The following is a 115,343-nucleotide window of genomic DNA, read 5'->3' as shown; positions in this document are numbered from 1 at the left end:
GTGTCCTGAAATGGAGGGAGATCGCGACCGCAAATATGGCAGCCTCCCTGTCTCCGGGGCAGGATGCATTGGTGTTCGACTCCAACTCGCTTCTCGACGACCCCGAATGCCTCCGCCATCTAGGGTCCGAAAGGGTCGGCGTCATACCTAACCGCGTCGTTCAAGAGCTAGACGGGCTAAAGCGCAGCACGAACGAGGACACTGCTCGGCGTGCGCGAGCCGCGCATCGAACTGTCGACGAGGCGCGGCAGCTCGGCGTGTTGCGCTTTGAGTCCGCCCGCCCGGCACTGATTCCCTCCGACCTGGGCTCGGTTGACGAACCAGACAACCAGATACTGTCCGTCGCTATCGCCTACAGCAGGGGCAACGTCATCCTTGTCACGAAGGACAACAACCTCCGCGCCAAGGCGCAAGCAACTGGGGTGCCAGCAAGGACTTGGCCTGAGATTCGTGAAGCACGAGGGGAACACCCATGAGCCGTCGAGCGTCGTTCAACTATTCGCGAGCGCTGGATGCTGCCGCGCTGGCTGCGCGGGCGGCTCAATCGGCAGCGGCGGACGCCGCAAAGAGAGCGGAAGCGGAACGTCGCCACGCAGAGTGGGCCGCGCGCTCAGCGTCCATCACCAGGCAGCACCTCGATCGCTACCAGGCGATCTTGGATGACATCCGCAACCAGGGGCTCGACGCCTACGTTAGCGACGACTTCGAGACCGCAGAGGGAATGATTGCCCATGCCAGGACGCTGAGCGCGTCGGACCCTGCCAGGGCCAAGGCGCTGAGTCAGTCAATTGGCCCAATCGTCGGCCCGCTCCCGCGCGCCGCGCGCCAGCAGCGGGGCGAGAGCCGCGCAGCGGAGCACCAGCGCCAGACGAACAGCGGGGCGGGCGGGCGTCCAGCGCCCCCCGACCTGAACGAACGGCCACTAGCACCAGCCGAGAGCGCACTGGAGACTGCCTGGCGCGAAACACTGGACGGATGGACGGACCACTACACCCGTGATCTCGTCTACACCGAACTCGCGGCACTCCGCCAGTCGCTCGATACCGACGGCAGCCCGACGACGCCAGCGGACGTCATCGCCTCGCTGGGAGCGCTGCGTGCCAGGGCCGAATCGGAGGCTGCGAGCCTGAGACGGGCCGAAGCCGAGGTCGAAGAGATGCAGCGGTCGCTTGCCGCAGAGGCACCCGAGCCGAGCCTCGACGTCCCTGATACCGAGGATGAGGACGCTTCGACGTTTGACGATCCCGAGGAGTCGCGGCGTGAGGCAGTTCGCGGCGTGATGGGCGCACTGGAGGATGCCGGATTCCAGGTCGAGAATCCTCGACTCATTCAGCTCTCCCCGGACAGCAACGAAGTCGTCGTCGTCGGAACACGGGCCAGCGGTGCCAGCGCAACATTCAGCCTCACGCTTGACGGGAAACTTGAGTACGACTTCTCGGGATACAAGGGATCGACCTGCGACGCCGACATCGACGCGGTTGTGCCCGCCCTCCAGGAGATCTACGGCATCCAACTCACGGAGGAGGTTGTCGCCTGGCGCAATCCCGACGATCAGGATGCCGCCGCGCGGCCACAACCGGGAAGGACAAATCGAGCATGAGTACCCAGGCGACACTGTGGCACGCCGCGCTGAGTCGTGAGATTCGGGTACGGCGCGGCGTGGTGCTCTTCGGCAATGTCCGGGATATCACCCGCGACCCACAGGGTCGTCGCGGCCCGATCAGCGTGATGGACGCGACCGTCGACGTGCTGAAAGCGGGCGGTTACCGCCAGGTGATCCTCTGGGATCGGGTCAACGGTGTCCAGGGCGTCTCCGCTGCGCAGTGGCGTGATGTTGTGTCGGCCGCGACACCTGCACAGCCCAGCCAGGATGGCGAAGCCTACGATGCCGGTGCCCGACCTCAGCGCGCCCCGTCGGGCAGGATCGCCGCCGATCCAATTGAGTTTCTCAATGTCGTTGCCAATGCCGTCAAGTCCGAGACGGCAGACGCCCCGGCGTTCGTCCTCGACTGGACCGAGTACATGTTCGGCGAGCCGAACAACCTGCCAGCCGGTGAGCGCGACTGGCTGACTCTACTTGGCAAGGCGACACGCGATGCGCCGCTTGCGGGAACGGCAGCTACGTCACGCCCGCCAGTGGTCGTGCTGGTATGCAACGGCTTGGCAGTCCTCCCACCCGCCCTGTACGTCAACAATCCCGACTGGGCGACAGTCAACGTCCCGCTCCCCAATCGCGAGCAGCGCGAGGAAGCGATCCTCGGTCTGGGGACGGCGCTTCAGGTCACTACTCAGGTTGCTCCGAACACTCGCGGACTCACAGATCTGGTCGACGCGCTCGACGGGCTCACGATCAAAGACATCCACAACATCGCCGCGCTCTCCGGCAACCAACGAGGTTTGAGCGCCGAGTCGCTGGTCAGCCTGTACAAGTTCGGCGAGCACACGAGCCCGTGGGAACAACTGAATCGAGACAAGCTGCGCACCACGACGCAGACGCTCCGGGAACGGGTGAAGGGCCAGGACCGGGCAATCGAAGCCGTGAACAAGGTGCTGATCCGCGCCTACACCGGGCTCTCTGGCCTTCAGCATTCGCGGAAGCAGCGCACCCCCAAGGGCGTCCTGTTCTTCGTCGGCCCCACAGGGGTCGGCAAGACCGAGCTAGCGAAGTCCCTCGCCCAGTTCCTCTTCGGCGACGAGGAAGCGTGCATTCGCTTCGATATGTCCGAGTACAACCACGAGCACGCCGACCAGCGGCTCGTCGGCGCGCCGCCTGGCTACGTCGGCTTCGAGGAGGGCGGGCAGCTCACCAACGCTGTCAAGAAGCGGCCATTCTCGGTTCTGCTGTTCGACGAGATCGAAAAGGCCCACGGGCGAATCCTCGACAAGTTCCTCCAGATCCTCGAAGACGGCAGGCTTACGGATGGCCGCGGCGAGACTGTGCAGTTCGCCGACACCTTCATCGTGTTCACGTCCAACATCGGGGCTGCTGAAGTGAACCGCCGCTCGCCGAACGTCCGAGACGAGTTCATCGAGCGCGTCCGCGATCACTTTGTCGAACACCTTCACCGGCCAGAGCTCCTGGGACGGATCGGGGAGGCCAACATCATTCCCTTCGACTTCATCGACAACGACGACTTCCTCGTGCAGATCGCTCGCTCGAAGCTCACACCCCTGCGCCTGCGGCTCCAGGAGAAGTGGGGCATCCGTGACATCAAGTTCGATGATGAGGTGCGGGCGCTCACAGCGGTGGTATCCACAATGGACCACACCGCGGGCGGTCGCGGCGTGCTTGCGGCGCTGTCTGAGCGAATCATCGACCCGCTTGCCACGTTCCTCTTCGAGAACCTGGCGTCGCCGCTCGATGCAGACGGTCGCACCCTCCGCGTCTCGCAGCTCAGCGATGGGCCGGAGTTCGGATTCCAATTGGTGCAATGAGCTGGATCAACCTCGCATCCTGGCTGCCCGCGACCGAGGCCGAAGGCCCCGGTCGCCGAGCGGCACTTTGGGTTCAGGGCTGCCAGTTTCTCTGCCCAGGCTGCTGCAATCCGAACTTCCTGCGCATCGCGCCTCGGGAACTCGTCTCATCGGAGTCTCTCCTCGAACGACTGATGGATGCGAAGACTCGGTTCGACATAGAGGGCGTTACTCTGCTGGGCGGTGAACCCATGCTCCAGGCGCAAGGGCTCGCCGAGTTCGCGGCCGGTGCCCAACTATTGGATCTGTCCGTGATGGTGTTCTCGGGCTACACCCTTGCCGAGCTTCGCAGCGACCCGCTCCCCGGAACCGAAGCACTCCTGAGCCACACCGATGTGCTCGTCGACGGCCGCTACATCGCCGAGCTGCCGGAGACTGAGCGCGCCTGGGCCGGGTCGAGTAATCAGGTGTTCCACTACCTCACCGACCGATACGACAGCTCCATTGAGCGAACGAGCGACGGTCGGCAAAGAGTCGAGATTCGCCTGAGCAACGACGGGCGTATGGACGTGAACGGGTGGCCCGCAGACTCACCTACTCGCGGCCACCCAAGGGCGCATCGCCCCATGTCGTAGACCCCATCGTGCTGGGCCGGTGACGCGCCACGGGTCAGTGCCGCGGCCCTCTCCTGGAGTGCAGCTTTCGAGATCAACGCTGCTTCGGCCCGTCCCTCGCACTGTCGGGCAATCGGCAGGCGGATCGAGCTGTCGCAGGTCGGCGTCCACGACGACGTGGAAGCGTAACCGGGACTGCGTGCGCACCTGACTAGCGAGAAACCTTCTCCCGCCAGTCCCAAGGAGCACACAGTGATCGACATCGACCCCAATACCGACGGGTTGCCCGGCATCGAACAGCTTCGTGTCATCGTCGGCGCGGCCATGACGGTGGGGCTCATCCTCGCTGTCCTCGCCCTCATCATCTCGGCCGTGGTCTGGGGCTACGGGGCGAACAGCTCGAATCCGCACCTCGCCAGCCGGGGCAAGGTCGGCGTGCTCGTCTCGTGCGGCGCGGCCATCATCTGCGGGGCATCCGTCACCCTGGTCAACTTCTTCTGGAACGTCGGCCAGTCGGTCTAGCACCACGACCGAGTTGAGATGGCTGAGCCGATGAGTGTTTGTGATGTGCCCGTCATCGCGTCAGTGTGCGATGCCGTGGGTGAGGGAACTGCGTCGCTCATCTCCGCGCCGTTCGACTGGCTTGCGCAGGCAATGGGGCAGGCCGCCGCCTGGCTGTTCGAGAGCGTGTGGGCGGTGTTCGACTCGACCACGCTCGTCGACGTGACCGGAAGCCAGTACGTCTCGGTCTATAACGTGCTGTTCGGGGTGGCGATCTTCGTCATGCTCGTCTTCTTCTGCCTCCAGCTCATCACCGGGCTCGTGCATCGAGATCCGATGGCACTGTCGCGCGCGGGCGTGGGACTTGCCAAGTCGGTGCTCGGATCGTTCGTCACCATCACCCTCACCGCGACCCTGTTGGAGGTCACCGATCAGCTCACCATCGGCATCGTGCAGGCGACTGGCAACACGATGGAAGGCATCGGTGACCGCATGGCACTGCTCGCCGCTGGGTTGACGACGATCAACATCGCCTCGCCCGGCGTCGGTGCGATCATCACGATCTTCCTTGCCGGGCTCGGCATCGCGGGTGCGGGCATCGTGTGGTTCACGCTGCTTATCCGTAAGGCGCTTCTGCTGGTCGCCATTGTCTTCGCGCCCATCGCACTCGCCGGGTTCACCTGGGATGCCGCGAAGGGTTGGTTCGGACGCTGGGCGGCGTTCGTCGTGGCGCTCATCTTCTCGAAGCTCGTCATCGTCGTCGTGCTCCTGGTCGCCATTGGGCAGATCAGCGCTCCCATCGACCTCGACCTCGCCTCGATCAGTGACCCGATCTCGGGCGTCGTGCTGATGTTCATCGCCGCGTTCGCGCCGTACCTGACGTACAAGTTCATCTCGTTCGTGGGCTTCGACATGTACCACGCGATGTCGAGCGAGCAGGAAGCGAAGTCGGCGCTCAACCGGCCCGTCCCGCTGCCGGTCAAGGCCCAGCCGAACGCGGCAAAGTCCGTCCTCGGAGGGCAAAGCGGCGCGAGAGGCGGGACTCCTCCCGCACCGAGCACAGCTCCCGCTGCAAGTGGCGCAGCAGGCGGCGCTGCGGGCGCAGGTGGCGGGGCGGCCGCTTCCGGCGGCGGAGCGGCGGCGTCGGGAGGCGCGGCAGGTGCCGGGGCAGCAGCGGCCGGCCCCGCGGCCGCAGCCGTCGTCGGAGCGCAGGTCGTCAAAGCCGCGGCGACGACTGGGCCGAAAGTCGGTGCCGCGGTCGGCGGCGCAGCAGCCGGGCACGCAGAGACATCCACGCCGCCGATACCCGTAGCGCCAAGGAAGGGGTAGAACATGGCCACCCAGCACTCCCCGGCTCCCGAGCAGCAGCTCTCCCCCGTGCAGTTCTCCCGACTCGCGCACCGTGGCATCCTGCTCGGACTGTCGATCTCGCAGTTGATCGTGTTGGGCATCGGCGTGGTCACCGTCGTCGCCACGATCTACACGGGCGGTGGCATGGGGCTGGTCTGGACATCCCCGATCTGGCTCAGCTGCCTGCTGCTCGCGGTCGTCCCCGTGGGCGGGCGCAAGCTCGTGGACTGGCTGCCCATCGTGTCGCGCTGGATGTGGCGGAGCACCGCAGGGCAGTTGATCTTCCGCCGCCGCGTCATCAAGCCGCGTCCGGTCGGCACGCTCGCGCTCCCCGGCGATGCGACCGCGCTGCGCGAATGGGTCGATCCCGAGACGGGCGCGGCGATGGTGCACGACCCCCACGCTCAGACCCTGACCGCAGTGCTGGGGGTGACGCACCCGGCGTTCGTGCTGCTCGATCCGAGCGAGCAGGAGCGGCGGATCTACGGCTGGGGTCGGGTGCTCGCGACCGCGTGCCGCTCGGGCCGGATCGCCCGGCTCCAGGTCTGCGAGCGGACGCTACCGGACTCAGGCACGGGGCTCGCCGAATGGTGGGCCAGGCACGGCACCGACGATGAATCCTGGCCTGCGACCACCTACCGGGAGCTGATCGAGCGTGCCGGGCCGACCGGCGAGCGCCATGCGACGACCATCTCGATTGCGCTCGATATGAACGCCTCGGGGCGACAGATCCGCTCAGCGGGCGGCGGCATCCGTGGAGCTGCCGCCGTGCTGCGTCAGGAGATGACCACGCTCGTCACAGCGCTGCGAGCTGCGGACCTCGCCACGACCGGCTGGCTCGCGCCCGGCGAGGTCGCTGTCATCCTGCGCTCCGCCTACGACCCAGCTGCCGCGCCCGCGCTGGAGCGGCACGCCGACATCGGGCGTTCCCTCGCCACCGCGGGGCCGGTCGCGGTGACCGAGAGCTGGGATCGCGTGCGCACCGACTCCGCGCACCACACCGTGCTTTGGCTCTCCGAGTGGCCGCGCTCGCAGGTGTTCCCTGGATTCCTCGCCCCGTTGCTGCTCACCTCCGGCGTGCAGCGGTCGTTCTCGCTCATTTGCACGCCAGTTCGCGCCGACATCGCGGCTCGCGACCTGCGGAAGAAAAAGGTCGGCCTGCTCTCCGACGCAACCCAACGCGCGAAGATCGGGCAGGTCGAGGACGCCTCGCGCACGGCTGAGTACCAGGACGTGCTACAGCAGGAGTCCGACCTCACCGCGGGGCACGGCGTGCTCCGCTACACCGGCCTCATCTCCGTCTCCGCGCCCACGGTCGATGAGCTGGATGCCGCCATCGCCGCCATCGAGCAAGCCGCGGTCCAGGCGTCCTGCGAAACGCGCAGACTCGTCGGCCAGCAAGCCACCGCATTCGCCGTCGCCGCGCTCCCGCTCTGTCGAGACGTGTGAGGACGCGCGCGCTGCGTCCCCTCTCGCCGATCAGGTCATAGTCACTCGGCCGGACGCACGAGCAAAGTCGCGGATGGGTCGACGCCCTCTGCCCAGGCTAGAGTCGGCAGGTCGGCGCCATCGAGACCCGCCAGTTGCAGAGCCGCCTGCCCAGACAGATGGGCCGAGCTAATCGACTGTCCGTTCGCCACCGCGGCGTAGAACTGCGCCGCGTAGCTGATCGCGTCACCGTCTTCAATCTCGTCTGCCATGCCAATCGCGAACGGAACAATGTCGGCAACGAGGGCGTCAAGCTGACCAGCAGACCGGCAGGAGTTCAGAAGAACGAGCAAGGGCGGGTCGTCCGTTGCATTGATCGCGGCAGCGAAGGCGCGCGCGCTCACGATCACACCCTCGTGGGGCATATCGGTTTCGTCTTCGAAGACGATCAAGTCCTCGTTGCTGTGGCCGGAGAAGTGAACGACGTGCGGGCGGAACTTCGTGATGCCATCAAGCAGATCGGCCGTCGTTGCAGCAGGACGGACATCCAGGTCAACCAAGTCACGATGAAGCGCCGACTCGACCGCTGCACGAATCCGCTTCTGCTCACGCCCCACGCGCAGATCGCCTTCCGACGATGCGCCGAGCATCAGCACGCGGAGCTTCTCAGGCTTCGGGGCAGGAAGCTCACGAATGACTTGCGAGACGGCGGACTCCGTGGCGCTCAGCCGCCGCTCGAGCACGGCGCGCTGTGCCGCGGCTTGCCGATCCGCACGCTGTTGCTCCAGCTTGCGTCTACGTTCAGCGGCGTTGCTTTCGGATGCTTCTGCCCGTGCGAGCTTGTCGGCAAGCGCCATCTCCTCCTTGGCATAGCCGGCCGCACGCGACTGCCATCGACTCGCCTCCTTACCTGCCACGGCAGCCTCCGATTCCTTCCTTTCGGCTTCACGCAGCTTGGATTGGATGGTGCTGGAGCTCTTCGACTTGCTGGCCGCGGCACGAGCTGCCGCGGACTCAGCTCGCTTCTTCGATTCCTTCCCGCGGTACTCTCCAGCCTTCTTCTCCGCGTCGATCCGCTGCTTCCGCTTGCGCTCAAGTTGGCCGCGGTAGGTGCTTGCGCTCATGCTCTTCCTCACGACAGGTCGTCGGATCGACCGTAGCCTCGACCTCCGACGTCGGGGATACCGTGCGCACCTTCCTGGCAGATCGAGACGCGAGGGAGACGAGATGCCGACGTTCAGCAACCCTGTGGAGGACGCCGCAGACGCCCGCGAGTCGGTGCGGGCGCTCGCGCACGCGAGCCGCGCGTTCCGCGACCCCGCGGACACCTATCAGGTGGTCGGCGAGCTACTCGGGACGCTGCGCTCGCTGGAGCAAGTGCTGGAGCAGGTCGCGGCGGCGCACGTCCGGGACCAAGGCAGGGCGTTCCTCGACAACGGCGACCGCAGCGGGGGGCTCATTGAGGCCGATTCCGCCGCTCGCGCGCTCCGTCGCGCCGCAGCCGCCATCGGGCAAGCCGAACGCGCCGTGGATGAGGCGTCACAGCGCTCGGGCCGGATCGCGTGGCATCCGGCACCCGTCGGCGACGAGCCGGGGCTCGACCCGTTCTCCCGCGATCCGTTCGATGGTCCTCCGCTCAACTCTCGGCGAGGGCTGTCACTATGAGCCCCGACGACCGCGAGCGCCTGCACACCGCGGTTCTGCTCGATCCGGCAGGCGAGCGCCGCGCAGCACGAAAGGCTCGGCGGAGAGCGGCGAGCAAGATCGAGGCCGCCGACCGCAAGGCGCAGCAGGACCGGGCGCGCGCGGAGTGGCAGGGGGAACGTGAAGCGCGGCGCGCGACGACGTACCTCCCGACCTCCGGCGAAGCCCGCCCCGCGGCGCTCCGCACGCCGGGCCGGTTCCGGTTGCCGCGCCACCAGGACACGAGTGCGACGCTGGCCGGGGCATACCCGTTCCTGGCCGAGGGCGGGCTCGGCTCGGCTGGAGTGTTCGTCGGTCAGAATCTCTACAGCGGCGCGTCGTTCGTCTACGACCCTTGGGTGCTCTACGCGCAGGGCATCATCACCGCGCCAAACATCGTGCTCGCGGGCATCGTAGGTTCGGGCAAGTCCTCGCTCGCCAAGAGCCTCTACACCCGATCCATTCCGTTCGGTCGGCGGGTCTACGTCCCCGGCGATCCCAAGGGCGAGCACACCGCCGTTGCGCAAGCGGTCGGCGGGCGCGCGATCATGCTCGGCCACGGGATGTCCACGCGCCTGAACCCGCTCGATGAGGGGCATCGTCCTTCAGGCCTCAGTGACGCCGAGTGGCAGAGCCAGGTGACCTCGCGGCGGCGTGACCTGATCGGCGCGCTCGCCGAGACCGTGCTTGACCGCGGGCTCACACCGCTGGAGCACACGGCCGTCGACATCGCGCTCGCGGATGCGGTGCGCTCGGCCGAGGTGCCGATCCTCCCAATGGTGGTCGACCGCATCCTGGCTCCGCACGCTGAAGACGGCGACGGAAGGCTTGCCGAGGACGGGCGTCTCGTCGGCCACGCGCTGCGGCGGCTGGTGGCCGGTGACCTCGCCGGTCTGTTCGACGGCCCGAGCACCGTGCGCTTCGACCCATCGCTGCCGATGGTGTCGCTCGACCTGTCTCGGGTTGCCGAGAATTCGACGCTCATCTCCGTGCTTATGACGTGCTCATCGGCGTGGATGGAATCGGCGCTGCTCGACCCGGCAGGCGGACAGCGGTGGGTCGTGTACGACGAAGCATGGAGGCTCATGTCGCACCCGGCGCTGCTGCGCCGCATGGACGCGCAATGGCGGCTCGCGCGGCACTACGGCATCGCCAATCTGCTCATCTTCCACAAGCTCAGCGACCTCGACAACGTGGGCGACCAGGGCTCGGCCATGCGCGCCCTCGCCTCGTCCCTGCTCGCCAACGCCGAGACGCGGGTCATCTACCGGCAGGAGAGCGATCAACTCGGCGCGACCGCGCAGGCCCTCGGACTCACCGGCACCGAGCAAGGGCTGCTGCCGGGTCTCGGGACCGGGCAGGGACTGTGGAGGATCAAGAACCGCTCGTTCGTCGTCCAGCACCAGCTCCACCCCGCCGAACTTGCGATGTACGAGACAGGCCAGAAGGCCAGAGGAGCATGAGATGACCATCGCACTTCCGTGGCGACGCCGCACGAGCCGAGAGACCGATCATGAGGGCTCCACCAACATCCCGGCTGTGCTTCCGGTCGTCACGATGACGGTGCAGTCGGACGCCACACTGCGCGTCCTCGTCGACGGGGAGCAATTCGATCCGTCGACCTTCGCCCCGCCGTGGCAGCGAAGCTCCTTCGCTCAGATCATCAGCTCAGTCATGAAGCAGCGCCGCTCGCCCGTGCGCGTCGTGATGCACGAACTCGACGGCACCGTCTACACGGACATCGTGACCACTCCGCTTCGCCACGTCCCCGACCCGCCCGCGTTGCCCGAGCAGTCGCCTGCCTCAGCACAGGATGGAACCCCCGCACCTGGTAAGACCGACTCGATGCACCTCCTCGCTGTGGCGAACGACGGAGGCTTCGTGCCGGGTGAGGAGGTCGCGGTCGCGGTCATCGTGCGGCACACTGCGGCTAGCCGTGAGGGTGCGACGCGAGCTCAGATCGAGCCGCGCCTGCTCGATCTGAGCCCAACCCATGAGGTCATCCTGCTCGGCCGTGTCTCGGGCACCTGTGTCGTCGACCGCGTGTCATGACCGGCTCGCCAAGGGCCGCAGCATTCGGCGACGAGCTGACCAATCTCGCACTCGGCGCGCTCATCTGCGCGATGCTGCTGGCCGGAGCCCTTCGCATTGCCGGGAGCATCGCTGCGTTCGTCACGGGCGCGCCTCAACCCACAGCAGGTCTGGAAGCAGGAGTCGGTGTGATCTTCAGCGCCGGCGATCCCGGCGCGGCGCTCGGCTCCGCCTCGCTCAATCCCGTCGCCTACTGGATCACTGCCGCTCTACTGCTCGCCGCGGTCGTCGTAGCGGCGTGGTTGATCTGGCGGTGGGTCCGAGAGCTTGGCAAGCGCGCCAAGGCCGACCCGAGTCGAATCGAAGGGGTCGCTGAGGCGCGCGACGTGCAGCGCGCCGCATCCGAACGCAACCTCCTCGGCCGCGCGCAGACGCTACGCCCATCGCTCGTCGACCCGAAGCCCGAGCAAGTCGGCTACCTACTCGGCCGATCGCGCGGCAAGCGCGTATGGACATCCGTCGAGGACTCGATCCTGCTCATCGGCCCGCCGAGATCCGGCAAGGGCGCAAACATCGTCATCAACACCATCCTCGACGCGCCCGGCGCCGTCATCACGACCTCGACTAGGCCGGACAACCTCACAGCGACCCTCCGTGCTCGCCAGGCGCGGGGCGGCCCAGTTTCGGTGTTCGATCCCCAACACCTCGCCGAAGGCGTGCCAGCAGGACTGCGGTGGTCGCCGATCCGAGGATGCGAACTGCCGCTCACGGCGATGATCCGCGGCACCGGCCTCGCCGCGGGCACCGGGCTCTCCGGCCCCTCCGTCGAGAACGGCGGCTTCTGGGAAGGCAAGACACGCACCGCGCTACAGGCGCTCCTCCACGCCGCTGCCCTCGACCACCGACAGCCCGCCGAACTGTTCCGTTGGACACTCGATCCCGCAGCAGCCGCGGATGCCGTTTCGATCCTCTCGTCGCACCCACAGGCCGCAACCGGGTGGGCGGAGTCGCTCGACGGAATGCTGCAAGCCGACCCGCGCACCCGCGACTCCATCTGGCAGGGCGTCTCGCTCTCCCTCGCATCCCTCGCCGATCCGAGGGTGCTGGAGGCGGTTAGCCCCACGGAAGACGAGCAGTTCGACCCCGAGTCGTTCCTGCGCGACTCCGGCACCCTCTACCTGCTGGCGACAGGGGCCGGAGCCGGAGCGTCTTCGTCGCTCGTCGCGGCGTTCATCGAAGACCTCGTGGAGACGGCTCGGCGCCTCGCGGCGCGCTCGCCCGGTGCGCGGCTTGATCCTCCGGTGTTGCTCGCTCTCGACGAGATCGGAAATCTCGCGCCCCTGCCCTCGCTCCCCGTGCTCATGGCCGAGGGTGGGGGCACTGGGCTGACGGTGATGCCCGTCTTCCAGTCGCTCGCGCAGGCCCGAGGTCGCTGGGGCGACCACGCCGCAACCGCGATGTGGGACGCCAGCATCACCAAGATCGTGCTGGGCGGAGGAACCGACACACGGCACCTCCAGGACTTGTCGACGCTGATCGGCGAACGCAAAGAGACGATGGACACGGTGACCATCGGCGAGCGCGGCCTGCGCTCGAATCAGCGGTCGGTTCGGCGAGTGCCGATCGTGAAGGTCGAAGACATCCGCACCCTGCCCCAGGGCACCTCGCTCGTGCTGTTGCGCTCTGCTCCGCCCATCATCACGACGATGCGCTACTGGCTCAACCGACCGGATGCCGACACCTTGCTCGCGCAGCGCGCGGAAGTCGAGAGGGCGATGCGGCCGGATGAGCGGAAGCTCCCCTCTGAAGACTCTGCCCTCGCGACGGATACCGATCAACCCGCAATCGGTTGAGCTGATCGAGCCCGTGGATATCGTCCCACTTGACGGCGATCGCTCATCGGCTCGGATCTGGAAGCTTCCACGAGAACTAGACGAGGTACTCGCAATAGACGGAGTAGCTCTTGGCGGAATAGCGTCGCGAGCATGACGGCGATGGACGAGGTTGTGAGCTGCTCGTGTTGTGGTCGCGAGTACCCGCGGAGGAAGCTTCACGCTCTTGTGGACGGTGCTGCATTCATCTGTCGCCGATGCGCGCTGTGGGTTGCCTTGCGGCTCCGTGGTGATCGGCTGGACGGTGACGGGGATGATCTCGGCGCAGTGCAGCGGTGACTGGAGTTTGGGTTCAGCCGACGTTGATGGCCGCGAGCTGGAAAGGTGTGCCGGTGACGATCAGTCGTAGGTCGTGGAGGGTGTCGTCGATTGTCCAGTCGACGAAGGCGCAGCAGGCCTTCTCGATGGTGACGAGATCCCGGAGGCGGTCGACGGAGTCTTCGACCTTGGCGTAGTGGATGGTGAGGCTGCCGTCCGTGCGCTCGGTGTTGAGGGCATAGTCGGCCTCGAAGGCGTGCCATTTCTCCACCTGCTGCTTCGCGGCGGCGAGCGTGGGAAGGGTGCAGGCGATCGGCTGCTCGTCGCGGGGTCTCGTGTGGGTCACGCTGGCTACTTCTTTTCGCTGTCGGTCTTCTCAAGGGCTTCGAGGACCTCGAACGGGGATTCGAGGTCGCCGCGCCAGGCTTCGATGCCTTCGCGGATGGCGAGGACGGCGACGATGAGGGCGGCGACGGAGTCGGCCCAGGCCCAGCCGAAGAGGCTGTTGAGCAGCAGTCCGATGAGGACAGTACCGGAGAGATAGATGCACAGCAGGAGTTGCTTGGCGTCGGCCTGGACGCTCTTGGAGCCGAGTTCGCGGCCGGTGCGGAACTCGAACCAGGCCAGGGCAGGCATGACGATGAGGCTGGTGACGGTGATGCCGATGCCGACCGGGCTGTGGTCGACCTCTTGCACGCCGGTGAGGGCGAGGATCGCGTCGATGGTGACGTAGGCGGCGAGGGCGAAGAAGGCGATCCCGATCACCCGGACTGTGATCTTCTCCCAGCGTTCGGGGTCTTTGCGGGTGAACTGCCAGGCGATCGCGGCGGCGGAGGCGACCTCGATCACCGAGTCGAGGCCGAATCCGATCAGCGCGGCGGAGGATGCGATGGCGCCGGCGGAGATCGCAATGATCGCCTCGATGACATTCCAGGTGATCGTGAAGCCAACGATGAAGCGGACGCGGCGGTGCAGGGTTGTCCGGCGTGAGTCGGGGAGGGGGTGGGTCATCAGAGGTTCTCCTGGTTGAGGATCCGGCCGGCGGCCGGGGAGGTCGAGTTGGGGGCAGCGTGGGGCGGGCGGTGTAGGATGAGGGTGAGCGCCCAGCCGGCGATGCCGCAGGTGGTGAAGATGTCGGCGACGTTGAAGATCGCGAACCAGTCGACGGCGATGAAGTCGACCACCTCGCCAGTGAGTGGGCCGTCGGTGGCGCGGCTGATGCGATCCCAGATGTTGCCCATCGCCCCACCGGCGGCGACGGCCAGCAGCGCGGTCCCGCCGAGGCTGGTTCCGTTGATGGCGCGCAGCATCGTCCAGGTCACGAGGGCGGCGGCGACCGCGATCAGGGCGATGACCAGCGCCGGGCCCAGCGATGCGCCGAGTCCGAACGCGATCCCTGGGTTGAACACCAGGTCGAGCCGGGCTCCGAGCCCGAGTTCGACGATGCGACCATCGCTCAGGGAGGACAGCGCCCACGCCTTGGTGAGCTGGTCGACCGTGAACGCGGCCGCGATGGTAGCGACGACGACGGCGATGCGGGCCGGGCGATGCGGTGCCGGTCGGCTCATGCCAGGACCTGGAACAGGCGGACGAAGACGCCGGACTCGATCAGGATGTACAGCCCGAGGCCGATGAAGACGGCCGGGACCAGCCAGTGCTCGATCTTCTCCAGGGCTTCGGTCACCTTCTTGTTGGTGCCGATGGTCCGGGCCACCAGGCACCACACGGCGACCAGGATCAAGAACACGATGATCGTGATCACGGTGTCGGGGATCGGGGCGGTGCGGAACACCGGGGTGTAGAGGGAGATGTTGTCCGCGCCGTTGGCGATGGTGATGCCGGCCACCCCGAGCAGCCCGCCCGCGCGGATCGCGGACTCGTCCCCGTCATCGTCGTCCCCGCGGCGGCGGCGGAGGGTGCGGATCAGCCCGTACACCCCGATCCCCAGCGGCACCAGGCCCAGGAAGCCGACCCACTCGTCCGGCACGATCGTCAGGCCCGCCGCGGCGACCACGCTCAGCGCGACCAGGGCGATGAACCCGAGGTACTGGCCGGCCACGACTTTCCAGCCCGGCAGGGCGCCGCGCGTGGACGCGAGGAACAGCACCGTGAGGACGACGATGTCGTCGATGTTCGTCGCGGCGAACAGCCCGACCGCCGCGGCGATGGTCGCGATCATCGGGCGTCGCGACCGTAGGTCGCGCAGAGGTCGACCTGGTAGCCCGTCGCCGCCAGAAGCTGCTCCGCAGTCTCCAGCAGGTCGATCACCTCGGGGGTGGCGACCGCGTAGAAGTTCTGGCGCCCTTCCGCCCGCGCGACCAACAGGCCGCAGTCCCGCAGACACGCCACATGCTCCGACACCGTCGACTGCGCCAGCCCCAGCTCGTCGGTCAGATCCCGCACGCGCGCTTCCCCCTGGCTCAGCCGACGCAGGATCGACAAGCGGCTGGCATCGGCCAGCGAGTGGAACAGCGACACCGCGGCGGACAGCTCAAGAATCATCGGCACCAACCGATCATATCGGCAAATCTCGATGCATGGCTATTGCGGTGGGCGAGAAGCGGGAGGCTATCGCTGGGTCGCGATTTTTCGGCTGCGTAGAGAGCCTGGACTTGGCTCACGACCGCGCCAATACCAGCACCGTTGGTTCACTTTCAACGCATGCCCTACCGTCCTATACTCGAACATACTTTCGCAGCAGCAGTCTGCTTCGGGATACGCGTCAACCGCACGGCGGGACGCGATGCGCACCTGTCCATCAGGAAACCCTTCTGATGAGACAGGAGCATCCCGATGCGAACCAAAGAGTCCCTGTGGGGCTTCTTCGCCAGCGACCCGCAGTTGTCCTTCAACGAGGACGGCGAGGCGCGGCTGTTCGCGTGGATCGGTCAGGAGCAGTTCGAGCGCAACCCGGACGGCTCGTTCACGCAGGGCGAGACGAAGTTCTATCCGTTCAAGATGTTCCGGCGCAGCGCGGAGCACGCTTACGAGAAGTTCGCGCGCGGCGACAACTTCGTCGCCAGCGGCCACGTTCAGAAGTTCAGCTACGAGAAGAACGGGGAGAAGGTCAGCGGCGAGGAGTTCATCGCCACCCACGTCGGTCCTGATGCCGCCCGCACGAGCTACGCCGTCGACCGTGGCCGCTCGCGCTCGCAACAGGTCGAGCGCGAGCCCATCGAAGCGCCGGACCCAACTCTCCCGCAGCAGCCGTCGCCACGCCCGATGGCGCTGTGAGGCGGCGGCATGACCACCGAGGAGTCGCTGTTCCCGGTCGACGATCCCGACTTCGACGTGCCGCCGCTCGAAGAGCCGGAGCCCGACCCTGTGGCTCCTTCGCCGAGACCGGCCAAGGAGCCAGACTCCGAGACGAGCGACGCGCCGGAGCCGCCGCGCCCAGTGAACTGGAACATCCTGACCGCGGCCGAGGCACAGGTGGAGTGGCTGGAGCTGAACGCCTTCGTGAACTGGTTGCGTCACGAGTTCGGGCTGAGTGTGAACGTCGTGCCGCCGTTCTGGCATCGGCATCCGGAACTGGTGTGGCCGCTATCGGCGTTGCGCCAACACTATCTGAATGCCTACGACGCGAAGCAGCACGGCTCGGCTCCGTTCGGCTGGTGGCGCGACTTCTGGGACTTCCAGCAGCGCCTGCGCGACGCGGTGACCGCGTGCGGCACGAAGCTTAACACCGACCGGCCGACGCGGCAGGCCGTGTGGCCGGGTGAGGAGGAGCGCCCCGCCCCCGTGGAGACGGTGATCGCCGACCGTGATGCGGACTTCACGCAGTTCGTCAGGGAGGACGTGGCGCGCAGGCAGGCGATCGAGGACGAGTTCTACGCGCATCTCGCGGCGGAGCAGTAGGTCTCGGGCGGTGACAGGGAATGGCGCGACAACGATCCCCGAAGCCCTGGCCGGGGCAACTGGAGTTCGATCTGTGGGGAGTGGACGAGCCGTCGGCCGACGCCGCGCTCACCATGTCACGCGAGGCTGGGGCGAGCAATGAACAAATACGGGCAGATGGCGCTGTCACACTGGCAAGCGACAGCCCCGAACCGGCTGGCCGACCTGAGCGATCCGATGGTGTTCTTCGAGGCACTGGGCCTGGAGATGCAGGAGCAAGTGACGAACCTCGCGTCGATGCTGGCGGGCAGCGACCTCCGGGGGGAGACTTTCTTGCAGAAGGTCGCCCGGCTGACAGCGGCCCGGAAGCAAGCGGAGGAGGTCGTGATGGCGCAACTGGCGTGGATCACCGACCCGACCCTGCCGCTGGAGCAGGCACGCGAGGAGTGGGAGCAGACCCGTCCCTCCGACGAGAACCTGATCCTCTGGGCCGAGCGGATGCAGGACTCCCCGGATTCGATGCCCTCCTCGACGGACCTGGAGGAGATGGCGAAGACCTGGGCGTTGCCCATCGAGTTTCTGCTGGAGCTCGCGGCAACGGAACCTCCGCGGGAGTACATGAGGGCGAACCAGCCGGCACTCGCCGAGGCGGCGACGATCCGCTTCTTCCGCGAACTGCGGTAGCGCCCCGGTTCGTCCCAGCCTCACAGGACGACCTCGGCCCGTCGGGGGCGAAGGCCCGCTACCGGGCGAACGTGGAGGCAATCCAGCTCATCCACGATCTGAGGTCGACGGGTCGCCCGGCGTCGCCGGATGGTCAGCGCGTGCTCGCGCGTTGGTCGAGTTGGGGCGCGATCCCCGAGGTCTTCGACGACTTGAAGCCGGACTGGGATGCCGAACGTGCGGAGCTGCGTGAGCTTCTGAGTGATGACGAGTGGGATGCGGCGGCACGCACGACAATCAACGCGCACTACACCGACCCGATGATCGCGCGGCAGGTGTGGCGGCTGCTGGACGGGCTGGGGTTCCGCGGCGGCGCGGTCCTCGAGCCCGGCTCCGGCGCAGGCACGTTCATCGGTCTCGCGCCGGACTCGGCGCAGATGACCGGGGTCGAACTCGACCCGCTGACGGCGGCGATCTGCGCCGAGCTGTATCCGCACGCAACCGTGCGGGCCGAGTCGTTCGCCGACACCCGGCTCCCCGAGGGCCACTTCGATGCGGCCATCGGAAACGTGCCGTTCAGCAGCGTCACCCTGCACGACCCGCTACACAACGCCACGCGGCAGTCGATGCACAACCACTTCATCATCAAGTCGTTGCGGCTGACCCGGCCCGGCGGCCTCGTCGCGGTGCTGACATCGCACTACACGATGGACGCGCAGAACCCCGCCGCGCGGCGGGAGATGAACGAGCTTGCCGATCTCGTGGGTGCGATCCGCCTCCCCACTGGCGCGCACCGCCGTGCCGCCGGAACGGAGGTCGTGACCGATCTGCTCGTGTTCCGGCGGCGAGTCCCCGGCGAGCAGATGCGGGATGACGCCTGGGAGACGGTCGCGCAGGTGCCCATCGACGGCGTGCCGATGCGGATCAACCGCTACTTCGATGAGCGCCCAGAGCAGATGCTCGGGGAGGTCGGCGTCGGCCATGGGATGTACGACGCGGCCACGCTCACCATCACGACCGATCTGGCCGACTTGGAGGCGGAACTCGCGGTCGCCGTCGACCAGATCGTGTTCTCCGCGCGCCGCGCCGGGCTGACGATGACCAAGCGCACCGCCGAGCAGCAGGCGCGCCGGGCAGCATTCACCCCGTCGGCGCCGGAGTTATGGGACGGCAGCATCGTGGCGAGCGAAACCGGCGGCTTCCGCACCGTTGTCTCCGGCGCGCTGGAGCCGCTTGCGGTGCCGAAGTCCGCCGAGCGCGAGCTACGCGCCCTGCTGCGTCTGCGCGACGGGGCATCCCGCCTGCTGACCGCGGAAGCGGCGAGCGTGGACGACACCCCCGACATCGTGCTCATTCGCACTACGCTGCGGCGCGACTACCTGAAGTACGTCGGCACCTATGGGGCGCTGAACCGCTATACGCTGCGCCCCACCGGGCGCACGAATGAGGACGGCGAGGAGACCTTCGCCCGCATCGTGCCGACACCGATCCGCCTGCTGCGCTCCGACCCGTTCGGCCCCCTGGTGCTCGCGCTGGAACAGTTCGACGACGAGGATCAGTCCGCGTCGCTTGCCGCGATCATGAGCCACCGCGTGGTGGTGCCGCGCGCCGAGGTGCAGGGTGTCGACAGCCCGGCCGACGCCATCGCCGTCAGCCTCGATCGAACCGGCGGGATCGACCTGCCCCTCATCGCCGACCTGCTCGGGATGAACGACCGCGACGCGCGCGAGGCGCTGGGAACGCTCGTGTTCACCGACCCGGCGACCGATCTGCTCGTCCACGCGCCCGAGTACCTGTCCGGCGATGTGCGGGTCAAGCTCGAAGCCGCTCGCCAGCGCGCCGAGCAAGACCCGACATTCCAGCTCAACGTGGATGCGATCGTCGAGGTGCTGCCCACGCCGCTCGGCATCCAGGACATTCACGCCAAGCTCGGGGCCGTCTGGATCAGCGCCGACGTTCACGAGCAGTTTCTCCGCAGCATCCTGCGCGCGCAGGACGTGCGCGTCGAGAACCCGCTACCGGGAATGTGGGAGATTCGCGGCGGTCGGCAGGGCCTCCCCTCCACCTCCGAGTGGGGCACCCCGCGGCGTCCCGCGCCGGACATCGCGCAGGCTGTGATGGAGCAGCGCACGATGCTCGTCTATGACGAGGAGAAGGACATCGACGGGAAGGTGCGCCGCATCCTCAATCCCGTAGAGACCGCGGCCGCCCAGGAGAAGGCCGACGCGCTTCAGGAGCGGTTCGGCGAGTGGGTGTGGGAAGACCCGGCTCGTGCGCAGGCGCTCGTGGACGAGTACAACCGGCGCTTCAACTCCATCGTGCTCCGCGACTACACGAACGCCGGGGCGTACCTCTCGCTGCCGGGCCTCGCGGCAACCTTCGAGCCGCGCACGCACCAGCGCGCCGCCGTCGCGCGTATGGTGTCCGAGCCTGCGGCGGGCTTGTTCCACGAGGTCGGCGCGGGCAAGACTGCGGAGATGATTATGGGCGCGATGGAAATGCGCCGCATGGGGCTCATCAGCAAGCCCGTCGTCGTGGTGCCGAACCACATGCTGGAGCAGTTCGGGCGTGAGTGGCTCCAGGTCTACCCGCGTGCCCGCGTGCTCGCCGCGTCGAGCCTCGACCTCACCGCCGACAAGCGGCGGCTGTTCGTCGCGCGGGCGGCGGCGAACGAGTGGGACGCGATCATCCTCACGCAGGGGGCGTTCGCCAAGATCCCGCTGCGCGCCGAGACGCAGCAGCAGTACATCCGCGGGCAGGTAGACGACGTACGGCGAGTGCTGGACGAGGCGACCGGCGAGCAGCGGATGAGCGTCAAGCGCATCCAGCGGAAGCTCCTGGCGATGGAGAACAAGCTCAAGGATCGGCTCGACTCCGACCGCGACCGCGGCGTCTGCTTCGAGGACACCGGCATTGACTACGTCATCGTCGACGAGATGCACATGTACAAGAACCTCGCCACGGAGTCGAACATCAGGGATGCCGCGATCGAGGGCTCGGATCGCGCGAGCGACCTGCACATGAAGCTCGAATACCTCCGCTCCGCGGGGCGCGAGCGGGTCGTGACTGCGGCGACGGCGACGCCCATCTCGAACTCGATCACCGAGACCTATGTGATGCAGCGATATCTGCGGCCAGACGTGCTGGAGTCCGCGGGTGTCGGCGCATTCGATGCGTGGGCGGCGACGTTCGGCGAGCTGGTCACGCAGATGGAGATCTCGCCGACCGGCAGCACGTTCCGCATGAAGACCCGGTTCGCGCGCTTCCAGAACGGGCAGGAGCTGCTGCGGATGTGGTCGGTGTTCGCCGACGTGAAGACCGCCGACGACCTCGACCTGCCCGTGCCCTCGCTCGTACAGCGCGACGACGGCAGCCGCGCACCCTCCACCGTCCCGGTGCAGCCGACCGTCGAGCTGGAGCAGTACGTCGCCTCCCTCGCCGAACGCGCCGAGAAGGTCGCCACCCGCCAGGTGCGCCCCGACGAGGACAACATGCTCCTGATCGCCACCGACGGGCGCAAGGCCGCACTCGACATCCGCATGGTCATCCCCCGTGACCCATCCGGGCCGAGCAAGGTCGACGTCGCCGCCGACGCGATTCACCGCATCTGGGAGCGCACCCGCGACAACGAATACCTCGACACGCTGACCGGGCAGCCCTCCACGGTGCGCGGGTCGCTCCAGCTCGTGTTCTCTGATATCGGCACCCCGAACCAGGACAGGTGGAACGCCTACGACGAGCTGCGGCAGCAGCTCGTGCAGCGCGGCGTCCCCGCCGAGCAGGTCAGATACATGCACGAGGCGAAAACCGACGTGGAGAAGGCGCGCCTGTTCGCCGCAGCCCGCGCCGGCCACGTCGCGGTGCTGATCGGCTCGACGGAGAAGATGGGCGTCGGCACCAACGTCCAGGCCCGCGCCATCGCCCTGCACCACCTGGACTGCCCGTGGCGGCCCTCCGACATCGCCCAGCGCGACGGACGCATCATGCGGCAGGGCAACCAGAACGAGGAAGTGGCGATCGTCCGCTACGTCACCGAACGATCCTTCGACTCCTATATGTGGCAGACCGTCGAGCGGAAGGCCGCGTCGTTCGCGCAGCTCCTGCGCGGGAAGATCAACGCCCGCGAGATCGAGGAGATCGACACCTCCGCGCTGTCCGCTGCCGAAGCCAAGGCCATCGCCTCCGGCAACCCGCTCCTGCTGGAGCACTCCGTCATCCTCAACGAGGTCAATCGGCTGCGCCGACTCCAGCGTGCGCACGAGCGCAACGAGGACATGCTCGTCCACACCGGCAATCGCGCCCGGTCAGCCGCTGAGCGCGCCGCCGCGGACATTCGCGGGCTGGAGGCCGCTGCCCCACGGATGATCGACACGAGCGGCGACAGGTTCCACATCACGCTCGGCACGCGCGACTACGACTCCCGCTCCGAAGCCGCGCACGCCCTCGCCGCGTGGATGAGCGACTCCGGGCTGAAGTGGCTGCCGCGGTACGGGCACAAGGATTTCGGAATCATCGGCCGCATCTCAGGCTTCGACATCCACGTCGAGGCCCGCTCCGGGCTCGCCGCCCTCGATGTGACCATCTCCATGCCCGAGGTGCCCCGCTCGGGATTCACGCTGCCGAAGGAGTCGTTCCTGGACGCCGGGCTCGGGCTCGTGCAGCGCATCGAGAACCGCGTCAGCGGCATCCCCTCCCTTCTCGACCAGGCCCGCGAAGACCTGGAAGAAGCCGAGCAGACCGTCGCCGACACCCAGCAGCGCCTCGGCCAGCCCTTCCGCCACGCACAGACCCTCGCCGACGCCGAGGAAGACCTCGCCCGCGTCGAGTCCCAGCTCGCCGCGATGCAGGACGAACCGGCACCTGAGCCCGCCGCGCCAAAGTCCGAGCGCGTCGAGCTGACCGTCGAGGCCGTGCGCTCCTACGAACCGAACCTCGGGTCGCGGGATGGTGCGGGGCGTGAGCCTGCGAACCCGTTCGTCCCCGTGACGCCTCCGGCCGCGCCGCCGGGCAACGCCCCGCGGCTGTAGCTCAGCGGCACTCCGGGCCGAGCCCGTCGACGATCGTGGCGGGGTCGGCGATGATCTGCTCGCAGCGCAGGCAGCGCACGCCGCGAAAGATCACCTCCGGTTCGCCGTGGATGCCGTGTTCGGGTTCGACCTCGTAGAGGTCCGCGTGTGCGGCGAACAGGCGCGGGTGGTTCTTGGCGATGGCGGCGTGGAATTGCGCGGGCGTGGTCGGCGGGTTGAGCTGACGCTCGACGAACAGGTCGATCACCGTCGAGTAGGCATCGCGGGTGAGCCGCGCGGCGAGGAACAGATCGGGGTTCGCCGCCGAGATGCAGACGCTAGCAAGATCGTCCAGCCCGTAGTCGTCCACATCCTCGGTGACCAGGAAGCGCGCGCCCGCGGCCGCAGCATCGGCAAGGATCTGCCGATCCGCGCCCTTCGTGCCTCCGAAGCGCTCCGCACCCGTGCCGGTCGGCCCGAGCAAGACGTCGAATCGCTCCCGGACACTCGACGGCGGCAAAGCCCTCGGGCGCATATGCACCTGGGCCTCCCGCTCGGCAGCCCGGCTCCAGAAGGCGCGGAAGCCGCTCGGCATCCCGCCGACGACCAGCAGAGTCCGAGTGACGGGCTTAGCGATGATGTTCGCGTCCAGGAGAACGCGCGTCAGCTCACTGATCACCGAAGAGGTCGTCACGGAGTTCATCGCGCGTCAGCTCCACGAGGTCGCCCATCGTCTTGCGCCAGTACCGCTCGAACTCCTCGTAGGGGATGCGATTGCGATTGCCGACCTTGACCGCGCGAATCTCCCCCGCCTTGATCTTCCGCGAGATGGTAGGACGAGACACGCCCATCGCGTCGGCGACCTGCTCGGGGGTCATCATGCGGCGCTTCGCCGTCAGCGTCACCGTCTCCCCATCGGCTGCCGCCTGCTGCACATACGCGGCGACCTGCTCCAGCCAAGCCGGGCGTGCCCCGGCGCTGGAGCGCACATCCTCCGGGTTGATCGTCAAGCTCGTCATGGTCATGACCCCATCCTACCTCCACCTGCACACTCTGGACAATACAAGTGTTCATACAGCATCCCCCTCTTGAGCCTTACAGTTCATACGTCGATGCCCGCGAACGCCTCGTCGAGCGCGTCAGCCGCGACCTCGACGATGAGGTCGCGACGCTTCGCGTAGTGCCCTTCCGTGATGTCGGTACTGCTGTGCCCGAGCAGGTCGCGTGCGACCTCGACGCCAGCCGTGCCCGATACCGCCGCAGCGACCGCCTTGCGGAGGCTGCGGAAGGTGAGGTGCTCGGCGTCGACCCCGATAGCGAGCAGTTCCGGCTCGAACTCGCGGCGGAACATCCTGAGCAACTCGCCGACTGCGCTGGGGTCGCGCGGACGGCCGCGCTCGGTCGTGAACAGCACGTCGTCAGGGTTCCGTTCGGGATCGGGAACGTGGCTGGCCACGAGTTCGCTCAGTACCTTCGCCGCGAACTTTGGAACGCGAACCCACCGCTTCTGCCGCTCCGCTTTGGGTGAGTCCTGGCGAAACAGGCCGCGGGACTTGGTGCGAACCATCGTCCCGCCGACCCACACGAGCGCCTCCATCGTGAGGCTTCCATCCGGCTGTTCCACCGCCTCGAACCGCACGTCCTGGAACCGGATCGCAATCGGTTCTGCCGTCCTCTCGGAGGTGCCGAGCGTGATGAGGATGTAGTCGGCGAGCAGCTTGTAGTTGGGCCGTCGGCCCACCGGATACCGCTTCCGGTGCCGCTCGGGCCACACCTCGCGGATGAGGTGGAGGATGTACTTGACCTGCACCGCGTCGAGTTCGAAGTACACCGTGTCCGGCTCGTCCGCTCGCCTGGTCGCACGGATCGGGTTCGCCACGACGACCGCTCCGTACCGTGTGTTCTGGATCGACCCGGCAGCCGCGAAATACCCCTGCTGGATCGCCCAGTCGAACATGAGCGACATCACGTTCCGAACCTTGTTCGCGGTCGTCACCGACTTCTCCCGCGCGATGTCCATAAGCAGCCCATCAGCACGGTCGGCGGTGATGTCGGCGATGGGGATGGCCCCGGCACGCGGGATGACATGCGCGCGCACCATCGAGGCGTAGCCATCGACGGTCTGCTCGCGGCGCTGACGCAGCACCCGCGGATCATCGTCGTGATACGCCGTCTTCAGCCACGCCGTCGCCAGCTCTGCGACAGTCATGAACTGCGTCCGTCGCGCCAGGACTCGACCGACAGCGACATCGGCCGCCTCCTGCAACGCGACCAACGCCTCAGCCTCGGTCGCTCCGCTGCCGCTGGGACGACGCTCATGCCCCTGGCCGTCATAGACCCGCGCCCGCGCGATGACCAGGCCGTTCGGCTCGACGGTATAGGTCACCTTGCCGAGTTCGCCGAGCGCGCGTTTCGGCCGCGCCATCAGTCGCCCGCCCTATCCGTCGGGGCCACGATCCGCCGCGCGATGAACGCCTCGACATCCTCATCGCGGTAGCGGACGTTGTGCGACGAGAGTGCGACGAACGGCAACCCGAGACCTCGGCTGCGCGCACGCTCCGTCCGCCAGTCAGCGAGCGTCCTGATCGGGATGCCCGTGTACTCCGCAAGCTCCTGCGGAGTCCAGAGGCGGGGGCGGTTGTCGCTCATACCAATGAGGTAGGCGGCACCACCCGCAGACCTCCAGCGACCCCCGTAGGACGGCCAAGAATCGAGTAAACGGACGGGTTCTCGGACAGCCGCAGCAGCGACCCCACTCATGCTCACCATTGCACTTCCCTGTGTTTGCAGGGAAGTGTGAGCCTGCGGAACCCCCTCCGGTTCTCAGATCCTCAAGCCGAGCTGTACTTCGGCGTCTGACGTCGAGCACGAACGCAGAGAGGGCCCCGGGATCATCCCGGGGCCCTCTCCCGTTGTTGTGCCGCCCCACGCGGTCGGTCCGCTCCCCTGGGGAACCATCCCTCGCGAGGGCGGCGGAGAGGTCAGCCGTAGAAGAGCTTCTCGAACACGCGGCGGGCACGACGCGCCGTGCCGAAGTAGTCCTCTTCGACCTGCGTCGCCGAGCGCGGCGGATAGTCCAGGATGCGTCCGATGCCGTCGAGCTGTCGTCGATCCGTCGGCAGCACATCGCTCGTCTGGCCCGACAGCAGGGTGTTCGCCGACCGAAGGCGTGTCGACAGGTGCCAGGACTCCGCCAGTCGTGCCGCGGATGTCTGCGGGATCAAGCCGGCGGCGACGGCCGCATCCAAGGCCCCGAGCGTCGACGTCGTGCGCAGCTCGGGGTGCTCGTGCGCATAACAGAGCTGGGTGAGCTGCACGAGCCACTCGACGTCGCTCAGCGTGCCGGGACCGAGCTTGAGGTGACGGGTCCGATCCACGCCCTTCGGCAGGCGCTCCGTCTCGACGCGCGCCTTGATGCGCTTGATCTCGCGCACACCCTGCGGGTCGGGATGCTCGGGGTACCGCAGCCGGTCCGCGAGCTCCATGAACGCCCCGATGAGCTTGACCGAACCGGCGACGCCCCGTGCGCGCAGGAGCGCCTGCGCCTCCCACGACAGCGACCAGCGCGAGTAGTACTCGGCGTAGGACGTGAGCGAACGCACGAGCGGCCCCGTACGGCCCTCGGGGCGCAGGTCGGCATCGAGGTCCAGCGGGGCTCGGAAGTCCTCCGACACGCGCCGCAACTCGGCAACGATCTTGAGTGACAACTGGTGCGCGCGTTCCGGCTCGACCTGCTCCGGGCGGTAGACGTAGAGCACATCCGCGTCCGATCCGAACCCGAGCTCAGCTCCCCCGAATCGGCCCATCGCGATGATCGCGAAGTCCAGCGAAGCATCCTCGGGCGGCACGACCTCGCGACGCACCGCCCGGAGTGTCGCCTGGAGCGTCACGTCGGTGATCGTGGTCAGGCTCGCCGAGAGTTCTTCGATCGTCAGCACGCCGAGCACCGCGGCCATGGCGGTGCGGAGAAGCTCACGGCGGCGCAGGGCGCGCACGGCACGCATGGCGTCGTCGATCGTCTTGTGACGCGTCTGGATGGCGCGCGCCTCTTCCTGCAGCGCCACGCCCGAGCGGGGTCGCAGCGGCTCGGCATCATCCAGCCAGGCGACGGATTCGGGGATCCACTCCATCAGCTCGCCGACGTAGCGGGATCCCGACAGCACGCGCGTCAACCGCTCGGCCGCGCCCGACGAGTCACGGAGCAGGCGCAGGAACCAGGGAGTATCGCCGAGGCGCTCGCTGACGCGCCGGAACGCGAGGAGTCCGTAGTCCGGGTCGACGCCGTCCGCGAACCAGCGGATCATGACGGGCATCAGGTGCCGCTGGATCGTGGCCTTGCGGCTCAGACCGCTCGTCAGGCTGCCGATCGTCCGCAGCGCCCCGGCCGGGTCGCGGAAGCCGATCGCCGCAAGCCTGTCGTGCGCCTGCGCCGTCGAGAGCACCCGGCCGTCCTCGGGCAGCGCGGCCACCGCCGACAACAGCGGACGATAGAACAGCCGGACATGGATGTCTCGGACCTCGCGCTTGATCTGATCCCAGACCGCACCGACGCCATCCCCCGTGTCGGCAAGCCCCGATGCCCGAGCGAGCGTGCGCAGCCCCTCGGGGGTGCGCGGCATGAGGTGCGTCCGCGCGAGACGCCAGAGCTGCAGCCGGTGCTCGAGCAGACGCAGCACGCGGTAGTCCTGCGCGAAAGCGGAGGCCTCGACGCGACCGATGTACCCACCGGCGACCAGGGCATCGAGCGCCGCGAGTGTCCCCCGCTGCCGGATCGAGTCATCCGTCAGCCCGTGGACGAGTTGCAGAAGCTGCACGGTGAACTCGACGTCCCGGATGCCTCCGGGCCCGAGCTTCAGCTGATAGGGAACGTCTTCGGCGGGAATGTGCTCGGTGACGCGCTCGCGCATGCGCTGCACCGAATCGACGAAGTTCTCGCGCGCGGCGCTCGTCCACACCTTGGGCTGCACGGCCTCCACGTACGCGCGTCCGAGGTCGACGTCGCCGGCGAGCGGACGCGCCTTGAGCAGCGCCTGGAACTCCCAGCTCTTCGCCCAGCGCTCGTAATACGACACGTGCGAATCGAGACTGCGGACCAGCGCACCCTGCTTGCCCTCGGGGCGCAGGTTCGGGTCGACCTCCCACAGCGGCGGCTCGATCTCGGCCTCTTCGATCCCGCGCATGGTCTGGACGGCGAGGCGCGTGGCGATGTCGAGTACGCGGCTCTCGCTCGTGCGTTCGACGAGTTCGTCGCTTCCGCCCCCGACGAAGATCACGTCGACATCGGACACGTAGTTCAGTTCGCGGGCTCCGGCCTTGCCCATACCGATGATGGCGAGGCGCGTCTGCGCGACATCCTCCCGAGGAAACAGCCCCCCGGGACCGGCGGCGGATGCCGAGATACGCGAACGGGCGACGGCCAAGGATGCCTCGAGCGCGGCGGCCGCCGCGTCCGCCAGCGCCGCCGAAACCTCGCGGATCGCGCCCGGAGGGTCCGGTGAGAGCAGGTCGTACACGGCGATCCGCGCAACGAGTCGCCGGTAACAGATGCGCAAGGCGATCCAGCCGTCCGCGCTCTTCTCGGCGAAGCCGTCGACCGCGCCCACGGACGCGAGCATCTCGGCCCGCAGTTCTTCGGTCGAGGCGAGCAGGCCGCGTGGCTCGAGCAGGTCCTCGAGCTCACCCGGATGACGCAGATAGAACGACGCGTATCCCTCGCTCGCACCGAGCAGCGCCCAGACCGCGCGATGCGCGGACGCGCTCGCGAGGACTTCGCGGACGGGAATGGCATTTCGGCGCGCCACCGCGACGAGGCCGCGAACCGCGGCATCCGGATCACCCGCCGAGGATGCTTCGGCGATCCACGAATCGCGCGGCAGCCCCGTCAGCTCTTCGAGCTCGTCAAGACCGCGCTCCGCTGCATCGAGTTCGGTGAAGCCGAGCCGCGCGAGACCCGTGCGCGACTGAAAACGTTCCGGAGACATGGGAGCGGGCGCTCCCGTCAGAGCATCTCGAGATTGCTCTTCAGCTCGAACGGCGTGACCTGCGAGCGGTACTCCTGCCACTCACGGCGCTTGTTCTTCAGCACGTAGGTGAAGACCTGCTCACCGAGGGTTTCGGCGACCAGCTCGCTCTCTTCCATCGCCTGCAGGGCGTGGTCGAGGCTCGCCGGGAGCGGCCTGTATCCGAGTGCACGACGTTCGGCATCGCTCAGCGACCAGACGTTGTCTTCGGCCTCGGGCGGAAGCTCGTATTCCTCTTCGATGCCCTTGAGTCCCGCCGCGAGCATGAGCGCGTACGCGAGGTACGGGTTCGCCGCCGAGTCGAGCGCGCGGTACTCGACGCGCGACGACTGGCTCTTGTTGGGCTTATAGAGCGGAACACGCACGAGGGCGGAGCGGTTGTTGTGACCCCACGTGATGAAGCTGGGGGCCTCGTCACCGCCCCACAGGCGCTTGTACGAGTTGACGAACTGGTTCGTGACGGCGGCGATCTCGTTGGAGTGACGCAGGAGCCCGGCGATGAACTGCCGGCCGACCTTCGACAACTGGTACTCGGCGCCCTCTTCGTAGAAGGCGTTCTGATCGCCTTCGAAGAGCGACATGTGCGTGTGCATCCCGCTACCGGGCTGACCGCTGAGCGGCTTCGGCATGAAGGTCGCGTAGACGCCCTGCTCGATCGCGACCTCTTTGATCACGGTGCGGAACGTCATGATGTTGTCGGCCGTCGCGAGGGCATCGGCGTAGCGCAGGTCGATCTCGTTCTGGCCGGGTCCACCCTCGTGATGGCTGAACTCGACCGAGATTCCCAGGTCTTCGAGCATCCGGACCGAGCGGCGACGGAAGTCGTGCGCCGTACCACCGGGGACATTGTCGAAGTAGCCGGCGGAGTCGACGGGCTCGGGGCCCTCGGGGCCGTACGCCGACGACTTGAGCAGGTAGAACTCGATCTCGGGGTGCGTGTAGAACGTGAAGCCGCGATCCGCTGCGCGCGCGAGCGTGCGCTTGAGGACGTGACGCGGGTCGGCCACGGCGGGCTGTCCGTCGGGCGTCGTGATGTCGCAGAACATGCGGGCGGTCGGATCGACTTCGCCCCGCCACGGCAGGATCTGGAACGTCGCCGGGTCCGGGTGAGCGAGAAGGTCCGACTCGAAGCTCCGCGTCAGGCCCTCGATCGCCGAACCGTCGAAGCCGAGGCCCTCGGCGAAGGCACCCTCCACCTCGGCCGGAGCGATCGCGACGGACTTGAGAGTCCCGATCACATCGGTGAACCAGAGGCGGACGAACTTGACGCCCCGCTCTTCGATCGTCCGCAAGACGAAATCACGCTGCTTGTCCATGGTTCCCTCCGCAGCTCCGCTGCTTGCCCAGCCTACTGGGGCTCTTCGCCGGCGCCGGACGCGGAAGCGCCCCACGAGGCATCACGGGCGTCGTCTTCGGCCCAGGCCCGCGCGCGATCCTTGATGATCTGCGGCGCGTTGGCCGCTTCTTCCGCGGTGTCGAACGGGCCGGCGCGATCGATCGCGGGCGACTCGAACCCCTTCTCGACCTGACCTGTCGTCAGGTTGTACCAGTACTTCTGTTCGCTCTCGGACACCGGTTCTCCCTCGATCTGCGTTCCGTGTCGATCCTACTGACCGCGGGGCTGCGGACGTGCCGCATCGCCCTCCGCGAGCCGGAACGGCGCATCGCTCTCGCTAAGCTGAGCGACATGGCAAAAAGCGTTGACCGTGCTGTCGGTGTCGACATCGGGGGGACCGGCATCAAGGCCGGCATCGTCGATCTGAAGCGCGGAGAGTTGCTGAGCGACCGCATCCGCGTCGACACCCCGAAGGGTGCGGCGCCCGACGACGTCCTCGGCGCGGTTCGCGAAGTGCTCGAGCGGCTCGGGGGCGTCGACCAGACGGTTCCGCTCGGTGTCGCCTTTCCCGCGATCGTCAAGCGCGGACGTACGCTCTCGGCCGCGAACGTCTCGGAGAAGTGGCTCGACTTCGAGGCCGAGAAGTTCTTCGAGGACGGTCTCGGACGGGACATCCAGTTCGTCAATGACGCGGATGCCGCGGGTGTCGCCGAGGTCCGGTACGGCGCCGCGAAGGGCCACGACGGCCTCACGATCCTCACCACGCTGGGCACGGGCATCGGCTCGGCACTCATCTACAACGGCACTCTGATCCCCAACTCCGAGCTCGGCCACCTCTGGTACCACGACGAGTCGATCGAGAAGTACGCGGCGTACTCGGCGATGGAGCGCGAAGACCTGACGTGGGAAGACTGGACCAAGCGCCTGCAGCTCTTCTACGACCACGTCGAGTTCTTGTTCTCGCCCGACCTGTTCGTCGTCGGTGGTGGCGTGTCGAAGCATCCGGACCGCTTCCTGCCCTTGCTGAAGCTGCGCACCCCGATCCTGCCGGCCGTGCACCGCAACAGCTCGGGAATCATCGGCGCGGCGGCCCTCGCGGGCGACTGACCTTCCGGGCGCGTTCGGCTCGTGCGCAGATGCACGGATGCCGATGCCGCCGGTTGGCGCCGAATCCGCCGGTTGCTCGCGGTGGAGAAGCGGCGCCCTCGGGGACAACCGGCGGTCTCGGCGGCAAGCACGCGCTCTCGGAGGCGGGCCGGGGCGGTGATCGAGGGGCGAGTGGGCCGGCCTGTACGCCGGGTTCTGTCCGGGGGCGTGAGCCCCGTGGACGGTCATCTCTCTCGACGACACGTTGCCGTGCCGTTCTAGCGGTCTACCCGAGGACTCGGCGGGCCGCGTCAACATCCTCTGTCTGACCTTGCTCCGGGCGAGGTTTACCGAGCAGATCGCGTCACCGCGGTCCCTGGTGGTCTCTTACACCACCGTTTCACCCTTACCGGGGTCTCCCCCGGCGGTCTGTTTTCTGTGGCACTGTCTCGCGGATCACTCCGGGTGGGTGTTACCCACCGCCCTGCCCTGTGGAGCCCGGACGTTCCTCGGTACGGGCGAACCCGTAACGCGACCGTCCAGCCGACCCACTCGCGCCGCAAGTCTAGCCGCCGATGCCTCACCCACCCGCGCCGGACGGCCGGACGGGCGCCGGATGGATCACGCCACCAGGTCGCGGCGAAAACTCTCGCGACGATCCATGGATGCGTTGGCCGCGGCATCCGCTCTCGCGTTCTGCGCTCGGGGGATCCACTCGAAGCTCACGTGGCGCCCGGCGATCAGTTCGCGCGCCTCAAGCGCCAGGACCTGCATGTCGGGATGTTTGATCTTCCAGCGTCCCGTCATCTGCTCGACCACGAGCTTGGAGTCGAGACGCACGCGAACGGATGCCGGATTCCGTTCGAATGCGGCCCGCAAACCCTCGATCATGCCGCGGTACTCGGCCACGTTGTTCGTCGCGACGCCCACGTAGACCCCGATCTCGGCGAGCACCGCGCCCGTCGAAGCATCCAGCACGACCGCTCCCCCGGCGGCGATGCCGGGGTTTCCCCGCGCACCTCCGTCCACCTCGACGATCAGGTCGGGTGCGGACGGCGGTGCGATCGGGTCATCCCAGAGCGCACCACTCATCGCACGGCGCTCACAGGCCCGATTCGCTCGTGCGCACCAGGATGCACCCGCACTCGGGGCAGTTCACGATCTCGTCGTCGGCCACGCCGCGGATGACCTGCAGGTCGGTGCCCGAGAGCACCATATGGCAGCCACCGCAGGTGCATGCACGCAGCAGACCGGCCCCGGCGCTGCGTGTCGTCAGTCGCTCGTACAGGGCGAAGAGCTCGGGTGGGACGGTCCCGATGATGGCCGCGCGGTCACGCGTCAGCCGCTCGGCACGGGCGGTCTCGTCGGCGACGACCGCCTTGGCTTCGTTCGAGAGTCGCGTGCCCTCTTCGTTCGTCGCGGCGACGAGGCGCTCCTGCTCGGTGACGGATGCCTCGGCCTGCTCGAGCTTCTCCATCAGCTCGAGCTCGGCATCCTCGAGGTCGCCCTGGCGTCGCGCGAGCGAGGCGAGCTCGTGCTCGAGCCCCGCGGCGTCCTTCGGATTCGAAACCTTCTGCAACAGCTCTTCGTCGCGCTTGCGGCGCGCCTCGACGACCTTCACGTCGGACTCGACGCGAGAGATCTCGAGCTGCAGGTCGTCGCGCACGCCCTGGCGTCGCGACAACTCGTGCGAGAGCGCTTGGCGCGCGGTGAGGAGTTCCTTCACACGCGCGGCTTGCGGGGGGTTCTGGCGCAGGGCTTTGGACGCGCTCAGCTGCGCGTCGAGCTCGGCGATCTCCAGCAATCGACGCTGGTCTGTCGGGCTCGCATTCACTCGTCCAGCCTATCCCGGCGGGCGCCTCGCCCCGACGGGTGGTCGTTTTCGCCTCGGCCACCGCGCGCATCGCGCGTGCCGTCCGCACGACCCGAAGACCGACACACGGAACAGGATGTGCGACGCGCGGCGCGTCGCACATTCGATCGTGCGGACGGCCCAGAGCGCCACACAGCATGACCGACCGCAGCACCGGCAATCCACGGCCGATCAACAACCGAGGGCACCGTCTCAGACGATGCGGGCCCGGATCCGCGCCGACGCGAGGGCGAAGAACACCACGACCATCGCGGCGAGGATCGCGACGACGTACCCCGTGGGCACGGTCCAGTCACCGACGACCAGGTCGATCCCGTAGAACTCGCGCAGGAACTCCTCCGCCTCGGGCTGCCCTCCCGTGAGGGTCGCGAGCGTGCCCGCCGTGAGCTCCTGCCTGAGGAGCATCGCCGACTGTGCGAAGGGCAGGGCGTTCACGACGACCCGCACGCCCTCCGGCAGCACCCCGACCGGGAGGTAGGCACCGGCTATGAAGCCGAGGATCGTGCCGACGATGGTAGACAGCGCCGCGAATGACGCGACCGTGGAGATGAACGACGCGATGAACGCCGAGAGCGCCGTGAACGCGGCGGCCGACAGGGCGATGTAGGCCAGCACGAGCAGGAGGGAGGGCAGGGGCAGGGTCACGCCGCTCACGAAGAACATGTACGCGAGACTGGCGACGAGCACCACCAGGGTCATCACGAGCGAGATGATCAGCGCCGCCAGGAGGTAGCCGAGCACGAGCTGCCCGCGACGGATGGGCGACACCAGGAAGTCGCGGAATCGGCCGGACGCACCGTCCTCCACGAGCACGCCCAGCGCACCGAGACCCGTCGTGATCGACGTGATGCCGACGATCCCCGCGAACATCCAGGTGTCGACGAACGCCTTCAGTTCGGCGCTGGTGGCATTGGGGAACGACGTCTCGAGCGAGGCGCTCTGCAGGTTGCCGAGAAACAGCGTGTACAGCGCGAAGAGGATGATCGCGGCCAGGAGCGAGAAGAAGACGTTCATGCGATCGCGGAAGAACAGCCGCAGGTTGCGGGCCACGATCCCGAGCACGACGCCCATCAGGTCTCCGTCCGTTCGTTCGCGGTGAGGGCGAGAAAGACGTCGTCCATGCTGCCGTGCCGGAACTCGAAGTCGAGCACGTCGTCGCCGTGCGCGGCGAGCAGGCTCCGCGCCGCGTCCGCGCTCTCGACAGCGATCGTCACGACAGCCCCGTCGCCGTCGGCGGTCAGTCCTCTCGCCGCGACGAGGGTCGCGAGCGCGGCGGGATCCCGTGTCGTGATCGTGAGGATGCTTCGGCTGTGCCGCGCGCGCAGCTCGGCGGGGCTCCCCTCCGCGATGATGCGGCCGCGGTCGATGATGCAGACGCGCCCCGCCTCCTCGGTCTCCTCCATGTAGTGGGTCGTCAGAAACACCGTGAGGCCGCCCGCGTTCGTCAGCGTGTGGATCGTCGACCAGACCGTCGCGCGACTCGCCGGGTCCAGGCCCGCGGTGGGTTCGTCCAGGAACAGGATGCTCGGCCCCGGGAGCAGTGCGCGGGCGATGTCGACGCGCCGCTTCTGTCCGCCGGAGAGCTTCCCGTAACGACGATCGACGAAGTCGCCCAGCTGGATGAGCTCGGTCAGCTCTTCGATGCGGGACGCCACGGCCGTGCGATCCGCCGTGTAGAACCGCCCGCGCATGCGGAGGTTCTCGCGCACCGTCAGCGCCTCGTCGAGCAACGACTCCTGGAAGACGACCCCGATGCGACGACGCACGTCCTCGCCTTCGCGACGGACGTCGTGGCCCGCGACCCGGACGCTGCCCGCATCGAAGGGCAGCGCGGTGGTGACGCATCCGATCGTCGTGGACTTGCCCGCGCCGTTCGTCCCGACGAACGCGAAGACCCCGCCGACGGCCACCTCGAACGAGATGTCGTCGACCGCGACGACGTCCTTGTAACGCTTCGTGAGCCCCGCGACCTCGATCGCGGGCGACGTCGTGCGCGCGGTGTCAGAGGGCATACCCCCATCCTGGCGGGCGCGGACCTCCGGCACCAGCGGTCATGTCCGAAGGCGGTATCGATCTGGGCGATGTCCTTCGAGGCACGGCCGCCAGCAGGCGAAGATGCTCGCGCCGATCAGTCGCGGCGTGAACATCGGACGCGGTGTGGGCCCTGCCGGGATCGAACCGACGACATCCACGGTGTAAACGTGGCGCTCTACCAGCTGAGCTAAAGGCCCTTGGGGCCAGTCTAGGTGCGCGGGTCAGAATCGGGTGGCGTGGCGCGCGGCGTTGACTCTGGCATCGCGCGCTGACGGTCGCGAACGGGAACGGGCGGGCCGTTGCGGTGTGAGAGCGTGCGGGATCGCACGGCGAGGGGCTCGTGGCGACTGTCGGTGCGTGCTGTGACGCCCAGGGACCCCTGGGGAGGCCTATGCGGGCGCCAGCCCGGCGGCTGTAGCGACGCGGAGCTTGCGGAGGTTGTGGCAGATCGTGTGGAGTAGCCATTCGCCTTGGGCGCCGGCGAGTCCGCGTAGCCGGAGCTGTCCGGCGTTTTGCCGGGTCTTCATCTGCCCGAACGCGGGTTCAACGATGGCTTTGCGGCGCGCGTAGTCGGTGCGGCCCTGCTCGGTGCGCAGCGCGTGCGCCATCCGCTCCCGCCGGCTCGCGTCCTCTGGGGCCGGGTCCGGGGCGCCGGCGGTAGGGAAGCTCTCGCCGTGACGTTGCCGTCCCGTCGCGATCAACACCTGTGCGTCCAGATCGTCGGCGGCTTCGAGGTTGGCTTCCGAGCAGTAGCCCGCGTCAGCGAGGACGACCTCTGGGGAACGCTCGATTCCTGCCGCGTCGAGGTTCCGTAGGGTCTGCTCGGCCATCGGGACGAACTGCTGGATATCGGTGGCCTGCTGGGTGACCTCGGCGCTCAACACGATCTGGTGGCCCTCATCGACAACGGCCTGCGCGTTGAACGCGTAATCGAAGCCGCGGACCGTCTTCATCATCCGCGCCTCAGGATCGGTGAAATTGCGTTGCGCTTTCGGCTTCGGCGCCGCCGTGTCCACCGCAGTCGCGACGGCCGCGTCGGCCTGCTCAGGGGGCTGACCGGCGGCGTCGGCCTTCTTCCGCGCCACGGCTGCCGCCTTCTCGGCGGCGTCGGCCTCGATCGCGTCCTTCGCGGCACGTAGTTTTGCCAGGCGCCCCTCACGGCGGGCCAGCTCCGGGGCGACCTCGTCCCCGCGCCGGTCCTGGCCGAACTGCTGATCCTCGGCCTCATCGACCGCCTCCGCCTCGGCGAGCAGCGCAGCGACCTCGGCTTGGAGCTGATCGATCTTCGGCACGATCCGGTCATAGCTCATCGCCTTATGCCGCGACGCGTTCGCAGCCAGCTTCGTGCCATCCAGCGCGACCCGCCCCAACCGCACCAGCCCCGCCTCCGCGCAGACCCGCAGCACCTGCAGGAACAACCCCGGCAGGGCATCCAGGTGACGCCGACGAAACCGGGCCAGCGACCGGTAGTCGGGCGCCTGGTTGCCCGACAGCCACCGGAAGGCGATATCGCGCTTGCAGCGCCGCTCCAACTCACGAGACGAGGTCACGCCCGTCGCGTACGCGAACAGCAGCAGCTTCAACATCATCCGCGGGTCATACGGAGGCGCACCCGAGGCGGACGCGTACGACGCGTAGACCGGCGTCAGATCCAAGAGCTCTTCGACGACCTCGGAGATGAACCGGGCCTCATCATCCTCGTCCAGCCAGTCATCCAGACTCGGCGGGAGCAGGAAACACTGCCCCTGGTCATACCCACGGAACGTCTTGCCCGCACCCGCCGGTGCAGCCGATCCCGGCGCCCGCGCCTCACCCGGCTCGACCTCGAACAGACCCTCCAGGCTGGCAGTCACCGTCATGAATCGATTCTCCCAGCACCCCGCGCTATCCACCGGATTCACCCCGGCGCGTTAACGGAAGGATCTGACCCACGCACCTAGAAGATCGAGCCCGAACGAGCCCGACCGAGCCCGAACGACGCTCACGCGAACGCGGCCAAGGCCTCGCGATAGGCCGACAGCGGCCGCGGGCTCGTCGGGTCGTTCACGACCGACCAGCGGACGACGCCCTCCGTGTCGATCAAGAAGCTCGCGCGCGTCGCGACCCCCCGGTCGGCCAGGAACACCTCGTAGGCCCGCGCGACCTCGCCGTGCGGCCAGAAGTCGGACACCAGGTCGAACCCGTAACCCTGCTGCTCGGCCCAGGCCCGCAACGCGTGGTGACTGTCGACCGAGATGCCGACGACGCGCACCAAAGCATCCTCGAAGACCGCGATGTTGTCGCGGATCTCGCACAGCTCGCCCTGGCACCGTCCCGAGAACGCGAGGGGGAAGAAGACGAGCACGACGGGCGAGTCCCGCCAGACATCGCTGAGCGTGAGCGGCTCGCCCGCCTGCGTCAGGAGCGTGAAGTCCGGGGCCTGGTCACCGATCTCGAGGGTCATGCCGACATCCTGCCATCGCCGCGCACCGGCTCAGTCCGGACGGGCGCGGAATGCCCGGAACTGACTAGGCTGAGAGAGGTGTGCGTTCCCGCCCGGCCCACAAGCCGAGACGCCGCTGCCAAGACTCCCCCGGCACGATCTGCCGGCACGAAGAGAGGTCACGTGTGACTGTTCACGACCAGGATCCCTACTCGCAGAACGCCGCTGACAGCGATCCAGAAGAGACTTCCGAGTGGCAGGAATCCCTGCAACAGCTCGTCGACGCGAAGGGCCACGGCCGCGGACGCGAGGTGATGCTCAGCCTTCTGAAGAAGTCGCACGAGCTGCACCTGGGCGTCCCCATGGTGCCGACGACGGACTACATCAACACCATCGCGCCCGAGAACGAGCCCGAGTTCCCCGGTGACGAAGAGATCGAGCGCCGCTACCGCGCCTGGATCCGCTGGAACGCCGCGGTCACCGTGCACCGCGCGCAGCGCCCGGGCATCGGCGTCGGCGGGCACATCTCGACATACGCGTCGTCGGCCGCCCTGTACGAGGTGGGGTTCAACCACTTCTTCCGCGGCCACGACCACCCCTCCGGTGGCGACCAGATCTTCATCCAGGGCCACGCCTCGCCCGGCACCTACGCCCGCGCCTTCCTCGAGGGTCGCCTGACCGAGGCCCAGCTCGACGGCTTCCGCCAGGAGAAGTCCGCCGCGCCCAACGGCATCCCGTCGTACCCGCACCCGCGCCTGATGCCCGAGTTCTGGCAGTTCCCGACCGTGTCGATGGGTCTCGGCCCGATCAACGCGATCTACCAGGCGATGACGAACAAGTACCTGACCAACCGCGGCATCAAGGATGTCTCGGATGGCCACGTCTGGGCGTTCCTCGGCGACGGCGAGATGGACGAGGTCGAGAGCCGCGGCCAGCTCCAGGTCGCGGCGAACGAGGGCCTCGACAACCTGACCTTCATCGTCAACGCCAACCTCCAGCGCCTCGATGGTCCGGTGCGCGGCAACGGCAAGATCATCCAGGAGCTCGAGAGCTTCTTCCGCGGCGCCGGCTGGAACGTCATCAAGGTCGTCTGGGGACGCGAGTGGGACGAGCTGCTCTCGCGCGACACGGATGGCGCGCTCCTGAACCTGATGAACGTCACCCCCGACGGCGACTACCAGACCTACAAGACCGAGAACGGCGCCTACGTGCGCGAGAACTTCTTCGGCCGTGACGAGCGCGCGCTCGCGCTGGTCAAGGACTACAGCGACGACCAGATCTGGAACCTCAAGCGCGGCGGCCACGACTACCGCAAGGTGTACGCCGCGTTCAAGGCCGCCGTCGAGCACAAGGGTCAGCCGACCGTGATCATCGCGAAGACGATCAAGGGCTACGGTCTCGGACCGCACTTCGAGGGCCGCAACGCGACGCATCAGATGAAGAAGATGACGCTCGAGGACCTCAAGCACTTCCGCGACGCCATGCACATCCCGATCACGGACGGCCAACTCGAAGAGAATCCCTACCTGCCCCCGTACTACAACCCGGGCGAGAAGGACGAGACGATCCAGTACCTGCTCGAGCGCCGCCGCAACCTCGGCGGCTTCCTGCCCGAGCGTCGCACGACCCACGTCGGCCTGACGCTGCCGGACGACTCCGCCTACGCGATGCCCAAGAAGGGTTCGGGCACGCAAGAGGTCGCCACGACGATGGCGTTCGTGCGCCTGCTGAAGGACCTGCTGCGCGCGAAGGACTTCGGTCACCGCATCGTCCCGATCATCCCCGACGAGGCCCGCACGTTCGGCATGGACGCGTTCTTCCCGACCGCGAAGATCTACAACCCGAACGGCCAGCACTACACGTCGGTCGACCGCGAGCTGCTCCTGGCGTACAAGGAGAGCCCGCAAGGGCAGATCATCCACGTCGGCATCAACGAGGCGGGTGCCGTCGCGGCGTTCACAGGCGTCGGCACGTCGTACTCCACGCACGGCGAGCCACTCATTCCGGTCTACGTCTTCTACTCGATGTTCGGCTTCCAGCGCACGGGCGACGCCCAGTGGGCCGCGGGCGACCAGATGGCGCGCGGATTCGTCATCGGCGCGACAGCCGGCCGCACGACGCTGACGGGTGAGGGCCTGCAGCACGCCGACGGCCACTCGCACCTGCTCGCCTCGACGAACCCCGCGACGGTGTCGTACGACCCCGCCTACGGCTACGAGATTGCGCACATCGTGCGCTCGGGCATCGAGCGCATGTACGGCGGCCAGCACCCCGACCCGAACGTCATGTACTACCTGACGGTCTACAACGAGCCGATCGTGCAGCCCGCCGAGCCCGAGGGTGTCGACGTCGACGGCATCGTCCGAGGCATCCACCGCATCTCGACCGGTGAGGGCGACGGCGCGCGCGCCCAGCTTCTCGCCTCGGGCGTGGGTGTGCCGTGGGCCATCGAGGCGCAGCAGCTGCTCCGCGACGACTGGGGCGTGGCAGCGGATGTCTGGTCCGTCACGTCGTGGACAGAGTTGCGCCGCGACGGCCTGGCCGCCGACGAGCACAACTTCCTGCACCCCGACGAAGAGCCGAAGACGGCGTACATCACCGAGAAGCTGGCCGGCGCGCCCGGTCCGGTCGTCGCGGTGAGCGACTTCATGCACGCCGTGCAAGACCAGATCCGTCCGTGGGTGCAGCACGACTTCTACACCCTCGGTGCGGATGGCTTCGGATTCTCGGACACGCGTGCCGCCGCTCGCCGGTTCTTCAAGATCGACGGTCCGTCCATCGTCGTGCGGGCGCTCCAGGCGCTCGCGCAGCAGGGCGCGGTCGACCGGTCGCTCGTCGCCCAGGCGATCGAGAAGTACCGTCTGTTCGACGTGACCGCGGGAACGAGCGGGAACGCCGGCGGCGAAAGCTGAGCCCCGTGCCCGAAACCACGGGAGCCGACGAGAAAGCCGTCTCGGAGAAGGCCGTATCCGACGAGAAGGCGGCGACCCTCGCCTGGTTGCGTCGCATCTCCGGCGACCTCGCCACGGCGACGCTCAACCGACTCGAGGACACGCTGCCCTGGTACCGCGAGATGCCACCCGGGCGGCGGTCCGCGGTCGGCCTCGTAGCCCAGGCGGGCATCACCTCCTTCATCCAGTGGTACGAAGACCCCGAGTCGACGCCCTGGATCGCGGCGGACATCTTCGCCGCCGCTCCGCGTGAGCTGCTGCGCAGCGTCAGCCTGCAGCAGACCCTGCAGCTCATCCGCGTGACGGTCGAGGTCACGGAAGAGCGTGTGACGGGCCGGGGCGGCAGCATCCGCGAGGCGATCCTGAAGTACTCGCGTGACGTCGCGTTCGCCGCGGCGGATGTCTACGCGCGGGCGGCGGAAGCACGCGGGCTGTGGGACGCACGTCTCGAGGCGCTGGTCGTCGACTCGATCCTGACCGGCGAGGCGGATGCCGAGCTGCCGAGCCGCATCGCGGCGCTGGGCTGGCACGGACACGGCGAGGTATGCGTGCTCGTCGGCACGACCCCCTCGCAGTTCGACGTCGATCAGCTTCGGCGCATCGCGCGCAAACTCGGCGTGGACGTGTTGATCGGTGTGCAGGGATCGCGGCTCGTGCTGGTGATGGGGCGCTCGGACTCGGTCCCCCGCGGCGAAGAACCCGCACCGGACCTGCCCTTCCCCGAGATCGCAACGCGTCTCGAACCCGGATTCGGGCCGGGCCACCTGGTGCTCGGCCCCGCTGTTCCCGCCCTGGTCGACGCGAGCGCGAGCGCCCGTGCGGCGCTCGCCGGATTCGCCGTGGCCCGCGCCTGGCGAAATGCGCCCCGCCCCGTCGAGGCGGACGACCTGCTGCCCGAGCGTGCCCTCGCGGGCGACGCGCTGGCCAAGCAGACGCTCGTCGAGCGGATCTATCGACCGCTGCAGGCGCACTCCCCCGACCTCGTCACGACACTGTGGAGCTACCTCGACAACGGCCGGTCGCTCGAGGCCACCGCTCGCGAGCTGTTCGTGCACCCGAACACCGTGCGCTACCGCCTCAAGCGGGTCAGCGAGGTCATCGGCTGGGATGCCACCGGGGCGCGCGAGGCACTCATCCTGCAGTCGGCACTCATCCTGGGCCAGATCGCTGCTACGGACACGCGCAGACGCCCTCTGGTGTCAGCCACGCACAAACGTTCCGGGGTTTCTTCGTAGGACCGAGCCAAGACCCACCCCGGTCGAGTTGACAGACTGGGTAGGTGATCGTCGTAGCCTGCCCCGGTCAGGGCTCTCAGACTCCCGGATTCCTCTCCCCCTGGCTAGAGCTCCCCGGGGCGCGTGATCTGCTCACCGCGTTCTCGGATGCCGCAGAGGTCGATCTGATCCGCCATGGCACGGAGTCCGACGCCGACACCATCCGCGATACCCGCATCGCCCAACCGCTGATCGTCGCCGCGAGCCTGCTCGCCTGGTCCGCGCTCGAGCAGCGCGCCCCGTCGACCCCCGGCGGCACCGCGGGCCACTCGGTCGGCGAGATCGCGGCACTCGTCATCGCGGGTGTGCTCTCTGCCCACGACGGCATGAACCTCGTCGGCATCCGCGGGCGGGCGATGGCGGACGCCGCGGCCCTCGAGCCGACCGGCATGAGCGCCGTCGTCGGCGGTGACGAAGAGGTCGTCCTCGCACGGTTGGAAGAGCTCGCGCTCACCCCCGCCAACTTCAACGGAGGCGGGCAGATCGTCGCGGCGGGAGCACCCGGCGCCCTCGCCGAGCTCGCGGCAGAAGCCCCGCGCGGCGCGCGAGTCATCCCGCTGCAGGTCGCCGGCGCGTTCCACACCGGCTACATGGCGCCCGCGGTCGAGCGGCTGCGTATCGCCGCCGACGCCATAGAGGCGACCGACCCCACGCTCACGCTCTGGACGAACCATGACGGGTCCGTCGTCACCTCGGGTTCGACCGCGATCGACCTGCTGGTCGGCCAGGTCGCCTCGCCCGTCCGCTGGGATCTCTGCATGGCGGGATTCGCCGACGCGGGTATCACGGGCCTCATCGAACTGACTCCCGCCGGTACACTGACCGGGCTCGCCAAGCGCGGACTCCGCGGCGTCCCGTCGGTGGCGGTCAAGACCCCCGACGACCTCGACGCGGCCGCGGATCTTCTCTCGAAGGAAAACGCATGATCTCGTCCGCCCCGCTGACCCAGACCACGGGCGTCCCCCACACGCGGATCTACGCGTACGGCGCCGCGCGCGGCGAAGTCTTCGTCGACAACGACGCGCTCGTCGGACCGATCGACTCGAGCGACGAGTGGATCCGCCAGCGCACCGGCATCATCACGCGCACGCGCGCGGAAGCCGGCACGAGCGCTCTCGATCTCGCCACGGACGCCGCGGCCGAAGCGATCGCCACCTCCGGCGTCGCTCCCGAAGACATCGACCTCGTCATCGTGGCGACGATCAGCAACCCCCAGCAGACCCCGTCGATCTCGGCCGTCGTCGCCGACCGTGTCGGAGCGAATCCCGCGGCCGCCTACGACCTGAACGCGGCCTGCGCCGGGTTCTCGTACGGGGTAGCCCAGGCAGATGCCCTGATCCGCAGCGGAATCGCCCACTATGCCGTCGTCATCGGTGCCGAGAAGCTCAGCGATGTCGTCGACCCGACTGACCGCAGCATCTCGTTCCTGCTCGGCGACGGTGCCGGCGCCGTCGTGGTCGGCCCGAGCGAAACGCCCGGCATCGGCCCCACGGTGTGGGGATCGGATGGCTCCAAGGCCGACGCCGTCGGGATGGACCACACGCTCATCGAGTTCCGCGACGGGGTCGCCGCATGGCCCACGCTTCGCCAGGAGGGGCCGACCGTCTTCCGCTGGGCGGTGTGGGAGATGGTGAAGGTCGCACGCCAGGCCCTCGAAGCGGCCGGTGTCGAGGCATCCGACCTGGCAGCCTTCGTGCCCCATCAGGCCAACATGCGCATCATCGACGAGTTCGCCAAGCAGTTGAAGCTGCCCGACACCGTCGTGATCGGCCGCGACATCGAGACGACCGGCAACACGTCGGCAGCATCGATCCCTCTGGCCACGCACCGTCTGCTGCAGGAGCACCCCGAGATCAGCGGCGGTCTCGCCCTGCAGATCGGCTTCGGCGCCGGTCTGGTGTTCGGCGCTCAGGTCGTGGTGCTGCCGTGAGCGAGCGGATAGCCACCCTAGACTGATCTGCGGTCGACGACACGACTCCAGAACCCCCGTAAAGATCCAGAACCAAGGAGACACCATGGCCTTTTCTACCGATGAGGTGCTCGCCGGGCTCGCTGAGCTCATCACCGACGAGACCGGCATCTCGGCCGACGACGTCGCCCTCGAGAAGTCCTTCACCGACGACCTCGACATCGACTCGATCTCGATGATGACGATCGTCGTGAACGCAGAAGAGAAGTTCGGCGTCACCATTCCCGACGACGAGGTCAAGAACCTCAAGACCGTCGGCGACGCCGTGACGTTCATCACGTCGAACCAGTCCTGATCCACCCTCTCGGGGGCCCCTGGGCCCCCGAGAGCGACAGCAACGCCTGAGGATTCGTGTCATGACCACCAAGCGCATCGTCGTCACCGGAATCGGTGCCTCGTCACCCCTCGGTGGCACCGCCCCCGAAAGCTGGACCGCCCTTCTTGCCGGCGTGTCGGGCACGCGGACACTCGAGCACGAGTGGGTAGCCGAGTACGAGCTGCCCGTCACGTTCGCGGCCGAAGCCGTCGTGCGCCCCGAGGACGTCCTGCCCCGGCCCACCGCCAAGCGGCTCGACCCGGCGTCGCAGTTCGCCCTCGTCGCCGCCATGGAGGCCTGGGAGGACGCCGGAGCGCCCGAGGTCGACCCGGAGCGCCTCGGCGTCGACTTCGCGACCGGCATCGGCGGCGTCTGGACCCTGCTCGACGCGTGGGACACCCTGCGCGAGAAGGGCCCCCGCCGCGTCATGCCGATGACCGTGCCGATGCTCATGCCGAACGCGGCGGCCGGCAACCTCTCCCTCCACTTCGGTGCGCGCGCGTTCGCCCGCACGGTCGCCAGCGCGTGCGCGTCGAGCACCGAGTCGATCGTCAACGCGGTCGAGCACCTGCAGGACGGCCTCGCGGACGTCGTGATCGCGGGCGGCACCGAGTCGGCGATCCATCCGATCACCATCGCCTCGTTCGCGTCGATGCAGGCGCTCTCGCGTCGCAACGACGACCCCGCGACGGCATCGCGTCCGGGAAGCATCGACCGCGACGGCTTCGTCATGGGCGAGGGCGCCGGCGTGCTGATCCTCGAGACCGAGGAGCATGCCAAGGCTCGCGGCGCGAAGATCTACGCCTACGTCGTCGGCGGCGGGGTCACGGCGGATTCATACCACATCACGGCGAACGACCCCGAGGGGCACGGCGCGGCACGAGCCGTGACGATGGCACTCGAGATGGCCGATGCGTCCCCCGACGACGTCACGCACATCAACGCGCACGCGACGTCCACGCCCGTGGGCGACCCGAACGAGTACCAGGCGCTCCGGGCCATCTTCGGGGCCCGTGTCGACGACATCCCGGTCTCAGCGACGAAGGCCTCGACCGGCCACCTGCTCGGGGGAACCGGAGCGCTCGAGGCGATCTTCACGGTCCTGGCGATCGGTCAGCGCCAGGCACCTCCGACGATCAACCTGACGACGCAGGACCCCGAGGTGCCCTTCCGGATCTCGGGTCAGGTCCAGGACCTCGGTGCGGGCGACCAGTTGGCGATCAGCAACTCGTTCGGCTTCGGCGGGCACAACGCCGTCGTCGCATTCTCGACGAATTGAGGTTGGCGCGCGGTCGCTTCGACAGGTTCGGTGACCGCGATCCAGGGGTTTCCACATCCTGACCCAGCCAACAGGCCGCGCGAGCGCGGACGATGGGTTCGGTCCGAGTGTGGGGATGTCTGGAGTCTCGGGTCGCCTTCAGCCTACGAGCGCCTCTAGCCCACCTTGTGGAGCCACACCACGGGTGCCTGATCGCTCGCGTGGCGGAAGATCTCGAGCTCGTCATCCCAGGCTTGCCCGAGGGCGACGCCCAGCTCACGCTGGAGTTCTCGAACATCGCCTGCGGCGATCTCCATCGCGTAGCGGATCCGATCTTCCCCGATGACGACGTTGCCTGCCGCATCGGTCTGCGCATAGTGGATGCCGAGGTCGGGGGTGTGCAACCACCGGCCGCCATCCGAACGCGGGGTTGGATCCTCGGTGACCTCGAAGCGCAGATGTTCCCAGCCGTGCATGGCCGAAGACAGCGAGGCGCCGGTTCCGACGGGGCCCTCCCAATAGAACTCGGCGCGACGAGCTCCGGGTAGGACAGGCTGCTCGTCCCACTCAAAACTCACGGCACGACCGAGTGCACGCCCGACAGCCCATTCCAGGTGCGGGCACAACGCCCGCGGCGCGGAGTGGACATAGATCACTCCGCGCGCCGATGATGTCGCCATTTCCACTTCCGTTTCTTCAGGTACGTCTTCCCCTACGACCTGTGACACGTGTTTCGGCGACTGCTGTTCGGTTGTGGGCCCATTATTGCCCATCACATAACGGAATCACAACACTGTGATTCCTCGGCGCGGCGCGGGGGTGAGTCACCCCGTCTGCACCGCCGCACGGACGGGCGAACATCCGAGAGGTCCCGCGTGGCAGAACGAGCCCCCCGCGGCGCATTCGGGCCCGAACGACCACTGCGTTCCTCCCGCATGTCCGCGCCTAGGCTGAACGTCGTGTCTGCCGTCTCCGTCATCATCCCCTGGCGCCCCGCGCCGTCGCGCCTGACCGCATTCGAAGCCGTGACGAGCTGGTATGCGCGCGAATTCCCCGAGTTCACCGTGCGGACCGTGGACACGGATGACGACGTGTTCGTCCTCGCCGCGTGCCGTAACAAGGGCCTCGCCGGCCTGAGCCTGGATGACGTCGTCGTGATCAACGATGCCGACACGATCCCGGAAGCGGGGGCTCTGCGCGGGGCCATCGCCGCGGCCCGGACGAGCGGCCTCGTCCACCTGCCGTACACCGCGTACCACTGGCTCGGGGCCCCCGGCACGGCCCAGTACCTCACGGGGACGGATCCCGAGCGGTGCGCGTTCGAGCTGGTGCGCGGCGCGTGCTCCGGCGTGTACGTCACGACGCCCCGCACGTGGGCCGCCCACGGCGGGCAGGACGAGCGCTTCCGCGGGTGGGGGTACGAGGACGCCGCGTGGAACCTCGCCCATGAGACGCTCCTCGGCAGCCCGCCTCGGCGACACGACGGTCGGGTGTATGCCCTGCACCACGTCGCCGAGACGCGAGCGGGTGCCCGGTTCGACGCGAACGCGGCGCTGATGGAGCGCTACCGGTCCGCGGCGGGCGACCCCGAGGCGATGCGTTCGCTCGTGAGCGAGCGCGACCCCGCGAGCACCTCGTAGGCGACGACCGGGCCGGGGCGGGCGGCCTGTCCCTCCGCGATCTTCCGGAGCAGCCCGCGGTCCACATCGAGGTCGCCAGCGCCGTCGCCGCCCCCGAGAAGGCCACGCAACGCGTCGGTCACCTCCGCCACGGTCGCGGCGTTGGGATCGAGGGCCACGCCCACCCGCGTGCGCTCGACGGTCGCGGCTCCCGCGAACTGGTCGGTCGAGAAAGGCAGGACGAGCAGCGGCACACCGCTTCCGAGGGCCTCTGTGACCGAGTTGTTGCCGCCGTGGTTGACCGCCGCCGCCGCGCTCGCGAGGAGCCGCACCTGCGGCAGGTGCGTGCGGACGAGCCATCCGTCCGGCACGTCGCCGAGGGCCCCCGGCGGGGTCGCACCCGTTGCGATCGCGGCGCGCACGCCCAGGCGACGAACCGCCTCGGCTACCCGCGACAGCACGTCATCCCGCACCGACAGGAAGCTCCCGAAGCTCACGTAGACGTAGGGCTCGTCCCGGGCGATCCACTCCAGGATGTCGGGAGCCACCTGTTCGTCGCGCCGCGTCGACCCGAGAAAGGCGTGCGGCGGCAGCATCCGCCCCTCTGTCTCGGCGAGCTCCGCAGGGTAGTTGTAGAGCACGGTGCCCCCGTGCGCACCGCCGTGGGTCGCGAAGGCGTCGCTCACGTCTGCCGCCCGCCCGTTGAGTTCGCGCGCGGCACGGTTCCACTCCCCCGTGAAGCCCGCGGCGACCCGGTCGCAGAGCGCGCGAAGCTCGGCCAGGTCGTCCTCCGCGGGCGAGAAGGCGCGCGGCCAGAACGGCGGGTAGCCGTACACCTCGCCCGGGACCGGCAGGGCACTCGGATGCCCCAGCACGACGCCGCCGTAGGGCACGCCCGCGGTCTGCAGGGCCATCCGGGCGCTGAACGCCAGATGGTCGACGATGATCGCATCGGGGCGGACCCGATCGACGATCTCGAGCACGCGCCGGCCCCGTCCGACGGGATCCCACATCAGGTCGGTGAGCCGTTCTCGAGCCTGGTAGCGGAGGGTCTGCACCATGCCGATACACGTCGCGTCGAAGAACCCGCGCAGCGACGCGCCCTCGTCGCGCGGCTGCTCGTCCGCACGGATCACCCCGGGGTTCGATCCTCGGCCGAGCGTCAGATCGACGCGCTCGAGCCCGAAATCCGCGACGATGCCGGCTGTGGACGGTCCCGTCGCGACGACCACGCGCTCCCCCGCGTCGCGCCACCGCGTGGCAAGGGTGGCGAGGGGTAGCAGATGCGAGGCGTAGTCGGGGCTGATGACGAGCAGCGTCACCCGAGTACCCCCGCGGCCCGGATCAGCTCGGCCTCTTCGCGGGTCACACCGCGGTAGACGGGGCCGAGAGCCGACGCCATCCCCTGGATCGTGAAGCGGTCGCGAACCATGTCGTGCGCGCGTTGCGCGCGCGAGTCGTCGCGCTCCGCCGCGATGTCGAGCGCCTCGGCGATCGCCTGCGCAAGGTTCGCCACGTCCCATGTCTGGGTCAGCACGCCGGTGTCGCCCCGCGTGACGTAGGTCGCGGGGCCACCGCCGTCGGGCGCGACGACGGTCAGTCCCGTCGCCATCGCCTCGAGCAGGGCGATGCCGAATTCCTCTTTCACACTCGCGCAGACGTAGACGCCACCGGATGCCGCGAGCCCCGGCATCCCGAACCGGACGGCCGCGAGCCACCGCGCCGCGACATCGTTCGAGCGGTGGCCGGCGAGCACAAGACCCCGCGCGGCGCGATCCTCGTCGGGAACGATCTGGGCGATCCGTTCGACCTGCTCGCGCTCGTCGAGCGACGGCTTCTCGAGGTCACCGCCGATGATGAGCATATTCGCACGTTCGGCCAATGGGCCCCGGGCCCAGGCCTCGACGAGCGTCGCCATGCCCTTGACCCGGTGCAGTCGCCCGACGCTCACCAGCAACGGGAGCCCCCTGCGCTCGTTCGGCAGTTCTGCGAGCAGGGCGCGAAGCGGCTCGATCTCGGGCGGGCAGTCGTCGGTCGAGCACGCCCGGAGCTCGCCGACCGCGCGATCGACGACGTCGAGGTCGACCCCCTCGGCGACGATCGTGTGCCGTTCAGGATGGGACGAGATGTCGATGCCGACGAGCTGGCGCATGTCTTCTTCGAGCTTGGGCCGCGGGAAGAGCACGGTATGGGCGGCGTTCGAGGCGAGGCTCTGCACGAGCCGGGCGCGGAACCAGAAGTGCTCGCGCATGTCGACCTCGCCGAAGTCCGACCGCTGCAGTGCCCCCGAGAGATCCATCGACTGGATCACGGCGTGCGGGTCTGGAGCGACCGTGAACACGACCGGGATCCCGAGTTCGCGGGCGACGTCCGCGGCCGCGAGGCTGCCGACGTCCGCCATGCGCAGGTGCAGCACGTCGATGCGACCGGCGGCACGCAGGATGCGTCGGATACCACGCCGTGCCGGCACGCGCAGGGACCACGCCGCAGCCGAGGGCACCGGCTGATCCGCGAGCGGCACGCGCCCGTAGACGTGACCCTCGCGGTCCATCCCGATGACGCCGAGGTCGATCACGGCGCGCTCGCGCGGGCCCCGCGACAGGGTCACGACGCGCTGAACACCCGTCGAGGGATCCGCGACGAGCGCATCTCCCAACCGGACGAGCAGGGTTGCTATGCCGCCGTTGTCGCCCACCCCGCCGAGGTGAGCGAGGGCTCGATATCGGCGTGGAGGAACAGCTGCGCGACCGTGAGCGGACCGGGTTCCGGTGCGGGGCCGCTGCGCACGGCCCCGGTCGCGGTGCGCCCCGCGGCGAGGTCGACGAGCGCGAGACGCGCGGCATCCGCCAGCTCGTCCCCGCGGTCGGCGAGGCCGTCCAGCAGCGATGCGGCTTCGGCCGAGTGCGCGCGCTGACCGAGTGCGGCGACTGCGGCGATCCGCACGGGGCGCGACTCTCCCGGGTCGCCCGCGCACCGCAGCAGCGTACGCGCGGCGATGGGGGCGCGCACGAGTCCGAGAGTCTCGACGAGGCGCGCGCGGGACGGGGCATCCTGAATCCCGAGCAAAGCGCTCTCGATCGCGACGGCGAGCGTCTCGCCGGCCGTGATCGACCAGTTCTCGAGCGTCCGCTGCGCGAGCATTCCCGAGAACCCTCCCGCGGCCACGATCCCCAGCAGACGCCCGATCGCATCGAAGCGCGGCAGTCCCGCGCCGAGCGCCCATGCGGCGTGCTCACGGATGAAGCCGCGCTCGTCCGAGAGCAAGCTGCTGAGGGTCCGCGCCGCCTGCTCGTCGTACATCTCGGCCAACGCGTGGACGGCCGTGATCGCGGCCACGTCGTCATCGCTCGCGAGCGCCTTCGCGAGCAGCCGCAGGGTGCGCACGCCCGGGTCGCGTCCCGCTTCGAAGGCGACATCGTCCGCGAGCCGAATGGCGTCGACGATCCCCGGCGCGGCGTACACCGCGTCCATGGCCGTCTGGATGCCCATCGTCGTCTCCTTCGCGCGCGCGAGTCCGCCCGAGAGCCGCCGCATGCCGATCGTAGCCCGCGTGGATGACATCGGCCTCGGCTGGCGTCGGCCGATTCTGGAGGCTAGGCTCCGGTGCTCGTGCGGCTTCTCTCCATCGGTGATATCGGCGTGTCCGACGGCATGATGCACATCGGCGACGAGGCGATGTTCGAGGCCCTGCGGGACGAGATGCGCGCCCGCGGTGTCGAGCTCATCGCCGTGTCCGCGGAGCCCGCGGAATCGGCCGATCGCTACGGTATCGACGCCGTCCCGCGCATCGGGTTCGCCGGACTCTCGCGCGATGCGGCGGATGCGCGGATGCGCGAGGTCGTGGCCGCGGCGAAGCATCCGTCGTCCCTCGGCACGGACGACTCCGCGCGCGAGATCATCGACGCCGTTTCCGCCACGGACGGCGTCGTGATCGCGGGCGGGGGAAACCTCGCGTCGCGGTGGCCCGTGCACATCTACGAACGCGTGACGCTGGCCGCCATCGCGAGCGAGCTCGGACGCCCCGTGGTGGTCACGGGACAGACCCTGGGACCGGATCTGATCGACGCGGACCGGGCACTGCTCGCCCCCGCGCTGCGTGCCGCCCGGCTCGTCGGCGTGCGTGAGACGAGATCGCTCGCCCTTGCCGCCGATCTCGGTGTCGCGGCCCGCGTCGGCGTCGACGACGCGTCGTTCCTGGGCGATCGCGACCCGGGCACGGATGATGAACCGGATGCCTCGGCCCCGCCGTCCGGCGTGCTCGTCAGCCTCTCGCTCGCCCTCGGCGGAGCGCAGCGCGACGAGACCGTCGCTCGCCTCGCGCGCCTCATCGATCACGCGGCCGAACTCACCGGTGAGCCCGTCGCGTTCCACGCGCATTTCGGGCCCCTGGATCCGATCTCGCCGGCCCGTGGCGACGCCGTGCTGCACGACGAGGTGCGTGCGCGGATGACCTCCCCTTCGCGGGTCATCCCGACCGGCGACCCTCGAGCGGCGGCGCGCCTGGCCCGCTCGAGCGCCCTGCTGATCACCGGCCGGTATCACCCCGCCGTCTTCGCCGCACCCGCGGGTGTTCCCGTCGTCGGGCTCGTCGCCGACGACTACACGCGCATCAAACAGCTCGGCGTGCTCGCGCACTGGGGTCAGGACGGCGTCGCACCGCTCGCCGATGCGGACGCCTTCGGTGGTGCCGTGCTGGAGCGCGTGTGGTCCTCGCGCGCACGAATCGCCGAGGCCGCGGCCGAGCGCGAGCCCCGCAATCGAGCGGAGGCCGCGCTCTGGTGGGACGCGGTGGCAGACGCCGAGCGGCGTTCTACGGAGTAGGGCGGGTGGGACTTGAACCCACGATCGTCGGGTTATGAGCCCGCTGCCTTGACCAGCTTGGCCACCGCCCCGTGGGTGAAAGCCTAGCGTCCGTCAGACGAGAGGGTGAGGACCCGCGCCATCGTCCGTTGCCGTCAGCCCCGAGCTATCCGCCCCGCGTGAGCCGCCACGGAGGATCGGCAGCTCCTGGCTGTTCGAGAGAACCTGCGGGTGGAAGCGCGCGAGCGTGATGACTCCCCAGACGGCGATCGCGCCGGCGATACCGAAGCCGATCAGGGCCCAGAGCGGCGCCGCGCCACCCTCGCCGAGTACGAGCAGACCGATCAACACAGCGACCATCGGGTCGATGACCGTCAGGCCCGCGATCACCAGGTCGGGCGGACCCGACGAGTACGCCGTCTGTACGAAGTACGCACCGACCCCCGTCGCCGCGAGCAGCGCGATCAGGCAGACCAGCGTCAGCCATTCGAACTCACCGGCTTGGATGCGCTTGATGACGACCTTCGCGAGCGTGGCCACGAAGCCGTACACGACACCAGCGCTCAGGATGTAGAACAGGGCGCGCATGCGCTTGCGCAGAAGGATCCAGAAGACGAGCATCGCCACCATCACGATCGCGAGCGTCACGAGCACCGTGATGAGCTCGTTCTGGCTCAACGGCCGCTCGGTCGCGAAGATGGCCGCGATGATCACGAAGATGAAGATGCCGCCGACGCAGGCGATGATCGCCATGAGGGATCGCCGGGTGGGCGGTAGCCCGCTCACCCGCGAGTTCAGCAGGGTCGTGACGACGAGCGCGATCGCGCCCAAGGGCTGCACCACGATGAGCGGCGCGACCGTCAGCGCGCCCAGCTGGCACAGGATCGCCATCCCGAGCATGAGCGTTCCGACGACCCATGACGGGCGAGACAGCAGGCGCGAGAGCTGCCGCATGGTCAGACCGCTCGCGCCGTCCTGGCCGCTCAGACGCTCGACCTTCTCGACCCCACGGTGCTGGTACTGCGCCCCGAACGACATGAAGACCGCGCCCGCGAGCGCCAGCGGGATACCCAGGAGCAGGCCAGGATTCTGGAAAGCGCCGACGAGCTGCTCGCCGACTTCTTCTACCGATCCCACCCACATCACGCATCGACACTAACCGAGCCGGATGCCGATGGGCTGAGGCGCTCCGGATAGGCTCGAGACGTGGCCGTGCTCCCGATCGTGATCCTGGGCGATCCCGTCCTCCATTCCCCCGCCGCTCGTGTCGGCGTCGTGACGGACGAGATCCGCACCCTCGTCGCCGACATGTACGAGACCATGGATGCCGCACCCGGCGTCGGTCTCGCAGCCCCGCAGGTCGGAGTGCCGCTGCGCATCTTCGTCTACTCGTACGAGGACGACGCGGGCGCCCCGTGGCGCGGCGTCGTGATCGATCCCGAACTGTGGATCACTCCCCCGGAGCCGGGGCGCCCCGACCCCGACGCCGAGAGCGAAGGCTGCCTGTCGTTTCCCGGCGAGCGGTTCCCGCTCCGTCGCGCCGACCGGGCCCTGGTCACGGGGACCGACCTCGAGGGCGAGCCGGTTCGCCTCGAGGTCGACGGCTGGCGGGCGCGCATCCTGCAACACGAATTCGATCATCTCGACGGCATCCTCTACGTCGACCGGATCGGCGACGCCGACGCCAGAACGGCGGCGAAGATCGTCCGGAAGCGCGGCTGGGGCGTGCCGGGTCGGTCCTGGATGCCCGGCGTCGACGACCTGGACGCGTAGGCCGAGCCGCGTAGGGCGAGCCGCGTAGGCCGAGCCGCGTAGGCCGCGCCTCGCGCCACCCGCCGAATGCGCGCGTAGGCTCGAGGGGTGGAAGAGGTCCGGATCGAACGCCGCGCGAGCCTGGAAGTGCTCCGTGCCGAGGCCTCCGAAGAACTCGGCGTCGTCGTCGAAGAACGTCTGCGCCAGGGCGAAGACCCCTGGGCGTTCATGGAAGAGCTCCCGACGGTCGACGAGCTGGTCGTGCACATGCTGCGCGCCGACGCGATCATCGCGGACGGCGGACGGATGCCGACGCACGTTCGCCACTACCGGGTGCTCCGACAGATCGCCCTCGAACACCCCGCGCTGACGAAGACGGTGTGGCGGATGCTCGGCGAAGACCCGCTGGCCCGCCGCGGCTGATCACCGAACGCAGCTACTCGGGTACGACGCGGGGCAGCGTCACGACGGCGGTCGTCCCGACACCGGCGCTGCTGCGCAGTTCGACATCGCCCCCGTGCGCGCGAAGGATGTTGCGGACGATGTGCAGCCCGAGCCCGAACCCCTGGATCGCCTGCGACCTGACCGACGGCGCCCGGTAGAACGAATCGAAGGCCCGGGCCCGCTCGGCCCGCGTCATGCCCGGGCCCGTGTAGGTCACCTGGATCTCGACGTGGTGCTCGTGTGACGAGACGCGCACGATGACGGGCATGTCGTCTGCGCCGAACTTGAGCGCGTTGGTCAGCAGCTCACCGATCGCCTGCACCAGCCGAACCGGATCCGCATCGATCTCCAGACCGTCTCGGTGAGTGCCGAATCGTGTCACGCGACCGCGGACCGATGGGTGGAGCTTCTCGACGCACTCCTCGATGAGTCGTCCTATGCCGACGCGAGAACGGTTCAGATCCACCCCGTCGTCCCCCGCGGCCATGAGCTCGCCGATGCGGGCAGTGAGGCGCACCATCCCCCGACGCACGGTCGCGACCCGCTCCGCGAGGCCGGCGGGAAGCGCGGGGTCCTCTTCGAGCAGGTCGAGGTAGCCCACGGTGGCCGTGAGCGGCGTGCGGAGCTCGTGCACGACCGTCCGCAGGAACTCCTCGCGGATCTCGACCGCCTCGGCCAACTCGGTCACGTCGTACATGACGATCACCGTGCCGAGCTTCTCACCGGATTCGCGTCGGACGGGGTTGGTCGATGTGATCACGGCCGACTGCCCGCGCGCCGGACCGATCCATGCGAAGTGCCGCTCCACCGTTTCGCCGGCGAGACCGCGCGGCACCGGCTGCTCGGAAGGCGGGATCTGCGTCGTGCGGTCGGGAAGGTACATCCGCTGTCCGCTGTACGGTGGGCGATCCAGGCGGAAGCCGATCGTCTCCGCGGCCCGCTCGGCTAGATCATTGGCGATGTCGAGACGGCCGTCGGCGTCGAAGAACGCCACACCCGCGTTCACGGTCTGAAGGATGCCTCGAGCGATCACCTCGGTGTCCCGAGCTTCATCGAGCGCGGCACGCTGAGCGTCGAACGCGATGTCCCGCTCGGCGCGGCGCGACCGCAGCTGCTCGGCCGCGAAGCTGACGAGAACCGCGAGTCCCAGCACGAGAATCGGCAGTGTGACGACGTTCAGCCATTCGAGGGGAGAGTCCGGGAGGCCACGCACGGTGAGGAACGGGAAGGCGGAGACGAAGAGCGCGCCCGCCATCGCGATGAGGATGCCCGATTGCGAAAAGCCGTAGGTGAGTCACAGGACGGGGAAGATCACGAGCATTCCCGCGGCGGGCAGATACGCCAGTAACGCCGTGTGGATCAAGGCCACGCCGACGATGTCGGCCAGCGCGAGGATGATCAGCGTCCCGGGTGCCCAACGCTCCCATGGCAGCAGTACTCCCGTGATCGACGAGATCAGGATGATGAGCGACCCCGCCCCGAGGAGCAGGTCGTCGCGCACCTCGGGGACGACGAGGACCGTGGCAACCGTCACGAAAACCGTTGCGACCAGGAGGGGCAACTGGGCACGGGCCATGACCTGGAGCCGTCCTCGAAGGGATCTTTCCTGCTCGAATAACGGCATCCGGTCCCTCTCGGTTGCCGCGACGGTAGCCCAGATAGGCATGAAGCGCCGAGGGGTTGTGCCCGGGCCGCGGCGGAGGTATGCCCCGAAGGAGAAGGACGCGAGTCAGACCAGCAGGTACAGAGCACCGACGATCGTCAGGGTGATGACGATGCGTTCGAACCACGCCTGGTTGATCCGGCCGGCGATCATGCGTCCGCCGAAGGCACCGAGCAGGACGGCCGGCACGAGAATCACATCCGTCAGCAAAGTCCCCGGTGTGATCAGCCCCAACCCGAACATGATGGGCAGCTTGGTCACGTTGACCAGGGCGAAGAACCATGCGGCGGTGCCGAGGAATGCCATCACCCGGAATCCGGATGCGAGGAAGTACATCGACATGACCGGTCCGCCGGCATTCGCGACCATCGTCGTGAAACCGCCCAGAGAGCCGTATGCGGCAGCCGCGGGCCAGCGCGGCCGCTCGACAGCGGGTGCGCCTCGGCGCACGTAGCGACGCCAGAGGGTGAAGGCGATGAGGACGAGCAGGATCACGCCGATCGTCCGCCGCACCCAGGAGTCATCGGCGACGACGAGGAAGGCGGCGCCGAGCACGAGGCCGACCGCGACTGCGGGCACGAGCCGCGCGAGCGCTCGCCAGTCCGCGTGGCGACGATAGGCCCAGAGCGCGAAGATGTCCCCCACGATGAGCAGCACGAGCAATGTCGCCGTCGATTGCTTCGCCGGAAGGACGGCCGCGAAGATCGCCACGGCGAGCGTGCTCGCGCCCGGAAGCGCAGCCTTCGACAATCCGACGATGAGAGCCGCAACGGCGAGAAGAACCCATCCGCCCGGCCCAAGATCTGTCACTGCTCCCCCACTTGGACTCGAACCAAGAACCTATCGGTTAACAGCCGATTGCTCTGCCAATTGAGCTATGGAGGAATGCGCCCGACTCGCGCCGGGCAACCCGGCTATCCTAGCAAACCCGAACCGGCCACAACGACACGTACGGGTCAGGGCGCCACGAGCCACGGGTCGACATCCGCGCCCGGGGCCCACGACAACTGGTCGTGCGGGCCCTGCGCGACCGTGTGCCCGTGCTGCAACACGATCACGTCGGCATCCAGCGCACTCGCGAGTTCGGGATCGTTCGACACCGCCAGAGTCGCCATGGAGAACGATGTCGCACGCTGGCGCAGCGCGGCCAGAGCCGCCGACCGTGAGGCGACATCGAGGTTCGCGAGAGGCTCGTCGGCGATCAGCACGCGGGGCTGCAGGACGAGCGCACGGGCGAGCGCGACGCGCTGGCGCATCCCGGCGCTCAATTCGTACGGAAACTGCGTCGCCACCTTCAGGGGCAGATGCATCTCGTCCAGCATCGACGCGACCAGAAGCGCCAGAGCGCGTTCACCGACCTTGCGGTCGCGGCTGGTGATCGGCTCGGTGATGATCTCGCCCGCCGTGAGCCGCGCGGGCAGGTCCGCCCCGGCCCGCTGCGGCAGATAGCCGGTGAAGTACGTCAGCGACCGCCTCGCCCGGCCGGGGTGGCGAATCGAGACGCCGTCGACGAACGCCTGACCGCCGACGACCGAGAGATCGTCGCCGCCACGCCCCGCGAGAGCGACGGCAAGGCTCGACTTTCCCGACCCCGTCGAACCCATCACGACCAGCGAACGACCGGGCATCAGACCGAACGACACGCCGTCGACGGCACGACCGCCGCCCGGGCGAGAACCCGAGGCGTGGGCCAGCGAAAAATCCTCCGCGAGGATCGCGAACGGGATGTCTCGACGCCGGGCCATGCTCTTCATCATGCCCCGGATCACACTCCGGGGCGGGAAATCACTCGTCCGCGAGCAACGCGTGTCGCTCGGCGTCCAGGTCGCGAAGCCGCATACGCAGGGTCCGACCCTCTTCCGAGGCCGCGGGAACACGCTGAACCGCACTCAGCAATTCGGTCTTCTCGCGATCGATCGCGCGCCCCAGCATCCTTCGCGCGAGTGCGACAGCGGATGCCTGGGCCCTTAGCTCATCCCGCGCGGGAAACGGCGCAGCCAGGAGCTCGGCCGCCAGCCCGCGGTAGGGCTCACGAACGCCCTCGATCGCCGTCAGCGCCCATCCCGGCCGGGCGGGGTCGCCGGTCGCGATCGACTCGCGCACGGCCTCGAGCCCCGGGTGGCGCATCGGTTGGGCGATCGCGCGCATCCGCAGATCGTCGGGGATCGTGTGCCCGTATTGCAGGAAGGCCATGACGGCGTCGCGCTCCAGCAGCACCTCGGGAGTCCGCGGGAGATTCGCGAGCGTGACCGCCGCGACCGGCGGGGGCGCGCCATCCGCCGACGGGGTTTGACCGGCCGCGCGACCCGCGGCCTGATCAGCGCGCGCACCATCGCGTGCCGCGCCGCGTGCCGCACGCTCGACGGCGGGGCGGACCTCGTTCAGGTCCATGCCGAGTCGACGCGCCAGAACGCGGGTGTAGCCGGGCCGGAGCGACGGATCGCGGATGTCTGCGACGATCGGCGCCGCCGCGCGCAGCGCCCCGATCCGGCCCTCGACGCTCGCCAGGTCGTAATCGGCGATCCGCCGGTCGATCACGAACTCGTACATCGGCTGCTTGTGCTCGAGCAGGGCCCGGACGGCCGCGTCACCGCGGTGCAGGCGCAGGTCACAGGGGTCGAGCCCCTCGGGGGCGACGGCGACGTAGGTCTGGGCCGAGAAGCGCTTCTCTTCCGCGAACGCGCGGAGCGCCGCCTTCTGACCCGCGGCATCCGGGTCGAACGTGAAGATGACCTCGCCCGACGCCTTGTCGTCCCCCATCACGCGCCGCAGGACGGTGATGTGGTCGGTGCCGAAGGCCGTGCCGCACGTCGCGATCGCGGTCGTGATGCCCGCGAGATGACAGGCCATGACGTCGGTGTAGCCCTCGACCACCACGACCTGATCGGCACGCGAGATGTCGCGCTTGGCGAGATCCAGGCCGTAGAGCACCTGCGCCTTGTGATATATCGGGGTCTCGGGGGTGTTGAGATATTTCGGGCCCTTGTCGTCCTCGTACAGGTGCCGTGCTCCGAAGCCGACCGTCTGACCCGTCACATCGCGGATCGGCCACACCAGGCGACCTCGGAAGCGGTCGTACACACCACGCTGCCCCTGCGACATCAGGCCGGCGGTCGTGAGTTCCTCGCGGGTGAAGCCCTCGGCGGTGAGCGCCTTCAGCGCACTGTCCCACCCTTTCGGCGCATACCCGACCCCGAAGTGCGCGGCCGCTCCGGCGTCGAAGCCCCGCTCGCCGAGAAAGCGGCGGGCGGCCTCGGCCTCGGGCGTGGACAGCTGGCTCTGGAACCACGCCGCGGCCGTCTGGTTCGCCGCGTACAGGCGTGCCCGGCCGCTCGTCTCGGGTGCGGGACCGCCGCCCTCCTCGTAGTGCAGGGTGAACCCGATGCGGGCTGCCAGGCGCTCGACCGCGTCGGTGAACGTGACGTGGTCCATCTTCCGCAGGAACGTGTAGACATCCCCCGATTCGCCGCATCCGAAGCAGTGGTAGAAACCCACCTGCGGACGGACGTGGAAGCTCGGACTGCGCTCGTCGTGGAACGGGCACAGACCCTTCATCGATCCGACGCCCGCCGACTTCAGCGCGACACGCTCACCCACGATGTCAGCGATGTTCGTGCGGGCCTTGACCTCTTCGACATCCGCCTGGGAGATGCGTCCGGCCATCAGCTCCGCTCCGACCACGGACGCGACCCCGGAGTCCAGATGCCGAGGGCCCCGGCGTCCACCTCACCCAGAAGGCGCTCGTGCCACGACAGGGCGTCCTGGTCGGTCAGGCTCGCGACCTGATCCACGATGACCCTGCGACGTGCCGCATCGGAATCGGCGGTCAGGAAGTCACCGCGCAGCGCGGGAGTCAGCTGGGCCGGACCCGCCTCCCACAGCGCGGTCGCGAGACGCTTCAGCATGCGCCTCTGCTCTTTGTAGAGCGTCTTACGGCCATCGATCGACACCACGAAAGCGCCGACCATGCCCTTGAGCGCGGCGACCTCTGCCTCGACGACCCGCGGCACGACCACGTGCGCACCGTACCGCGTCAGCGTGCGCGCCGGATAGGCCTCACGCGTGGCGGTCGTCGCGGCGCGGGCGAAGCGTCCGATCAGGTCGCTCGTGAGGTTCTTCAGACGCGCCAGCGCGGGGCGCGACCCGTCGAACGAGGTGATCCACTCGGGCATCCGCGTCAGGCGGTACAGCGCGTCGTCGAGTTCGTCGCGGGCGAAGTCGAAGCCCACCCAGGCCTGCAACGCCGATACGAGCGCCTGATGCTCGGCGGGGTCCGAGAGACGCCGCGGGTCGAGGTATCCGTTCGTCACGGCGTCTTCGAAGTCGTGCACCGAATACGCGATGTCGTCCGCCAGGTCCATGACCTCGGCCTCGATGCAGCGCACTCGCCCGGGGGCGCCCTCGCGCATCCAACGGAAGACCGGCTCATCGTCGGCGTAGACCCCGTACTTGAGGCGTCCCCCGGCATCGGGAAGCGGATGCTCCGACGTCCACGGATACTTGCAGGTCGCATCGAGGCTCGCTCGGGTCAGGTTGAGCCCGAAGGTCTGCCCGTTCTCGTCGATCACCTTCGGCTCGAGCCGCGAAATGATCCGCAGAGTCTGCGCATTGCCCTCGAACCCGCCGATGTCGGCGGCCCAGTCATTGAGCGCGCGCTCCCCGTTGTGCCCGAACGGCGGGTGCCCGAGGTCGTGGCTGAGGCACGCGGCATCCACGACATCGGGCGCGAGCTCCAGCCATGTCGCGAGTTCACGGCCCACCTGCGCCACCTCGAGGGAGTGCGTCAGGCGGTTGCGGGCGAAGTCGGCCGGGCTCGCGGGACTCAGCACCTGGGTCTTGGCGGCAAGACGTCGGAGGGCCGCGGAGTGCAGGACGCGCGCGCGGTCACGCGCGAAGTCGTCCCGCTTCGAGCGATGTTCCTCGGCATGGAAGCGCTCGGTCGCGTGCACGTCGTAGCCATCCGTGCGAGTCAGCGCGGGTTCTTTTCTGGCATGAGCCGCCACGGTTTTATCCACCACGCCCTCATCCACCACTGTGGTGCAGCTCCGCTGCGGCGATCTCGCGGCTCTCCGCCGAGTCCACGTCGCGGCTCTCGAGCCAGCGGTCCGGAAGGGCCGGACGCTTGGGGGTCCCCGCACGCCCGCGCTGCCCCTCGGCCGCGGCGCCGGGGTACGGCGCGTCCAGGGGAAGCTCGGCGAGCAACTGGTCGATCTCGTCCAGGGTCGACGCCGTCGCGAGGCTCGCACGGGTCTCACCCCCCACGGGATAACCCTTGAAGTACCACGCGACGTGCTTGCGGATGTCGCGGCATCCGCGTCCCTCGTCCTCGAAGAAGTCGACCAGGAGCTCCGCATGACGGCGGAAGGCCCGGGCGACGAACGCCAGGTCGGCATCGACGGCGGGCGCATCCGCGCCGAACGCCGAGGCGAGTTCGCCGAAGAGCCAGGGACGCCCGAGGCATCCGCGTCCGACGACGACCCCGTCGCATCCGGTCTCGGACATCATGCGCACGGCATCTTCTGCCGACCAGATGTCTCCGTTGCCCAGCACGGGCACGCTCGTCACGGTCTCTTTCAGCCGTGTGATCGCCGACCAGTCGGCCTGACCCGAGTAGAACTGCGCCGCCGTGCGCGCGTGCAGCGCGACGGAGGCGACTCCCGCACCCTCGGCGATGCGTCCCGCTTCGAGGTAGGTCAGGTGGTCGTCGTCGATGCCCTTGCGCATCTTGATCGTCAACGGCACGTCCCCGGCAGCCTTCACGGCGCCCTCGACGATGTCGCGGAACAGACCGAGCTTCCAGGGCAGCGCAGCTCCCCCGCCCTTCTTGGTGACCTTGGGCACGGGGCACCCGAAGTTCAGATCGACGTGATCGGCATGGTCTTCGGAGACGATGATGCGCACGGCCTCGGCGACGGTGGCCGGGTCGACGCCGTAGAGCTGAATGGAGCGCGGGGTCTCGGAGTCGTGGTGCCGGATCAGGCGCATCGTCGTCTCGTTGCGCTCGACGAGCGCGCGGGACGTGATCATTTCGCTCACGTACAGGCCCGCACCGTACTCGCGGCACAGGCGCCGGAACGCCGTGTTCGTGATGCCCGCCATCGGCGCAAGCACGACGGGGACATCGAGAGCGAGCGGCCCGATGCGCAACGTCGGCGCGGAAGCAATGAGGCCGGACATTGTTCCATTCTCCCAGACAGAATGCGCGCCCCGCCTCGAAGCGGGGTCGTATCGTGGACGACATGACCAGTGAGACCGTTGTGGACATCCGAGACATCCCCTTCCACACCGCGGACGGAGGCACCGCTTCGCTCTCCGACTACGGCGACAAGGTCATCCTGATCGTCAATGTCGCCTCGAAGTGCGGCCTCACCCCGCAGTACGAGCAGCTCGAAGAGCTGCAGCGCACCTACGGCGACCGCGGGTTCACCGTGCTCGGGTTCCCGTGCAACCAGTTCATGGGCCAGGAGCCCGGATCGATGGACGAGATCCTCGACTACTGCGCCGTGAACTGGGGAGTCACGTTCCCGATCCTCGACAAGATCAAGGTCAACGGCGGCGGTGCGGCCCCGATCTACAAGGCGCTGAAGAAGGCCAAGGACTCGGAGGGCGCGCACGGCCCGATCATCTGGAACTTCGAGAAGTTCGTGCTCACGCCCTCGGGCGTCGTGCACCGCTTCCGCCCGACCGTCAAGCCCGACGACCCGGCCATCGTCTCGGTCATCGAGAGCAACCTGCCCGGCTAGATCACGCGCCGACGGGCTCTGATTCGCTCGAACCCGCGGTCTCGGCCCGCTCGGCCCACACCTGACGGGCGATCTGCGCGAACGCCTCCGCTGGCTGGGCGCCGCTCACGCCGTACTTGCCGTCGATCACGAAGAACGGCACGCCGTTGATTCCGTAGCTCTGTGCCTGCGCCTGGTCGGCACGCACATCCGCGAGGTACCGCTCGGATTCGAGGGCCTCTCGCGTTTCGTCGGCGTCGAGCCCGACCTCGGCGGCGAGAGCCACGAGGTCGTCGATGCGACCGACATGCTTGCCCTCGGTGAAGTAGGCCGCCATCAGGCGTTCGGCCATCTCGAGCTGATGTCCCTCCTGCTTGGCGAAATGCAGCAGCTCGTGCGCCTTCACGGTGTTCGTGTGCTTGAGCAGGTCGTAGCGGTAGGCCAGACCGGCGCCCGCCGCGACATCCGTCACGCGGTCGATCATCTCGCGGGCCTGCTCACGGGCGATGCCCTTGTGATCGGCCAGGTACGTGACCTCGTCGCCCTCGAAATCGACGGGAGTATCGGGCGACAGCTCGAACGAATGGTAGGTCACCTCGACGCGCGGGCCGTCGGGATCCGCGGATGCCTCCGCCAGCCCATTCTCGAGATTCCGCTTACCGATGTAGCACCAGGGGCAGGCGATATCGCTCCACACGTCGATCTTGATGGCATCCGTCATACCGAGCTCAACACCCGAAGCATCCGCGCGTATTCCCGCGGCCACATGTTCGAACTACGAGACGTCGGCGGCGCCGGGCGTATCGATCGCGCCGCCGAATCGGCGGTCGCGGTCAAGGTACAGCACGATGCCCTGCCACAGGTCCGTGCGCGAGAAGTCGGGCCACAGCGTGTCGAGGAACACGAACTCGGCGTACGCGGACTCCCACAACAGGAAGTTCGACGTCCGCTGCTCTCCGCTCGAGCGGATGAAGAGGTCGACGTCCGGCATATCGGGCACGTACAGGTGGCGGCGGATGAGCTTCTCGGTCACGGCGGAAGGACGGATGCGTCCGCGCGCGACATCCTCGGCGATGGCCCTCATCGCGTCGACGAGCTCGACGCGCCCGCCGTAGTTCACGCACATGGTGAGCGTGAGAACGTCGTTGCCCGCCGTCAGCTGCTCGGCGTACTGGAGTTCCTTGATGACGGAACCCCAGAGCCGCGGCTTGCGCCCCGCCCAGCGCACCCGCACGCCCCACTCGTTGAGTTGATCGCGCCGACGATGCAGCACATCACGGTTGAACCCCATGAGGAAGCGGACCTCGTCGGGCGAGCGGGTCCAGTTCTCGGTCGAGAACGCATACACCGACAGGTGCTTCACGCCCGCCTGGATCGCCCCTGCCACGACATCGAGCAGGGATGCCTCACCCGCCTTGTGTCCCTCGACGCGCGAGAGCCCGCGGCGATTGGCCCAGCGACCGTTGCCGTCCATCACGATCGCAACGTGCTCGGGAACCGACCCCGGTGCGAACGCGGGCGGGTACACGCCCGTCCAGTCGAGGGCACGATAGGGCACGGCGTCCTTGTGCGTGTACGGCTTGGGGCTCATCGAGGTCCTTCGAGGTGCGAGAGCGAGCGGATGCCCCGCTCGAGGTGCCACTGGGTGTACGCCGCGACGACGCCGGATGCTGCGGCCAGGGCACGCGGCGGCGCCGCGGCCACGACATCCCACTCCCCCGCCATCAGCGCGCCGAGCTGGCGGACGGCCTCGGGACCGATGCGCGCACTGCCCGGAGGGGCGCAGTCGTTGCAGACGATGCCGCCGAGCTGGGCGACGAAATAGTCGTTCGGGCCCGCGGCGCCGCACCGCGCGCACGCGCTGAGGCTCGGGGCCCAGCCCGACAGCGCCATGACCCGCAGCAGGTACGAGTCGAGGACGCTGCGCGATTCGTGCTCTCCGCGAGCGAGGGCGCGCAGCCCCCCGACGAGCAGCAGGTACTGCTGGGGGGTGGCCTCGGACTCGTTCAGGCGATCGGCGGTCTCGACCATCGCGTTCGCGGCCGTGAAGCGCTCGTAGTGCACGACGATGTCGGCACCGTACGAGCCCAGGCTCTCGGCCTGCTGGACGATGTCGAGGTTTCGGCCCACGTACAGCTGGACATCCGCCACCATGAACGGCTCGAGGCGCGCCCCGAACCGCGACGCCGTGCGCCGCACGCCCTTCGCGACCGCCCGTACCTTGCCGTGCCGACGACTGAGCATCGTGATGATCCGGTCCGCTTCGCCCAGCTTGTGGGTGCGGAGGATCACGACCTCGTCGCGGTAAGTGGGCACCGGTCCATTATCCGGCGGTGCGACGACACCGGGTCGCGCGGCTCGCCCGCGGGTGCCGGTCTCTGCCTCACTTTGTGTAGGTTATTCACTATGTCTGGCGTACAACTGCTCGATGATCTCCTGGCGATCACACATGCGCTGCAGGCTGACCAGGAACGTGAGCTGACGAAGCTGGGGCTGACGACGTCCCGCACCCACCTCTTGTGGATCCTGCACCACAATGGGCCCTTGACGCAGGCGCGGCTCGCGGAAGCTTTGGATGTCACGCCCCGCAATGTAACGGCTCTCGTGGACGCGCTCGAGAGCACCGGCTTCGCACGACGGTCCCCGCACCCCACGGATCGCCGGGCGCTTGTCGTCTCGCTCACCGAGCACGGCACAACGGTGATGACCACGATGGCAACCGCGCACGTTCACCTCGCCGGGTCGCTGGTGGAGGGTCTCGACCACAGCACCGTGAACGCAACGGAGCGCGGGCTGGCCCATCTGCGAGCCCGCCTCGAAAAGCTGGTGACCGAGGCTCGCCCGCGATGACCACCCCACAATCGTTGCGATCCGCGACACGCCCGCCCTCGCTCGGCGGTCGCCTCACCCGGCTGGCGCGGCGCGCATGGCACATGGAAGTGGGCGTATGGCTGAGCCTGTGGCGATTCATCACCCGCCGCCCTCGCGTCCCCGCAGGGGCCACCGCGTTCACCTACCATCGTCCGGTCTCGATGATCCTCATAGTGTTCTTGGTGTTGAGCGCGATCGAGATCCCGATCGTGGATCTGATCGTCCACCCCTGGCCATGGATCCGCATCCCCCTGCTCATCGCCGGCATCTGGGGCGTGACATGGATGCTCGGCTTGTTGTTGGGTTTTCTCACGCGGCCCCACGCTGTCGGCCCCGAGGGAATCCGCGCGCGCGTAGGCACGGACATCGACCTTGATCTCCGCTGGCACGATGTGGCCTCTGTGGAGCGTGCGCATGACGTCGCGGAGAAGACTGCCTCGGTCCGGCACGAGGCTTCGGGTCCTGTGATCGCGCTACGCATGCAGGACGAGACCAACGTGCTCGTCACGCTTGAACGGCGGATACCGATCCGAACACCGACGGCCGAACAGAGGTGAGCGGAGTTCGCCTCTGGGTGGATGATCTCGACGGCTTCATGTCCGCGGTCCGCACGCATATCCCATGACAATAGAGGGGTGGAACCCCTCTTCGTGATCCCCCTCTGGGCCGACCTGACCGCCGTGGCGCTGGGAGGCATCCAGGGTGCACTCTTCGCATCCGGCTTCCAGGGTCAGCGCCGCCTGGATCTGCTCGGGGTCGCGATCATCGGCATCGTGATCGGCATGGGTGGCGGACTCATCCGCGACCTGCTGCTGGGGTTGCCGCCGTCGACGCTCCAGAGCAACTGGTACCTGATCACGGCCGTCGCCGCGGCGCTCGTGGGGATGCTGCTGGCCGGCGTGTTCCGTCGCGTGAACGGCGTCATCGTCGGGCTCGACGCGATCGTGATCGGCCTGTTCGGCGCATTCGGAACGAGTAAGGCGCTCGCCGTCGGGCTGCCGCTCGTGCCTGCCGTGTTCGTCGGCGTTGTCGCGGCCGTGGGCGGATCGATCCTGCGCGACGTGATCATGGGGCTGCCCGTAGCCGTGATGCACGTGGGCTCGCTCTACGCGGTCGCCGCGGGAGCCGGATGCCTCGTGCTCGCCGTTTCTGCCTCGCTCGGGCTCGCGATCGTGCCGGCCGCGATCGCCGGGATCGTCGTGACCGCCGTCATCCGCGTGCTGGCCGTGGTGTTCGACCTGTCGCTGCCGGAGCAGCGCATGCTCTACCGCCGCCGCGTGGCCGCCGAGACCGGCGTGCTGCCGATCATCAAGCCCTGACGCACACACCCGCAGACCCGGGCTCCCTGCTGCTGCCCTGCACTGGGGCGTGAAAAATGCGGTGGGGCGCGTTCTTACGCGCCCCACCGCAATTGCCGCGCCCCACCTCGCGGGGGATCCCAGCCCACCGAGGCCTACCGATAGGCACGCCGGGCACAGGCCCGCGGGTGCAGGCGCGCGGGTACTGGATCAGACCGCGGAGACCAGCGAACGCTCGCGAGTGCGGATAGCGCGGTTGACGCCCGAGACGATCGCCTTGAGGCTCGCGGTCGAGATGTCGCCGTCGATGCCGACGCCCCACAGGCGCTCGCCCTCGACCTGCAACTCGACGTAGGCCGCGGCCTGCGCGTCGCCGCCGGCGCTGAGCGCGTGCTCGACATAGTCGTAGACGGTGACGTCGAAACCTTGGCCCCGCACGACCTCGAGGAACGCCGCCACGGGACCGTTTCCGTGACCGGATGCCTCGAACCGCTCGTCGCCGTCACGCAGCGTGACCTCGAGCGAGACATCCCCGCTCATGTCGCTCTGCGTGCGCGTCGCGAGCAGCTCGAACCGACCCCAGCGGGCGTCGGCCTCGTCGGCCGGCAGGTACTCGTCGCGGAAGATGGACCAGATCTGGTCGCTCGAGACCTCGCCACCCTCGGCATCCGTCTTCGCCTGCACGACACCCGAGAACTCGATCTGGAGCTTCCGGGGCAGATCGATCGCGTGGTCGCTCTTCAACAGATACGCGACGCCGCCCTTGCCCGACTGCGAGTTGACGCGGATGACGGCCTCGTACGAGCGGCCCAGGTCCTTCGGGTCGATCGGCAGGTAGGGCACGGCCCATTCGAGTTCGTCGACCGAGACGCCCTCGGCGGCGGCCCGGGCATCCATCGCCTCGAAGCCCTTCTTGATCGCGTCCTGGTGCGAACCGCTGAAGGCCGTGAAGACGAGGTCGCCGGCCCAGGGGCTGCGCTCGGGCACGGGCAGCTGGTTGCAGTACTCTGCCGTGCGCTTGACCTGGTCGATGTCGCTGAAGTCGATCTGCGGGTCGATGCCCTGCGTCAGCATGTTGATGCCGAGGGCGACCAGGTCGACGTTGCCCGTCCGCTCACCGTTGCCGAACAGGCATCCTTCGATGCGGTCGGCGCCGGCCAGGTACCCGAGCTCGGCGGCGGCGATCGCCGTGCCGCGGTCGTTGTGCGGGTGGAGCGAGATGATGACGTTCTCGCGGTGGTTCAGGTGGCGCCCCATCCACTCGATCGAGTCGGCATAGACGTTGGGAGTTGCCATCTCGACCGTCGCGGGCAGGTTCAGGATGACCTTGCGCTCGGGCGTCGGCACGAAGATCTCCATGACCCTGTTGCAGACCTCGGCGGCGAACTCGAGCTCGGTGCCCGTGTAGCTCTCGGGCGAGTACTCGTAGTACACCGTGGTCTCGGGCACCGTCTCTTCGTACTGCTTGCACCAGCGCGCACCCTGCTGGGCGATGTCGATGACGCCCTGTCGGTCGGTGCGGAAGACGACGTCGCGCTGCAGGACGCTGGTCGAGTTGTACAGGTGCACGATCGCCTGCTTCGCGCCCTTGATCGACTCGAAAGTGCGCTTGATCAGCTCTTCGCGCGCCTGCGTCAGCACCTGGATCGTGACGTCGTCGGGGATGAGGCCGTCTTCGATCAGCAGGCGGACGAAGTCGAAGTCCGTCTGGCTGGCGGACGGGAACCCGACCTCGATCTCTTTGTAGCCCATGCTGACGAGCAGCTCGAACATGATGCGCTTGCGCTCGGGGCTCATCGGGTCGATGAGCGCCTGGTTGCCGTCGCGCAGGTCGACCGCGCACCAACGTGGCGCCTCGGTGATCCGCTTGTCGGGCCACGTGCGATCGGGCAGGTGCACCGAGATCTGCTCGTGGTAGGGGCGGTACTTGTGTACCGGCATCCCGGAAGGCTTTTGGGTGTTCTCCATGATGTCGTCGCTTCTCTGATCGAACTTGTGGGGGCCAACGACAAGCTCCGCGACGAGAAAGGCCCTAGATCGAAGCCTCGTCGCGGCGGCTAAGGAGGAGAAGCCCGCGCAAACGCATGGGATCGATGGTAGCAGGATGTCTGGCGAGACGATCCCGCCAGCCGCGACACTCTCAGGTATGAGCCGTTTCATCGCCGTCGGTGCCGTGGCCGCCGCATCCGTTCTCCTGCTCGCCGGCTGTGCGACCTCGTCCGCGGGCTCGGGCTCGGGGGCGGTCGTGTGGGATACACCGTCGCCGCCCGCCGGCGAGGTGTCGGCACAGGGCACGGTGATGGATGTCGACGGCACGGTCGAACTGTGCCTCGGTGCCATTGCCGAGTCGTACCCGCCGCAGTGCAGCGGCATCCCGGTCGAGGGGTGGTCGTGGGACGGGATCGAGGGGTGGGAGACGTCGGGCGATGTGACGTGGGGCGCCTATGCCGTGCGCGGCACCTACGACGGCTCGACGTTCGCGGTGACCGGAGATCCCGTGATGCTGGCCCTCTACGACCCCATCGCGCCGGCGGATCCGACGGGCGGCAAGCCGGGAACGGCAACCGGGGCCGAGTTGACGGAGATGCAGGATGCGTTGCCGGCACTGATCGGCGACGGATTCTTGGCGTCGTACCCCGAGAACGGATGGCTGTGGGTCGATGTCGTGTGGGACGACGGAACTCTGCAGGCCGCGGCTGATGAGACCTACGGCGAGGGTGCCGTGGTCGTTCGCTCGGCGATACGTCCGTTCGACTGAGCCCTATTTCTGGGTCGTGGGCGTGTGTCGACGGCCCCGGCGGAGCTTGTACAGAGAATTTTCCGAGACACCCCGTTTGTCGCTCTTGATCGGGCAAAAACCGGGTCTCAATGTCGGTGACCCTCGTCAGAATAGAGGGTATGGAAGCACTGCTCGATCACCTCGAAGGGGCCATCGAGCAGGCGCGCGCTCATGTGACTCGCGCCCTCGGCGACGGGCAGATTCTGGCCGCGAGCGATGACCACGTGGTGCGCGCTCTGAATCTCGCGGCCGAGCTGCAGCGGCTCACCGACGCGGTGCTCGTGGAATCGGTCGGCGAGGTCGTACGTCGGTCGGCGGGCCCGGATCGCGACCTGAGGCTGACGGCGCGGCGCGGATGCCACGACGTGAGCGAGCTCGTGCAACGGGCGACGAGGATGGGTCCGGCATCCGCCGCTCGTCTGCAGCGCGGGGCCAAGGGTGTCGCACTGGGCGAGTCGTTGAGCGGCGGGGCGCTGCCCGCGCTTCTCCCCGCGATGCGCTCGGTGTTGTTGGAGGGCGAGGTCGGGATCGACGGGCTGGTCGCGGTGTCGGGGCCGCTCGAAGCGATGAGCCAGCGCGTGCCCCTCGAGTCGCTGCGGGTTGCCGACGCGGTGCTCGCCGCCGAGGCGAGTGGCACGGGTCCGGATGGCACGCCGCCCGCCTGCGCAGACCTGCTTCGCGTGCAGGCCCAGGCGTGGGCCGCGGCGCTCGATCAGGACGGTGCCGAGCCGAAGGAAGAACAGGCGATACGGATGCGCGGGGTCACGCTGGGCGTCGCGCGCGACGGTGTCGTTCCGCTGCGAGGCGCTCTGCTGCCCGAGGTCGCCGCCCAGTTCCAGCGGATCTGCGACGCGATCGGCTCGCCGCACGTAGGCGACGGCGTCTCGTTCCGCCCTGAGGGCGAGGGCGATTCCGGCTTCGCCGATGACCCGCGCAGCTCGGCACAGAAGCGGCACGATGCGCTGGCGACGGCTCTGTCGGTCGCGGCATCCAGCGAACAGCTTCCGACCATCGGCGGGGCCGCTCCCACGCTGGTCATCTCGGTCCGCGCCGAAGACCTCGTGTCCGACACGGGGTGGGCCCACGTCGACGGCATCGACGAGCCGGTTTCGGTGCGTGCAGCCGCGCACGTGGGTTGCGCCGGGGTGATCCAGCGCGTGCTGCTCGGTGGGAACGGCCGCATCCAGCGCATCGGCACCGAAGAGCGCGTGTTCAACCGGCACCAGCGTCGGGCGATCGCGCTCCGGGACGGCGGATGCATCATCCCGGGCTGCGGCGTCCGTGCCGCGTGGTGCGAAATCCACCACGTCACGGACCACGCCCAGTGCGGCCCGACCCACACCGACAACGGTGTGCTGTTGTGCTGGAACCATCACCGCTTCATCGACCATGGCGGGTGGAAGATCCGGATGAATCAGGGTGTGCCAGAAGTGATGGCTCCCCCATGGATCGAGCGAAGTCCCAGGTGGCGTCCGGTCACCACATCCCGCACGCGCCTGCTCGACCTGGTCGGTCGGCGGACGTAACGCAGCACCCCGGGGCACACCCGCTCGCATCTTGCACACGGAGACAGGCGATTACACGAGCACAGGCGGATACCGCACGTTTCTGCCCGCCCCGGTGTTTGCCTGCATTCGTGCCGACGGGCGAAACCGTACCTAGAAGCCCAGGCGGCCCAACTGCTTCGGGTCGCGCTGCCACTCCTTCGCCACCCGGACGTGCAGGTGCAGGTACACGCGCGACTTCATGAGCGGCTCGATCTGCGCACGCGCCCGAGCCCCGACATCCGCGAGCCGTGAGCCCCGGTGTCCGATGATGATGGCCTTCTGACTGTCACGCTCGACGACCAGGTCGGCGTAGACGTCGATCAGGTCCGAGTCCTCGCGGGGCAGGATGTCGGCGATCGTCACCGCGATCGAGTGCGGCAACTCGTCGCGCACACCCTGCAGCGCCGCCTCGCGGATGGTCTCGGCGATGCGGTCCTCGGTCGACTCATCCGTCACCACATCGGCGCCATAGAGCGCCGGACCCTCGGGCATGAGCGACAGCAGCTCGTCGGCGAGAACCTCGAGCCCCTCGCCCGCCTCGGCGGACAGCGGGATGACGGCGGCCCAGTCCTCACGCAACGCATCGACCTCGAGCAACCGCTCGGTGATCTGCTCGCGCGAGGCTGCATCCGTCTTCGTCACCAGCGCAACCTTCTTCGCCCGGCGATAGCCGTCGAGGGATTCCGCGATACGGCGGTCGCCGGGCCCGACCTTCTCGGTCGCCGGAACGCAGAACGCGATCACGTCGACGTCGCCGAGCACCTGGTCGACCAGGTGGTTGAGGCGCTCGCCGAGCAGCGTCCGCGGCTTGTGGATACCGGGAGTGTCGACGATGACGAGCTGACCGGCGGGGCGATTCAGGATGCCCCGGATGGCCCGGCGCGTCGTCTGCGGCTTCTCGCTCGTGATCGCGATCTTCTCGCCGACCAGGGCATTCGTCAGCGTCGACTTGCCGACGTTGGGGCGTCCGACGAACGTGACGAAGCCACTCCGGAGCGGAATCCCACCCGTTCCCGATCCGTCCCCCGCGCCATCGTGCGAAACCGCATCAGTCACGGGATTCTCCCTTTCGTTTGCGCCCCTCGGGCGCGCCGACCTTCTCGATCGGACCAGTGTTCGTCTCGGCGGCGAAAGCCTCTTCCGCGGCGATGAGTTCCGGCGACCGCTCGACGAAGACCGTCGCGATGCCCCGACCCCGGCCGCGCGACGCGCCCCCGGTCATGACGATGCCCTCGTGCGTCGCCTCGGCACCCGGCAGCGGAACGCGACCCAGCACCTTGCCCAGCAGACCACCGATCGAGTCGACGTCATCGTCGTCGAGTTCGATCCCGAACAGGTCACCGATGTCGTCCAGCGAGCTGCGGGCGCTCACGCGATACCGGCCCGGGCTCAGCTCGACGATCTCGTTCTGCGGCACGTCGTACTCGTCCGCGATCTCGCCCACGAGCTCTTCGATGAGGTCCTCGAGTGTCACGAGCCCGGCGATGCCGCCGTACTCGTCGACGACGATGCAGACATGGACGGCGTCACGCTTCATCTGCTGCAACAGGGTCTCGGCCATCATCGACTCGGGAACGAAGCTCGCCGGCCGGAGGATCTTGCGGATGCCCTGGGTGCGCCATCCGTCTCCCGCACCGAAACCCGACTGGACCAGGTCTTTCAGGTACAGGATGCCGACGATGTCATCGTCGCTGCCCTCGGTGACGGGGATGCGCGAGACCCCCGTGCTGAGGAACAGGCTCATCGCGTCGTCGGTCGTCGCCGAGGCATCCAGCGTCACCATGTCGGTACGCGGCACCATGACCGAGCGCACGAACGTGTCGGTGAAGTCGAAGACCGAGTGGATGAGCTCGCGGTCCTCGTCTTCGATCAGGTCCGCCTCGGCGGCCTCGTCGACCATGCTCAGCAGCTGCTGTTCGGACGCGAACGACGCGACCCGGCGACGACCCGGCGTGACGCGATTGCCGAGCGCGACCAGAGCCCCGGCGATCGGGCCGAGGATGATGCGCACGAACCGCACGATCGGCGCGCACGCGCGCAGCAGTCCCTCGGCGTGCTGACGACCGACCGTGCGCGGACTCGCCCCGACGAGCACGAACGAGGCTCCGGTCATCAGGACGACCGCGGCGAGCATCGCCCACCAGATCGAGTCGAACAGGATCGTCAGCGACACCGTGACGAACACGGCGGCCGCGGTCTCGGCCAGGATGCGGATGAAGACCACCGCGTTGAGGTGGGCGTCGCTGTCGGAGGCGATCGCCCGCAACGAGCGACGCGCCCGCGCCGTCAGCGCCCACTCGGCCAGGTCGGCGCGCGAGGTGACGCTCAGCGCCGCGTCGAGCGCGGCCATGAGGCCCGCGAACGCGACAAGGAAGAGGGCTGCGAGGAGAAGGAGAAGGGCGGTCATGCGGGTTTACGGCGCCGCTCGCGCACCGAGAAGCCGATCAGCAGATCGCGCTGCAGACCGAACATCTCGCGCTCTTCTTCGGGTTCGGCGTGATCGAATCCGAGCAGGTGCAGGAGGCCGTGAGTCGTCAACAGCAGCAACTCGTCTTCGGTCGTGTGACCGGCGTCACGCGCCTGCGTCTCGGCGACCTGCGGGCAGAGGACGATGTCGCCGAGCAGACCCGGTGGTGTCGGGATGTCTTCCGTGCCGGGTCGCAGCTCGTCCATCGGAAAGCTCAGGACGTCCGTCGGGCCCGGCTCATCCATCCACTGCACGTGCAGGGCCTCCATCGCACCCTCGTCCACGAGGATGATGGCGACATCCGCTTCAGGGCTGACGTGCAGCTCTGCGAGGTTGTACTCCATCAGCCGCAGCAGCTTCGTCTCGTCGATGCCCGTCACCCCGGACTCGTTGGTGATCTCGATGGTCACGAGCGCCCTCCCTGGGCTTTGCGATCCGAGGACTGATGGTTCGGAGCTTTGCGGTCACGCGGACCGATCGGACGAGTCGACGACCGGCGCTCGGCGCGATTGGCGAACTGCGCCGCCTGCTCGCGCTCATAGCGTTCGGCGGTGCGCTGTTCGTCGTACTCGGTGTACGCGTCGACGATCTTTCCGACGAGCGTGTGCCGCACGACATCCGCGCTCGTCAGGCGGGCGAAATGGATGTCGTCGATGTCGTCGAGCACCCGGGTCACCAGGCGCAGGCCCGACGATCCGCCCGGCAGGTCCACCTGCGTGATGTCGCCCGTGACGACCATCCGCGTGTTGAAACCGAGGCGGGTCAGGAACATCTTCATCTGCTCGGGCGTGGTGTTCTGCGCCTCGTCGAGCACGACGAAGGAGTCGTTCAGCGTCCGGCCGCGCATGTACGCGAGGGGTGCGACCTCGATCGTTCCCGTCGCCATCAGCTTGGGGACGATGTCGGGATCCATCATCTCGTTCAACGCGTCGTACAGCGGGCGCAAGTACGGGTCGATCTTGTCGTTGAGCGTGCCCGGCAAGAATCCGAGCCGCTCCCCCGCCTCGACCGCGGGACGGGTCAGGATGATCCGGCTGACCTCTTTGCGCTGTAGCGCCTGAACGGCCTTCGCCATCGCCAGATAGGTCTTTCCGGTACCCGCCGGGCCGATACCGAATGTGATCGTGTTCTCTTCGATCGCGTCGACGTAGTCCTTCTGACCCAGCGTCTTCGGGCGGATGATCCTGCCGCGCGACGACAGGATGGCCTCGCCGAGCACATCGCTGGGACGGCGCGAAGGGTCGTCGCCGAGCAGCCGCGCCGACGACGTGACGTCGGCGGGCGCGACGTTGTAGCCCTCGCGGGTCATCGTGAGCAACTCATCGACGAGCGTCCGAGCGGCGGCCACGGCATCCGCGGGTCCGGACAGCGTGATCTCGTTGCCACGAACGTGGACATCGACGCCCGGATGCTCCTTCTCGACCACGCGCAGAAGTCGATCCTGCGGGCCGAGCAACTGCACCATCGCGACGCCGTCGGCAAGAACCCGATCGCTGACGGTCTGTTCGCCCGACGAAGTCTCTTCGGTCGGTTCAGTCACTGACGCTCTTCTCGGAAAGTCCGCCCGCGAGAACGTGGGCGTGTACATGGAATACGGTCTGCCCCGCTCCGGCGCCGGTATTGAAGACCAGCCGGAAGTCGCCGTTGGAGTGCTGCATCGCGAGGGTGTTCGCCAGGCCGATCATCTCGGCGAGGAGGTCCGGGTCGCCCGCGGCGAGTTCGACGACGTCGCGGTACTTCTCTGTCTTCGGGATCACCAGCAGGTGCAGGGGGGCGCGGGGCGCGATGTCTGTGATGGCGAACACGTTCTCGGTCTCGCCCACCATCTCGGAGGGGATGTCGCCGCGCAGGATGCGCGTGAAGATCGAGGGTTCTCTGCTCACCCGTCCAGTCTACCGAGCGGGGCTCGCGCGCGGTCGGGGCTACCAGCGGCCGAGGGCGGCGCTCGCCACCGCCAGCGCGGCCGGGCCTGCCGTCGACGTACGCAGCACCGTATCGCCCAGGCGGACCAGGACGGCCCCGGCGGCGACGAGAGCGTCGAGCTCTTCCGGCGCGATCCCGCCCTCGGGACCCACCACCAGCACGACATCGCGCTCACCGACGGGCTTCAGCAACTGCGCGGTGAGCGTCGCGTCGGCGGTCGGCTCGAGAACCAAAACGGATGCCTCAGCCGCCCGTGCGGCGAGCTGCTTGGTCGTGACCGGGGCCGAAACCTCCGGAACCCAGGCGCGATGCGCCTGCTTGGCCGCCTCGCGCGTGATGGCCTCCCACCGCGTGACGCCCTTCGCGATCTTCGGGCCCTCCCAGCGAGAAACGCTGCGGCCGGCTTGCCACGGCACGATCCGGTCGACGCCGAGCTCGGTCGCCGCCTGCACGGCGAGCTCGTCGCGGTCGCCCTTCGCCAGCGCCTGCACGAGCACGAGACGCGGACTCGGCTGAGGCTCGACCCGACGTGCCGTGACGCGAACCGTCACCTCCTTGGGCGTGACGCTCTTGCAGACCCCGTCGAGCCAGACGCCCCGACCGTCGCCGACCGTGACGTCCTCGCCCGGACGCACGCGGCGAACGACGGCCGCGTGATGGGCCTCTGCGCCCGTGAGCGCCAGGGTGTCTCCGGTTTGCGCATCCGTCGCACCCTCGGCGACGAAATGCAGGGCCATCAGGCGTTCCGGAAGCGGTCGCGGAGTTTCGAGAAGATGCCCTGCTGGAAGTGCGCGAGCTTGGGCGCGGGCGCCTTGGTGCGCTTGCGGAGCTCTTCGACGAGGGCCCGCTCCTTCGCATCCAGGCGCGTCGGGGTGAGGACCTGCACACCGACACGCAGGTCGCCGCGCTGCGAGCCGCGGAGCGCGGTGATGCCGCGGCCCTTGATCGTCAGCACGTCACCGGCCTGGACACCGGGGCGTATCTCGAGCTCGACGGGTCCGTCCAGTGCGTCGATCGTGGTCGTCGTGCCGAGCACGGCGTCGGGCATCGAGACCTCGAGGGTCGCGAGCAGGTCGTCTCCCTCGCGGCTGAAGACCTCGTGATGGGCGACCGTGACCTCGATGTAGAGGTCGCCGTGGGGTCCACCCGCCGGCCCGACCTCGCCCGAGCCGGGCAGCTGCAGGCGCAGTCCGGTCTCGACACCCGACGGGATGTCGAGCGAGACCGTGCGACGCGAGCGCACGCGGCCCTGCCCCTGGCAGGTCGAGCACGGGTAGGGAATCGTCGTGCCGTAGCCCTGGCACGTCTGGCACGGCTGGCTCGTGACGACGTTGCCGAGCAGGCTCCGCACGGTCCGCTGGACGTGCCCCGAACCGCGGCAGATGTCGCACGTGACGGGCTGCGTGCCCGCCTGACAGCACGAGCCCTGGCAGGTCTCGCAGATGACGGCGGTGTCGACCTCGAGGTCGCGATGAACCCCGAACACGACGTCCGAGAGTTCGAGCGTGACGCGCACGAGGGCGTCCTGACCGCGCTCGCGACGCGACCGGGGACGCTGCCCGCGACCGCCGCCCTGACCGCCGAAGAACGTCTCGAAGATGTCACCGAACCCGCCGAAGCCGCCCTGACCGCCGAACGGCGAGTCGCCGCCACGGTCGTACTTGCTGCGCTCTTCGGTGTTGCTCAGCACGTCGTACGCGTGCGTGACGAGCTTGAAGCGCTCCGCCGCATCCGCTCCCGAATTCACATCGGGGTGGAGCTCGCGTGCGAGTCGCCGGTAGGCCTTCTTGATGTCTTCGGTGCTCGCGTCCCGCGGAACGCCCAGCACCTCGTAGTGGTCTGCCATGTTGCCTTTCACAGATGTCCGACGGCTGCGCCGATCGGGTCGCGTCCTTTAGCGGGACGTCTCGTCTTCGTCGAGCATGCGCGAGAGGTAACGCGCGACGGCTCGGGCGGCCGCCAGGTTGCTCGGGTAGTCCATACGGGTCGGGCCCAGCACGCCGACGCGCGCCATGGATCCGGATGTCTCGTAGTCGCTCGTCACGATGGAGGCCTCGGCGAGACCCCACTGTTCGTTCTCGCGTCCGATGCTCGCCGCGAGTCCCTGACTGTCGGCGACCATCTCGCTCATCAGGCGGATGAGAGTGACCTGCTCTTCGATCGCCTCGAGCAGCGGATAGATGCTGCCGCGGAAGTCGGTCTCGCGGCGGGCGAGGTTGGCGGCACCGGCCATGACGAGGCGGTCCTGCCGGAACTCTTCGAGCTCTTCCGACAGCACGTGCGCGACCTGGACGAGCGCCGTGTCGATCACGGGCGCCGCCGGGTCGGCCGCGATACGCAGGGCATCCACGCGCTCGGACGCTGCGCCGACAGCGAGCCCGGTGATCAGAGCGGCGAGTCGGCCGCGCAGCACGGGCACGTCCTCGTCGTCCAGCGGCACCGTGAGGGGCGCGATCCGCTGCGACACGCGACCGTTGTCGGTGACCAGGATGATGAGCAGGCGCTGGGGCGCGAGCGAGACGAGCTCGACGTGCGTCACGTGGGCGTTCGCGAAAGACGGGTACTGGACGACGGCGACCTGGCCGGTCAGCTGCGAGAGCACGCGAACCGTGCGCGCCAGGACGTCATCGAGATCGCCGGTGCCGCCGAGAAAGCTCGAGATGGCCGTGCGCTGAGCGGGTGAGAGCGGACGGACTTCGGCCAGGTGATCGACGAAAACGCGGTAGCCCTTGTCGGTCGGCACGCGGCCCGACGACGTGTGCGGCGCGACGATGAGTTCTTCGTCTTCGAGCAGCGCCATGTCGTTGCGGATCGTCGCGGCCGACACCCCGAACGCGTGGCGCTCGACGATCGAGCGGCTGCCGACCGGCTCGTGCGTCGAGACGTAGTCCTGGACGATCGCCCGGAGGACCTGCAGGCCTCGTTCGCTGACCATGATCCCCCTTCCGTTGGCACTCGAGAAGTCTGAGTGCCAATTCTAACGCCTCGAGCGATGGGGGCGGTGCTGCGGCACGGCCGATGCCGGTCGGTGTGCCCGGCCACGGCATCGTGCCTATGGCAGCAGAGCCCGCACGACGGCGTCGGCGAGCAGCCGGCCCCGCAGGGTCAGCACGATACGACCCCGCAGAGCATCGGATGCCTCGACCAGGCCGTCGGCGATGAGCCCCGCAACCGCGACGCGCGACGCGCCGGGCACACGATCCAGCGCCAGCCCCTCGCGGATGCGCGACTCGAGCAGCACGCGCTCGAGAGTGGTTGCCGCGGCATCCGGTCTTTCGCGTCCCGCCGCGGGCGACTCCCCCAGCGCCAGCCGCTGCGCGTACGCGGCCGGATGCTTGACGTTCCACCAGCGCAGTCCGCCGACGTGACTGTGGGCGCCGGGCCCGAAGCCCCACCAGTCCTGGCTGCGCCAGTAGTTGAGGTTGTGGCGAGACCGATGCTCGGGTGTGCGCGCCCAGTTGCTGACCTCGTACCAGTCGTAGCCCGCGGCCCCGAGTCGGGCGTCTGCGGCCTCGTACATGTCGGCCTGCAGGTCGTCGTCGGGGGCGACGAGTTCACCGCGACGGATGCGTCGGGCCAGCGGCGTCCCCTCTTCCACGATCAGCGCGTAGGCCGACACGTGGTCGGGATCGTGCTCGAGCGCCGTCTCGAGTGACCGCGTCCAGTCGGCCAGCGATTCCCCCGGCGCTCCGTAGATCAGGTCGAGGCTCACCGCGAGTCCGGCGGCACGGGCGGTCGCCACGGCGGTCGCGACGTTCTCGGGATCGTGCGTGCGATCGAGCGCCGCCAGGACGTGCGGCACGCTCGACTGCATGCCGATCGACAGGCGGGTGACGCCCGCCGCGGCGAGGGTTTCGGCGACCTCGGATGTCACGGTGTCGGGGTTCGCCTCGACCGTGATCTCGGCACCGGGTCGCAGGCCGAAGGTCGCGTCCACGTCACCGAGCATCCGCGCCAGGTCGCCCGCGGGCAGGAGGGTCGGCGTCCCCCCGCCGATGAAGACCGTCGATGCGGGCCGGAGCGCCCCGGCGTCCTCGAGCACGCCGCGCGCGAGCGCGATCTCACCCGAGAGCGTTTCGGCGTAGGAATCCTGCCGTACCCCCCGCAGCTCGGTCGCCGTGTAGGTGTTGAAGTCGCAGTATCCGCAGCGGACGCGGCAGAACGGCACGTGCAGGTACACGCCGAAATCCGCCGCGGGATCGAGCGGCAGGTCCCGCGGCAGGGCTCCGTCGGCGGGTGCGGGATCGCCGACGGGAAGGGGGCCGGCCACGTCAGGCGGGGGTCGTGTAGAGCGGCGAGATCGCCTGCAGGTACCGCGTGAAGAGCAGGCGACGACGACGACGTACGAGGCCCGTCATCATGCGATACGCGGTCGCCGCGGGCGCATCGAACGCCCGCACGGTGAACCAGACCTCGTCGTTGGGAAGCCACTCGACCATGAAGGACTCTTCGCCCCGCACGACCGAGCCGCCCACGGTGCCGAGCGCGAACCCGACCCGGCGCGTCTCTTCGACCACGAAGATGACGCGCAGTTCGGCATCCGCGCGCAGACCCGCAATCCGTCCGCGCACGTGCACGTTGGTGCCGGCGCCCACGAACGGTGTGCCGTCGGCGTCGAAGCGCTGATCGGCCTCGGTGCGCGAGGGCGCGAGGGCGTTGCCCTCCTCGTCGAAGCTCACACCGGAATACATGGGACCGGATGCGGGACGCACATCCGACAGCCGAAGCCCCGCGCCGCGCACGGCACCCCACGACAACAGCGATTCGCTCGCCGCCTGGAACCGAGCCTCGCCCGAACCGATCCGCAGCGTCTCTTCGGCCGGGATGCTGTGCTCGGGCGGAAAGTGCATCAGGTCGGCGGCCTGCGTGGCACCGACCGCCGCGTAGTTCACCGTGTCGTCCTTGAACGTCCCGCGCCGCATCATCCGAGCCTACTTGGCCTTCGTCTCGGTATCCCCTGAGAGGGCCGCGATGAAGGCTTCTTGCGGAACCTCGACGCGACCGACCATCTTCATGCGCTTCTTGCCCTCTTTCTGCTTCTCGAGCAGCTTGCGCTTGCGGCTGATGTCGCCGCCGTAGCACTTGGCAAGAACGTCCTTGCGCATGGCGCGGATCGATTCGCGAGCGATGATCCGGGCGCCGATCGCTGCCTGGATCGGCACCTCGAACTGCTGGCGCGGGATGAGCTTCTTCAGGCGCTCGGTCATCAGAACGCCGTAGGCGTAGGCCTTGTCACGGTGCACGATGGCGCTGAACGCGTCGACCGCCTCACCCTGCAGCAGGATGTCCACCTTCACCAGATCGGCCTCCTGATCGCCGCTCGGCTCGTAATCGAGCGAGGCGTACCCGGCCGTCTTGGACTTGAGGTTGTCGAAGAAGTCGAAGACGATCTCGCCGAGCGGGATCGTGTAGCGGATCTCGACCCGGTCCTCGCCGAGGTACTCCATGCCGAGGAGCGTCCCGCGGCGCTGCTGGCACAGCTCCATGATCGTGCCGACGTAGTCCTTCGGCGCGAGGATCGCGGCCTTGACCATGGGCTCGCTGACGCTCGAGATCTTGGTGCCCGAGGGGAACTCGCTCGGGTTGGTGACCGTGTACGTCTTCTTGTCGTCGGTCGTGACCTCGTAGGTCACCGAGGGTGCCGTCGAGATCAGGTCGAGACCGAACTCGCGCTCGAGGCGCTCGGTGACGATCTCGAGGTGCAGCAGCCCCAGGAAGCCGCAGCGGAAGCCGAAACCGAGGGCGACGGATGTCTCGGGTTCGTAGTTCAGCGAAGCATCCGACAGCTTGAGCTTGTCGAGCGCCTCACGAAGCACCGGGTAGTCGCTGCCGTCGATCGGGTACAGCCCCGAGAAGACCATGGGCTTCGGGTCGGTGTAGCCGGGCAGGGCCTCTTTCGAGGGCTTCGCGGCGTTCGTGACGGTGTCGCCGACCTTGGACTGGCGGACGTCTTTCACACCGGTGATCAGGTACCCCACCTCGCCGACGCCGAGCCCCTTGGTCGGCGTCGGTTCGGGCGAAGAGACACCGATCTCGAGGAGCTCGTGGATGGCGCGGGTCGACATCATCTGAATCCGCTCGCGCGGGCTCAGCGAGCCGTCGATCACGCGCACGTACGTGATGACGCCGCGGTAGGAGTCGTAGACGGAGTCGAAGATCATGGCGCGGGACGGCGCATCCGGATCGCCCTTCGGCGCCGGGATCTGCGCAACGACCTGATCGAGCAGCTCTTCGACGCCCATGCCGGTCTTGCCGCTCACGCGCAGGACGTCCTCGGGCTTTCCCCCGATCAGGCTCGCGAGCTCTTTCGCGTACTTCTCGGGGTCGGCCGCGGGCAGGTCGATCTTGTTGAGCACGGGGATGATCTGCAGGTCGTTCTCGAGCGCCAGGTACAGGTTCGCGAGGGTCTGCGCCTCGATGCCCTGCGCCGCGTCGACGAGCAGGATCGCGCCCTCGCAGGCCGCGAGTGAACGGCTGACCTCGTAGGTGAAGTCGACGTGGCCCGGGGTGTCGATCATGTTCAGCGCGAAAGTCTCGCCCGTCCCGGGCGCGGACCAGGGCATGCGCACGGCCTGGCTCTTGATCGTGATGCCGCGCTCGCGCTCGATGTCCATGCGGTCGAGGTACTGGGCACGCATATCGCGGTCCGAGACGACACCGGTGATCTGCAGCATCCGATCCGCCAACGTCGACTTGCCGTGGTCGATGTGGGCGATGATGCAGAAGTTGCGGATGTTCTCGGGCGGCGTTGCGGCGGGCTCGAGAGGCTTCAGGGCGCGGGGAGACATGTCCGGTCGATTCTACGGGGCCGGGTAGGCACAGCTGAGAACCTGCCCGCGGATGCCCGGCCGCGCATCGTAACCCGCGCCTCGCGCAACACGCCAGCGAATCATTTGTGAACAACTCGTGTGAGTTTGTTCACCACATCGATGCTTGCGCGATCGTCTGGTTGCACCGAATGCTCAATACTGCGGCCGGTTCCCCCTGCGATCTCTCCACGATCGTGACCGCGCCACATGGAGACGACACGTGACGAGTAATCGGCGATTCCTGCCACCAGCATCCGCTTCCGAATCCACCCCCATCTCGCCCCGGTCGCACGGCCGCCGGATCGCCGCGCTCATCGCGGTTTCGGCGACCGCGCTCGCCGGCGTCGGCGCGGCTCCCCTGGCGGCGTCCGCCGCCGTGAGCCCCGACGCCGCGATCGTGATCAACGAGGTGTATGGCGGCGGAGGCAACTCCGGCGCGACGTACACCAGCGACTTCATCGAGCTGTTCAACACGAGCGATGCCGCCGTGAGCGTCGACGGATGGACCGTTCAGTACGCCTCGTCGGGCGGCAACACCTGGACGCAGACGCCCCTCGCGGGCACGATCGAGCCGGGCGACTATTACCTGATCCAGCAGGCTACGGGCGCGGGCGGCACGACGCCGCTGCCGACCCCGAATGTGACCGGCACGATCACGATGAGCGGCTCGAGCGCCAAGGTCGCGCTCGTCTCGTCCGACGCCGCACTGACCGGCTCGACCGGCAACGCCGCGGGCGCGCCGACCGTCGTGGACTTCGTCGGCTGGGGATCCTCGGCGAGCGACTTCGCCGGCACGGCCCCCGCCCCGGGGACGGCGAACACCACCAGCGTCTCGCGCAACGCGGAGCACACGAACACGGCCGACAACGCCGCGGACTTCACGACCGGGGCACCCTCGCCCACCGCATCCTCGACCGGAACGCCGGAAGAGCCCGTCGACCCCGAAGAGCCGGTCGACCCCGAAGAGCCCGTCGATCCGGAAGAGCCGCAGGAGCCGACGATCGTCGCGATCGACGCGATCCAGGGCACGGGTGACGCGTCGCCGCTCGCCGGTCAGACCGTCACGACCGAGGGTGTCGTCACGGCGCACTACCCGACCGGCGGCTTCAACGGCTACGTGATCCAGACGGTCGGCACGGGCGGAGCGCTCGACTTCTCCACCCACACCGCCTCCGACGCGATCTTCGTCTACGCGCCCGGCGCCGTCGGCGAGGTCGCACCGGGCCAGACCGTGCGCGTCACGGGTGTCGTCAGCGAGTACAACGGACTCACCGAGCTGACCGTCGCCCCGGGCGCCGCCACCGTCATCGAGGCGGGCGTCACGCCCGTTCCCGCGACGGTCGGTTGGCCCACGGATGCCGCACAGCGCGAGGCTCTCGAGTCGATGCTCGTGCAGCCCCAGGGAGACTTCACGGTCTCGAACACCTACTCGACCAACCAGTACGGCGAGGTCGGGCTCGCTTCCGGCACGACGCCGCTGCGCCAGCCGACGGATGTCGCCCGCCCGGGCACGCCCGAGGCGGCGGCGGTCGTGGCCGACAACGCGGCCCGCGCCGTCACCCTCGACGACGGAACCTCGATCAACTTCCTGAGCGCCGCGAACGCCGGCCTGACCCCCGCGTGGGTCTCGCTCGTCGAGCCGCTCGTGGTCGGAGCATCCGCCACCTTCTCGGCCCCCGTGGTCGTCGACTACCGCAACAACGCCTGGAAGCTCAACCCCACCGCCCCCATGACGGCGGATGGCTCGGGCACCGACGGTGTGCAGTTCTCGAACCCGCGCACGGCCGCACCCGAGAACGTGGGCGGCGACGTCTCCGTCGCGTCGTTCAACGTGCTCAACTACTTCACCACCCTCGGCGACGAGAACGCGAGCTGCCAGGCCTACTCGACCGCGGCGGGCGAGCCCGTCACGGTGCGACAGGGCTGCGACCAGCGCGGTGCCTGGGACGATGCGGACTTCGCGCGTCAGGAGTCGAAGATCGTGGCCGCGATCGAGGCACTGGACGCTTCGGTCGTCGGTCTGATGGAGATCGAGAACTCCGCCGCGCTCGGCGAGCCGGTCGATGAGGCCACCGCGACGCTCGTGGCCGCGCTGAACGAGGCCGCCGGTTCTGAGAAGTGGGCGTTCGTGCCCTCCTCGGACGAGCTGCCCGCGGCATCCGGACAGGACGTCATCACCAACGCGATGATCTACCAGCCGGCACTCGTCGAGCGGGTCGGCGACTCCCGCGCCCTGGGTGACCAGAGCGACAACGGCGAGGCGTTCCAGAACGCACGCGAGCCGATCGGACAGGTCTTCGCCCCGGTCGACGGCGGCGCCGACTTCCTCTTCGTGGTCAACCACTTCAAGTCGAAGGGCTCGGCCGGTCCCTGGCCGGGCGACGCCGACAAGGGCGACGGACAGGGCTCGTCCAACGAGTCGCGCGTGCGTCAGGCCACGGCACTGCGCGACTGGGTCACCTCGGTCCAGGGCGACACCGAGGCGGTCCTGCTCGCGGGTGACTTCAACTCCTACGGTCAGGAAGACCCGCTGCAGGTGCTGTACGACGCGGGCTACGCGAACGCCGAGGATGCCCTCGAGATCGACTCGTCGAGCTATTCGTTCTCGGGACTCTCGGGATCGCTCGACCACATCATGCTCAACGACGCGGCGCGCGCCCGCGCCACGGGCGGAGACATCTGGAACATCAACTCGGGAGAGTCGGTCGCGCTGGAGTACAGCCGCTACGGCTACCACGGCACGCTGTTCTACGAGGACGGCCCGTACCGTTCGTCCGACCACGACCCGGTGATCGTCGGCCTGAGCGCCGAAGTGCCCCCGGTCGAGCTGACGCTGCTCGGCATCAACGACTTCCACGGTCGCATCGACGCCAACACGGTGAACTTCGCCGGAACCATCGAGCAGCTGCGGGATGCCGCATCCGGGCCGACGCTGTTCCTCTCGGCGGGCGACAACATCGGGGCCTCCCTGTTCGCGTCTTCGGTCGCGCAGGACAAGCCGACGATCGATGTGCTGAACGCGCTCGAGCTCGCGACGACCGCCGTGGGCAACCACGAGTTCGACCGCGGATTCGACGATCTCTCCGGGCGCGTGAAGGACCAGTCGGACTTCTCGTACCTCGGCGCGAACGTCTACCAGGCGGGCACCGAGACCCCCGCGCTCGACGAGTACGCGCTGATCGAGGTCGACGGTCTGACCGTCGGCGTGATCGGTGCCGTGACCGAGGAGACACCGGCTCTGGTCTCACCCGCGGGCATCACGGCGCTGTCGTTCGGTGACCCGGTCGAGGCCGTCAACCGCGTTGCGGCCGAGCTCTCGGACGGCAACGAGGCGAACGGCGAGGCCGATGTGCTCGTGGCGATGTACCACGAGGGCGCGGGTGCCGGGACTCCGGATGGCGCCACGCTCGAGGAGGAGATCGCCGGTGGCGGTGCCTTCGCCCAGATCGTCGAGGACACGGCGGCCGAGGTCGACGCGATCTTCACCGGCCACACGCACAAGGAATACGCGTGGTCGGCATCGATCCCCGGAACCGACCGCACGCGTCCGATCGTCCAGACGGGTTCGTACGGCGCCAAGATCGGCAAGATCACGCTGACGCTCGACCCCGAGACGGGCGATGTCCAGGCGCACACGGAACAGAACGTCGCACGCACGACGACTCCGGCTGCCGACCTCATCGCGACGTACCCCCGGGTTGCGACCGTGAACGACATCGTCACGCAGGCTCGCGCCTACGCGGCCGAGATCGGCAACACGTCGGTCGCCGAGGTCTCGGGCGACATCACCACGGCGTACTCGGGCGGTTCGTTCGTCGACGGTGTGTGGACGGGTGGGTCACGCGATGACCGCGCATCGGAGTCCGCTCTCGGCAACCTCGTTGCGGGATCGATCCTCGACTCTCTGTCGGCACTGCCGAACGGGGCGCAGATCGGTGTGACGAACCCGGGCGGTCTTCGTGCCGACCTGTTCGACACGCAGGCCGAGTTCGGCGCGAGCGCCGTGGCCGGGATGCCGGATGGCACGATCTCGTTCTCGCAGGCGAACGCGGTCCAGCCGTTCAACAACACCCTCGCCCTCGTCACGCTGACGGGAGCACAGTTCACGACGCTCCTCGAGCAGCAGTGGCAGCGGGACGCGAGCGGCAACGTGCCGAGCCGGCCGTACCTGCAGCTCGGGCTGTCGGACAACGTGACCTACACGTTCGACTCGACGCTGCCCGAGGGCTCGCGCATCACCTCGGTCACGATCAACGGGGCGCCGCTCGACCCCGCGGCGAACTATCGCATCGGCACGGCGTCGTTCCTCGCAACGGGTGGAGACAACTTCCGCGTCTTCACCCAGGGCAGCGACTACGTCGACACCGGTCTGCTCGACTACGAGGCGTGGATGGACTTCCTCGCCGAGAGCTCGCCGGTCGCGCCGTCCTACGCCAAGCACGCAGTCGCCGTGCAGGGTGCGCCCGAGTCGGCCGAGGCTGGCACCCAGGTGTCGTTCTCGGTGTCGGGGCTCAACATGACGAGCCGCGGCACCCCCGAGACGACGTCGCTCGACGTCTCGCTCGGCGGCACGTCGCTCGGCACCGTTCCCGTCACGGCGGGCGCGGCGACGGTTACGGTCACGATCCCCGCGGGGACAGCGGCCGGGGCATCCGCTCTGGTTCTGACAGCCGCGACGGGCACGACGGTGACGGTCCCGCTGACCATCGAGCAGCCGGTTCCGCTCGTGACGAGCAAGACCACGCTCGTCGCCCTGCCCCCTGTGCAGATCAACGGCCTGCTGCACGCGACGCTCATCGCGTACGTGTCGCAGTCCGAGGGTCGCGCGTCGGGCACGGTCGTGTTCCGCGAGGGCTCGAAGGTGATCGCCGAGGTCAAGGTCAGCCGCCTGGGCATCGCATCGAAGACCCTCCCCCGCCTGAGCCGCGGAACGCACAAGTACACCGCGGAGTTCGTCCCCGCGAACACCGGTGCGGTCGAGGGATCGACGAGCAAGAAGGAGAGCGTGCGGGTGCTCTTCTAGGCCCCTCCTCCGGAACGGCCCTCGCATCCTCGGGTGCGGGGGCCGTTCCGCTGCCCGGAGCCCATGTCTTGCCATCGAGAGGACGCAACATGCCGTCGAGGCGCCAGGGAGCACCGCATGTTGCGTCCTCTCGATGCGCAGGTCCGGGCACGGGCGGCGAAGTTAGGCTGGATGCATGACGGTGCAGGTGGTCTTCGTCCACGGAATCCGCACCTCCGCGACGATGTGGCGGGCGCAGGTCGCACACCTCGAGGCGCGCGACATCGGGGCACACGCGATCGATCTGCCCGCGCACGGCACCCGCATGGGCGAAGAATTCGACATCGACGAGGCCTTCGCCACGATCGACAGGGCGGTCCGCCGCGCAGCCGAGGACGGTCCGGTGCTGCTCGTCGGCCACTCCATGGGCGGGCTGCTGTGCACCGAGTACGTGGGCGGTCCGGAGCATCCGCCCGTCGCCGCTTTCATCGGAGCCGGATGCACCGCCCTGCCTCGCGCGGCGGGGCTCTCGGCGTACCGGGCGCTGACGGGAGGCTTCGACCGTCTGCCCGACCGCGGAATGTGGCTGACGAACCAGATCCTCTACCGCACGCTCCCCGCCGAGACGCGGGCAGACTTCGGCGCCGGCGGGTACGCGCTCGACGCGCAGGACGCGACCCTGCGCTCACTCTCGGTGCTCGACCTGTTGACGGCGCTGCGTCGTATCGATGTGCCGGTGTGGTTCATCAACGGACAGTACGACCAGATGCGGCTCAACGAGCGGCTCTTCATGCGCCTCACGCCCCAGGCCGAGCTGATCATCGTGCCGCGGACGAGCCACCTCGTCACCGCCATGCGCCCCCGCGTCTTCAACGCGCTGCTCGATCTCGCCATCGCCACGATCGAAGCGGGGACGGATGCACCGCGGTCGCACGAGACGGATGCCGAGGGCGCTGCGCGGCCGACGCGCAGGGTCCGCGGGCGCTGACCTGCTAGACTCTTTGATTGGCTTGCGTGTGGGTATCCCACCCTCACGATCGCCGTGCGGCAGCCCTCTTCTGCGGCCCGGCAAACACATCCAAACTCTCCTCGAACGAAAGACTCGACACAGTGGCAAACATCAAGTCGCAGATCAAGCGCAACAAGACCAACGCGAAAGCGAACGAGCGCAACAAGGCCGTCAAGACGCAGCTGAAGACGGCGATCCGTCGCACCCGCGAGGCAACCGCCGCCGGCGACAAGGCGGCCGCCGAGGCAGCCCTGCTCACCGCGACCAAGAAGCTCGACAAGGCCGTCAGCAAGGGTGTCATCCACCAGAACCAGGCCGCGAACCGCAAGTCGGCGATCGCCAAGCAGGTTGCTGCGCTCTGATCCGAACGCGTTCACGAAGGCCCGTCCCCCCGGGGGCGGGCCTTCGTCGTTGATGGGATGCCCGTGCAGGTCAGCGGCGGGGCGCGGGACCGCCGGGGAACGGGGTGCGGGTCGCGACCACCGTCAGCAAGCGCTCGAGGGCGAACACCGGATCGCGCGAAGCGCCCTTGACCTCGGCGTCCGCACGGGCCGCCGCCTGGATCGCGAGCCCGAGCTGGTCGTCGCTCCACCCGACCAGGTCGCGTCGCGCCCGATCGACCTGCCAGTCCTTCATGCCGAGGCGGGCCGCCAGCTGAGCGGATGACTCGCGCGTTCCGGCGACCCGCGCCATCGACCGCAGCTTCGAAGCGAGGGCCGCGACCATCGGCACGGGGTCAGCACCCGAGGCAAGAGCATGACGCAGGGCGACGAGAGCCTCGCCGTAGCGCCCGGCGATCGCGGTGTCGGCGACGGCGAAAGCGGATGTCTCGACCCGGCCGCCGTAGTAGCGCTGCACGATGTCGGCGGTGATGTCGCCGTCCACATCGGCGATCAGCTGCTGACACGCGGCGGCGAGCTCGGTCAGATCGTCGGCGAAGGCCGAGGTCAGCGCCCGGAGCGCGGGTGGGGCGATCCGGCGCTGCGCCGCGTGGAACTCGCCCGCGGCGAAGTCGTACCGATCGGAGTCGCGCTTGACCGCGGCGCAGGCGATCTCGACTCCCCCGCCCTGGCCGCTGCGGATCGCATCGAGCAGCTTCTTGCCGCGCACACTCGCGCCCGTGTGGCGCAGCACGACGGTCGCACCCTCCTGCGGCTGAGCGAGGTACGACAGCGCCTCGGCCAGGAACTCGTCGGTACACTTCTCGACGCCGCCGACCCGGATCAGCCGCGGCTCGCCGAACAACGACGGCGACGTGACCCCGAGCAGGGTCCCCGGCGCGTATGCGTCGGCCCGGACATCCGAGACCTCGAGGGACGGATCCTCGGCGCGCAGGTAGTCGCGCAGCCCGGCGATCGCGCGCTCGGCGCAGACCTCTTCGGGACCGGAGACCAGCACGATCGGGGCGGGTTCGGGCCGGCGCCACGACACCTGCGGGATGCGGCTCGCGGTCGCCTTGGCCGGTGTCCGAGCCGATCGTGTCGCCATTCCCCCAGCCTACTGACGGCGCCGACATCGCGGACCGCATCGAGGCGACGGCGCGATGCCCCAACGGCATCCGCAGCCCGGCCGCTCACCCGGCGTTTGCGCGCCACACCTCGAGCCCGGCGTCGGTGCGGCGCACCAGCCCCAGACCATCGACATCCGAACGCACGATCGTCGTCCCCGCGCTCGTGAGCCGATCGAGGAGCTCGGCACGTGGATGCCCGTAGTCGTTGTCCGCCCCGACACCGATCAGAGCGAGGGATGCGTGGACGTCACCGTAGAACTCCGGATCCTGATCCGCGCTGCCGTGGTGCGCGACCTTCACGACGTCGAATGTTCCGCGCACCCGGCCCGTCGCCCCGAGCGCACGTTGGGCGACCGCGGAGAGGTCCCCGAGGAACAACCCGCGCGGCATCCCGCCGTCCGCACGCGCGACGTCGAGCACGATGCTCAGGTCGTTGCCCGGCTCGAACGGCGACCGTCCGGCATTCGGCCACAGGATCTTCCAGCGTGCCGCACCGAGCACCCCGGTCATACCCGCCACGCCCCGCACGGCCCGGGCACCGGCACGGGCGAGGTCTCGGACCATCCGCTCGTCCGCGGGCTCTCCCGGCGGCCCGTGAATCACGGTGCCGACGCGCCCGATGAGTGCACCGACCGCGCCGACATGGTCGAGGTCGAAGTGGGTCAGAACGAGCAGATCGATCCGATCCACGCCCGTCCGGGCCAGGCAGTCCTCGAGCAGGCCGACGTCGGGCCCGGTGTCGATCAGGGCGATGGCGCCGCCCGAGCGAAGCAGCACGGCATCACCCTGTCCGATGTCGCACTGGGCGATGCTCCACTCACCCGGCACCGTCAACGGCGCGAGCGGCCGATCGAGCAGCACTCCCCCGACGGCGATCCCGGATGCCGCGACCACCCCGAAAGCGATGCCCACGCGGGCCCGCCGAGCCATGGCCGTCCGCGGACGCACCACGAGCGCGAACACCAGCGCCGCACTCGCAATGGCAAGAGCCCCCGCGCCCAGCACCCCGCCGGGCCAGGGCAGGTCGGCCCCGGGTAGCCCCGACAGCACCGACGCAACGCCCGCGATCCAGGATGCCGGCACCCACGCGACCCACGTCAGCACGTCCGCGATCGGCGCGGCGAACCCGAGCAGACAAGCGGCCAGGCCGACGAGCGTCGCGACCGGAGCGGCGGGTCCGGCGAGCAGGTTGGCGACGATTCCGTAGGCGGGGATCCGCGGATCGATCAGCACGAGCAACGGCCCGCACGCCAACTGCGCCGCGGCGGGAACCGACAGCGCGACCGCCAGCGGAGCGGGCAGCGCCCGCGCGAACGCGGTCGCGAGGGGACGGCTCAGCACGAGCAGCCCGGCCGTCGCCGCGGCCGACAGGGCGAACCCGAGCGAGTGCGCGAGCCAGGGGTCGCTGACGAGCAGCGCCGCGACGGCCAGCGCGAGCACCGCGAGTCCCGAACCTGCGCGGTCCGCGGCCAGCGCGAGCAGCGCGATCGTCGTCATCGCGGCCGCGCGGATCACGCTCGGCTCGGGGGTGACGAGCAGCACGAACCATCCGAGGGTCGTGAGCGCGAGAACCACGCGAGCGATCCGCGGTAGCCGCAGCAGACCCGCGAGGGCGAAGGTCAGTGCAACGACGACGGCGCAGTTCGCACCCGAAACCGCCGTCAGATGGCTGAGCGAACTCGTGCGCATCTGCTCGTCGAGTTCGTCCGACACTCCGGATGTGTCGCCGACCGCCAGCCCCGGCACGAGGCCGGCACCCGCTCCCGGCAGCGCCGATGCCCGATCCACGAACCGTTGGCGCAGGTCCGCTGTCAGCCCGAGTGCACCGGGCGGCGGCGCGTCGACACGTACCGACGTCGCGAAGACGATCAGCACGGCCCGATTCCCGGCGTCCGTCTCGCGCCCCGACCCACGGACCGTCACGCGGCTCCCGAGATCGAGGGCGTCCGGCGCCCGAACGGCGGAAAGCGTGCGCGCATCGACCCAGATCGTGAGCGGAACGGATGCCTCGAGCGGGCGCCCGCCCACGCGCACGACCCGCGTGTCCACCTCGAACCGCACCGATCCGGCCTTCGCGGGCTCGATCTTCGTACTCACGACGCCGTCGATCTCGACGGCGCGCCCACCTTCGCCGACGAAAGCGACGGCGCTCGCACGCTCGCCCGCAACGAGAGCCACCTGCGCCGCTACGCATCCGGAGATCACGATCGACATCGCCAGGACGACGAGCGCGATCGACGGGCGGCGGAGGAGGATGATCAGGGTCACCACGAGCACCGCCACCGCCCCGAGTGCCACCCACGCCGCCGTTTCGGGAACGATCACGAGGATCAGTGCTGCCACCCACGCCGTGACCGCGGGGATGACGAGCGGGGCCGCCCCAGGTCGCACACGGGGTCGCGCGCCAGGGCCCTCGGCGCGTCGCTCTCCAGATCGCACGCCGCGCGGCCCGGAAGAGTCCCCGGAAACAACGCGGGCCGCCTCCACCGCCGAGCGACCACGTCTCTTCATCGCACGATGCTCATTCACAGGACCACGAGGGGCCGGAGCGATTCGAGCATCTTCTCGCCGATGCCGGGTACCGAGAGCAGGTCATCGACGCTCGAGAAGCGCCCGTTCGTCGTGCGCCAATCGACGATCCGCTGCGCGATCGCGGGCCCGACCCGCGGCAGGGTGTCGAGTTCGGCGACGGTTGCGGTGTTCAGGTTCACGCGCCCGTCTCCGCCGCCCGCCCCCGCCCCTCCCAGCGCGCCAGATGCCGCCGCGGCTTCGCCCTTCACGGGCACGACGACCTGCTCGCCGTCCGAAACGGTCCGCGCCAGGTTCACCCCGGCATCGTCCGCGTCCTCCGCGAATCCGCCCGCTGCGGCGACCGCGTCAACCAGCCGCGCCCCTCCCTCGAGCCGGTACAGGCCCGGCCGCGCAACCGCGCCCGAGACGTGGACGTAGAGCGTGCCGGCCGTAACGTCCGTGCCATCCGGGCCGGTCGTCTGATCGATCGGGACGACCTCGGCGGCGCTGCCGCCCGACTGCACGATCCCGACGGCGACCGTGATGCCGAGCGCCACCAGCAGCACCACGACGACGGCGCCGACCAGGGCCCGAGCACGCGGCGATGCGCGCGCGTAGGCATCGCCGGGGCCGTCCACGGTGCTCTCGTCGGCGGCCGGGTTCGGAGGATTGTCGCGCGCCACTCCGTCACGCTACGGATGCCTCGGCCCCCGGCATCCGTTCGCCACCCGCATCAGTGGCACCTCCCGCGCCCTGCCCATTGGGGAGGACACGACTCTCCGCGCGAGACTTCAGCTATGTCAGCGTTTCACCCTCGAAACGTGACAGAGCTGAAGTTTCGCGCTCAGGAGTGAAGAGGGTCAGGCCGGGCGCGTCGCGATCGAGACGACCTTCGGGGCGCGCACGATGACCTTGACGATCTCGCGGTCACCGATCGAGCGCAGCACCTTGGCGTCGGCGCGCGCGAGCTGCTCGAGCTCGTCCGCCCCGATCCGAGCGGGCACCTCGAGCGTTCCACGCACCTTGCCGTCGACCTGCACGACCGCGGTCACGTTCTCTTCGACCAGCAGCATCGGGTCGGCCTGACGCCACGGCACGAGACCGACGAACGGCTCGTAGCCGAGCATCTCCCACATCTCCTCCGCCGTGTGCGGCGCGAACAGATCGAGGATCATCGCGGTGACCTCGGCGGCCTCCCGCACGGCGGGGTCGCTGGGTCCGGCGCCCGTGTCGATCGCCTTGCGCGTCGCGTTGACGAGCTCCATCAGGCGTGCGATCACGACGTTGAACTTGGTCTGCTCGACGAGTCCGGGCGCATCCGCCAGCAGGCGGTGCGTCACGCGGCGGAGAGCCGGATCGCCCTCGGCCCAGATCACGCTCGGGTCGCTGTCGACGTCGTTCGCGACGCGCCAGGCACGGGCGAGGAACTTCTGTGCGCCGCTGGTCGAGACATCCTCCCACTCGATGTCGTCCTCGACCGGGCCCGCGAATGCGATCGCCACGCGTACCGCGTCGGCACCCGGGGACTCCATGCTCGCGGCGAACTCGACCAGGTTGCCCTTGCTCTTCGACATCTTGGTGCCGCCGAGCAGAACCATGCCCTGGTTGATCAGCGACGAGAACGGCTCGGTGAAGTCCACCAGCCCCATGTCGAACAGCACCTTGGTGATGAAGCGCGCGTACAGCAGGTGCAGGATCGCGTGCTCGACGCCGCCGATGTACGAATCGACGGGGGCCCACCGCTGCGCCTCGCGCGGGTCGAACGCGCGTGTGTCGTCGCCCGGCGAGAGGAAGCGCAGGAAGTACCACGAGCTGTCGACGAACGTGTCCATCGTGTCGGGGTCGCGACGGGCCGGAGCACCGGATGCGGGATCGACCGTGTTGACCCAGTTCTCGGCCGCTCCCAGGGGCGAGGCACCCTTGGGAGTCAGATCGAGACCCTGCGCGTCGGGCAGCCGGATCGGCAGCTGGTCTTCGGCAACCGGGACGATCGTGCCGTCTTCCAAGTGCAGCATCGGGATCGGGGTGCCCCAGAAGCGCTGGCGCGAGATCAGCCAGTCGCGCAGGCGGTACGACTTGGCCGCGCGGCCCTTGCCGATCGACTCGAGCTGCTCGATGCTGCGCGCGATCGCGGTGCGCTTCGACAGCCCGTCGAGGGGACCGGAGTTGATCATCCGTCCCTCACCCGTCAGGGCGATGCCCGTGCGAGCCGGGTCGATGTCGTCGAGACCGGATGCTTCGGCACCGGGATCGATCGGAACGCCGTCGTCGTCGAGCTCGATCACGGGAATCGCACCCGTGATGGGGGCCGTCGTGTCGACCACGACCGTGATGGGCAGGTCGAAGGCACGGGCGAAGTCGAGGTCGCGCTGGTCGTGGGCCGGTACGGCCATGACGGCGCCGTGTCCGTAGTCGGCGAGCACGTAGTCCGCGGCCCAGATCGGCAGGCGCGCCCCGTTGACGGGGTTGATGGCGTAACGCCCGAGGAACACGCCCGTCTTCGGGCGATCCGTGCTCTGACGCTCGATGTCGGTCGCGCGGCGCACGCCGTCCAGATACGTCGTGAAGCGCTCACGAACGTCGGGCTCGGCGTCGGCGACGAGCTGCTGAGCCAGATCGGAATCGGGCGCGACGACGAAGAACGTCGCGCCGTACAGGGTGTCGGGGCGCGTCGAGAACACCGTCACGATGTCGGGGTGGCCCTCGATCTCGAAGTCGATGTCGGCACCCACCGAGCGGCCGATCCAATTGCGCTGCATCTGGATGACCTTCTGCGGCCAGAATCCCTCGAGCTGGTTGAGGTCGTCGAGCAGCCGGTCGGCGTAGTCGGTGATCTTGAAGAACCACTGCGTGAGCTTCTTCTTCTCGACCATCGCGCCGCTGCGGTCGGACGTGCCATCCGGCAGCACCTGCTCGTTGGCGAGCACGGTCTGGTCCACGGGATCCCAGTTGACCAGGGCGTCCTTGCGGTAGGCGAGCCCGCGCTCGTAGAGCTTCAGGAACAGCCACTGGTTCCAGCGGTAGTAGTCCTCGTCGCTCGTGTGGAGCACGCGGCTCCAGTCGTACGACGTGCCGAAGGCGCGCAGGCTCGTCTTCTGCTGACCGATGTTCGCGTAGGTCCACTCACGCGGGTCGACGCCGCGCTGGATCGCCGCGTTCTCGGCGGGCAGGCCGAACGAGTCCCAGCCGATCGGGTTGAGCACGTTGTAGCCGCGGTGGCGCCAGAACCGGGCCACCGTGTCGACGTAGGCGTAGTTCTCCGCGTGCCCCATGTGCATGTCGCCCGACGGGTACGGGAACATGCCCAACACGTATTTGCGCGGGCGGGTGTCGCCTTCGCCACCGGCACGGAAGGGGTCTTTCGCCTCCCATGCGGCCTGCCACTTCGCCTGGATCGCGGCGGCGTCGTAGTGCGCGCCATCGCCCGGAGCACCGCCGGAAGGATCGGCGGGAGCGTTGTCGGTGGGAACGGTCTGGGACACAGAAAACCAATCGAGCGGGGGGTTCGGGATGCGCGCGGGCGCTCTTTCCAGGTTACCGGACCCGTCTGGGGCCCTTGCCGGACGGTGGATGAGGCCCTTCCACCGGCGACTGTCACCAACCGGCGGGCAGTTCGGCCCCGAGCGCGGCCAGCGGGGCGCGCGCCTTGATGCCCACCTCGCGCACCTCTTCACCGGGCACGGACGACCAGGTGATGCCTCCGCCCGCTCCGACGATCGCGTGGCCGTCCCTCATGACGATCGAGCGGATGACCATGGCGAGATCGAGGGTGCCGTCGACGCCGATCCACCCGAAGCATCCGGCGTAGATCCCGCGCGGTCCCGCCTCGAGCGCCTGCAGGATCGTCATCGCCGAGAGCTTCGGTGCACCGGTCATCGATCCGGCCGGGAATGCCCGGTCGAGCAGTTCTCCGGCCGTGCTGCCCGGGCGCAGCTGCCCCGAGACGGTGCTGACGAGCTGATGCACGTGCGGGTACGTCTCGACCGCGAGCAGCGCGTCGACCCGCACCGTTCCGACCTCGCACACACGCGACAGGTCGTTGCGCATCAGGTCGACGATCATGACGTTCTCGGCGCGTTCCTTCTCGCTGGCGAGCAGTTCGCGGGCCAGCGCGGCGTCCGCGTCGGGATCCGTGCCCCGCGGCCGGGTGCCCTTGATCGGCCGCGTGCGCACGATCCCGTCGCCGACGGCGAGGAACTCCTCGGGGCTCGCGCTCAGCAGACTCACTCCCCCGATGCGCACGAATCCACCGTGGTGCGCGGGACTCGAGGCGCGCAGCCGGCCGTAGACGGCGACGGCGGATTCGGATGTCTCAACCTCGAACCGCGTCGTCAGGCACAACTGGTACGCGTCGCCCACCCGGATCGCGTCGTGGCACCGCCCGATCAGCGCCTCGTACTCGTCGGGGACGTGCCGCGAGGTGGCGATCCTCGGTGCGAGGGCGGGTGCGGGTGCGAGGGCGGGGGTGGGTGCGGGTGCGGGCGCGAGGGCGGGAGTGGGCTGGGGGGTCCGGTGTCGGGCTGCGCGGATCTCGGCCGCCCACGACGCCAGGTCGGATCCGGCCGCGATCGCCCAGGCCCGGCGGGTGGCGTGATCGAAGGCGACCCAGGCGCGGGCGTGCATCCAGGCATCCTGATCCGGTCCGCCCCGGTGGGCGTCGCTCGCGGCGCTGCGGGCCGGGGCACCCGCGCGCTCGGCCGCGGGGTCGTACGCGAACCAGCCGACCCAGCCACCTCGAAAGGGGCCCGCAGGCCACTCCACCCGATCGCCCGACGGTGCCCCCGCGAGGCGGACGCCCCGCACGTCGTCCACGTTCGCGGGCGAGCCATGCCCGACGAAGCTCCACCCCGATGCCGTTCCGGCACCGGCGTCCAACCAGAACACGTCCGGATGCGCGGGCTCGAGCACGGCGAACACCGCTGCGGGCTCGACCCAATCGGTGAGGCGCTCGACGGCGAGATCCTGGGGCACTCACCCAGGGTACGGGGAGCCCGACATCGTAGGCTCGACGCGTGAACGAGTTCCTGTCGTGGCTGCTGGACTCGGTCCAGAGCGTCGATCCGGTGTTGCGCACGCTGCTGGCGGGTGTCGCGATCATGCTCGAGACGAGCATCCTGATCGGACTGGTCGTGCCGGGCGACACGACCGTGATCGTGGCGGCGACCGCGGTGTCGTCCCCGCTCGAGGGTGTGCTGCTCGGTGTGGCCGTCGTCATCGGGGCGCTCATCGGCGAGAGCATCGGGTTCTGGATCGGCCGCTGGCTCGGCCCACGCATCCGCGCGTCGCGTCTCGGTGCGCGGATCGGCGAGGCCAACTGGGAACGTTCGGAGCGCTACCTGCGCCGACGCGGCGGACCGGCGATCTTCCTGTCGCGCTTCCTACCCGTGCTGCACTCGCTCGTGCCCCTGACCGTCGGCATGAGCGGTTACTCCTACCGGCGCTTTCTCGCGTGGACAGCGCCCGCCTGCATCCTGTGGGCGACGCTCTATGTCTCGTTCGCCGCGGCCGCCGCGGGGACGTATCGCGAGCTCGCCGACAGGGTCCATTTCGCCGGGTACATCTTCGTGGGCGTCATCGTGCTGTTCATCGTGCTCGTGTTCGTTGGCAAGAAGGTCATCGAACGTATCGAACGCCGTCACCTGCACGATGAGGATGCGCCGGAGGCCATGAAAGACTGAGGGCGATGCCCACTTCGACGCAGGCCCCCGCTCTCCCCGCCAAGATCCTCTGGTTGGCGAGACTCGAGCACCGATTCCACGCTTGGCGCGAGAAGCGTGCCCGCCGCCGCGGGCTGAGCGCGAGCATCGTCCCTTTCCCCGGGTACGGCGGCGAGGGTTGGGTTCGCGTCGTCGGGCGTGTCTTGATCGTGCGACCCCCGCGCGACACGAAGTCCGGCGAGATCAGCAGCCTGCGCGGATGGCGCAGCTTCATCAGCATCCCGGTCGGCTACTCCGAGGTGAAGATCTCGATCGCGGGGCGCACACACACCGTCGTCTCCGACCGCGGTGGTGTCGTCGACACGGTCGTGCAGGCCGAGCTCGAGCCCGGATGGCAGGCCCTGGAGCTGTCCGTCGAGGGCAGCGAGCCGGTCGAGGCCCGCGTGTTCATCGTCGGCTCGGATGTCAGATTCGGCGTGGTCTCGGATGTCGACGACACCGTCATGGTCACGGCACTCCCCCGTCCGCTCATCGCCGCGTGGAACTCGTTCGTCGTCGACGAGCACGCGCGCCTGCCGGTGCCCGGCATGGCCGTGCTGCTCGAGCGTCTGGTGCGCAGCCATCCGGGCGCTCCGATGATCTACCTCTCGACCGGCGCGTGGAACATCGCGCCGACCCTCACACGCTTCCTCTCCCGTCACCTCTTCCCGCCTGGCGGGATCCTGCTGACCGACTGGGGCCCGACGCACGACCGGTGGTTCCGCAGCGGTCGCGTGCACAAGCTCGACAATCTGCGGCGCCTCGCGACGGAGTTTCCGCAGGTGCAGTGGCTGCTGATCGGCGATGACGGGCAGCACGACGAGGCGATCTACACCGAGTTCGCCAAGGAGCACCCGGGACATGTCTCGGCCGTCGCCATCCGTCGCCTGTCCACCACCGAGGCCGTCCTCGCCGGTGGCCGCCAGACCGTCGACGACCACTCCGACGCTCACGCCCTGTGGGTCACTGCCTCGGATGGTGCGGGAATCCTGGACCAGCTCGAGAGTGCCGGCGTGGTCTGACGCACGCGGGCCGATTACGCGGCGGCGGATGCAGCACCGACCGTCGGATGTCGGGCCACTCGGCGTTCCTTTCCTGGATTCATGGGGATGCTGTCCCCTACGCCGGCATGAGCCTCGTCCGCCCCGGAGTCGGAGCCCCGGCGTAGGGTTTGTGACATGTGCGGACGCTTCGTGGTGACCAGACCTCCGGCCGACCTGACGGCCCTGCTTGACGTCGACACGGTGGCCGAAGATCTGCCGGAGCCGTCCTACAACATCGCGCCAACCGATCGTGCGGCGATCGTCCTCGACTCGGCCAAGACCGACCCGCCCACCCGTCGCCTCGAAGCCGCGCGCTGGGGCCTCGTGCCCAGCTGGGCGAAGGATGTCTCGATCGGGTCACGTGCGTTCAATGCGCGTTCCGAAGAGATCGAAGACAAACCGATGTTCCGCGGTGCTCTCGAGAAGCGTCGCGCGATCGTGCCGACCTCGGGCTACTACGAGTGGAAGGCGACCGACGACGGCAAGGTGCCCCACTACATCCACCCCGCCGATGACTCGCCCCTGCTCATGGCGGGGCTCTACGAGTGGTGGAAGAACCCAGCCGCCGCGGACGACGACCCCACGCGTTGGGTGCTCAGCTTCACGATCCTGACCCGCGATGCGATCGGCGACCTCGGTTCGATCCACGACCGCATGCCGCTGTTCGTCGACATGGACCACGCCGAGGCGTGGCTGGACACCGACACCGACAACATCGGCGACGTGCTCGACGCCGCGATCGACGCTGCACCATCCGTCGCCGCCACGCTCGACAACTACGTCGTCAGCCGCGCCGTGGGCAACGTCCGCAACGACGGGCCCGAACTCATCGAGCGCGTGGAATCGTAGACGCACCGCCGATCGACCTGTCACAGACTGCTGCATATCGCGACCAGATAGAGCATTTCATGACAGTTCGACGAGGGTTCGACGCCGCTGAACCCGTCTGAGTGACGCATCCTCAGGTTCCGGTTTTCTCATGTTCTTCTCATCTGGGAAGGGCTGGTCGGCGTGCTTTTCGGGGTGGGGATGTCGGTGGTTGGTCGGATGATGGATGCATGACCGAAACCGCACTGATTGCCCGACTTCGGGCTGATGAGCGGATGAACGCATTGTTGCCGAAACTGATCGAGGTGCGGGCCGCGAAGGCGCGCCTCGATGCGGAAGAAGCACGCCTGCTGGCCGAGTCGGACACGATCGCTTCGGACTGGACCGACGAGGCGGAGTACGGGCGGGTCGGGTCGGATGCGGGGTTCCCGTACCGGTCGGTCGCGGCGGAGATCGGTGCGGCGTGGCGGGTCAGTGACCGCACCGTGCAACGCCAGATGAGCGACGCCGCAACACTCGTCACCGACTACGCGGGAACCCTCGAGAGCCTGTCAAGTTGTTTGTGTAAGCGGGCATCGGTGGGTGGTCAGAGGTAGGGGTTGATTCGGTCGGGGAACGCGATCGCGAGCTGCGAGAGCGCCTTCTTCCAGTTCGTGGTGACGGCGCCTTCGACCAGCCGCGGTGGGGCTTTGCGCTCGTTCGAGGGCTTGCCGCGTTCCTTCGCCCGCTCGAGGGCTCGCTTGTCTTCGATGTTGCAGATCGCGAGCCAGAGCAGTTTGACGACTGCCGCGTCGTTCGGGAAGTGACCCCGGTTCTTGGTCACTTTCCGCAGCTGGAAGTTCAGCGACTCGATCGCGTTCGTCGTATAGACCACCCGCCTGACATCGGGCGGGAACCCCAGGAACGGGGTGAACCGCTCCCACGCGTTCTCGAACGCGGCGACCGTGTGCGGATTGCCCTGACCCAGATCGGAGGCCGCGAACGCCTCCAGCGCTGCCCTCGCCGCGTCCGCGTCGGGGGCTTGATAGATCAGCTTCAACGCGGCGGCGACGGCTTTGCGTTGCCCGTAGGAGACGAACCGCATTGACGCTCGGATCAGATGAACGACGCAGGTCTGCACGAGCGATTCAGGCCAGGTCGCCTCGATCGCTTCTGGGAAGCCGGTGAGCCCATCGCAGCAGACGATGAGCACGTCGCGGACGCCGCGATTGGCGAGCTCGGCGCAGACGGAGGCCCAGAACTTCGCGCCCTCGGCTTGCTGCACCCAGATGCCCAGGACGTGCTTGACGCCTTCCATATCGACGCCGACCGCGATGTGAGCGGCCTTGTTGCGCACGTGTCCGCCGTCGCGGACTTTCACCACGATCGCGTCCAAGTAGATGACCGGGTAGAACGCTTCCAGCGGCCGAGACTGCCAGGCAAGGACCTCGTCGGAAATCTCGTCGACGATCTTGGAGATCGTCTCGCGACTGATCTCGGTGCCGATCGTCGACGCCAAGTGGTGTTCGATATCGCGCACCGTCATTCCGCCGGCATAGAGCGACACGATCATCTCGTCCAACCCGCCGAGGCGACGCTGACCGACCGGCACCAGCCTCGGGATGAACGTCCCGTTCCGGTCCCGCGGGATCGAGAGTTCGACATCGCCAGCGACCGTCGAGACCGTCTTCGGGAACGAACCATTGCGGGAGTTGTCATGCAGCGGCGCCTCGGGATCACCACGCTCGTAACCGACATGTTCGGTCAGCTCAGCGCCCAGACCACGCTCGAGGCCCGTCTTGATCAACTGCTGGATCAACCCGTCCCTGCCATCGAGCTGCACCTCGCCAGCATCAATCTTCGCGAACAGATCATCCAGCACCCCCGACTCACGCAGCCGTCTGGCGCCTTCCTCCTGCCGCCGCCGTCGCTCCGCTCGAGCTTCTTTGTCGATCATGGTCATCAGCGTCGTCCTTCCATAAGAAGCAGACACCCCTTACACAAACGATCTGACACCCTCACCCTCGACGCTTTGGCTGCGGGGCTCATCTCGGCCGCGCACGTCCGGGCGATCGTCACCGCCGGGGCCATCATCGAAACGCCGGAGATGCGGGCCGAGTTCGAACAAGACGTGCTCCCGATCGCCTGCGCCCAGTCCGCGACGCGGCTGACACCGCTCGCGAAGCGGCGGGCGGAGTGGTATGCGGAAACCACGTTCGAGCAACGCCACCGCCGCGCGGTCGAAGACCGCGCCGTCTGGGTCACCGACCTCGACGACGGGGTTGCTGAGCTTCGCGCGCTCCTCCCCGCCGTGGTCGCACATGGCATCCACGACCGGCTCAGCGAAATGGCCCGCACCGTCATCGACGCCCGCCGCGGCGAAACGGGCACCGACACCGACCCGAGTGGATGCGGCGGCGACGGGCCCGCGAACGCCGCCGATGCCCGAACGACCGATCAGATCCGTGCCGACATCTTCGGCGACCTGCTCCTCACCGCCGCTCCCACCGCGCACGACGGCGGACCCACCGACCTCGGCGCGATCCGCGCCACCGTTCAGATCACCGTCCCCGTCATGTCGCTGATCGAGAAACGGATCACCGACCCCTACGAAACAGCGTTCCTGGTCGGGCACTCCCCCATCGACCCACAAACGGCGTGCATGCTCACCGCCGGGGCGGCCGGGTGGGACCGGATCCTCACCCACCCCATCTCCGGCCAGGTCCTCGCCGTCGACCGCTACCGGCCCAACCACGACCAGCGCAGACACCTCACCGTCCGAGACCAGCACTGCCGGTTCCCGGGCTGCCGGATGCCCGCCAAACGCTGCGACATCGACCACACCCTCGCCCACGCCCACGGCGGGGTGACCTGCGACCGCAACCTCGCCCACCTCTGCGAGAGACACCACACGCTCAAACACAACACCGCCTGGACCGTAAGGCAACACCCCGGCGGGGTACTCGAATGGACCAGCCCCACCGGACGCACCTACACCGACACGCCCATCAGCACCATCGAATTCGCCCCCGACCCCGAACACGAAATACCCGACGACCCGATCCCCACGACAGCGATGCGGACACCCGAAGAGCTCGACCCCGACGACATCGAGTTCGACGAGCTGCAGTTCGACCCGCTCGAGCTCATCCCGTTCTGACCACGCGGGTCACAGAGTCCCGAAGCGACCACGCAACAGTGGCTGGTCGAACGCGCACGGCGAGACGGTGGGCACGGGCACTTTCGCTACCCTCGAACGCATGGAACCCGACTGGATCGAGCACCGTCGCGCCGACGACGGCGAACGCGTGGGATGGATGAAACCCGTCGGTGACGGATTCGTCGCGATCGACCTGCTGGGCCGCCCGCGCACCGACGCCGTCGACTGGATGCACGCCGAAGAGACCCTCGACGCGCTCGGCATCGGATACCTCGCCAACCCCTACGAACTCCGGCTAGAAAACGGCGACTGGCTCCGCGTCCGGATCGCCGAAGTCTCCACCTCCGGCATCCGAGTCAAGAAGGATGACTACGGCGACATGACCGCCCCGCAGATCTCCTACTCGGTGCCCTTCCCCGCTCCCGAGGACCTGATTCGCCCGCTCGCGCGCTGAACCGCACCCGCACCGGCGACCCGCGACCCGCGACGCCACCACGACACCGCCGCAACGCAACCACGACGCCACCGCCGCGCCGCGGCACCCCACCCCGCTATCCGCCGTGCGAGTCCTCGCCCGCGCGCCACTCCCGCAGGAACTCCTCGCGGGTGAGCGCTTCCTCTGTCCGGCGGAGCATCTCGCGTGTCGCCTGCTGCCGGGGCCATACGGTTCCGTCTCGGAATGCCGCCGCGCTGGATGCGCCGTAGAGCCTCGCAGCGTCGGTGTACCTCGCCGCCATCGCGGCGAAGTCGGCGCGGTTCTCGTCGAAACCGCTGAATGCCCGGCCCCCGACCCGCTCGTGGAGTTCGCGGCCGCGGCCGACCCACACCTCGCCGAGTGCCGGATCCCGCGTCAGCAGGGCGTAGATACTGAAGAACGACGCGCAGATCGAGGCGGCGAAGGTGTTGTCCTGCTGCATCGCGCGCTCGTAGACCGCCTCCACGGCCTCGGGATCCGGGGGCACGGCGATCGTGGCGGACAACGCGTCGGCCACGACGGCGAGCTCCGCGTCGTGCGTCGCGTCGGCCGCTCCGCGGATGTCGCGGGTGAGGATTGCGACCATCTCCCGCTCCGAGCCGGTGAGCAGCGCGTAGGCCAGTCCGGCGAGCGCCCATGCCAGGTCCGCCGACCGTCGCGGGTCATCTGAGACCGCCATCCCGCCACGCGCCCGCTCGACATGCGGATGAGCGAGATCCGTGCGGCCCTGCAGCACGAAACGAACGGCGAGCGCGCAGTGCACTCCCGCCTCATCGACGGGATCGACGGAATCGACGGGGTCGACGCCGTCCGAGCCACGAAGCGCATCGGCGAGCTCCAGCCAGGTCAGACCTTCGACCAGTCGACGGCGCAGGTACCAGTACCCGGCGAGCCCGGTGACGAGGGCCGCACCCGCGGGCTTCGGCTCGTCCACGAGCACCCGATGCAGCGTCCCGCGAACCGCGTCATAGTCGTCGTCGACGGCGTCGTACCACGCGTCGGGGTCGGCACCGAAGAGTCTCGGACGACGCTCCACGAGGCTTCTCACCCACGCGTCGCGGGCGTCCTCGATGGCGGCCGTCTCGCCCTCGACCGTGAGCGCGCGTCGGGCGTGCGCTCGCACCGTCGCGAGCTGGCGGAAACGAAGACGACCCCGGGGAGTCGCCGGCGGGACGGGGACGAGGAGAGAGCGGTGCGCGAGGAACGACAGTAGATCCGGCACGGCATCGGCGGAAAGCGTCGGAATCGTCCCACGGGGCGATGATGCGAGAGCGGCAGCGACGTCGGGTGTGAAAGGTCCCGGGAGTGCTGCCAGGCGGCGGTGCAGCATCCGCTCGTCGGCACTGAGGGTGCGGTAGCTCCACTCGATGGCGTCGCCGACGCTGTCGTGATGCGCACCGGTCGTGCTCCGCAGGCGCCTCAGCCGACTCGGATCACTGGACGCCTGCTCCACGACGGCGGCGAGACCGTCGGTGCGCACGCGGGCTGCGGCGAGTTCGATCGCCAGCGGCAGGCCGTCGACGGCCGCGCAGAGCCGTTCCGCCTGGCCGCGGACGTGCTCGTCGATCGGGAGTTCCGGGACGGCCTCCGAGAGCCGGGCGAGCAGGAGCTCCAGAGCCGGCGCCGCCGCCTCGTCGGAGGATGCTTCGAGCGGCAGAGGCCCGAGCGTCCAGATCACTTCGCCGGGGAACATGACTGCCTCGCGACTGGTCATCAGCACCGCGCAGCGCGCCTCGTCGTCCGCCAGCTGCTCGACGAACGCGGCCGCGCCCGAGAGCACGTGCTCGCAGTTGTCGAGGATGAGGAGCACCCGACGCCGGCGAAGGTAGTCGACCGTGGAATCGACGGCGGAACCGACGACGCCGGGAGCGAGTCGCAGGGTGGATGCGACGAGTTCGGCCACGAGGGAGTCGTCGTCGATCGTCGCCAGATCGACGAACCACACACCGTCGGGAAAGTCGGATGCGAGGGTGTGTGCGACCTCGAGCGCCAGGCGGGTCTTGCCGCACCCGCCCACGCCCGTGAGGGTGACGAGTCGATGACCCACCACGAGGCGCGAGACCCGACCCAGGTCGCCCGTCCGGCCGACCAGCGGGGTCGTCCGGCGCGGGAGTGGTGTGCGAGCCGGTGGCATGGGGGACGGTGGCGTGCGGGACAGTGGCGTGCGGGACAGTGGCGTGCGCGGGGGTGTGGAATCCGCGGGGACCGCCACGACCGCGGGCCGCGCGACGAGTTCCGGATCCTGATCGAGGATGCGGTGGTGCAGCCGATCGAGTTCGACCCCCGGCTCGAGTCCGAGCTCGTCATCGAGCAGGGTGCGGATGCGCTGGTAGGCCTCGAGCGCCCGATCGGTGCGGCCGGCACGGTGGAGCGCCAGCATCCGCTGCGTCCAGAAGCGCTCGTGCAGCGGCGCGTCGCCGATCAGCCGCTCCAGGTCGGCGAGCGCCTGCGGGTGTCGACCGAGATCGACGAGCGCGTCGACGCGCGTCGCCGCGACCTCGGTCCGCATCTCCTGAAGCTGGGCGACCGCCGCGCCGGCCCAGAGTTCGTCCGAGGCGGGATCGAACGGCTTTCCGCGCCAGAGCGCGAGCGCTTCGTCGCAGTGCTGCAGCACGCGCTCGGGGTCGGCCGATGCGCTGAGCTCGCGGATCTCGCCCGCATCGCGCTCGAAACGGAGCGAGTCCACCTCGTCCACCCGCGCGAGGAGCCGGTACCCCTCGACATCCGTGATCAGAACCTGCGCGGGCTGACGTGCCGGGCGGTGCGGCTCGAGCACCTGCCGCAGCCGCCAGATGTGGGACTCGAGCGTGGACGTGTGGTCGACGACGTCATCGCCCCACACGGCTTCCTTGATCTCGGACGCGGTGACGCGCTGGTTCGCGCTCACGACCAGGCGCGCGAGGATGACCTGCGGGCGACGTCCGCGCAACGGCTGCTCGACCCCGTCGACCTCGACGGTGAGCAGTCCGAGGTCGCGCACCCGCATGGCATTAGTAGAGCACAGACGAACCGCGCGGCATCTCTCACACCGCGAAGACCTTGCGCAGTGCCCGCTCCTGTTCGACGGTGAGCGGCCGTATCGTGAGCTCTGCCGCGCCCGTGGGCGTGGGCCGCGCCCCACCCACTGAGGTCCCACCCGCTGGGGTGGGGCTGGCCGACCCGATGACGGATGCCACGGACTCGGCGCAGATCGCCGCGACCGCCGAGCCTCCGGGCTGCAGTCGTCGTCGGAGAGCGACGAGGGTGTCCCGATCCACACCGACGCCTTCGAGCGAGTCGTCGAGCGCGCGCCGCCGCGATCCGACCATGATCGCCAGCTCCGGGCCGGACACGACGATCCCGAACAACATGCCCCAGAACGCGGCGCCCAGGTTGCACACGCGCGCCACGCCCTGCAGCTCGCGCACCTGGGCCGACGCACGTCCGCCGGACCAGGTGACGACCACGCCGTCCGTGACGACGACGTCGCCGAGGATGCCGTCGGCGAGGCACCTCTCCAGGCGCCTCGCCCCCGCGGTGTCCGGGTAGGTCCACACGGCCAGCGCGCTCATGGCGTGGTTCCGCTCGTGTCGCTCGTGTCGCTCGTGTCGATGATCGTGCGTTCGCGCATGAGTGCCTCCTCGGGTGAACCCCACGACTCTTGCGGGTCGCCCTCCAAGGCGGCTCCAACGACGGGGGCGATGCCGCTCAGGGGCGCGGCCGGCCACCGTCCGCGAGGCCGGCGAGGAACGCGGCGAGTGCGACCGCGGCTGCGGGGTCACCGGCGGTCGTCCAGTGGTTCGCTCCCGGCACCGTGACGAGGCGGGCGTGCGGGAGGGAGTGCATCGCGCGGGTCGCGTGGCGATACGGCACGTTTCGGTCCTGCGTTCCGTGGACGACGAGCACGGGTGCCGTGATCTTCGAGGCGGATCCGACATCGAACCGTCGTGCCTGAAGGGCGTCGTTGGCCAGGCCATCGCGGCGATCGCCGATCGGGAACACCGTCTCGGCGATCGCCAGGGCGGCGTCCACCGATCTCGCGTCACGCGCCCCGCCGACGAGCAGCCGCGGAGACCGACGCAGCCTCCGCAGCAGCGCTTCCTCCACCGCGCGCCGAGACAGCGGCCCGTGGAGCAGGGGCCACGCCGGGATCCGCATCGGCGCACCGACCGCCGACCAGAGCACGAGACCGCGGACGCGGCCGGGGTGACGCGCCGCCAGCGCGCGGGCGGTCATCCCGCCGCCGGAGACACCGAGCACGACGGCACGGTCGACCTCGAGCCCGTCCAACAGGGCGACCATCGCGACGGCCTGCTCGATCGGCGTCCGTCCGACGGACAGCGGGGTTCCGAGGTATCCCGGGCGAGACGGGGCGATGACACGAGCATCGAGTCCGAGCACGCGCGCCGCCGCGACGCCCTGATCGGAGCCGCCCGGCGTCCCGTGCAGGAGCAGAAGCGGCATCCCCCGACCGACCTCGCGGTACTCCACGGGTCCGGCTGACGTCGTGATCGTCGGCACACCCGATCCTCTCGCTGAACCGCCGGCTCGGAGTCGGCACCGGGTGGCCGAGCGCATCCCCAGAGAGTCGGGCAGTCAGGAGTGTAGCCATCTTCCCTCGCGAACGGGCGGCCTCTCCTCCACGCGGATTGGAGGCGGATTGGATCGGCTCCGTGCACTGTCCTCATGGCGCACGAAGCGCCTCACCCGGCAGCACCGTCCGACCCCATACCCACAGAGGAGAGCTGGCATGAACGCCCATCGAGACCCCCGAGAACCACTGATCCCCACTCGACCACGCAAGAGTCTGCGCGCGATGGCCGCGGCCGCGACGGTGGGCCTGGTCTGCGCCGGAGCCGCGGTCGTGTCGAGCCCCTCTGCGGCGACCGCCGCCGACTCGATGGTCTTCCAGGTCGACGGCGAGACGGTGCAGACCTTCACGGTGCTGCCGAACATGGCCTCTCTGAAGTTCGAGGCCGCCGGCGGCGGAGGCGGACCCAGCGGTGGATTGACGGGCGACGGCGGTTCTGAGGGCGCCCTCGTGACCGGAAACCTCGCCCTCGAGCCCGGTGACGTGCTGCTGATCTCCGTCGGGGCGGCGGGTGAGCCGGCCAGCGGGTGGGACGGCGACAGCAACCCCGACGTGCCGCTCGGCGGCTGGGGCGGAATGGGCGCCAGCGGCGGCAACGGCGCGTGGGACAGCTTCGATGCCCGCACGAGCGGCGCCGGCTTCGGGGCGACGACGATCCAGCTCGTCCGCGATGCGGTGACGACCACGCTGGCGGTCGCGGGCGGCGGAGGCGGGGATGCCGGGGGCAGCTTGGACCCCGATCACCTGGGCGGCGGCGGCACCGCCGGATACAAGGGCAGCTGGACGGGCCAGGACGGACACCACGGCACCGAGGGTGAGCAGGGCGGCGGAGGCGGTGTCGCGGGCGGCGAACCCACCGGCCAGGGGGGCGCAGGACGCGGGGGCACGGAGCTCGGCGGTAACGGCGGCGGAGGCGGAGGCGGCCTGAAGGGCGGTGGCGGAGGCGGCGGCGCACACGGCACCTCGGCGGGCGGGGGCGGTGGCGCGGGCTCCTCGATGGTCGGCTCGATCGTCACGGATGCCACGGTGACCTCGACCGGCGTCAACTTCAACACGGACGGGTGGGACTACCCCCCGAACGGATGGGTCGAGGTGTTCGTCACCTACAAGCCGGTCCCGACCATGAACGTCGCCATCGAGAACACGTCCGTCCTCGAGGGAGGGTCGATCGGATGGGTCGCCGCATCCCTCCCGGACGACGCCACGGGAACCGTCGACTTCAGCGACGTCACGAACGCGTCCTCCCCGATCCCGCTCGGCTCGGCGACGGTGAAAGACGGACTCGCCATGCTGGCGCAGACATCCGTCCCCCTGAGCGGGCTCGGCACGCACACGATCCAGGCCGCCTACTCGGGAGATCCCGCGTACTCGACGACCACGGCCACCCTTCCCGTCACCGTCAGTGCGAACGATCTCGCGCTCGGCAAGACCGTGACCGCGAGCAGCTCGTTCGAGGCGAACGGATGGTCCGCACAGTACCTCACCCAGGGCAACACGCAGAGCGAGGTCGGCCACTACGGATTCACGACCGACCCGGCCTCACCGACGCAGGACGCGGAGGCCTGGGTGTCGGTCGACCTCGGCGCCGAACAGAGCGTGGGCGGCGTCATCCTCGTCCCCCGTTCGACGACGGCGACCGACCCGGCGAACGTCGATGGCGCGGGGTACCCCCAGTCGTTCCGCGTGGACGTCTCCGACGACGGGGCGACCTGGACGACCGTCGAGACCTACACGAACCAGACCGGCGACCGCGGTGCCCGGACGTACGTCTTCGACGAGCCCGCGACCGGCCGCTACCTGCGGGTCTTCGTGACAGAGCTCGGGCCGGAGGCTGCCGGTGATGACGGCTACCGTTTCCAGCTCGTCGGGCTCCAGGTCTACACGGATGTCCCGGCCGCCGCCCCCGCGTCGTTGGACGTCACGATCGATCCCGCCGACCCGTCGGCTCCGGTCGTCGACGTCGAAGCGCTCGATGTCTACGGCGTACCGACGGGTCAGTCCTTCGGCTGTGACGTGGCCCTGACGAGCAGCGACATCGTCGACCGCGTGCTCCCCGCCGCGGACTGCTCGTCGTGGACGGTCGAGCTGGACGAGCTGAACCCGGCATCGCGGACCTTCACGGCGACGCTGACGACGTATCCCTCCGTCACCGGAACGGCCGCGTACGAGCCGCCCAGCGCGCCAGACGCACGCGCGGCCACGGTCGTGACCGTCCGCGACGCTCGCGTGGTGGGCGACTCCGGTGTCGTCATCCACGCGGATGTCGCGGCGACGGCGACCCGGATCAGCGCGGCCGCCGTGCCCCAGGGCACGATGCGCGTGCTCGAGGGCGACACGGAACTCGTGCGGGCCGATGTGCAGGAGGGAACGGCGACGCTCGCCGTCGAGAACCTCCGGCCGGGCATCCACAGGCTCCGACTGGAGTACCTCGGCAGCGCGGAGCACCTGCCCTCGTCCGCCGAGGTCACGATCCAGGTGCAACGAGCCGACACCGGCGTGCCCCGTTCCGCCGCCGCACCCCGTTCGGCGGCATCCTCGCTGGCGGTGACCGGCGGAGGAGCGAATCTCGAGGCTCTGGGAGTCGCCGCGGTGATCCTCGTCCTCGGCGCAGCCTCGCTCGGATGGGCCACCGTGCGTCGCACCCGGGTCCGGGCCGAGGACTCCGTGCGCGACTGAGCTCGGCGATCGTGTGCGGGTCGGTGCTTCCGGGCGCCGGCCCGCACGCGCGTGTCACGGGAGCGCTGCGGGACGCGGGGACCCTCGCCGGTCACACGGATGGCGCGGCGAGGGGAACCTCGGTGACCTCGATCCAGCCGCAGTCCCCCATGTGCACCGTGTTCCGGCACAGGTACGGGGGCACGGGCAGGTCGTAGTGGCCGTAGCCCTGGCTCGGGTCGAGCCTCAGCAGGTCGCTCCGACTCGCGATGTCGAGCCGCAGCTTCTCCCCCGGCTTCAGGTGCGTCGGGCCCGGCGTCAGGCTGAAGCGCAGGGTCACCGCTTCGCCGGGGACGAGCGGGATGCGCCGCCCCGAGTCGATCGCGATCTCGTTCCGCGTCGAGCGAGCCGCATCCTCCGTGGGCGCCGCCGGCCGGATGGCTCCCATCGACAGGTGGTGTCGATCGCCCTGCGCATCGATGCGCGACAGCCGCGCCATGACGTACGAGTCGATCTCGTTGCAGCTGAACCGCAGGTTGACTGTGACGGGGCCGGCGAGCCGGACGTCGCGGTCGAACGAGATCTCGTAGCCGAGCGACTGCACGGCGACGTCGTCGAGTCCGCCGATGACGGGCAGGCCCAGCGGCACGGCGACCCACGTGTTCGTCGACGCCGTCGCGGGCTCGGGTGTCAGCCGGTGTAGGGCTTCGTCCTCGCCCGCTGAGGCGAGGTACAGGCGCGTGAGCGTGCCGTCGAGGGGCGGGAACGCGCTCGCGGTGCCGAACTCGTCCGCCCCGTCGACCCAGTAGCGCACGTGCGGCTGACGCGCGTAACCGTTGTCCGTTCCCCGCAGCACGTGGTCGAAGAACGCGAGCGCCTCGCCCTGCCACTCGTACACCGGCAGGTCGTACTGCGCCGGCCCGACGATCATCCACTTCTGGTCGTCGGGGGTACCCGCGTTCTCGAACAGGTCGTAGGTGCCGAACTGGTGCACATTGAAGTGCGCGAGGTTCTGCACGGCGACGAACGGCACCTCGATCTGCCCGAGCATCCCCGTCGAACCCTCGGGGATCGTCGACGTCTCGCGGGTCTTGCCGTCGAACACCCAGTTCACGTACATCCGGCGCACCGCCTCGACCGGCATGGCCGACATGAACGAGGCGAACATGCGATTCACGTTCTTGTGCACGATCTTCTCGAGCAGCGGATGCAGCATCCCGTTCGTCACGTGACTGATGAGCGCCCTGCGGCCCTCCGACATGCGCTCGTCGTACTTCTCCTGTGTGAAGTTGGCGCCCATCCAAAGGTTCAGGAAGATCAGCCCGGGCACGCCGCCGAACGCGACCAGGTGGCGGTAGAAGTCCGTGCACAGCTCGTTCGCGAAGAACGCCCGGAGCGCGGGAGGCCGACGCGCGGCCACCAGCGGCTGGACCATCCCGTAGTACGACGTGCCGAAGAGCACCACGTCGCCGTTGCACCACGGCTGCGCGGCCGCCCAGGCGATGACCTTCTCGTGATCATCCACGTCCTGCGGATCGAAGAAGACGACCTGCTCGCCCGTCGAGCGCCCCATGCCGCGGCGCTCGACGACGACGGGGCAGTAGCCGCGGTCGGTGAACACCGGGGGCGAGCCGATCTCGTTCGTGCCCGTGGGCAGCCCCGCCGTGTGACCCTCGGTGCTGTAGCCCGCGAAGCAGACGACGGCGGGATAGCGGCCCTCGCCCTTCGGCAGATAGACGTCGGCGTGCAGGCGCACACCGTCGCCGACGTCGATGAACTGGTCGAGCAGCGCCCGATCGCCGAGTCCCTGCATCGCGACGGCCGTGGGCGTCCAGCCCGCGTACTGCGGGCCGTAGGTGGAACCCTTGAGCGGAAGCGTGTGGTCGTCGTGGCTCATCTGTGGACTCCGGCGAGATCGGGGCGCGTCACGCGCCTTCTGGATCGGATGGTTCGGATGGCTCGCCCCCACCGGAAGTCAGCAGCTCGAGCAGGCGCGCGAGCATCCGTCCCGTCTCGGCGTCGTCGGCGTTCGCGCCCTCCGCGAGCGTGAGCACCGCGGCGCCGACCGCCGTGGCGTGCAGGAGTCTGCCGTCGAGGGCGTGCGATCCGATGGCCTCGGGCCCCTCGGCGTCGCCGGTCAACGCGGCGAGCAGGTAGGTCGCACGCTGCCGCATCCCCGAGGCGAGCGTGTTGAAGGCCTCGCCCGCCACCGGCTCGGCGTCGGCGGCGAGCATCAGCGTGGCGAGGGCGCGCGTGGTCTCGGTCGCGACGGCGAACGCCGTGACGTTCTGCACCGCCTCCTCGACCGACCGCGGGAGCGCGCGGGTGTCGAACAGCGCGAACTGGTTCTGCACGATGCGCTCGGCGACCGCTCGCACGAGGTCGCTGCGCGTCGGGAAGTAATAGGTCAGGTGGCCCTGGGTCATCCCCGCCCGCGCCGCGACCCCGGTCTGCGTGAGCGCCGGGTAGCCGCCCTCGCGCACCACGGCGATGGCGGCGTCGAGCAGCGCTTCACGACGGTCTGGCATCACATGTCTCTTCCCGGAAAATCCCTGTTTTGGTACAGTAACCAAAAAACAGGCCGTGGAGCGGATTTCGCCCGGAATCCGGCGGCCGATACAGGAGAGCACGATGGTCGACAACGCATCCACACACCCTCCCACCGACGTCCTCGTCGTGGGCGCCGGACCGGTCGGACTGGTCGCGGCGGTCGACCTCGCACGGCGAGGCGTGGCGGTGCGGATCATCGACAAGCTTCCCGAGCCCACCGACGAATCCCGGGCGGTCGTGCTGCACGCGCGATCCCTCGAACTCCTCGACCAGCTCGGCGTGCTCCACGAGATCGCGGCCACCGGCGTGCGGACGACCGGTGCGCAGATGCACGCGAACGGCTCGATCCTCGGACGCGTCGGCTTCGACACGATCGACAGCCCGTTCCCGTACTCGATCACGATCCCGCAGACCGACACCGAACGCATCCTGCGCGAGCGTCTCTCCGCTCTTGGCGTCGAGATCGAGCGGGGCGTGACCTACACCGGCCTCGAGCAAGACGCGAGCGAAGTGCGCGCGACCCTGACCCACCCCGACGGCACGCCCGAGGTCGCGCGCGTGGCGTGGCTCGTCGGATCCGACGGCGCGAAGGGCGCCGTGCGGCACAGCCTGGGCCTAAAGCTCGAGGGCGTCTTCAAGGGCGAGCGGTTCCTCATGGGCGACGTCGACGCCGACTTCGCGCACGAGAAGCAGTCGTTCCACATCTTCTTCTCCCCCGGCGACGCCGTCGGGATGCTGTTCCCGATGGCCGGCAAGCGCGTGCGCGTGATCTGCCAGATCCCCGCCGACACCCCCGAGACCCGCGAGCCGACTCTCGAGTGGCTGCAGCAGTCGGTCGACGAGCGCCGGATGGACGTCCGGATCGAGTCCTCGCGGTGGCTCACGATCTTCGAGATCCACCACGCGCAGGTTCCGCGCTACCGCACGGGGCGCGCGTTCCTCGCGGGCGACGCCGCCCACGTGCACTCCCCCGCGGGCGGGCTCGGCATGAACACCGGCATCCAGGATGCCTTCAACCTCACCTGGAAGCTCGCGGCCGCCGTGCAGGGCCGGGCGAGCGAGGAGCTTCTCGACAGCTACCACGACGAGCGCCACCCCGTGGCCGCCGATGTGATCAAGTTCACGACCGAGTTGACGCACGCGGGCACGCTCGCCTCGCCGTTCGCCCGCGAAGCGCGCAACCTGCTCATGAAGGGGGGCCTCGAGCTGTCGCTCGCGCGCCACGCGATGGCGAACGAGATCGAGCAGATGACCGTCGAGTACCGGTACGCGCCCCTCGCCGAATCGGGCCACCGGGGTCCCGTCCGGGCGGGCGACCCCGTCCGCGCCGTCGCCGAGGTCGGACTGTGGCCGGCCCTGGCTCACCGCGATCCGAGCGGATCGGGATACGCCCTCGTGCTCGTCGCCGACGAGGCCGGAACCTACCCCGACGTCGCCGCGCCGACCGGGGCGCAGACCATCCGGGTCGCCCCGACGGCCGACGCGGGCGCCCTCGCCGACCCCGAGGGGCGGATCGCTGCGCGCTACGGTCTGGACGAGCGCGGTGGCGCCATCCTGGTCCGCCCCGACGGGTACATCGCCGCGATCACCGACGCCGAGCATCCGACCGACATCGCCGCGTACATCGCCGCGGTCTCGGCCGAACCCTCCGAGGCGCTCCGGTGAGCACGATCGAGGCCTTCCGCCGCGCGGGCATCTCGCACGTCCTCGCCCCCGGCGACGCCGGCTACGCGGACGCCGTGGCGGGCTTCGACCTCGGCGTCGAGGTCGCGCCGGCGGTCGTCGTGGATGCGCAGACGCCCGAGGATGTCGCCTCGGCAGTCGATGTCGCCGCCGAACACGGCACGCGGCTCACCGCGCTGGGCTCCGGCCACGGCCGGCTCGAGCCGCTCACCGAGGGCGCCGCGATCAGCCTGCGCGCTCTCGACACGGTCGAGGTGGATGCCTCGACCCGCACGGTCCGCATCGGTGCCGGATGCTCATGGGCACCCGTCGTCGCGGCCGCCGCCGCGCACGGGCTCGCCGCGCCGTGCGGTTCGGCGCCGTCCGTGGGCGTCGTCGGATACCTGCTGGGCGGGGGCATCGGCCCGCTCGCCCGCTCGTTCGGCTACAGCTCCGACCACGTGCGCTCGTTCGAGGTCGTGACCGCCGCGGACGGGCCGATCACCGTGTCGCGCGACGCGCACCCCGATCTGTTCTGGGCCTTGCGCGGCGGCAAGGTCGGGTGCGGCGTGGTCACGGCCGTCACGGCCGAGCTGCTTCCGTACGCCGAGATCGTGGGCGGTGGCGTGTACTTCGGTGCGGATGCGGCATCCGATGTCCTGGGCGCCTACGCCGGCTGGGCGCCCGCGCTGCCCGACTCGACGACGACCTCGATCGCGCTGCTGCGCTTTCCCGACTCCCCCGCGCTGCCGCCGGCGCTCAGCGGCAAGCACGTCGCCTACG

At 68.9% G+C, this 115,343-nt stretch carries 101 protein-coding genes, 3 tRNA genes and 1 other RNA gene (2 of these 105 cut by a window edge); 44 read left to right on the top strand and 61 right to left on the bottom strand.

The window, feature by feature from the left end; translation table 11 throughout:
• From CGU35_RS05850 to CGU35_RS05820, 7 genes are all read left to right on the top strand, one after another.
• Positions 1–476: the final stretch of a PIN domain-containing protein gene (locus tag CGU35_RS05850; protein ID WP_100810644.1), read on the top strand. It extends 1,852 nt beyond the left edge of the window; 476 of the gene's 2,328 nt are visible here — the last part of the coding sequence; its start codon lies off the left edge, out of view; it ends in the stop codon at positions 474–476.
• A 179-nt stretch (positions 477–655) separates the two neighbouring features.
• Positions 656–1,600, top strand: coding sequence for a hypothetical protein (locus tag CGU35_RS05845; protein WP_157813909.1), 945 nt, complete (start codon positions 656–658; stop codon positions 1,598–1,600).
• Positions 1,597–3,435: an AAA family ATPase gene (locus CGU35_RS05840; protein ID WP_100810642.1), complete on the top strand. Its 1,839-nt coding sequence runs from the start codon at positions 1,597–1,599 to the stop codon at positions 3,433–3,435. Before CGU35_RS05845 ends, CGU35_RS05840 begins: the two co-directional genes overlap by 4 nt.
• Positions 3,432–4,049: a 4Fe-4S single cluster domain-containing protein gene (locus CGU35_RS05835; protein WP_100810641.1), complete on the top strand. Its 618-nt coding sequence runs from the start codon at positions 3,432–3,434 to the stop codon at positions 4,047–4,049. Before CGU35_RS05840 ends, CGU35_RS05835 begins: the two co-directional genes overlap by 4 nt.
• Positions 4,050–4,280: 231 nt before the next feature.
• Entirely contained in the window at positions 4,281–4,550 is a 270-nt protein-coding gene (locus CGU35_RS05830) for a DUF6112 family protein (RefSeq protein WP_045246597.1), read from the top strand.
• 30 nt (positions 4,551–4,580) lie between these two features.
• Positions 4,581–5,858 (top strand): conjugal transfer protein TrbL, encoded by a 1,278-nt coding sequence (locus tag CGU35_RS18335; protein ID WP_181003387.1) that lies wholly within the window; start codon positions 4,581–4,583, stop codon positions 5,856–5,858.
• 3 nt (positions 5,859–5,861) lie between these two features.
• Complete coding sequence (locus CGU35_RS05820; RefSeq protein WP_100810639.1) at positions 5,862–7,328, top strand: SCO6880 family protein; 1,467 nt, start codon at positions 5,862–5,864, stop codon at positions 7,326–7,328.
• A gap of 41 nt (positions 7,329–7,369) precedes the next feature.
• Here CGU35_RS05820 and CGU35_RS05815 read toward each other — a convergent pair whose 3' ends face one another.
• The gene (locus CGU35_RS05815; protein ID WP_100810638.1) at positions 7,370–8,431 is read right to left on the bottom strand and encodes a hypothetical protein; all 1,062 of its coding nucleotides are present in this window, start codon (positions 8,429–8,431) and stop codon (positions 7,370–7,372) included.
• A 103-nt stretch (positions 8,432–8,534) separates the two neighbouring features.
• Here CGU35_RS05815 and CGU35_RS05810 point away from each other — a divergent pair, with 103 nt between their 5' ends.
• Genes CGU35_RS05810 through CGU35_RS05795 form a run of 4 tightly spaced genes read left to right on the top strand, consistent with a single transcriptional unit; the run spans position 8,535 to position 12,874 of the window.
• Complete coding sequence (locus CGU35_RS05810; protein WP_103663115.1) at positions 8,535–8,972, top strand: hypothetical protein; 438 nt, start codon at positions 8,535–8,537, stop codon at positions 8,970–8,972.
• The gene (locus tag CGU35_RS05805; protein ID WP_100810636.1) at positions 8,969–10,453 is read left to right on the top strand and encodes an ATP-binding protein; all 1,485 of its coding nucleotides are present in this window, start codon (positions 8,969–8,971) and stop codon (positions 10,451–10,453) included. The genes CGU35_RS05810 and CGU35_RS05805 overlap by 4 nt, the downstream gene beginning before the upstream one ends.
• A 1-nt stretch (position 10,454) precedes the next feature.
• Positions 10,455–11,042: a hypothetical protein gene (locus CGU35_RS05800; protein WP_100810635.1), complete on the top strand. Its 588-nt coding sequence runs from the start codon at positions 10,455–10,457 to the stop codon at positions 11,040–11,042.
• Positions 11,039–12,874 (top strand): type IV secretory system conjugative DNA transfer family protein, encoded by a 1,836-nt coding sequence (locus CGU35_RS05795; RefSeq protein WP_100810634.1) that lies wholly within the window; start codon positions 11,039–11,041, stop codon positions 12,872–12,874. Before CGU35_RS05800 ends, CGU35_RS05795 begins: the two co-directional genes overlap by 4 nt.
• Positions 12,875–13,205: 331 nt before the next feature.
• Here the strand turns inward: CGU35_RS05795 and CGU35_RS05790 are convergent, their stop codons facing one another.
• Genes CGU35_RS05790 through CGU35_RS05770 form a run of 5 tightly spaced genes read right to left on the bottom strand, consistent with a single transcriptional unit; the run spans position 13,206 to position 15,673 of the window.
• Complete coding sequence (locus tag CGU35_RS05790) at positions 13,206–13,517, bottom strand: hypothetical protein (RefSeq protein WP_100810633.1); 312 nt, start codon at positions 13,515–13,517, stop codon at positions 13,206–13,208.
• A gap of 5 nt (positions 13,518–13,522) precedes the next feature.
• Positions 13,523–14,182, bottom strand: coding sequence for a cation diffusion facilitator family transporter (locus CGU35_RS05785; RefSeq protein ID WP_100810632.1), 660 nt, complete (start codon positions 14,180–14,182; stop codon positions 13,523–13,525).
• Complete coding sequence (locus tag CGU35_RS05780; protein WP_100810631.1) at positions 14,182–14,739, bottom strand: signal peptidase II; 558 nt, start codon at positions 14,737–14,739, stop codon at positions 14,182–14,184. Before CGU35_RS05780 ends, CGU35_RS05785 begins: the two co-directional genes overlap by 1 nt.
• The gene (locus CGU35_RS05775) at positions 14,736–15,350 is read right to left on the bottom strand and encodes a cadmium resistance transporter (protein WP_100810630.1); all 615 of its coding nucleotides are present in this window, start codon (positions 15,348–15,350) and stop codon (positions 14,736–14,738) included. Before CGU35_RS05775 ends, CGU35_RS05780 begins: the two co-directional genes overlap by 4 nt.
• Entirely contained in the window at positions 15,347–15,673 is a 327-nt protein-coding gene (locus tag CGU35_RS05770; protein ID WP_100810629.1) for an ArsR/SmtB family transcription factor, read from the bottom strand. The genes CGU35_RS05775 and CGU35_RS05770 overlap by 4 nt, the downstream gene beginning before the upstream one ends.
• A 291-nt stretch (positions 15,674–15,964) precedes the next feature.
• Between CGU35_RS05770 and CGU35_RS05765 the strand changes: the two genes are divergently transcribed.
• The 4 genes from CGU35_RS05765 (at position 15,965) to CGU35_RS05750 (ending at position 22,698) form a co-directional block, all read left to right on the top strand.
• Positions 15,965–16,405 (top strand): single-stranded DNA-binding protein, encoded by a 441-nt coding sequence (locus CGU35_RS05765; protein WP_232711163.1) that lies wholly within the window; start codon positions 15,965–15,967, stop codon positions 16,403–16,405.
• A 9-nt stretch (positions 16,406–16,414) separates the two neighbouring features.
• Complete coding sequence (locus tag CGU35_RS05760; protein ID WP_100810628.1) at positions 16,415–17,029, top strand: hypothetical protein; 615 nt, start codon at positions 16,415–16,417, stop codon at positions 17,027–17,029.
• Between the two features lie 138 nt (positions 17,030–17,167).
• On the top strand, positions 17,168–17,692 hold the full coding sequence (locus CGU35_RS05755) for a hypothetical protein (protein WP_100810627.1): 525 nt from the start codon (positions 17,168–17,170) through the stop codon (positions 17,690–17,692).
• Positions 17,693–17,763: 71 nt separating this feature from the next.
• Entirely contained in the window at positions 17,764–22,698 is a 4,935-nt protein-coding gene (locus CGU35_RS05750) for an SNF2-related protein (RefSeq protein ID WP_181003388.1), read from the top strand.
• Between the two features lies 1 nt (position 22,699).
• Here the strand turns inward: CGU35_RS05750 and CGU35_RS05745 are convergent, their stop codons facing one another.
• The 7 genes from CGU35_RS05745 to CGU35_RS05715 all read right to left on the bottom strand — a co-directional run bounded on the left by CGU35_RS05745 (position 22,700) and on the right by CGU35_RS05715 (position 30,270).
• Positions 22,700–23,371 (bottom strand): hypothetical protein, encoded by a 672-nt coding sequence (locus tag CGU35_RS05745; protein ID WP_146048023.1) that lies wholly within the window; start codon positions 23,369–23,371, stop codon positions 22,700–22,702.
• Positions 23,346–23,702 (bottom strand): helix-turn-helix domain-containing protein, encoded by a 357-nt coding sequence (locus CGU35_RS05740; RefSeq protein WP_100810625.1) that lies wholly within the window; start codon positions 23,700–23,702, stop codon positions 23,346–23,348. Before CGU35_RS05740 ends, CGU35_RS05745 begins: the two co-directional genes overlap by 26 nt.
• A gap of 77 nt (positions 23,703–23,779) precedes the next feature.
• The gene (locus tag CGU35_RS05735) at positions 23,780–25,102 is read right to left on the bottom strand and encodes a tyrosine-type recombinase/integrase (RefSeq protein WP_100810624.1); all 1,323 of its coding nucleotides are present in this window, start codon (positions 25,100–25,102) and stop codon (positions 23,780–23,782) included.
• Positions 25,102–25,326: a helix-turn-helix transcriptional regulator gene (locus CGU35_RS05730; protein ID WP_100810623.1), complete on the bottom strand. Its 225-nt coding sequence runs from the start codon at positions 25,324–25,326 to the stop codon at positions 25,102–25,104. The genes CGU35_RS05735 and CGU35_RS05730 overlap by 1 nt, the downstream gene beginning before the upstream one ends.
• 332 nt (positions 25,327–25,658) lie before the next feature.
• The gene (locus CGU35_RS05725) at positions 25,659–28,658 is read right to left on the bottom strand and encodes a bifunctional [glutamine synthetase] adenylyltransferase/[glutamine synthetase]-adenylyl-L-tyrosine phosphorylase (protein WP_100810622.1); all 3,000 of its coding nucleotides are present in this window, start codon (positions 28,656–28,658) and stop codon (positions 25,659–25,661) included.
• Between the two features lie 17 nt (positions 28,659–28,675).
• Complete coding sequence (gene glnA / locus CGU35_RS05720; RefSeq protein ID WP_100810621.1) at positions 28,676–30,013, bottom strand: type I glutamate--ammonia ligase; 1,338 nt, start codon at positions 30,011–30,013, stop codon at positions 28,676–28,678.
• A 32-nt stretch (positions 30,014–30,045) separates the two neighbouring features.
• The gene (locus CGU35_RS05715) at positions 30,046–30,270 is read right to left on the bottom strand and encodes a hypothetical protein (protein ID WP_100810620.1); all 225 of its coding nucleotides are present in this window, start codon (positions 30,268–30,270) and stop codon (positions 30,046–30,048) included.
• Positions 30,271–30,384: 114 nt separating this feature from the next.
• Here CGU35_RS05715 and ppgK point away from each other — a divergent pair, with 114 nt between their 5' ends.
• Complete coding sequence (ppgK, locus tag CGU35_RS05710; RefSeq protein WP_100811304.1) at positions 30,385–31,140, top strand: polyphosphate--glucose phosphotransferase; 756 nt, start codon at positions 30,385–30,387, stop codon at positions 31,138–31,140.
• Between the two features lie 168 nt (positions 31,141–31,308).
• Here ppgK and rnpB read toward each other — a convergent pair.
• From rnpB to CGU35_RS05670, 8 genes are all read right to left on the bottom strand, one after another.
• Positions 31,309–31,670: RNase P RNA component class A (rnpB, locus tag CGU35_RS05705), an RNA gene on the bottom strand.
• Positions 31,671–31,740: 70 nt separating this feature from the next.
• Positions 31,741–32,211, bottom strand: a complete 471-nt coding sequence (locus tag CGU35_RS05700; protein WP_100810619.1) for a reverse transcriptase-like protein — start codon at positions 32,209–32,211, stop codon at positions 31,741–31,743.
• Between the two features lie 10 nt (positions 32,212–32,221).
• A complete protein-coding gene (locus CGU35_RS05695) occupies positions 32,222–32,953 on the bottom strand; it encodes a zinc ribbon domain-containing protein (RefSeq protein WP_100810618.1) in 732 nt (243 codons plus the stop codon).
• 231 nt (positions 32,954–33,184) lie between these two features.
• Entirely contained in the window at positions 33,185–34,063 is an 879-nt protein-coding gene (locus tag CGU35_RS05690; RefSeq protein WP_100810617.1) for an ABC transporter permease, read from the bottom strand.
• Positions 34,063–35,004 carry an ABC transporter ATP-binding protein gene (locus CGU35_RS05685; RefSeq protein WP_100810616.1) on the bottom strand — a complete coding sequence of 314 codons (942 nt, stop codon included), beginning with the start codon at positions 35,002–35,004 and terminating at the stop codon, positions 34,063–34,065. Before CGU35_RS05685 ends, CGU35_RS05690 begins: the two co-directional genes overlap by 1 nt.
• Before the next feature lie 146 nt (positions 35,005–35,150).
• Positions 35,151–35,223, bottom strand: a tRNA-Val gene (locus CGU35_RS05680).
• Between the two features lie 192 nt (positions 35,224–35,415).
• Positions 35,416–36,885 (bottom strand): IS1182 family transposase, encoded by a 1,470-nt coding sequence (locus CGU35_RS05675; protein WP_036294992.1) that lies wholly within the window; start codon positions 36,883–36,885, stop codon positions 35,416–35,418.
• A gap of 122 nt (positions 36,886–37,007) precedes the next feature.
• The gene (locus tag CGU35_RS05670; RefSeq protein ID WP_100810615.1) at positions 37,008–37,469 is read right to left on the bottom strand and encodes a peroxiredoxin; all 462 of its coding nucleotides are present in this window, start codon (positions 37,467–37,469) and stop codon (positions 37,008–37,010) included.
• A 164-nt stretch (positions 37,470–37,633) separates the two neighbouring features.
• Here CGU35_RS05670 and aceE point away from each other — a divergent pair, with 164 nt between their 5' ends.
• From aceE to CGU35_RS05640, 6 genes are all read left to right on the top strand, one after another.
• Positions 37,634–40,360: a pyruvate dehydrogenase (acetyl-transferring), homodimeric type gene (gene aceE / locus CGU35_RS05665; protein ID WP_100810614.1), complete on the top strand. Its 2,727-nt coding sequence runs from the start codon at positions 37,634–37,636 to the stop codon at positions 40,358–40,360.
• Between the two features lie 5 nt (positions 40,361–40,365).
• Entirely contained in the window at positions 40,366–41,634 is a 1,269-nt protein-coding gene (locus CGU35_RS05660) for a PucR family transcriptional regulator (RefSeq protein WP_100810613.1), read from the top strand.
• Positions 41,635–41,678: 44 nt separating this feature from the next.
• A complete protein-coding gene (locus CGU35_RS05655; RefSeq protein ID WP_100810612.1) occupies positions 41,679–42,599 on the top strand; it encodes an ACP S-malonyltransferase in 921 nt (306 codons plus the stop codon).
• Positions 42,596–43,603 carry a beta-ketoacyl-ACP synthase III gene (locus CGU35_RS05650; protein ID WP_100810611.1) on the top strand — a complete coding sequence of 336 codons (1,008 nt, stop codon included), beginning with the start codon at positions 42,596–42,598 and terminating at the stop codon, positions 43,601–43,603. The genes CGU35_RS05655 and CGU35_RS05650 overlap by 4 nt, the downstream gene beginning before the upstream one ends.
• An 85-nt stretch (positions 43,604–43,688) precedes the next feature.
• Positions 43,689–43,937 (top strand): acyl carrier protein, encoded by a 249-nt coding sequence (locus tag CGU35_RS05645; protein WP_036297167.1) that lies wholly within the window; start codon positions 43,689–43,691, stop codon positions 43,935–43,937.
• A gap of 61 nt (positions 43,938–43,998) precedes the next feature.
• Positions 43,999–45,237 carry a beta-ketoacyl-[acyl-carrier-protein] synthase family protein gene (locus tag CGU35_RS05640; RefSeq protein WP_100810610.1) on the top strand — a complete coding sequence of 413 codons (1,239 nt, stop codon included), beginning with the start codon at positions 43,999–44,001 and terminating at the stop codon, positions 45,235–45,237.
• 155 nt (positions 45,238–45,392) lie between these two features.
• Here the strand turns inward: CGU35_RS05640 and CGU35_RS05635 are convergent, their stop codons facing one another.
• On the bottom strand, positions 45,393–45,896 hold the full coding sequence (locus CGU35_RS05635) for a DUF3145 domain-containing protein (protein WP_100810609.1): 504 nt from the start codon (positions 45,894–45,896) through the stop codon (positions 45,393–45,395).
• Between the two features lie 279 nt (positions 45,897–46,175).
• Here CGU35_RS05635 and CGU35_RS05630 point away from each other — a divergent pair, with 279 nt between their 5' ends.
• Positions 46,176–46,856 carry a hypothetical protein gene (locus CGU35_RS05630; RefSeq protein ID WP_100810608.1) on the top strand — a complete coding sequence of 227 codons (681 nt, stop codon included), beginning with the start codon at positions 46,176–46,178 and terminating at the stop codon, positions 46,854–46,856.
• On the opposite strand, the gene CGU35_RS05625 is transcribed toward CGU35_RS05630, so the two are convergent.
• Genes CGU35_RS05625 through CGU35_RS18515 form a run of 3 tightly spaced genes read right to left on the bottom strand, consistent with a single transcriptional unit; the run spans position 46,781 to position 50,396 of the window.
• The gene (locus tag CGU35_RS05625) at positions 46,781–48,157 is read right to left on the bottom strand and encodes a glycosyltransferase (RefSeq protein ID WP_100810607.1); all 1,377 of its coding nucleotides are present in this window, start codon (positions 48,155–48,157) and stop codon (positions 46,781–46,783) included. The genes CGU35_RS05630 and CGU35_RS05625 overlap by 76 nt on opposite strands.
• On the bottom strand, positions 48,154–49,530 hold the full coding sequence (locus tag CGU35_RS18520) for a glycosyltransferase (RefSeq protein WP_232711162.1): 1,377 nt from the start codon (positions 49,528–49,530) through the stop codon (positions 48,154–48,156). Before CGU35_RS18520 ends, CGU35_RS05625 begins: the two co-directional genes overlap by 4 nt.
• Positions 49,509–50,396, bottom strand: a complete 888-nt coding sequence (locus tag CGU35_RS18515) for a HEAT repeat domain-containing protein (RefSeq protein WP_232711161.1) — start codon at positions 50,394–50,396, stop codon at positions 49,509–49,511. Before CGU35_RS18515 ends, CGU35_RS18520 begins: the two co-directional genes overlap by 22 nt.
• A 42-nt stretch (positions 50,397–50,438) precedes the next feature.
• Between CGU35_RS18515 and CGU35_RS05615 the strand changes: the two genes are divergently transcribed.
• Positions 50,439–51,656: a polysaccharide pyruvyl transferase family protein gene (locus CGU35_RS05615; RefSeq protein WP_100810606.1), complete on the top strand. Its 1,218-nt coding sequence runs from the start codon at positions 50,439–50,441 to the stop codon at positions 51,654–51,656.
• Here CGU35_RS05615 and CGU35_RS05610 read toward each other — a convergent pair.
• Together CGU35_RS05610 and CGU35_RS05605 are read right to left on the bottom strand one after the other, a co-directional pair.
• A tRNA-Ile gene (locus CGU35_RS05610) sits at positions 51,654–51,727 on the bottom strand. The genes CGU35_RS05615 and CGU35_RS05610 overlap by 3 nt on opposite strands.
• A gap of 22 nt (positions 51,728–51,749) precedes the next feature.
• Positions 51,750–52,778: a DMT family transporter gene (locus CGU35_RS05605; protein WP_181003392.1), complete on the bottom strand. Its 1,029-nt coding sequence runs from the start codon at positions 52,776–52,778 to the stop codon at positions 51,750–51,752.
• Between the two features lie 63 nt (positions 52,779–52,841).
• On the opposite strand from CGU35_RS05605, the gene def reads away from it, so the two are divergent.
• Complete coding sequence (def, locus tag CGU35_RS05600; protein WP_100810605.1) at positions 52,842–53,408, top strand: peptide deformylase; 567 nt, start codon at positions 52,842–52,844, stop codon at positions 53,406–53,408.
• An 87-nt stretch (positions 53,409–53,495) separates the two neighbouring features.
• A complete protein-coding gene (locus tag CGU35_RS05595; RefSeq protein ID WP_100810604.1) occupies positions 53,496–53,810 on the top strand; it encodes a tryptophan synthase subunit alpha in 315 nt (104 codons plus the stop codon).
• A gap of 13 nt (positions 53,811–53,823) precedes the next feature.
• Here CGU35_RS05595 and CGU35_RS05590 read toward each other — a convergent pair whose 3' ends face one another.
• From CGU35_RS05590 to dusB, 8 genes are all read right to left on the bottom strand, one after another.
• Complete coding sequence (locus CGU35_RS05590) at positions 53,824–55,086, bottom strand: sensor histidine kinase (protein WP_100810603.1); 1,263 nt, start codon at positions 55,084–55,086, stop codon at positions 53,824–53,826.
• Between the two features lie 39 nt (positions 55,087–55,125).
• The gene (locus tag CGU35_RS05585) at positions 55,126–55,407 is read right to left on the bottom strand and encodes a hypothetical protein (RefSeq protein WP_100810602.1); all 282 of its coding nucleotides are present in this window, start codon (positions 55,405–55,407) and stop codon (positions 55,126–55,128) included.
• A 153-nt stretch (positions 55,408–55,560) separates the two neighbouring features.
• Positions 55,561–56,304, bottom strand: coding sequence for a sulfite exporter TauE/SafE family protein (locus tag CGU35_RS05580; protein ID WP_100810601.1), 744 nt, complete (start codon positions 56,302–56,304; stop codon positions 55,561–55,563).
• A 2-nt stretch (positions 56,305–56,306) separates the two neighbouring features.
• Positions 56,307–56,379: transfer RNA gene (locus CGU35_RS05575), tRNA-Asn, on the bottom strand.
• Positions 56,380–56,450: 71 nt separating this feature from the next.
• Positions 56,451–57,239 carry an ATP-binding cassette domain-containing protein gene (locus CGU35_RS05570; RefSeq protein WP_100811303.1) on the bottom strand — a complete coding sequence of 263 codons (789 nt, stop codon included), beginning with the start codon at positions 57,237–57,239 and terminating at the stop codon, positions 56,451–56,453.
• A 40-nt stretch (positions 57,240–57,279) separates the two neighbouring features.
• Positions 57,280–59,157 carry a DNA primase gene (gene dnaG, locus CGU35_RS05565; protein WP_100811302.1) on the bottom strand — a complete coding sequence of 626 codons (1,878 nt, stop codon included), beginning with the start codon at positions 59,155–59,157 and terminating at the stop codon, positions 57,280–57,282.
• On the bottom strand, positions 59,157–60,509 hold the full coding sequence (locus CGU35_RS05560; RefSeq protein ID WP_374935767.1) for a deoxyguanosinetriphosphate triphosphohydrolase: 1,353 nt from the start codon (positions 60,507–60,509) through the stop codon (positions 59,157–59,159). Before CGU35_RS05560 ends, dnaG begins: the two co-directional genes overlap by 1 nt.
• Before the next feature lie 7 nt (positions 60,510–60,516).
• On the bottom strand, positions 60,517–61,671 hold the full coding sequence (gene dusB, locus CGU35_RS05555; protein WP_100810599.1) for a tRNA dihydrouridine synthase DusB: 1,155 nt from the start codon (positions 61,669–61,671) through the stop codon (positions 60,517–60,519).
• Positions 61,672–61,733: 62 nt separating this feature from the next.
• On the opposite strand from dusB, the gene CGU35_RS05550 reads away from it, so the two are divergent.
• Positions 61,734–62,237 carry a glutathione peroxidase gene (locus CGU35_RS05550; RefSeq protein ID WP_100811301.1) on the top strand — a complete coding sequence of 168 codons (504 nt, stop codon included), beginning with the start codon at positions 61,734–61,736 and terminating at the stop codon, positions 62,235–62,237.
• 1 nt (position 62,238) lies between these two features.
• Here CGU35_RS05550 and CGU35_RS05545 read toward each other — a convergent pair whose 3' ends face one another.
• From CGU35_RS05545 to recO, 3 genes are read right to left on the bottom strand one after another with little or no spacing between them, the layout of a single operon-like run.
• Entirely contained in the window at positions 62,239–62,937 is a 699-nt protein-coding gene (locus CGU35_RS05545; protein WP_100810598.1) for a DsbA family oxidoreductase, read from the bottom strand.
• Between the two features lie 54 nt (positions 62,938–62,991).
• On the bottom strand, positions 62,992–63,807 hold the full coding sequence (locus CGU35_RS05540) for an isoprenyl transferase (protein ID WP_100810597.1): 816 nt from the start codon (positions 63,805–63,807) through the stop codon (positions 62,992–62,994).
• Positions 63,804–64,532 (bottom strand): DNA repair protein RecO, encoded by a 729-nt coding sequence (gene recO, locus CGU35_RS05535; protein WP_100810596.1) that lies wholly within the window; start codon positions 64,530–64,532, stop codon positions 63,804–63,806. The genes CGU35_RS05540 and recO overlap by 4 nt, the downstream gene beginning before the upstream one ends.
• 90 nt (positions 64,533–64,622) lie before the next feature.
• On the opposite strand from recO, the gene CGU35_RS05530 reads away from it, so the two are divergent.
• The 3 genes from CGU35_RS05530 (at position 64,623) to CGU35_RS05520 (ending at position 66,406) form a co-directional block, all read left to right on the top strand.
• Positions 64,623–65,066 carry a MarR family winged helix-turn-helix transcriptional regulator gene (locus tag CGU35_RS05530; protein ID WP_100810595.1) on the top strand — a complete coding sequence of 148 codons (444 nt, stop codon included), beginning with the start codon at positions 64,623–64,625 and terminating at the stop codon, positions 65,064–65,066.
• A 206-nt stretch (positions 65,067–65,272) separates the two neighbouring features.
• Complete coding sequence (locus tag CGU35_RS18510) at positions 65,273–65,644, top strand: hypothetical protein (protein ID WP_232711160.1); 372 nt, start codon at positions 65,273–65,275, stop codon at positions 65,642–65,644.
• Positions 65,645–65,665: 21 nt separating this feature from the next.
• Positions 65,666–66,406 carry a trimeric intracellular cation channel family protein gene (locus CGU35_RS05520; RefSeq protein ID WP_100810594.1) on the top strand — a complete coding sequence of 247 codons (741 nt, stop codon included), beginning with the start codon at positions 65,666–65,668 and terminating at the stop codon, positions 66,404–66,406.
• A 189-nt stretch (positions 66,407–66,595) separates the two neighbouring features.
• Here CGU35_RS05520 and leuA read toward each other — a convergent pair whose 3' ends face one another.
• Complete coding sequence (gene leuA, locus CGU35_RS05515; protein WP_100810593.1) at positions 66,596–68,353, bottom strand: 2-isopropylmalate synthase; 1,758 nt, start codon at positions 68,351–68,353, stop codon at positions 66,596–66,598.
• Positions 68,354–68,531: 178 nt separating this feature from the next.
• Here leuA and CGU35_RS05510 point away from each other — a divergent pair, with 178 nt between their 5' ends.
• Positions 68,532–69,143 carry a hypothetical protein gene (locus CGU35_RS05510; RefSeq protein WP_100810592.1) on the top strand — a complete coding sequence of 204 codons (612 nt, stop codon included), beginning with the start codon at positions 68,532–68,534 and terminating at the stop codon, positions 69,141–69,143.
• A 140-nt stretch (positions 69,144–69,283) separates the two neighbouring features.
• On the top strand, positions 69,284–70,690 hold the full coding sequence (locus CGU35_RS05505) for an HNH endonuclease signature motif containing protein (protein ID WP_157813908.1): 1,407 nt from the start codon (positions 69,284–69,286) through the stop codon (positions 70,688–70,690).
• Positions 70,691–70,822: 132 nt separating this feature from the next.
• Here the strand turns inward: CGU35_RS05505 and era are convergent, their stop codons facing one another.
• The 11 genes from era to lepA form a co-directional block, all read right to left on the bottom strand.
• Complete coding sequence (gene era, locus CGU35_RS05500) at positions 70,823–71,713, bottom strand: GTPase Era (protein ID WP_100811300.1); 891 nt, start codon at positions 71,711–71,713, stop codon at positions 70,823–70,825.
• Positions 71,714–71,759: 46 nt separating this feature from the next.
• Positions 71,760–73,118, bottom strand: a complete 1,359-nt coding sequence (locus CGU35_RS05495; protein WP_100810590.1) for a hemolysin family protein — start codon at positions 73,116–73,118, stop codon at positions 71,760–71,762.
• On the bottom strand, positions 73,115–73,588 hold the full coding sequence (ybeY, locus tag CGU35_RS05490) for an rRNA maturation RNase YbeY (RefSeq protein ID WP_100810589.1): 474 nt from the start codon (positions 73,586–73,588) through the stop codon (positions 73,115–73,117). Before ybeY ends, CGU35_RS05495 begins: the two co-directional genes overlap by 4 nt.
• A complete protein-coding gene (locus CGU35_RS05485; RefSeq protein ID WP_374935768.1) occupies positions 73,585–74,718 on the bottom strand; it encodes a PhoH family protein in 1,134 nt (377 codons plus the stop codon). The genes ybeY and CGU35_RS05485 overlap by 4 nt, the downstream gene beginning before the upstream one ends.
• The gene (locus CGU35_RS05480; RefSeq protein ID WP_232711224.1) at positions 74,711–75,004 is read right to left on the bottom strand and encodes an HIT domain-containing protein; all 294 of its coding nucleotides are present in this window, start codon (positions 75,002–75,004) and stop codon (positions 74,711–74,713) included. The genes CGU35_RS05485 and CGU35_RS05480 overlap by 8 nt, the downstream gene beginning before the upstream one ends.
• A 96-nt stretch (positions 75,005–75,100) precedes the next feature.
• Positions 75,101–75,838, bottom strand: a complete 738-nt coding sequence (locus tag CGU35_RS05475) for a 16S rRNA (uracil(1498)-N(3))-methyltransferase (RefSeq protein WP_100810587.1) — start codon at positions 75,836–75,838, stop codon at positions 75,101–75,103.
• Positions 75,838–76,947: a molecular chaperone DnaJ gene (gene dnaJ, locus CGU35_RS05470; RefSeq protein ID WP_100810586.1), complete on the bottom strand. Its 1,110-nt coding sequence runs from the start codon at positions 76,945–76,947 to the stop codon at positions 75,838–75,840. Before dnaJ ends, CGU35_RS05475 begins: the two co-directional genes overlap by 1 nt.
• A gap of 48 nt (positions 76,948–76,995) precedes the next feature.
• On the bottom strand, positions 76,996–78,036 hold the full coding sequence (gene hrcA, locus CGU35_RS05465; RefSeq protein WP_100810585.1) for a heat-inducible transcriptional repressor HrcA: 1,041 nt from the start codon (positions 78,034–78,036) through the stop codon (positions 76,996–76,998).
• Positions 78,037–78,153: 117 nt separating this feature from the next.
• Positions 78,154–79,371: a radical SAM family heme chaperone HemW gene (gene hemW / locus CGU35_RS05460; RefSeq protein WP_100810584.1), complete on the bottom strand. Its 1,218-nt coding sequence runs from the start codon at positions 79,369–79,371 to the stop codon at positions 78,154–78,156.
• A 1-nt stretch (position 79,372) separates the two neighbouring features.
• Positions 79,373–80,023, bottom strand: coding sequence for a DUF1990 family protein (locus CGU35_RS05455; RefSeq protein ID WP_100811298.1), 651 nt, complete (start codon positions 80,021–80,023; stop codon positions 79,373–79,375).
• 9 nt (positions 80,024–80,032) lie between these two features.
• On the bottom strand, positions 80,033–81,889 hold the full coding sequence (gene lepA / locus CGU35_RS05450) for a translation elongation factor 4 (RefSeq protein ID WP_100810583.1): 1,857 nt from the start codon (positions 81,887–81,889) through the stop codon (positions 80,033–80,035).
• Between the two features lie 295 nt (positions 81,890–82,184).
• Between lepA and CGU35_RS05445 the strand changes: the two genes are divergently transcribed.
• The 3 genes from CGU35_RS05445 (at position 82,185) to rpsT (ending at position 88,283) form a co-directional block, all read left to right on the top strand.
• Positions 82,185–86,933, top strand: a complete 4,749-nt coding sequence (locus CGU35_RS05445; protein ID WP_100811297.1) for an ExeM/NucH family extracellular endonuclease — start codon at positions 82,185–82,187, stop codon at positions 86,931–86,933.
• 175 nt (positions 86,934–87,108) lie between these two features.
• A complete protein-coding gene (locus tag CGU35_RS05440; RefSeq protein WP_100810582.1) occupies positions 87,109–87,900 on the top strand; it encodes an alpha/beta fold hydrolase in 792 nt (263 codons plus the stop codon).
• Positions 87,901–88,022: 122 nt separating this feature from the next.
• Entirely contained in the window at positions 88,023–88,283 is a 261-nt protein-coding gene (rpsT, locus tag CGU35_RS05435) for a 30S ribosomal protein S20 (protein WP_100810581.1), read from the top strand.
• 70 nt (positions 88,284–88,353) lie between these two features.
• Here the strand turns inward: rpsT and holA are convergent, their stop codons facing one another.
• The 5 genes from holA to CGU35_RS05410 all read right to left on the bottom strand — a co-directional run bounded on the left by holA (position 88,354) and on the right by CGU35_RS05410 (position 96,913).
• A complete protein-coding gene (holA, locus tag CGU35_RS05430) occupies positions 88,354–89,409 on the bottom strand; it encodes a DNA polymerase III subunit delta (RefSeq protein ID WP_100810580.1) in 1,056 nt (351 codons plus the stop codon).
• A gap of 85 nt (positions 89,410–89,494) precedes the next feature.
• A complete protein-coding gene (locus CGU35_RS05425) occupies positions 89,495–91,774 on the bottom strand; it encodes a ComEC/Rec2 family competence protein (protein ID WP_181003394.1) in 2,280 nt (759 codons plus the stop codon).
• A gap of 182 nt (positions 91,775–91,956) precedes the next feature.
• Positions 91,957–92,580 carry a helix-hairpin-helix domain-containing protein gene (locus CGU35_RS05420; RefSeq protein ID WP_100811296.1) on the bottom strand — a complete coding sequence of 208 codons (624 nt, stop codon included), beginning with the start codon at positions 92,578–92,580 and terminating at the stop codon, positions 91,957–91,959.
• 222 nt (positions 92,581–92,802) lie between these two features.
• Positions 92,803–95,337: a leucine--tRNA ligase gene (gene leuS, locus CGU35_RS05415; RefSeq protein ID WP_374935769.1), complete on the bottom strand. Its 2,535-nt coding sequence runs from the start codon at positions 95,335–95,337 to the stop codon at positions 92,803–92,805.
• 199 nt (positions 95,338–95,536) lie between these two features.
• Positions 95,537–96,913, bottom strand: a complete 1,377-nt coding sequence (locus tag CGU35_RS05410) for an anthranilate synthase component I family protein (protein ID WP_100810577.1) — start codon at positions 96,911–96,913, stop codon at positions 95,537–95,539.
• Between the two features lie 41 nt (positions 96,914–96,954).
• Between CGU35_RS05410 and CGU35_RS05405 the strand changes: the two genes are divergently transcribed.
• The 4 genes from CGU35_RS05405 (at position 96,955) to CGU35_RS05390 (ending at position 100,105) form a co-directional block, all read left to right on the top strand.
• The gene (locus tag CGU35_RS05405; protein ID WP_100810576.1) at positions 96,955–97,620 is read left to right on the top strand and encodes a DedA family protein; all 666 of its coding nucleotides are present in this window, start codon (positions 96,955–96,957) and stop codon (positions 97,618–97,620) included.
• 5 nt (positions 97,621–97,625) lie between these two features.
• Complete coding sequence (locus CGU35_RS05400) at positions 97,626–98,660, top strand: App1 family protein (protein ID WP_100810575.1); 1,035 nt, start codon at positions 97,626–97,628, stop codon at positions 98,658–98,660.
• 156 nt (positions 98,661–98,816) lie between these two features.
• Positions 98,817–99,530, top strand: a complete 714-nt coding sequence (locus CGU35_RS05395; RefSeq protein ID WP_100810574.1) for an SOS response-associated peptidase — start codon at positions 98,817–98,819, stop codon at positions 99,528–99,530.
• Positions 99,531–99,739: 209 nt separating this feature from the next.
• Positions 99,740–100,105 carry a hypothetical protein gene (locus tag CGU35_RS05390; RefSeq protein ID WP_100810573.1) on the top strand — a complete coding sequence of 122 codons (366 nt, stop codon included), beginning with the start codon at positions 99,740–99,742 and terminating at the stop codon, positions 100,103–100,105.
• On the opposite strand, the gene CGU35_RS05385 is transcribed toward CGU35_RS05390, so the two are convergent.
• A complete protein-coding gene (locus CGU35_RS05385) occupies positions 100,096–101,445 on the bottom strand; it encodes an IS256 family transposase (RefSeq protein WP_100811295.1) in 1,350 nt (449 codons plus the stop codon). The two genes, CGU35_RS05390 and CGU35_RS05385, sit on opposite strands and share 10 nt — an antisense overlap.
• A 75-nt stretch (positions 101,446–101,520) precedes the next feature.
• Here CGU35_RS05385 and CGU35_RS05380 point away from each other — a divergent pair, with 75 nt between their 5' ends.
• Together CGU35_RS05380 and CGU35_RS05375 are read left to right on the top strand one after the other, a co-directional pair.
• The gene (locus tag CGU35_RS05380; RefSeq protein ID WP_157813907.1) at positions 101,521–102,648 is read left to right on the top strand and encodes an HNH endonuclease signature motif containing protein; all 1,128 of its coding nucleotides are present in this window, start codon (positions 101,521–101,523) and stop codon (positions 102,646–102,648) included.
• A gap of 100 nt (positions 102,649–102,748) precedes the next feature.
• Complete coding sequence (locus CGU35_RS05375) at positions 102,749–103,102, top strand: hypothetical protein (RefSeq protein WP_100810572.1); 354 nt, start codon at positions 102,749–102,751, stop codon at positions 103,100–103,102.
• Between the two features lie 97 nt (positions 103,103–103,199).
• Here the strand turns inward: CGU35_RS05375 and CGU35_RS05370 are convergent, their stop codons facing one another.
• The 3 genes from CGU35_RS05370 to CGU35_RS05360 all read right to left on the bottom strand — a co-directional run bounded on the left by CGU35_RS05370 (position 103,200) and on the right by CGU35_RS05360 (position 107,623).
• The gene (locus CGU35_RS05370) at positions 103,200–106,109 is read right to left on the bottom strand and encodes an AfsR/SARP family transcriptional regulator (protein ID WP_100810571.1); all 2,910 of its coding nucleotides are present in this window, start codon (positions 106,107–106,109) and stop codon (positions 103,200–103,202) included.
• Between the two features lie 37 nt (positions 106,110–106,146).
• Entirely contained in the window at positions 106,147–106,674 is a 528-nt protein-coding gene (locus CGU35_RS05365) for a DUF1269 domain-containing protein (RefSeq protein ID WP_100810570.1), read from the bottom strand.
• 136 nt (positions 106,675–106,810) lie between these two features.
• Positions 106,811–107,623 carry an alpha/beta fold hydrolase gene (locus CGU35_RS05360; protein ID WP_157813906.1) on the bottom strand — a complete coding sequence of 271 codons (813 nt, stop codon included), beginning with the start codon at positions 107,621–107,623 and terminating at the stop codon, positions 106,811–106,813.
• A gap of 229 nt (positions 107,624–107,852) precedes the next feature.
• Between CGU35_RS05360 and CGU35_RS18700 the strand changes: the two genes are divergently transcribed.
• Positions 107,853–110,369 (top strand): discoidin domain-containing protein, encoded by a 2,517-nt coding sequence (locus CGU35_RS18700; RefSeq protein ID WP_157813905.1) that lies wholly within the window; start codon positions 107,853–107,855, stop codon positions 110,367–110,369.
• A 91-nt stretch (positions 110,370–110,460) separates the two neighbouring features.
• Here CGU35_RS18700 and CGU35_RS05350 read toward each other — a convergent pair whose 3' ends face one another.
• Both CGU35_RS05350 and CGU35_RS18115 read right to left on the bottom strand, forming a co-directional pair.
• A complete protein-coding gene (locus CGU35_RS05350) occupies positions 110,461–112,245 on the bottom strand; it encodes a CocE/NonD family hydrolase (protein WP_100810567.1) in 1,785 nt (594 codons plus the stop codon).
• Positions 112,246–112,273: 28 nt separating this feature from the next.
• Positions 112,274–112,876 carry a TetR/AcrR family transcriptional regulator gene (locus tag CGU35_RS18115; protein WP_198519527.1) on the bottom strand — a complete coding sequence of 201 codons (603 nt, stop codon included), beginning with the start codon at positions 112,874–112,876 and terminating at the stop codon, positions 112,274–112,276.
• Between the two features lie 103 nt (positions 112,877–112,979).
• Between CGU35_RS18115 and CGU35_RS05335 the strand changes: the two genes are divergently transcribed.
• Positions 112,980–114,563 (top strand): FAD-dependent monooxygenase, encoded by a 1,584-nt coding sequence (locus CGU35_RS05335; protein WP_198519526.1) that lies wholly within the window; start codon positions 112,980–112,982, stop codon positions 114,561–114,563.
• Positions 114,560–115,343 carry the 5' portion of an FAD-binding oxidoreductase gene (locus CGU35_RS05330; RefSeq protein WP_157813903.1) on the top strand. The gene runs 563 nt beyond the window's last position, so only the first 784 of its 1,347 coding nucleotides appear in the window; the start codon lies at positions 114,560–114,562; its stop codon lies beyond the right edge, outside the window. The genes CGU35_RS05335 and CGU35_RS05330 overlap by 4 nt, the downstream gene beginning before the upstream one ends.

Origin of the sequence: Microbacterium sp. BR1 (assembly GCF_002812725.1) — a bacterium.
Classification (GTDB): Bacteria; Actinomycetota; Actinomycetes; order Actinomycetales; family Microbacteriaceae; genus Microbacterium.
The sequence above is the reverse complement of the archived record's forward strand: the minus strand, read 5'-3'. Positions and strand labels throughout refer to the sequence as shown.

What these genes read in the sequence shown, in the direction of transcription:
- CGU35_RS05440 (WP_100810582.1), top strand. Translation starts at nt 87,109, where the DNA reads ATGACGGTGCAGGTGGTCTTCGTCCACGGAATCCGCACCTCCGCGACG.
- CGU35_RS05770 (WP_100810629.1), bottom strand. Translation starts at nt 15,673, where the DNA reads ATGATTCTTGAGCTGTCCGCCGCGGTGTCGCTGTTCCACTCGCTGGCC.
- CGU35_RS05785 (WP_100810632.1), bottom strand. Translation starts at nt 14,182, where the DNA reads ATGACCCACCCCCTCCCCGACTCACGCCGGACAACCCTGCACCGCCGC.
- CGU35_RS05690 (WP_100810617.1), bottom strand. Translation starts at nt 34,063, where the DNA reads ATGGGCGTCGTGCTCGGGATCGTGGCCCGCAACCTGCGGCTGTTCTTC.
- CGU35_RS05755 (WP_100810627.1), top strand. Translation starts at nt 17,168, where the DNA reads ATGAACAAATACGGGCAGATGGCGCTGTCACACTGGCAAGCGACAGCC.
- CGU35_RS05670 (WP_100810615.1), bottom strand. Translation starts at nt 37,469, where the DNA reads ATGACCCTCGAGATCGGTGACCAGGCCCCGGACTTCACGCTCCTGACG.
- CGU35_RS05605 (WP_181003392.1), bottom strand. Translation starts at nt 52,778, where the DNA reads ATGTGGGTGGGATCGGTAGAAGAAGTCGGCGAGCAGCTCGTCGGCGCT.
- CGU35_RS05375 (WP_100810572.1), top strand. Translation starts at nt 102,749, where the DNA reads ATGGAACCCGACTGGATCGAGCACCGTCGCGCCGACGACGGCGAACGC.
- CGU35_RS05725 (WP_100810622.1), bottom strand. Translation starts at nt 28,658, where the DNA reads ATGTCTCCGGAACGTTTTCAGTCGCGCACGGGTCTCGCGCGGCTCGGC.
- CGU35_RS05475 (WP_100810587.1), bottom strand. Translation starts at nt 75,838, where the DNA reads ATGGCCCTGCATTTCGTCGCCGAGGGTGCGACGGATGCGCAAACCGGA.
- CGU35_RS05385 (WP_100811295.1), bottom strand. Translation starts at nt 101,445, where the DNA reads ATGATCGACAAAGAAGCTCGAGCGGAGCGACGGCGGCGGCAGGAGGAA.
- CGU35_RS05455 (WP_100811298.1), bottom strand. Translation starts at nt 80,023, where the DNA reads ATGCGGCGCGGGACGTTCAAGGACGACACGGTGAACTACGCGGCGGTC.
- CGU35_RS05545 (WP_100810598.1), bottom strand. Translation starts at nt 62,937, where the DNA reads ATGACGGATGCCATCAAGATCGACGTGTGGAGCGATATCGCCTGCCCC.
- CGU35_RS05795 (WP_100810634.1), top strand. Translation starts at nt 11,039, where the DNA reads ATGACCGGCTCGCCAAGGGCCGCAGCATTCGGCGACGAGCTGACCAAT.
- CGU35_RS05390 (WP_100810573.1), top strand. Translation starts at nt 99,740, where the DNA reads ATGACCGAAACCGCACTGATTGCCCGACTTCGGGCTGATGAGCGGATG.
- CGU35_RS05395 (WP_100810574.1), top strand. Translation starts at nt 98,817, where the DNA reads ATGTGCGGACGCTTCGTGGTGACCAGACCTCCGGCCGACCTGACGGCC.
- CGU35_RS05370 (WP_100810571.1), bottom strand. Translation starts at nt 106,109, where the DNA reads ATGCGGGTGCGCGACCTCGGACTGCTCACCGTCGAGGTCGACGGGGTC.
- CGU35_RS05585 (WP_100810602.1), bottom strand. Translation starts at nt 55,407, where the DNA reads ATGGCCCGTGCCCAGTTGCCCCTCCTGGTCGCAACGGTTTTCGTGACG.
- CGU35_RS05700 (WP_100810619.1), bottom strand. Translation starts at nt 32,211, where the DNA reads ATGAGTGGTGCGCTCTGGGATGACCCGATCGCACCGCCGTCCGCACCC.
- CGU35_RS05760 (WP_100810628.1), top strand. Translation starts at nt 16,415, where the DNA reads ATGACCACCGAGGAGTCGCTGTTCCCGGTCGACGATCCCGACTTCGAC.
- CGU35_RS05840 (WP_100810642.1), top strand. Translation starts at nt 1,597, where the DNA reads ATGAGTACCCAGGCGACACTGTGGCACGCCGCGCTGAGTCGTGAGATT.
- CGU35_RS05570 (WP_100811303.1), bottom strand. Translation starts at nt 57,239, where the DNA reads ATGGCCCGGCGTCGAGACATCCCGTTCGCGATCCTCGCGGAGGATTTT.
- CGU35_RS18700 (WP_157813905.1), top strand. Translation starts at nt 107,853, where the DNA reads ATGAACGCCCATCGAGACCCCCGAGAACCACTGATCCCCACTCGACCA.
- CGU35_RS05640 (WP_100810610.1), top strand. Translation starts at nt 43,999, where the DNA reads ATGACCACCAAGCGCATCGTCGTCACCGGAATCGGTGCCTCGTCACCC.
- CGU35_RS05765 (WP_232711163.1), top strand. Translation starts at nt 15,965, where the DNA reads ATGCGAACCAAAGAGTCCCTGTGGGGCTTCTTCGCCAGCGACCCGCAG.
- hrcA (WP_100810585.1), bottom strand. Translation starts at nt 78,036, where the DNA reads ATGGTCAGCGAACGAGGCCTGCAGGTCCTCCGGGCGATCGTCCAGGAC.
- CGU35_RS05480 (WP_232711224.1), bottom strand. Translation starts at nt 75,004, where the DNA reads ATGGTGGGCGAGACCGAGAACGTGTTCGCCATCACAGACATCGCGCCC.
- CGU35_RS05820 (WP_100810639.1), top strand. Translation starts at nt 5,862, where the DNA reads ATGGCCACCCAGCACTCCCCGGCTCCCGAGCAGCAGCTCTCCCCCGTG.
- CGU35_RS05510 (WP_100810592.1), top strand. Translation starts at nt 68,532, where the DNA reads ATGAGCCGTTTCATCGCCGTCGGTGCCGTGGCCGCCGCATCCGTTCTC.
- ppgK (WP_100811304.1), top strand. Translation starts at nt 30,385, where the DNA reads ATGGCAAAAAGCGTTGACCGTGCTGTCGGTGTCGACATCGGGGGGACC.
- CGU35_RS18335 (WP_181003387.1), top strand. Translation starts at nt 4,581, where the DNA reads ATGAGTGTTTGTGATGTGCCCGTCATCGCGTCAGTGTGCGATGCCGTG.
- CGU35_RS05540 (WP_100810597.1), bottom strand. Translation starts at nt 63,807, where the DNA reads ATGAGCCCCAAGCCGTACACGCACAAGGACGCCGTGCCCTATCGTGCC.
- CGU35_RS05685 (WP_100810616.1), bottom strand. Translation starts at nt 35,004, where the DNA reads ATGCCCTCTGACACCGCGCGCACGACGTCGCCCGCGATCGAGGTCGCG.
- CGU35_RS05550 (WP_100811301.1), top strand. Translation starts at nt 61,734, where the DNA reads ATGACCAGTGAGACCGTTGTGGACATCCGAGACATCCCCTTCCACACC.
- CGU35_RS05735 (WP_100810624.1), bottom strand. Translation starts at nt 25,102, where the DNA reads ATGGCGCGGCCGAAACGCGCGCTCGGCGAACTCGGCAAGGTGACCTAT.
- CGU35_RS18115 (WP_198519527.1), bottom strand. Translation starts at nt 112,876, where the DNA reads ATGCCAGACCGTCGTGAAGCGCTGCTCGACGCCGCCATCGCCGTGGTG.
- CGU35_RS05505 (WP_157813908.1), top strand. Translation starts at nt 69,284, where the DNA reads ATGGAAGCACTGCTCGATCACCTCGAAGGGGCCATCGAGCAGGCGCGC.
- dusB (WP_100810599.1), bottom strand. Translation starts at nt 61,671, where the DNA reads ATGTCCGGCCTCATTGCTTCCGCGCCGACGTTGCGCATCGGGCCGCTC.
- CGU35_RS05365 (WP_100810570.1), bottom strand. Translation starts at nt 106,674, where the DNA reads ATGAGCGCGCTGGCCGTGTGGACCTACCCGGACACCGCGGGGGCGAGG.
- CGU35_RS05815 (WP_100810638.1), bottom strand. Translation starts at nt 8,431, where the DNA reads ATGAGCGCAAGCACCTACCGCGGCCAACTTGAGCGCAAGCGGAAGCAG.
- CGU35_RS05530 (WP_100810595.1), top strand. Translation starts at nt 64,623, where the DNA reads ATGTCTGGCGTACAACTGCTCGATGATCTCCTGGCGATCACACATGCG.
- CGU35_RS05520 (WP_100810594.1), top strand. Translation starts at nt 65,666, where the DNA reads ATGATCTCGACGGCTTCATGTCCGCGGTCCGCACGCATATCCCATGAC.
- CGU35_RS05635 (WP_100810609.1), bottom strand. Translation starts at nt 45,896, where the DNA reads ATGGCGACATCATCGGCGCGCGGAGTGATCTATGTCCACTCCGCGCCG.
- CGU35_RS05740 (WP_100810625.1), bottom strand. Translation starts at nt 23,702, where the DNA reads ATGACCATGACGAGCTTGACGATCAACCCGGAGGATGTGCGCTCCAGC.
- CGU35_RS05495 (WP_100810590.1), bottom strand. Translation starts at nt 73,118, where the DNA reads ATGACCGCCCTTCTCCTTCTCCTCGCAGCCCTCTTCCTTGTCGCGTTC.
- CGU35_RS05645 (WP_036297167.1), top strand. Translation starts at nt 43,689, where the DNA reads ATGGCCTTTTCTACCGATGAGGTGCTCGCCGGGCTCGCTGAGCTCATC.
- lepA (WP_100810583.1), bottom strand. Translation starts at nt 81,889, where the DNA reads ATGTCTCCCCGCGCCCTGAAGCCTCTCGAGCCCGCCGCAACGCCGCCC.
- glnA (WP_100810621.1), bottom strand. Translation starts at nt 30,013, where the DNA reads ATGGACAAGCAGCGTGATTTCGTCTTGCGGACGATCGAAGAGCGGGGC.
- CGU35_RS05775 (WP_100810630.1), bottom strand. Translation starts at nt 15,350, where the DNA reads ATGATCGCGACCATCGCCGCGGCGGTCGGGCTGTTCGCCGCGACGAAC.
- CGU35_RS05835 (WP_100810641.1), top strand. Translation starts at nt 3,432, where the DNA reads ATGAGCTGGATCAACCTCGCATCCTGGCTGCCCGCGACCGAGGCCGAA.
- CGU35_RS05810 (WP_103663115.1), top strand. Translation starts at nt 8,535, where the DNA reads ATGCCGACGTTCAGCAACCCTGTGGAGGACGCCGCAGACGCCCGCGAG.
- CGU35_RS05335 (WP_198519526.1), top strand. Translation starts at nt 112,980, where the DNA reads ATGGTCGACAACGCATCCACACACCCTCCCACCGACGTCCTCGTCGTG.
- dnaG (WP_100811302.1), bottom strand. Translation starts at nt 59,157, where the DNA reads ATGGCCGGACGCATCTCCCAGGCGGATGTCGAAGAGGTCAAGGCCCGC.
- CGU35_RS05675 (WP_036294992.1), bottom strand. Translation starts at nt 36,885, where the DNA reads ATGACGGTGACTGCCAGCCTGGAGGGTCTGTTCGAGGTCGAGCCGGGT.
- CGU35_RS05730 (WP_100810623.1), bottom strand. Translation starts at nt 25,326, where the DNA reads ATGAGCGACAACCGCCCCCGCCTCTGGACTCCGCAGGAGCTTGCGGAG.
- holA (WP_100810580.1), bottom strand. Translation starts at nt 89,409, where the DNA reads ATGGCGACACGATCGGCTCGGACACCGGCCAAGGCGACCGCGAGCCGC.
- CGU35_RS18515 (WP_232711161.1), bottom strand. Translation starts at nt 50,396, where the DNA reads ATGTCATCCACGCGGGCTACGATCGGCATGCGGCGGCTCTCGGGCGGA.
- CGU35_RS05400 (WP_100810575.1), top strand. Translation starts at nt 97,626, where the DNA reads ATGCCCACTTCGACGCAGGCCCCCGCTCTCCCCGCCAAGATCCTCTGG.
- dnaJ (WP_100810586.1), bottom strand. Translation starts at nt 76,947, where the DNA reads ATGGCAGACCACTACGAGGTGCTGGGCGTTCCGCGGGACGCGAGCACC.
- CGU35_RS05590 (WP_100810603.1), bottom strand. Translation starts at nt 55,086, where the DNA reads ATGGCGGGCGCGCTCTTCGTCTCCGCCTTCCCGTTCCTCACCGTGCGT.
- CGU35_RS05800 (WP_100810635.1), top strand. Translation starts at nt 10,455, where the DNA reads ATGACCATCGCACTTCCGTGGCGACGCCGCACGAGCCGAGAGACCGAT.
- CGU35_RS05650 (WP_100810611.1), top strand. Translation starts at nt 42,596, where the DNA reads ATGATCTCGTCCGCCCCGCTGACCCAGACCACGGGCGTCCCCCACACG.
- CGU35_RS05780 (WP_100810631.1), bottom strand. Translation starts at nt 14,739, where the DNA reads ATGAGCCGACCGGCACCGCATCGCCCGGCCCGCATCGCCGTCGTCGTC.
- CGU35_RS05350 (WP_100810567.1), bottom strand. Translation starts at nt 112,245, where the DNA reads ATGAGCCACGACGACCACACGCTTCCGCTCAAGGGTTCCACCTACGGC.
- leuA (WP_100810593.1), bottom strand. Translation starts at nt 68,353, where the DNA reads ATGGAGAACACCCAAAAGCCTTCCGGGATGCCGGTACACAAGTACCGC.
- CGU35_RS05805 (WP_100810636.1), top strand. Translation starts at nt 8,969, where the DNA reads ATGAGCCCCGACGACCGCGAGCGCCTGCACACCGCGGTTCTGCTCGAT.